Origin of the sequence: Actimicrobium sp. GrIS 1.19 (assembly GCF_035984655.1) — a bacterium.
GTDB lineage: Bacteria > Pseudomonadota > Gammaproteobacteria > Burkholderiales > Burkholderiaceae_D > Actimicrobium.
The window spans coordinates 115,344-227,597 of sequence record NZ_JAXCHT010000003.1; the positions used below are offsets into that span (position 1 = coordinate 115,344).

At 61.2% G+C, this 112,254-nt stretch carries 111 protein-coding genes, 1 tRNA gene, 1 other RNA gene and 1 pseudogene (2 of these 114 running past the window's edge); 55 read left to right on the forward strand and 59 right to left on the reverse strand.

The features are described 5' to 3' along the window. The 5 genes from RCH09_RS03780 to yacG form a co-directional block, all read left to right on the forward strand. Nucleotides 1–798: the 3' portion of a type II secretion system F family protein gene (locus RCH09_RS03780; RefSeq protein WP_326939713.1), read on the forward strand. 435 nt of this gene lie to the left of the window's left edge; the window shows 798 of its 1,233 coding nt (coding positions 436–1,233); the start codon falls outside the window, past its left edge; it ends in the stop codon at nt 796–798. After that, the gene (locus tag RCH09_RS03785) at nt 798–1,664 is read left to right on the forward strand and encodes a prepilin peptidase (RefSeq protein ID WP_326939714.1); all 867 of its coding nucleotides are present in this window, start codon (nt 798–800) and stop codon (nt 1,662–1,664) included. Before RCH09_RS03780 ends, RCH09_RS03785 begins: the two co-directional genes overlap by 1 nt. After that, nucleotides 1,661–2,284, forward strand: coding sequence for a dephospho-CoA kinase (coaE, locus tag RCH09_RS03790; RefSeq protein WP_326939715.1), 624 nt, complete (start codon nt 1,661–1,663; stop codon nt 2,282–2,284). The genes RCH09_RS03785 and coaE overlap by 4 nt, the downstream gene beginning before the upstream one ends. 114 nt (nt 2,285–2,398) lie before the next feature. Further along, nucleotides 2,399–3,154: a cell division protein ZapD gene (gene zapD, locus RCH09_RS03795; RefSeq protein ID WP_326939716.1), complete on the forward strand. Its 756-nt coding sequence runs from the start codon at nt 2,399–2,401 to the stop codon at nt 3,152–3,154. 14 nt (nt 3,155–3,168) lie between these two features. Then, nucleotides 3,169–3,360 carry a DNA gyrase inhibitor YacG gene (gene yacG, locus RCH09_RS03800; RefSeq protein WP_326939717.1) on the forward strand — a complete coding sequence of 64 codons (192 nt, stop codon included), beginning with the start codon at nt 3,169–3,171 and terminating at the stop codon, nt 3,358–3,360. Between the two features lie 12 nt (nt 3,361–3,372). Here the strand turns inward: yacG and RCH09_RS03805 are convergent, their stop codons facing one another. The 6 genes from RCH09_RS03805 to RCH09_RS03830 form a co-directional block, all read right to left on the reverse strand. Next, nucleotides 3,373–3,774, reverse strand: coding sequence for an NUDIX domain-containing protein (locus tag RCH09_RS03805; protein ID WP_326939718.1), 402 nt, complete (start codon nt 3,772–3,774; stop codon nt 3,373–3,375). Then, nucleotides 3,771–4,634 (reverse strand): ATP-binding protein, encoded by an 864-nt coding sequence (locus RCH09_RS03810; protein WP_326939719.1) that lies wholly within the window; start codon nt 4,632–4,634, stop codon nt 3,771–3,773. Before RCH09_RS03810 ends, RCH09_RS03805 begins: the two co-directional genes overlap by 4 nt. A 10-nt stretch (nt 4,635–4,644) precedes the next feature. Continuing rightward, entirely contained in the window at nt 4,645–5,883 is a 1,239-nt protein-coding gene (gene argJ / locus RCH09_RS03815; protein ID WP_326939720.1) for a bifunctional glutamate N-acetyltransferase/amino-acid acetyltransferase ArgJ, read from the reverse strand. A 131-nt stretch (nt 5,884–6,014) separates the two neighbouring features. Beyond that, the gene (gene secA / locus RCH09_RS03820) at nt 6,015–8,771 is read right to left on the reverse strand and encodes a preprotein translocase subunit SecA (RefSeq protein ID WP_326939721.1); all 2,757 of its coding nucleotides are present in this window, start codon (nt 8,769–8,771) and stop codon (nt 6,015–6,017) included. A 156-nt stretch (nt 8,772–8,927) separates the two neighbouring features. Continuing rightward, complete coding sequence (locus RCH09_RS03825; protein ID WP_326939722.1) at nt 8,928–9,890, reverse strand: M23 family metallopeptidase; 963 nt, start codon at nt 9,888–9,890, stop codon at nt 8,928–8,930. A gap of 48 nt (nt 9,891–9,938) precedes the next feature. Beyond that, the gene (locus tag RCH09_RS03830; RefSeq protein WP_326939723.1) at nt 9,939–10,205 is read right to left on the reverse strand and encodes a hypothetical protein; all 267 of its coding nucleotides are present in this window, start codon (nt 10,203–10,205) and stop codon (nt 9,939–9,941) included. A 70-nt stretch (nt 10,206–10,275) separates the two neighbouring features. Here RCH09_RS03830 and RCH09_RS03835 point away from each other — a divergent pair, with 70 nt between their 5' ends. The 3 genes from RCH09_RS03835 to RCH09_RS03845 all read left to right on the forward strand — a co-directional run bounded on the left by RCH09_RS03835 (nt 10,276) and on the right by RCH09_RS03845 (nt 12,667). Next, nucleotides 10,276–10,443 carry a hypothetical protein gene (locus RCH09_RS03835; RefSeq protein WP_326939724.1) on the forward strand — a complete coding sequence of 56 codons (168 nt, stop codon included), beginning with the start codon at nt 10,276–10,278 and terminating at the stop codon, nt 10,441–10,443. Nucleotides 10,444–10,670: 227 nt separating this feature from the next. Then, nucleotides 10,671–11,921 carry an O-antigen ligase family protein gene (locus tag RCH09_RS03840; RefSeq protein WP_326939725.1) on the forward strand — a complete coding sequence of 417 codons (1,251 nt, stop codon included), beginning with the start codon at nt 10,671–10,673 and terminating at the stop codon, nt 11,919–11,921. Continuing rightward, nucleotides 11,918–12,667: a glycosyltransferase family 25 protein gene (locus tag RCH09_RS03845; RefSeq protein ID WP_326939726.1), complete on the forward strand. Its 750-nt coding sequence runs from the start codon at nt 11,918–11,920 to the stop codon at nt 12,665–12,667. The genes RCH09_RS03840 and RCH09_RS03845 overlap by 4 nt, the downstream gene beginning before the upstream one ends. On the opposite strand, the gene lpxC is transcribed toward RCH09_RS03845, so the two are convergent. The 17 genes from lpxC to RCH09_RS03930 form a co-directional block, all read right to left on the reverse strand. After that, nucleotides 12,664–13,599 carry a UDP-3-O-acyl-N-acetylglucosamine deacetylase gene (gene lpxC / locus RCH09_RS03850; RefSeq protein ID WP_326939727.1) on the reverse strand — a complete coding sequence of 312 codons (936 nt, stop codon included), beginning with the start codon at nt 13,597–13,599 and terminating at the stop codon, nt 12,664–12,666. The genes RCH09_RS03845 and lpxC overlap by 4 nt on opposite strands. 115 nt (nt 13,600–13,714) lie before the next feature. Further along, nucleotides 13,715–14,221, reverse strand: a complete 507-nt coding sequence (locus RCH09_RS03855) for a peroxiredoxin (RefSeq protein ID WP_326939728.1) — start codon at nt 14,219–14,221, stop codon at nt 13,715–13,717. 144 nt (nt 14,222–14,365) lie between these two features. Next, complete coding sequence (gene ftsZ, locus RCH09_RS03860) at nt 14,366–15,547, reverse strand: cell division protein FtsZ (protein ID WP_326939729.1); 1,182 nt, start codon at nt 15,545–15,547, stop codon at nt 14,366–14,368. 189 nt (nt 15,548–15,736) lie between these two features. Beyond that, nucleotides 15,737–16,969 (reverse strand): cell division protein FtsA, encoded by a 1,233-nt coding sequence (gene ftsA, locus RCH09_RS03865; protein WP_326939730.1) that lies wholly within the window; start codon nt 16,967–16,969, stop codon nt 15,737–15,739. Then, complete coding sequence (locus RCH09_RS03870; RefSeq protein WP_326939731.1) at nt 16,966–17,799, reverse strand: cell division protein FtsQ/DivIB; 834 nt, start codon at nt 17,797–17,799, stop codon at nt 16,966–16,968. Before RCH09_RS03870 ends, ftsA begins: the two co-directional genes overlap by 4 nt. A 21-nt stretch (nt 17,800–17,820) precedes the next feature. After that, nucleotides 17,821–18,789 carry a D-alanine--D-alanine ligase gene (locus RCH09_RS03875; protein WP_326939732.1) on the reverse strand — a complete coding sequence of 323 codons (969 nt, stop codon included), beginning with the start codon at nt 18,787–18,789 and terminating at the stop codon, nt 17,821–17,823. Beyond that, nucleotides 18,786–20,201, reverse strand: a complete 1,416-nt coding sequence (murC, locus tag RCH09_RS03880; protein WP_326939733.1) for a UDP-N-acetylmuramate--L-alanine ligase — start codon at nt 20,199–20,201, stop codon at nt 18,786–18,788. Before murC ends, RCH09_RS03875 begins: the two co-directional genes overlap by 4 nt. After that, a complete protein-coding gene (gene murG, locus RCH09_RS03885) occupies nt 20,198–21,271 on the reverse strand; it encodes an undecaprenyldiphospho-muramoylpentapeptide beta-N-acetylglucosaminyltransferase (protein WP_326939734.1) in 1,074 nt (357 codons plus the stop codon). Before murG ends, murC begins: the two co-directional genes overlap by 4 nt. Next, a complete protein-coding gene (ftsW, locus tag RCH09_RS03890; RefSeq protein WP_326939735.1) occupies nt 21,268–22,473 on the reverse strand; it encodes a putative lipid II flippase FtsW in 1,206 nt (401 codons plus the stop codon). The genes murG and ftsW overlap by 4 nt, the downstream gene beginning before the upstream one ends. Further along, a complete protein-coding gene (gene murD / locus RCH09_RS03895) occupies nt 22,470–23,957 on the reverse strand; it encodes a UDP-N-acetylmuramoyl-L-alanine--D-glutamate ligase (protein WP_326939736.1) in 1,488 nt (495 codons plus the stop codon). The genes ftsW and murD overlap by 4 nt, the downstream gene beginning before the upstream one ends. Before the next feature lie 8 nt (nt 23,958–23,965). After that, complete coding sequence (mraY, locus tag RCH09_RS03900) at nt 23,966–25,135, reverse strand: phospho-N-acetylmuramoyl-pentapeptide-transferase (RefSeq protein WP_326939737.1); 1,170 nt, start codon at nt 25,133–25,135, stop codon at nt 23,966–23,968. 1 nt (nt 25,136) lies between these two features. Continuing rightward, a complete protein-coding gene (locus RCH09_RS03905; RefSeq protein WP_326939738.1) occupies nt 25,137–26,513 on the reverse strand; it encodes a UDP-N-acetylmuramoyl-tripeptide--D-alanyl-D-alanine ligase in 1,377 nt (458 codons plus the stop codon). After that, the gene (locus RCH09_RS03910) at nt 26,510–28,042 is read right to left on the reverse strand and encodes a UDP-N-acetylmuramoyl-L-alanyl-D-glutamate--2,6-diaminopimelate ligase (protein WP_326939739.1); all 1,533 of its coding nucleotides are present in this window, start codon (nt 28,040–28,042) and stop codon (nt 26,510–26,512) included. The genes RCH09_RS03905 and RCH09_RS03910 overlap by 4 nt, the downstream gene beginning before the upstream one ends. After that, nucleotides 28,039–29,820 carry a peptidoglycan D,D-transpeptidase FtsI family protein gene (locus RCH09_RS03915; RefSeq protein WP_326939740.1) on the reverse strand — a complete coding sequence of 594 codons (1,782 nt, stop codon included), beginning with the start codon at nt 29,818–29,820 and terminating at the stop codon, nt 28,039–28,041. The genes RCH09_RS03910 and RCH09_RS03915 overlap by 4 nt, the downstream gene beginning before the upstream one ends. Further along, on the reverse strand, nt 29,817–30,089 hold the full coding sequence (gene ftsL, locus RCH09_RS03920; protein WP_326939741.1) for a cell division protein FtsL: 273 nt from the start codon (nt 30,087–30,089) through the stop codon (nt 29,817–29,819). Before ftsL ends, RCH09_RS03915 begins: the two co-directional genes overlap by 4 nt. Further along, entirely contained in the window at nt 30,086–31,051 is a 966-nt protein-coding gene (gene rsmH / locus RCH09_RS03925; RefSeq protein WP_326939742.1) for a 16S rRNA (cytosine(1402)-N(4))-methyltransferase RsmH, read from the reverse strand. Before rsmH ends, ftsL begins: the two co-directional genes overlap by 4 nt. 6 nt (nt 31,052–31,057) lie before the next feature. Then, on the reverse strand, nt 31,058–31,486 hold the full coding sequence (locus tag RCH09_RS03930; RefSeq protein WP_326939743.1) for a division/cell wall cluster transcriptional repressor MraZ: 429 nt from the start codon (nt 31,484–31,486) through the stop codon (nt 31,058–31,060). A gap of 637 nt (nt 31,487–32,123) precedes the next feature. Between RCH09_RS03930 and RCH09_RS03935 the strand changes: the two genes are divergently transcribed. Beyond that, nucleotides 32,124–32,426: a DUF4148 domain-containing protein gene (locus RCH09_RS03935; protein WP_326939744.1), complete on the forward strand. Its 303-nt coding sequence runs from the start codon at nt 32,124–32,126 to the stop codon at nt 32,424–32,426. 65 nt (nt 32,427–32,491) lie between these two features. Here the strand turns inward: RCH09_RS03935 and RCH09_RS03940 are convergent, their stop codons facing one another. Together RCH09_RS03940 and rnpB are read right to left on the reverse strand one after the other, a co-directional pair. Beyond that, nucleotides 32,492–32,638, reverse strand: a complete 147-nt coding sequence (locus tag RCH09_RS03940) for a DUF3096 domain-containing protein (RefSeq protein ID WP_326939745.1) — start codon at nt 32,636–32,638, stop codon at nt 32,492–32,494. A gap of 21 nt (nt 32,639–32,659) precedes the next feature. Continuing rightward, an RNA gene (gene rnpB / locus RCH09_RS03945) (RNase P RNA component class A) lies at nt 32,660–32,993 on the reverse strand. 74 nt (nt 32,994–33,067) lie between these two features. On the opposite strand from rnpB, the gene RCH09_RS03950 reads away from it, so the two are divergent. The 3 genes from RCH09_RS03950 to RCH09_RS03960 all read left to right on the forward strand — a co-directional run bounded on the left by RCH09_RS03950 (nt 33,068) and on the right by RCH09_RS03960 (nt 36,358). Next, nucleotides 33,068–34,783 carry a thiamine pyrophosphate-binding protein gene (locus RCH09_RS03950; RefSeq protein WP_326939746.1) on the forward strand — a complete coding sequence of 572 codons (1,716 nt, stop codon included), beginning with the start codon at nt 33,068–33,070 and terminating at the stop codon, nt 34,781–34,783. A 282-nt stretch (nt 34,784–35,065) separates the two neighbouring features. After that, nucleotides 35,066–35,539: a DUF4148 domain-containing protein gene (locus RCH09_RS03955; RefSeq protein ID WP_326939747.1), complete on the forward strand. Its 474-nt coding sequence runs from the start codon at nt 35,066–35,068 to the stop codon at nt 35,537–35,539. A gap of 249 nt (nt 35,540–35,788) precedes the next feature. After that, nucleotides 35,789–36,358, forward strand: a complete 570-nt coding sequence (locus RCH09_RS03960; RefSeq protein WP_326939748.1) for a hypothetical protein — start codon at nt 35,789–35,791, stop codon at nt 36,356–36,358. 48 nt (nt 36,359–36,406) lie between these two features. Here the strand turns inward: RCH09_RS03960 and RCH09_RS03965 are convergent, their stop codons facing one another. Both RCH09_RS03965 and RCH09_RS03970 read right to left on the reverse strand, forming a co-directional pair. Next, nucleotides 36,407–37,162: a pyridoxine 5'-phosphate synthase gene (locus RCH09_RS03965; RefSeq protein WP_326939749.1), complete on the reverse strand. Its 756-nt coding sequence runs from the start codon at nt 37,160–37,162 to the stop codon at nt 36,407–36,409. 58 nt (nt 37,163–37,220) lie between these two features. Next, the gene (locus tag RCH09_RS03970; RefSeq protein WP_326939750.1) at nt 37,221–38,480 is read right to left on the reverse strand and encodes a GGDEF domain-containing protein; all 1,260 of its coding nucleotides are present in this window, start codon (nt 38,478–38,480) and stop codon (nt 37,221–37,223) included. Nucleotides 38,481–38,775: 295 nt separating this feature from the next. Between RCH09_RS03970 and RCH09_RS03975 the strand changes: the two genes are divergently transcribed. The 11 genes from RCH09_RS03975 to RCH09_RS04025 are packed head-to-tail and all read left to right on the forward strand — an operon-like array spanning nt 38,776 to nt 49,574. Next, nucleotides 38,776–39,483 (forward strand): toxin co-regulated pilus biosynthesis Q family protein, encoded by a 708-nt coding sequence (locus RCH09_RS03975; RefSeq protein ID WP_326939751.1) that lies wholly within the window; start codon nt 38,776–38,778, stop codon nt 39,481–39,483. Beyond that, nucleotides 39,483–41,105, forward strand: a complete 1,623-nt coding sequence (gene pilN / locus RCH09_RS03980) for a PilN family type IVB pilus formation outer membrane protein (protein WP_326939752.1) — start codon at nt 39,483–39,485, stop codon at nt 41,103–41,105. The genes RCH09_RS03975 and pilN overlap by 1 nt, the downstream gene beginning before the upstream one ends. 13 nt (nt 41,106–41,118) lie before the next feature. Beyond that, nucleotides 41,119–42,405, forward strand: coding sequence for a type 4b pilus protein PilO2 (gene pilO2 / locus RCH09_RS03985; RefSeq protein ID WP_326939753.1), 1,287 nt, complete (start codon nt 41,119–41,121; stop codon nt 42,403–42,405). After that, entirely contained in the window at nt 42,395–42,928 is a 534-nt protein-coding gene (gene pilP / locus RCH09_RS03990; RefSeq protein ID WP_326939754.1) for a type IV pilus biogenesis protein PilP, read from the forward strand. Before pilO2 ends, pilP begins: the two co-directional genes overlap by 11 nt. Next, complete coding sequence (locus tag RCH09_RS03995; protein ID WP_442784999.1) at nt 42,925–44,511, forward strand: GspE/PulE family protein; 1,587 nt, start codon at nt 42,925–42,927, stop codon at nt 44,509–44,511. Before pilP ends, RCH09_RS03995 begins: the two co-directional genes overlap by 4 nt. Before the next feature lies 1 nt (nt 44,512). Beyond that, nucleotides 44,513–45,589 (forward strand): type II secretion system F family protein, encoded by a 1,077-nt coding sequence (locus RCH09_RS04000; protein WP_326939755.1) that lies wholly within the window; start codon nt 44,513–44,515, stop codon nt 45,587–45,589. A 24-nt stretch (nt 45,590–45,613) separates the two neighbouring features. After that, nucleotides 45,614–46,159: a type 4 pilus major pilin gene (locus tag RCH09_RS04005; protein WP_326939756.1), complete on the forward strand. Its 546-nt coding sequence runs from the start codon at nt 45,614–45,616 to the stop codon at nt 46,157–46,159. Between the two features lie 27 nt (nt 46,160–46,186). Next, entirely contained in the window at nt 46,187–46,609 is a 423-nt protein-coding gene (locus tag RCH09_RS04010) for a hypothetical protein (RefSeq protein ID WP_326939757.1), read from the forward strand. A gap of 4 nt (nt 46,610–46,613) precedes the next feature. Continuing rightward, a complete protein-coding gene (pilV, locus tag RCH09_RS04015) occupies nt 46,614–48,167 on the forward strand; it encodes a shufflon system plasmid conjugative transfer pilus tip adhesin PilV (protein ID WP_326939758.1) in 1,554 nt (517 codons plus the stop codon). Then, nucleotides 48,062–48,457 carry a lytic transglycosylase domain-containing protein gene (locus RCH09_RS04020; protein ID WP_326939844.1) on the forward strand — a complete coding sequence of 132 codons (396 nt, stop codon included), beginning with the start codon at nt 48,062–48,064 and terminating at the stop codon, nt 48,455–48,457. The genes pilV and RCH09_RS04020 overlap by 106 nt, the downstream gene beginning before the upstream one ends. Before the next feature lie 19 nt (nt 48,458–48,476). Further along, the gene (locus tag RCH09_RS04025) at nt 48,477–49,574 is read left to right on the forward strand and encodes a type IV pilus twitching motility protein PilT (protein ID WP_326939759.1); all 1,098 of its coding nucleotides are present in this window, start codon (nt 48,477–48,479) and stop codon (nt 49,572–49,574) included. 33 nt (nt 49,575–49,607) lie between these two features. Here RCH09_RS04025 and RCH09_RS04030 read toward each other — a convergent pair whose 3' ends face one another. Beyond that, entirely contained in the window at nt 49,608–49,940 is a 333-nt protein-coding gene (locus RCH09_RS04030) for a hypothetical protein (protein ID WP_326939760.1), read from the reverse strand. A 40-nt stretch (nt 49,941–49,980) separates the two neighbouring features. Between RCH09_RS04030 and RCH09_RS04035 the strand changes: the two genes are divergently transcribed. From RCH09_RS04035 to RCH09_RS04045, 3 genes are all read left to right on the forward strand, one after another. Further along, a complete protein-coding gene (locus RCH09_RS04035) occupies nt 49,981–50,160 on the forward strand; it encodes a hypothetical protein (RefSeq protein ID WP_326939761.1) in 180 nt (59 codons plus the stop codon). A 110-nt stretch (nt 50,161–50,270) separates the two neighbouring features. Continuing rightward, nucleotides 50,271–52,007, forward strand: coding sequence for a methyl-accepting chemotaxis protein (locus RCH09_RS04040; protein WP_326939762.1), 1,737 nt, complete (start codon nt 50,271–50,273; stop codon nt 52,005–52,007). 54 nt (nt 52,008–52,061) lie between these two features. Continuing rightward, nucleotides 52,062–52,406 carry an energy transducer TonB gene (locus RCH09_RS04045; RefSeq protein WP_326939763.1) on the forward strand — a complete coding sequence of 115 codons (345 nt, stop codon included), beginning with the start codon at nt 52,062–52,064 and terminating at the stop codon, nt 52,404–52,406. A gap of 34 nt (nt 52,407–52,440) precedes the next feature. On the opposite strand, the pseudogene RCH09_RS04050 reads toward RCH09_RS04045, so the two are convergent. After that, nucleotides 52,441–53,250, reverse strand: a pseudogene (locus RCH09_RS04050) (NYN domain-containing protein); the annotation flags it as partial. 150 nt (nt 53,251–53,400) lie between these two features. On the opposite strand from RCH09_RS04050, the gene RCH09_RS04055 reads away from it, so the two are divergent. Further along, a complete protein-coding gene (locus tag RCH09_RS04055; RefSeq protein WP_326939764.1) occupies nt 53,401–53,814 on the forward strand; it encodes a hypothetical protein in 414 nt (137 codons plus the stop codon). 40 nt (nt 53,815–53,854) lie between these two features. Here the strand turns inward: RCH09_RS04055 and RCH09_RS04060 are convergent, their stop codons facing one another. From RCH09_RS04060 to RCH09_RS04085, 6 genes are all read right to left on the reverse strand, one after another. Beyond that, complete coding sequence (locus RCH09_RS04060) at nt 53,855–54,619, reverse strand: enoyl-CoA hydratase (RefSeq protein WP_326939765.1); 765 nt, start codon at nt 54,617–54,619, stop codon at nt 53,855–53,857. A 79-nt stretch (nt 54,620–54,698) separates the two neighbouring features. After that, nucleotides 54,699–55,895, reverse strand: a complete 1,197-nt coding sequence (locus tag RCH09_RS04065) for an acetyl-CoA C-acyltransferase (RefSeq protein ID WP_326939766.1) — start codon at nt 55,893–55,895, stop codon at nt 54,699–54,701. A 67-nt stretch (nt 55,896–55,962) separates the two neighbouring features. Further along, complete coding sequence (locus RCH09_RS04070) at nt 55,963–58,350, reverse strand: 3-hydroxyacyl-CoA dehydrogenase/enoyl-CoA hydratase family protein (protein ID WP_326939767.1); 2,388 nt, start codon at nt 58,348–58,350, stop codon at nt 55,963–55,965. A gap of 59 nt (nt 58,351–58,409) precedes the next feature. Then, a complete protein-coding gene (locus RCH09_RS04075) occupies nt 58,410–60,200 on the reverse strand; it encodes an acyl-CoA dehydrogenase C-terminal domain-containing protein (protein ID WP_326939768.1) in 1,791 nt (596 codons plus the stop codon). A gap of 22 nt (nt 60,201–60,222) precedes the next feature. After that, nucleotides 60,223–60,882, reverse strand: a complete 660-nt coding sequence (locus RCH09_RS04080) for a TetR/AcrR family transcriptional regulator (protein ID WP_326939845.1) — start codon at nt 60,880–60,882, stop codon at nt 60,223–60,225. A gap of 175 nt (nt 60,883–61,057) precedes the next feature. Continuing rightward, entirely contained in the window at nt 61,058–61,438 is a 381-nt protein-coding gene (locus RCH09_RS04085; protein ID WP_326939769.1) for an RNA-binding S4 domain-containing protein, read from the reverse strand. Between the two features lie 188 nt (nt 61,439–61,626). On the opposite strand from RCH09_RS04085, the gene RCH09_RS04090 reads away from it, so the two are divergent. From RCH09_RS04090 to RCH09_RS04125, 8 genes are all read left to right on the forward strand, one after another. Continuing rightward, on the forward strand, nt 61,627–62,205 hold the full coding sequence (locus RCH09_RS04090) for a sigma-70 family RNA polymerase sigma factor (protein ID WP_326939770.1): 579 nt from the start codon (nt 61,627–61,629) through the stop codon (nt 62,203–62,205). After that, a complete protein-coding gene (locus tag RCH09_RS04095) occupies nt 62,202–62,924 on the forward strand; it encodes an anti-sigma factor (protein WP_326939771.1) in 723 nt (240 codons plus the stop codon). The genes RCH09_RS04090 and RCH09_RS04095 overlap by 4 nt, the downstream gene beginning before the upstream one ends. A gap of 98 nt (nt 62,925–63,022) precedes the next feature. Next, on the forward strand, nt 63,023–64,234 hold the full coding sequence (locus RCH09_RS04100) for an extracellular catalytic domain type 2 short-chain-length polyhydroxyalkanoate depolymerase (protein WP_326939772.1): 1,212 nt from the start codon (nt 63,023–63,025) through the stop codon (nt 64,232–64,234). A gap of 249 nt (nt 64,235–64,483) precedes the next feature. Next, on the forward strand, nt 64,484–64,810 hold the full coding sequence (locus RCH09_RS04105) for a hypothetical protein (protein ID WP_326939773.1): 327 nt from the start codon (nt 64,484–64,486) through the stop codon (nt 64,808–64,810). After that, the gene (locus RCH09_RS04110; RefSeq protein ID WP_326939774.1) at nt 64,810–65,517 is read left to right on the forward strand and encodes an energy transducer TonB; all 708 of its coding nucleotides are present in this window, start codon (nt 64,810–64,812) and stop codon (nt 65,515–65,517) included. Before RCH09_RS04105 ends, RCH09_RS04110 begins: the two co-directional genes overlap by 1 nt. 53 nt (nt 65,518–65,570) lie before the next feature. After that, complete coding sequence (locus tag RCH09_RS04115; protein WP_326939775.1) at nt 65,571–67,727, forward strand: TonB-dependent receptor; 2,157 nt, start codon at nt 65,571–65,573, stop codon at nt 67,725–67,727. An 18-nt stretch (nt 67,728–67,745) separates the two neighbouring features. Beyond that, the gene (locus RCH09_RS04120) at nt 67,746–68,432 is read left to right on the forward strand and encodes a Fe2+-dependent dioxygenase (protein WP_326939776.1); all 687 of its coding nucleotides are present in this window, start codon (nt 67,746–67,748) and stop codon (nt 68,430–68,432) included. Beyond that, nucleotides 68,429–69,067, forward strand: a complete 639-nt coding sequence (locus RCH09_RS04125) for a PepSY-associated TM helix domain-containing protein (RefSeq protein ID WP_326939777.1) — start codon at nt 68,429–68,431, stop codon at nt 69,065–69,067. Before RCH09_RS04120 ends, RCH09_RS04125 begins: the two co-directional genes overlap by 4 nt. 1 nt (nt 69,068) lies before the next feature. Here the strand turns inward: RCH09_RS04125 and RCH09_RS04130 are convergent, their stop codons facing one another. From RCH09_RS04130 to RCH09_RS04205, 16 genes are all read right to left on the reverse strand, one after another. Further along, a complete protein-coding gene (locus RCH09_RS04130) occupies nt 69,069–70,232 on the reverse strand; it encodes a phospholipase D-like domain-containing protein (protein ID WP_326939778.1) in 1,164 nt (387 codons plus the stop codon). 10 nt (nt 70,233–70,242) lie between these two features. Continuing rightward, nucleotides 70,243–71,037, reverse strand: coding sequence for an endonuclease/exonuclease/phosphatase family protein (locus RCH09_RS04135; protein ID WP_326939779.1), 795 nt, complete (start codon nt 71,035–71,037; stop codon nt 70,243–70,245). 12 nt (nt 71,038–71,049) lie between these two features. Continuing rightward, the gene (gene nudB, locus RCH09_RS04140; protein ID WP_326939780.1) at nt 71,050–71,517 is read right to left on the reverse strand and encodes a dihydroneopterin triphosphate diphosphatase; all 468 of its coding nucleotides are present in this window, start codon (nt 71,515–71,517) and stop codon (nt 71,050–71,052) included. Between the two features lie 75 nt (nt 71,518–71,592). Then, entirely contained in the window at nt 71,593–73,398 is a 1,806-nt protein-coding gene (gene aspS / locus RCH09_RS04145) for an aspartate--tRNA ligase (protein ID WP_326939781.1), read from the reverse strand. A 51-nt stretch (nt 73,399–73,449) separates the two neighbouring features. Further along, nucleotides 73,450–74,085, reverse strand: a complete 636-nt coding sequence (locus RCH09_RS04150; RefSeq protein ID WP_326939782.1) for a DUF502 domain-containing protein — start codon at nt 74,083–74,085, stop codon at nt 73,450–73,452. A 44-nt stretch (nt 74,086–74,129) separates the two neighbouring features. Then, nucleotides 74,130–74,468: an FmdB family zinc ribbon protein gene (locus RCH09_RS04155; RefSeq protein WP_326939783.1), complete on the reverse strand. Its 339-nt coding sequence runs from the start codon at nt 74,466–74,468 to the stop codon at nt 74,130–74,132. Between the two features lie 105 nt (nt 74,469–74,573). Then, nucleotides 74,574–76,010: a sodium:solute symporter family protein gene (locus tag RCH09_RS04160; protein WP_326939784.1), complete on the reverse strand. Its 1,437-nt coding sequence runs from the start codon at nt 76,008–76,010 to the stop codon at nt 74,574–74,576. A gap of 309 nt (nt 76,011–76,319) precedes the next feature. Then, nucleotides 76,320–76,928: a methyltransferase domain-containing protein gene (locus RCH09_RS04165; protein WP_326939785.1), complete on the reverse strand. Its 609-nt coding sequence runs from the start codon at nt 76,926–76,928 to the stop codon at nt 76,320–76,322. 2 nt (nt 76,929–76,930) lie between these two features. Continuing rightward, nucleotides 76,931–78,502 (reverse strand): ubiquinone biosynthesis regulatory protein kinase UbiB, encoded by a 1,572-nt coding sequence (gene ubiB / locus RCH09_RS04170; RefSeq protein ID WP_326939786.1) that lies wholly within the window; start codon nt 78,500–78,502, stop codon nt 76,931–76,933. Continuing rightward, nucleotides 78,499–79,092 (reverse strand): ubiquinone biosynthesis accessory factor UbiJ, encoded by a 594-nt coding sequence (locus tag RCH09_RS04175; RefSeq protein ID WP_326939787.1) that lies wholly within the window; start codon nt 79,090–79,092, stop codon nt 78,499–78,501. Before RCH09_RS04175 ends, ubiB begins: the two co-directional genes overlap by 4 nt. 90 nt (nt 79,093–79,182) lie before the next feature. Beyond that, nucleotides 79,183–80,088 (reverse strand): Tim44 domain-containing protein, encoded by a 906-nt coding sequence (locus RCH09_RS04180; RefSeq protein WP_326939788.1) that lies wholly within the window; start codon nt 80,086–80,088, stop codon nt 79,183–79,185. Between the two features lie 10 nt (nt 80,089–80,098). Next, the gene (gene ubiE, locus RCH09_RS04185; protein ID WP_326939789.1) at nt 80,099–80,833 is read right to left on the reverse strand and encodes a bifunctional demethylmenaquinone methyltransferase/2-methoxy-6-polyprenyl-1,4-benzoquinol methylase UbiE; all 735 of its coding nucleotides are present in this window, start codon (nt 80,831–80,833) and stop codon (nt 80,099–80,101) included. Nucleotides 80,834–80,852: 19 nt separating this feature from the next. Further along, nucleotides 80,853–81,290, reverse strand: coding sequence for a DUF971 domain-containing protein (locus RCH09_RS04190; RefSeq protein ID WP_326939790.1), 438 nt, complete (start codon nt 81,288–81,290; stop codon nt 80,853–80,855). 19 nt (nt 81,291–81,309) lie between these two features. Next, nucleotides 81,310–81,732 carry an HIT family protein gene (locus RCH09_RS04195; protein ID WP_326939791.1) on the reverse strand — a complete coding sequence of 141 codons (423 nt, stop codon included), beginning with the start codon at nt 81,730–81,732 and terminating at the stop codon, nt 81,310–81,312. 8 nt (nt 81,733–81,740) lie between these two features. Continuing rightward, nucleotides 81,741–85,742, reverse strand: coding sequence for an FAD/FMN-binding oxidoreductase (locus RCH09_RS04200; protein ID WP_326939792.1), 4,002 nt, complete (start codon nt 85,740–85,742; stop codon nt 81,741–81,743). Between the two features lie 88 nt (nt 85,743–85,830). Continuing rightward, nucleotides 85,831–86,319 carry a YqaA family protein gene (locus RCH09_RS04205; RefSeq protein WP_326939793.1) on the reverse strand — a complete coding sequence of 163 codons (489 nt, stop codon included), beginning with the start codon at nt 86,317–86,319 and terminating at the stop codon, nt 85,831–85,833. A gap of 171 nt (nt 86,320–86,490) precedes the next feature. On the opposite strand from RCH09_RS04205, the gene ilvA reads away from it, so the two are divergent. From ilvA to RCH09_RS04235, 6 genes are all read left to right on the forward strand, one after another. Further along, nucleotides 86,491–88,017 (forward strand): threonine ammonia-lyase, biosynthetic, encoded by a 1,527-nt coding sequence (ilvA, locus tag RCH09_RS04210; RefSeq protein WP_326939794.1) that lies wholly within the window; start codon nt 86,491–86,493, stop codon nt 88,015–88,017. A gap of 5 nt (nt 88,018–88,022) precedes the next feature. Beyond that, a complete protein-coding gene (gene queF / locus RCH09_RS04215) occupies nt 88,023–88,862 on the forward strand; it encodes an NADPH-dependent 7-cyano-7-deazaguanine reductase QueF (RefSeq protein WP_326939795.1) in 840 nt (279 codons plus the stop codon). A 216-nt stretch (nt 88,863–89,078) separates the two neighbouring features. Beyond that, nucleotides 89,079–89,552 carry a PTS sugar transporter subunit IIA gene (locus tag RCH09_RS04220; RefSeq protein WP_326939796.1) on the forward strand — a complete coding sequence of 158 codons (474 nt, stop codon included), beginning with the start codon at nt 89,079–89,081 and terminating at the stop codon, nt 89,550–89,552. A gap of 10 nt (nt 89,553–89,562) precedes the next feature. Continuing rightward, complete coding sequence (gene hprK / locus RCH09_RS04225; RefSeq protein WP_326939797.1) at nt 89,563–90,501, forward strand: HPr(Ser) kinase/phosphatase; 939 nt, start codon at nt 89,563–89,565, stop codon at nt 90,499–90,501. A gap of 84 nt (nt 90,502–90,585) precedes the next feature. Then, nucleotides 90,586–91,449, forward strand: a complete 864-nt coding sequence (gene rapZ, locus RCH09_RS04230; RefSeq protein ID WP_326939798.1) for an RNase adapter RapZ — start codon at nt 90,586–90,588, stop codon at nt 91,447–91,449. 1 nt (nt 91,450) lies between these two features. Beyond that, nucleotides 91,451–92,083, forward strand: a complete 633-nt coding sequence (locus RCH09_RS04235; RefSeq protein ID WP_326939799.1) for an LON peptidase substrate-binding domain-containing protein — start codon at nt 91,451–91,453, stop codon at nt 92,081–92,083. Here RCH09_RS04235 and RCH09_RS04240 read toward each other — a convergent pair. Next, nucleotides 92,046–92,417, reverse strand: a complete 372-nt coding sequence (locus RCH09_RS04240) for a hypothetical protein (protein ID WP_326939800.1) — start codon at nt 92,415–92,417, stop codon at nt 92,046–92,048. The genes RCH09_RS04235 and RCH09_RS04240 overlap by 38 nt on opposite strands. Here RCH09_RS04240 and RCH09_RS04245 point away from each other — a divergent pair. Beyond that, the gene (locus RCH09_RS04245) at nt 92,416–93,342 is read left to right on the forward strand and encodes a GGDEF domain-containing protein (protein ID WP_326939801.1); all 927 of its coding nucleotides are present in this window, start codon (nt 92,416–92,418) and stop codon (nt 93,340–93,342) included. The genes RCH09_RS04240 and RCH09_RS04245 overlap by 2 nt on opposite strands. Here RCH09_RS04245 and mutY read toward each other — a convergent pair. The 3 genes from mutY to mutM are packed head-to-tail and all read right to left on the reverse strand — an operon-like array spanning nt 93,339 to nt 97,299. Beyond that, nucleotides 93,339–94,481: an A/G-specific adenine glycosylase gene (mutY, locus tag RCH09_RS04250; RefSeq protein WP_326939802.1), complete on the reverse strand. Its 1,143-nt coding sequence runs from the start codon at nt 94,479–94,481 to the stop codon at nt 93,339–93,341. The genes RCH09_RS04245 and mutY overlap by 4 nt on opposite strands. Beyond that, nucleotides 94,482–96,419 (reverse strand): dynamin family protein, encoded by a 1,938-nt coding sequence (locus RCH09_RS04255; protein WP_326939803.1) that lies wholly within the window; start codon nt 96,417–96,419, stop codon nt 94,482–94,484. Between the two features lie 58 nt (nt 96,420–96,477). After that, nucleotides 96,478–97,299, reverse strand: a complete 822-nt coding sequence (gene mutM / locus RCH09_RS04260) for a bifunctional DNA-formamidopyrimidine glycosylase/DNA-(apurinic or apyrimidinic site) lyase (RefSeq protein WP_326939804.1) — start codon at nt 97,297–97,299, stop codon at nt 96,478–96,480. 125 nt (nt 97,300–97,424) lie between these two features. Between mutM and RCH09_RS04265 the strand changes: the two genes are divergently transcribed. The 9 genes from RCH09_RS04265 to ychF all read left to right on the forward strand — a co-directional run bounded on the left by RCH09_RS04265 (nt 97,425) and on the right by ychF (nt 105,617). After that, nucleotides 97,425–99,209: a tetratricopeptide repeat protein gene (locus RCH09_RS04265; protein WP_326939805.1), complete on the forward strand. Its 1,785-nt coding sequence runs from the start codon at nt 97,425–97,427 to the stop codon at nt 99,207–99,209. Continuing rightward, nucleotides 99,206–99,823: a lipoprotein insertase outer membrane protein LolB gene (lolB, locus tag RCH09_RS04270; RefSeq protein ID WP_326939806.1), complete on the forward strand. Its 618-nt coding sequence runs from the start codon at nt 99,206–99,208 to the stop codon at nt 99,821–99,823. The genes RCH09_RS04265 and lolB overlap by 4 nt, the downstream gene beginning before the upstream one ends. Continuing rightward, nucleotides 99,823–100,668 carry a 4-(cytidine 5'-diphospho)-2-C-methyl-D-erythritol kinase gene (gene ispE, locus RCH09_RS04275; RefSeq protein WP_326939807.1) on the forward strand — a complete coding sequence of 282 codons (846 nt, stop codon included), beginning with the start codon at nt 99,823–99,825 and terminating at the stop codon, nt 100,666–100,668. Before lolB ends, ispE begins: the two co-directional genes overlap by 1 nt. Nucleotides 100,669–100,745: 77 nt before the next feature. Then, nucleotides 100,746–100,822 (forward strand) — tRNA-Gln (locus tag RCH09_RS04280). 135 nt (nt 100,823–100,957) lie between these two features. Continuing rightward, a complete protein-coding gene (locus tag RCH09_RS04285) occupies nt 100,958–101,908 on the forward strand; it encodes a ribose-phosphate pyrophosphokinase (RefSeq protein WP_326939808.1) in 951 nt (316 codons plus the stop codon). Nucleotides 101,909–102,014: 106 nt separating this feature from the next. Next, nucleotides 102,015–102,659, forward strand: a complete 645-nt coding sequence (locus RCH09_RS04290; protein WP_326939809.1) for a 50S ribosomal protein L25/general stress protein Ctc — start codon at nt 102,015–102,017, stop codon at nt 102,657–102,659. A 117-nt stretch (nt 102,660–102,776) separates the two neighbouring features. Continuing rightward, nucleotides 102,777–103,364, forward strand: a complete 588-nt coding sequence (gene pth, locus RCH09_RS04295; protein ID WP_326939810.1) for an aminoacyl-tRNA hydrolase — start codon at nt 102,777–102,779, stop codon at nt 103,362–103,364. Then, on the forward strand, nt 103,361–104,458 hold the full coding sequence (locus tag RCH09_RS04300) for a patatin-like phospholipase family protein (RefSeq protein ID WP_326939811.1): 1,098 nt from the start codon (nt 103,361–103,363) through the stop codon (nt 104,456–104,458). Before pth ends, RCH09_RS04300 begins: the two co-directional genes overlap by 4 nt. A gap of 67 nt (nt 104,459–104,525) precedes the next feature. After that, on the forward strand, nt 104,526–105,617 hold the full coding sequence (ychF, locus tag RCH09_RS04305) for a redox-regulated ATPase YchF (protein WP_326939812.1): 1,092 nt from the start codon (nt 104,526–104,528) through the stop codon (nt 105,615–105,617). Between the two features lie 83 nt (nt 105,618–105,700). Here the strand turns inward: ychF and RCH09_RS04310 are convergent, their stop codons facing one another. After that, entirely contained in the window at nt 105,701–106,726 is a 1,026-nt protein-coding gene (locus RCH09_RS04310; RefSeq protein ID WP_326939813.1) for an HDOD domain-containing protein, read from the reverse strand. A gap of 265 nt (nt 106,727–106,991) precedes the next feature. Between RCH09_RS04310 and RCH09_RS04315 the strand changes: the two genes are divergently transcribed. Then, a complete protein-coding gene (locus RCH09_RS04315; RefSeq protein WP_326939814.1) occupies nt 106,992–108,098 on the forward strand; it encodes a GGDEF domain-containing protein in 1,107 nt (368 codons plus the stop codon). Here RCH09_RS04315 and RCH09_RS04320 read toward each other — a convergent pair. Genes RCH09_RS04320 through rsmD form a run of 3 tightly spaced genes read right to left on the reverse strand, consistent with a single transcriptional unit; the run spans nt 108,095 to nt 109,563 of the window. Further along, nucleotides 108,095–108,355, reverse strand: a complete 261-nt coding sequence (locus RCH09_RS04320; RefSeq protein ID WP_326939815.1) for a YfhL family 4Fe-4S dicluster ferredoxin — start codon at nt 108,353–108,355, stop codon at nt 108,095–108,097. The genes RCH09_RS04315 and RCH09_RS04320 overlap by 4 nt on opposite strands. Before the next feature lie 22 nt (nt 108,356–108,377). Continuing rightward, nucleotides 108,378–108,866: a pantetheine-phosphate adenylyltransferase gene (coaD, locus tag RCH09_RS04325; protein WP_326939816.1), complete on the reverse strand. Its 489-nt coding sequence runs from the start codon at nt 108,864–108,866 to the stop codon at nt 108,378–108,380. Nucleotides 108,867–108,900: 34 nt separating this feature from the next. Continuing rightward, nucleotides 108,901–109,563, reverse strand: coding sequence for a 16S rRNA (guanine(966)-N(2))-methyltransferase RsmD (gene rsmD, locus RCH09_RS04330; RefSeq protein WP_326939817.1), 663 nt, complete (start codon nt 109,561–109,563; stop codon nt 108,901–108,903). Between the two features lie 190 nt (nt 109,564–109,753). Here rsmD and ftsY point away from each other — a divergent pair, with 190 nt between their 5' ends. The 3 genes in view from ftsY to RCH09_RS04345 are tightly spaced (at most 10 nt apart) and all read left to right on the forward strand, a layout consistent with a single transcriptional unit that may run on beyond the window. Further along, entirely contained in the window at nt 109,754–110,755 is a 1,002-nt protein-coding gene (gene ftsY, locus RCH09_RS04335) for a signal recognition particle-docking protein FtsY (protein WP_326939818.1), read from the forward strand. 10 nt (nt 110,756–110,765) lie between these two features. After that, the gene (locus RCH09_RS04340) at nt 110,766–111,440 is read left to right on the forward strand and encodes a cell division ATP-binding protein FtsE (protein WP_326939819.1); all 675 of its coding nucleotides are present in this window, start codon (nt 110,766–110,768) and stop codon (nt 111,438–111,440) included. Beyond that, a protein-coding gene (locus RCH09_RS04345; protein WP_326939820.1) for a cell division protein FtsX crosses the window boundary here: on the forward strand, nt 111,437–112,254 show its 5' portion. Its footprint extends 112 nt past the window's final position; only the first 818 of its 930 coding nucleotides appear in the window; the start codon lies at nt 111,437–111,439; the stop codon falls past the right edge of the window. Before RCH09_RS04340 ends, RCH09_RS04345 begins: the two co-directional genes overlap by 4 nt.

Genomic DNA, 112,254 nt, shown 5'->3' on the forward strand with positions numbered 1-112,254 from the left:
GAACAGGCCGGGATTCTGGAAGACCTGCTGACCCGGCTCGCGATTTACAAGGAAAAGACCATTGCCATCAAGGGCAAGATCAAGTCGGCCCTGTTCTATCCGATTTCGATTCTTGTGGTGGCCTTCGTGGTGACGGCCGTCATCATGATTTTCGTGGTGCCGGCGTTCAAGGATATTTTCAAGAGCTTCGGCGCCGACCTGCCGGCGCCGACCCTGGTCGTGATGGCCATCTCCGATTTCTTCGTCTCCTACTGGTACGCGATCTTCGGCCTGCTGTTCGGCGGGCTGTACACCTTCTTTCAGGCGTGGCGGCGCTCGCTGAAGATCCAGCGCTTCATGGATCAGGCCCTGCTGCGCGCGCCGATCTTTGGCGCGGTGATTCGCAAGGCGACCATCGCACGCTGGACCCGCACGCTGGCAACGATGTTCGCCGCCGGTGTGCCACTGGTCGAGTCGCTCGACTCGGTCGGCGGCGCATCCGGTAATGCGGTCTATCTCGACGCCACCAAAAAGATCCAGAACGAAGTCAGCACCGGCACCAGCCTGACGGTGGCAATGCAAAATGCCGGGGTGTTTCCGAACATGGTCACGCAAATGGTGTCGATCGGCGAGGAGTCCGGCGCGCTCGACCAGATGCTGGGCAAGGTCGCCGACTTTTACGAAGACGAGGTCGATGAAGCCGTCGCCTCGCTGTCGTCGCTGATGGAGCCGTTGATCATGGTGGTGCTGGGCGTGATCATTGGTGGCCTGGTGATCGCCATGTATCTGCCGATCTTCAAGCTGGGCGCGGTCGTTTGATGCAGGACTGGCTGTTCCTGTCACTGCCCGGCAATGCGCTGGGCAGTGCCTTCGCCGGCATCATCGGACTACTGATTGGCAGCTTTTTGAACGTGGTGATTTATCGCGTGCCGAAAATGATGCAGCGTGAATCCGACAACTACGTCGCCGTGGAAAGTGGCAAACCGCTGCCGCATGACGATCGCTTCAACCTGATGGTGCCACGTTCGGCCTGTCCGAAGTGCGGGCATGCGATCAGCGCCATCGAGAACATCCCGGTACTCAGTTACCTTGCGCTGCGCGGCAAGTGCCGTCAATGCAAGACGCCGATTTCGATCCGTTATCCGCTGGTCGAACTGTTCACCGGGCTGCTGTCGGCGGCGCTGGTCTGGCATTTTGGCGCCGGCCTCGCGGGCATGGCGACGCTGGTATTTGCCTGGCTGCTGATCGCGATGAGCTGCATCGACGCCGACACCCAGCTGCTGCCGGACGACCTGACCTATCCCTTGCTGTGGTGCGGCCTGCTGGTCAATCTGAACGCAACCTTCGTACCACTGGATGAGGCCGTGATCGGCGCTGCGCTCGGCTACGTGAGTTTGTGGACGATCTACTGGGCCTTCAAGCTCCTCACCGGCAAGGAAGGCATGGGCTACGGCGATTTCAAACTGCTTGCCGCCCTGGGCGCCTGGATGGGCTGGAAAATGCTGCCGGCAATCGTGCTGATGTCATCGGTCGTCGGCGCCGTGGTCGGCATTGCGCTGATCGTATTCAGCAAACGCGGGCGCGACAATCCCATTCCGTTCGGCCCCTACCTCGCTGCCGCCGGCATGATCAGCCTGCTGTTTGGCGACATGCTCACGCGCGGCTATCAACACCTGCTGTCGTGAGCGCCGGCGCGGCAACGGTGTTTTCGGTCGGATTGACCGGCGGGATCGGTAGCGGCAAGTCGACCGTCGCCAATCTGTTCGCATCCCGCGGCGCCGCGCTGATTGATACCGATGCCATTGCACACAGCCTGACGGCGCCGGGCGGCATTGCCCTGCCGCCCGTCGTGGCGCACTTCGGCAGCGCCTTTCTGAGTGCCGACGGCGCCATGAACCGGGCCATGATGCGCGAACACGTGTTCAACCATCCCGCCGAGAAAAAAATCCTGGAGCAGATCCTGCATCCGCTGATTCGCCAGGAAGTCGAGCGCGCGGCGCAACAGGCAGCCGGCCCCTATCTCCTCATTGCGGTGCCGCTGCTGGTTGAATCGGGACGCTGGCGGGATCGGGTGGGACGCATTCTGGTGGTCGATTGTCCCGAACAACTGCAGATCGGGCGCGTTGTCGCACGCAACGGCATGACCGCTGCGCAGGTTCGCGCCATCATGGCGACGCAGGCGTCACGGGCCGAACGCCTGGCGGTTGCCGACGACGTGATTCGCAACGATGCCGAGCCCGACAGCCTGGTGGCACAAGTCGATCGCTTGCACGGCCTCTACTGCGCCTTGGCTGCAGCCGCCTGATCCGGGCAAAACCGGCGCCAACCTGGATAAATTGATTCGCAGCATTTGTAATTTCGCGCTGCATCGTTCAGAATCATGCCAGTATCGACAGCTCAACCTTTAAGGGACACCATTTTGATTGTCTACGAATACCCTTTCAACGAGCGTATTCGCACGTTGTTGCGGCTGGAAGACCTGTACGAGAAATTTACCTTCTTTTTGCAGCAAGAACACCCGCTGCAGCACCACGTTGCACTATCGACTATCTTTGAAATGCTCGAAGTCGCCGGGCGTGCGGATCTCAAATCGGATCTGCTGCAAGAACTCGAACGTCAGAAACAGACCCTGCTTGGCTTCAAATCCAATCCGAATGTCGAACCCGAACGCCTTGACGCAGTGCTGGCCGAAGTCGATCGCGTCAGTGCGGCGCTGATCGCGGCGCAGGGCAAGACCGGCCAGAACGTGCGTGACAACGAATGGCTGATGAGCATTCGCGGCCGCACCATCATTCCGGGCGGGGCGTGCGAATTCGACCTGCCGTCCTATCATGCGTGGCAGCAGCGTCCGGCGCAAAAGCGCTACGACGATATCGCCAACTGGTTTGCGCCGATGGCGCCGCTGTTCGGCGCGATCAATATCGTGCTGCGGTTGTTGCGCGAATCGGGTCGGGCATCCAACGCCATTGCCCACGCAGGCAGCTACCAGCAGATGTTGCAGGGCAAGGTGTACCAGATGTTGCGACTGACGATCGACAAGTCACTCGGCGCGATTCCCGAAATCTCGGCCAACAAGTACATGCTGTGGATCCGTTTCACGTCCCAGGATGGCGACATGAAACCGAAGCCGAACGAAGCCGATGTACCGTTCGAACTCACTCTTTGTAATTTTTAGGCGACCCTCAACACATGGCAACTATCGTCGATTGCCCGACCTGCGGCGCCAAAGTCGAATGGTCGGAAAAAAACAGATACCGCCCGTTTTGTTCGGAGCGTTGCAAGCAGATTGATCTGGGCGCCTGGGCAGAAGAAAAATACACCATCCCGGTGGTGCCCAAGCTCGACGAACTCGACGAAGACGAGTCCGAACCGCCGCGCTAACCTGGCACGCGGTCAGGCAAACCGGATCCGGTCCAGCCATTCAATCAACGGAATCGTCGCCGGCAGCAGTGGACTGACGTCGACACTGCCCTGCCACGCAAACGCCTGTCCTTCCAGGCTCTGTGGCTCGCCACGCCAATCCCGGCTGATGTAGAAGTGCAGGCGCACATGGGCGTGTTCGTAGACATGCTCGACGCCGCACCACGGCTCGGCCGTGCGCACCTCGATGCCAAGTTCTTCGACGAATTCCCGTTGCAACGCAGCCAGGATGGTTTCGCCAGCTTCGACCTTCCCGCCCGGGAATTCCCAGTATCCCGCATAGGGTTTGCCATCGGGCCGCTGGCCCAGCAGCACATCGCCGTTGGGCCGCATCAGGATGCCCACGGCGACGTCGATCGGGCCGGGCTCGGTCATGCCCTGCCCACGTGGTCACGGGCGAACTGCCACGCCACCCGGCCCGAGCGCGAGCCGCGCTGCAGGGCCCAGCGCAGGGCCTCGGCGCGGGCGGCCTCGATCTGCTGCGGGGTGCAACCGTAGTGCCCCAGCCAGTGCGCTGCAATAGTCAGGTAATCATCCTGATGAAATGGATAAAACGACACCCACAGCCCGAAACGCTCCGACAACGAAATCTTTTCTTCGACTGTCTCGCCCGGATGCAGGTCGCCGTTGTCGTCGTGCGAATAGGTGGCATTGTCAGCCATCCGCTCCGGCATCAAATGACGCCGGTTCGAAGTCGCATAAATCAACACGTTGTCGGATTGTGCGGCGACGCTGCCGTCGAGCGCGACTTTCAGCGCCTTGTAGCCGCGCTCGCCTTCTTCAAACGACAGGTCGTCGCAAAACACGATAAAGCGTTCCGGCCGTCCGGCGACCAGATCGACGATATCGGCCAAATCGACCAGGTCATCCTTGTCGACCTCGATCAGGCGCAAACCCTGCGCCGCGAACAGGTTCAGGCAAGCCTTGATCAGCGATGACTTACCGGTTCCGCGCGCGCCGGTCAGCAAGACGTTATTGGCGGGCAGGCCGCGCACGAACTGCGCCGTGTTCTGCGTGATCTGCTGCTTCTGCGGCGCGATCTGATGCAAGTCCGACAAGCCGATGGCAGCGACCTGGCGCACCGCCTGCAGCGTGCCGACCTCACCGCGCTTGCGCCAGCGGAACGCGATGCCGGCATCCCAGTCGATCGGCGCCGGCGCCGGCGGAAGAATGGCTTCGAGCCGCGTCATCAGCTGCTCGGCGCGGAGCAGGAACTGATCCAGAGGGGTCGTCATCGGAACAAACTCACGAACGGTAGTCGGCGTTGATCGTCACATACTCGTGCGACAGATCGCAGGTCCAGATGGTCGCGCTGGCATCTCCGCGCGCCAGCGTCACGCGCACCGTGATTTCGCTTTGACGCATGACGCGCTGGCCATCGGCCTCCTGATACGCCGGGTTGCGGCCGCCATTGCGGGCGACGTGCACATCGTCAAGGTACAGGTTGAGCTTGCTGACATCCAGATCGTCGACGCCGGCATACCCGATTGCCGCCAGAATCCGGCCCAGATTCGGGTCGGACGCAAAAAATGCCGTTTTCACCAGTGGCGAATGCCCGATCGAATACGCGATCTTGCGACATTCTTCGACGCTGGCACCCTCCTCGACCGTGATGGTGATGAATTTGGTAGCGCCTTCGCCGTCGCGCACAATCATCTGCGCCAGTTCGCGCGCAATATCAGTGACGGCCGCGGCCAGCGCGGTGTATTCGGGCGAGTCGATCTCCAGCACCTGCAGTCGTGCGGCGCCGGTGGCGATGAGCATGAACGAGTCATTGGTGGAGGTATCGCCATCGATGGTGATGCAATTGAACGATTGGTCCGCCGCTTCCTTGACCAGATGTTCGAGCACGGTTTGCGATACGCCCGCATCGGTGGCCAGAAAGCCGAGCATGGTTGCCATGTTCGGCTTGATCATCCCGGCACCCTTGCTGATACCGGTCAGCGTAATGGTTTCACCGTTGATCGACACCGTGCGCGAGGCCGCTTTCGGCTGGGTGTCGGTGGTCATGATGGTCTCCGCCGCGCTGTACCAGTTGTCGGCACGCAGGTTGGCCAGCGCCGGCGCCAGACCGGCCGTGACACGTTCGACCGGCAGCGGCTCCAGAATCACGCCGGTAGAGAATGGCAGCACCTGCGAGACATCGCATTCCAGCAGATCCGCCAGCGCACTGCAGACGGCATTGGCGGCGCTGAGGCCCTGCTCGCCGGTACCCGCGTTGGCATTGCCGGTATTGATGACCAGCGCACGGATCGGCGCATCGGACAGGCGCAACCCTTCCAGATGGGCCTTGCAAACCTGCACGGGTGCGGCGCAAAACCGGTTGGTGGTGAACACGCCGGCGACAGTCGCCGTCGGCGCGAGCTTCATCACGAGCACATCCTTGCGATTGGGTTTGCGCACCCCCGCTTCAGCGTAGCCCAGTTCGATACCGGCGACAGGTTTCAGGTTTGCAGCGACAGGGAGCGGAGAATTGACGGCCATGGAGGGACTCGGTGAGGGGTTGAGCGAAAGGCAGTCGATATTGTAAACGCTGCCCTGCGCGACAGGACCGGATTGACGACGTAAAAAAAGGCGGAAAAAATTCCGCCTTCTTGCTGTGCATTACCGTTGTGTTACGCCAGCTTGCCGTGGCACTGCTTGTACTTCTTGCCGCTACCGCAAGGACAGAGATCGTTACGGCCGATCTTCATCCCGGCAAAGGCAGGCTCGGACTTGTCGGCATCCGGATTGACGGTCGGCGCGAGCAATTCTTCGGGCGCCATCGCGGCGTCGAAATCAGCATGCTGGTAACTGACATTCTCGACATGCGACTGGGCCAGCAATTCCTCGGCCGCATCGATTTCCTCGCGCGACTGGATGCGCACCGTCATGACGGTTTTGACAACGTCGTTCTTGATCATGTCCAGCATCGCACCGAACAATTCGAACGCCTCGCGCTTGTATTCCTGTTTCGGATTCTTTTGCGCATAACCGCGCAGGTGGATACCCTGGCGCAGATGATCCAGCGCGGCCAGGTGTTCGCGCCAATGCGTGTCGACGCTCTGCAGCATCACGCTGCGTTCGAATCCGCCAAACGACTCCTTGCCGACGATCTCGACCTTGGCATTGTAGGACGCATCCGCAGCTGCCAGCACGCGGTCGAGCAATTCCTCGTCCGTGATGTTGGGGCTGGTTTCGAGCGCATTGGCCAGCGAAACATCAAGCTGCCATTCGTTGGCCAGCACGTTGTCCAGCGCCTTGATATCCCACTGCTCTTCCAGCGATTCGGCCGGCACGTATTCGCGCAACAGATCGTTGAACACGCCATGCCGCAGCGACGCGATCAGCTCCGAGACGTCCTGCGATTCGAGCAATTCATTGCGCTGGGTGTAAATGACCTTGCGCTGGTCGTTGGCGACATCATCGTATTCCAGCAATTGTTTGCGGATGTCGAAGTTGCGCGCTTCAACCTTGCGCTGGGCCGACTCGATCGAGCGCGACACGATGCCCGCCTCGATCGGTTCACCTTCAGGCATCTTGAGACGATCCATGATCGCACGCACACGGTCGCCGGCAAAAATGCGCAGCAGTGCATCGTCGAGCGACAGGTAGAAACGCGACGAACCCGGATCGCCCTGACGCGCCGAACGGCCGCGCAACTGGTTGTCGACCCGGCGCGATTCGTGCCGTTCAGTCCCGATGATGTGGAGGCCGCCGGCCTTGACCACGTGGTCATGCAGTGACTGCCATTCATCGTGCAGCTTCTGGATGCGGGCCTGCTTGTCGGCGATGCCGTCGTCGGCTTCGATATGCTGGGCCTGCTTCTCGACATTCCCGCCCAACACGATGTCGGTCCCGCGACCGGCCATGTTGGTGGCGATGGTGATGGCTTTCGGACGGCCCGCCTGCGCAATGATCTCGGCTTCACGCGCATGCTGCTTGGCGTTGAGCACGTTGTGCGGCAGCTTGGCCTTGGTCAGGATGCCCGACAGCAGTTCGGAATTCTCGATCGAGGTGGTGCCGACCAGCACCGGTTGACCGCGTTCGTAGCAATCCTGGATATCGACCAGCATCGCCTTGTATTTTTCTTCGTTGGTCTTGTAGACCTGGTCCTGCCGGTCCTTGCGCTGGTTCGGGCGATTCTGCGGAATGACGACGGTTTCGAGGCCGTAGATTTCCTGGAATTCGTACGCTTCGGTATCGGCCGTGCCGGTCATGCCGGACAGCTTGGCGTACATGCGGAAGAAATTCTGGAACGTGATCGACGCCAGCGTCTGGTTCTCGTTCTGGATCTTGACGTGCTCCTTGGCCTCGACCGCTTGGTGCAGGCCGTCGGACCAGCGCCGGCCGGTCATCAGACGTCCGGTGAATTCGTCGACGATGACGACTTCATCGTCCTGCACCACGTAGTGCTGGTCCTTGAAATACAGCGTGTGCGCGCGCAGCGCGGCATACAGATGATGAATCAGGGTGATGTTGGCGGCGTCGTACAACGAGGCCCCCTCCGCCAGCAGGCCGAAGCGGGTCAGGATCTGTTCGGCTTTCTCGTGACCGGCTTCGGTCAGCAGCACCTGATGGGCTTTTTCGTCGCGGGTGTAGTCGCCAGGGACTTCGACCGCGCCTTTTCCATCCGGCGTTTCTTCACCGATTTGCAGTGTCAGCAATGGCGGCAGTTCATTGATCTTGTGGTACAGCTCGGTGTGGTTTTCGGCTTGTCCGGAGATGATCAGCGGCGTGCGCGCCTCATCGATGAGGATCGAATCGACTTCATCGACGATCGCAAAATTGAGCCCGCGCTGCACCCGATCGGCCATATCGAAGACCATGTTGTCGCGCAGGTAGTCGAAACCGAACTCGTTGTTGGTGCCGTAGGTGATATCGGCGGCGTAGGCGGCCTGCTTGGTATCGTGTTCCATCTGCGACAGGTTCACGCCGGTGGTCATGCCGAGCCAGCCGTACAGGCGTCCCATCCAGTCGGCATCGCGCTGCGCCAGATAATCGTTGACCGTCACGACATGCACGCCCTTGCCGGCCAGCGCATTCAAGTAGGCCGGCAACGTCGCCATCAGGGTTTTTCCCTCGCCGGTGCCCATCTCGGCGATTTTGCCGAAATGAAGCACCATGCCGCCAATCAGCTGTACGTCGAAATGGCGCATCTTCAGCACCCGCCGACTGGCTTCGCGACAGACCGCAAACGCCTCGGGCAACAACGCGTCGAGCGTCTCGCCATTGGCAATGCGCGCCTTGAATGCCGGCGTCTTTGCCTGCAACTCGGCATCGGACAGCTTTTCAATCGACGGTTCCAGCGCGTTGATCTCGCGGACCGTTTTTTGGTATTGCTTGAGCAGGCGCTGGTTGCGGCTACCGAAAATCTGAGTCAGTAATGACATGCTTGGATTCTAAAAAAAGCGCCGTCAAACACGCCAGCGCAGGGCAACACCCGGCGCAAGCGGAACGGACAAGGGCTAAAAGAGACGGAGTTTATCATGCGACCCCTGCCAAGTTGGGGTAACCGCCCGGTAAACAATAGCCATCTGCCAAGTGGACTACTTCTGCGTGACCAAGGGCACGCGTCCCTGGTCGGCGCCGGCAATGAGGAATTTGTGCGGGTCCTGCTGCACGCCTTTGACCAGCACCTCGAAATGCAGGTGCGAACCGGTCGAGCGCCCGGTCGATCCAATGTCGGCAACGTACTGGCCGCGCTGGACGATATCACCGACTTTTGCCAGCAAGCGGGACGCATGCGCATAGCGCGTCACGATCTCGTTGCCGTGGTCAATCTCCAGCATGTTGCCAAACTGATGATGAAATTCCGCCGCAATGACCACGCCGCCAGCGGCAGCGATGATGTGCGTTCCGGTCGGCGCAGGAAAGTCGATCCCCTCATGAAACGCACTGTGGCCGGTGAAGGGGTCAAAACGCCAGCCAAAACCGGAGGCGTTATAACTGACATTGACGGGCTGGATGGTTGGCAGCAGCTTCGAGCGGATCTTGTCGAACATAAGCGTGGTTTCCACCACATTCATGTAGTCGGAACGGTGTTCGACATCGACCGCCAGTGCGTCCAGCGCACTTTGAAATGCACTCAGGGTCAGTTCGGGCGGGCGCGGGCGCAACCGGTTGGCGGGCTCGGAACCACCGCGACCGGGCAATTCCTTGAAATTGAATTCTTCCGGCTTGACCCCGGACAGCCCTTGCACACGCTCGCCCAAGGCATCCAGACGCATCAACTGGGCCTGCATCTCGCCGAGCTTGATGGCCATCGCGGCGAGATTTTCCTTCAGATACTTGTCTTTTTTGCCGGCGTCGTCCGGGCTGGCCGAGGACAACATATTTTGCAGGAAGGGCAACTTCAGTTCGGTGGCGTGGGTGAGCGCAATCCAGGTTAGCAGGCTGGAACACAACACCAGCGCCACCAGCGCCACCACACCACCGACCAGCCAGTGCCGGTACGTCAGCGTGATGGATCGGGCCTTGGTAAAACGGGGGTGCAACAAAATGATTTGCATCTCGACTCCGTTCGCTGGCTTGCGTGAATCTGGTGTGCCAATGCTGTGCTAAGGTTGCGCGATGACGCGCCCTTCCACATTTGTTCCATTCAAAACCGGCTCACGCCAGCCGCCAACGCCCAAGGGTGCCGCGGATTTTTTGCGCGGAAATGACAAAATGGCAGCATTGCTGCCGTCAGTCACGCGAATGATGGCGCTGCAAAACGATTGCGCGGCTTCCCTGCCGTCGATGTTCAGTGCCTGCGGCGTCCTGCAGTTCGAATCGGGGCAGTTGGTGCTGTCCACGCCCAACGCTGCGCTGGCGTCGAAGCTCAAACAGCAACTCCCGAAATTACAGGACGGATTGCAGAAGTGCGGGTGGCAGGTTAATGCAATCCGTCTCAAAGTGCAAGTTGGCCCCCCACTCGAAAAACCGGCGCCTGTCAAGCAGTTGAAGCTGCCTGATCCGGCGATATCTGCCCTGACCGAACTGGAAACGCTGCTGGAGAATTCACCGCGCAATGCGACGCTGCTGGCGGCCATCCATGCACTGGTAAAACGTCCGCGGGCCTGAGGGTCATGTTCCCGGCCAATTGTTGCGGCAGAACAGCCAAAGTTACGTGCCTGCTGGGGTTGCATTAGCGATACGGTTATACTCTCGCTCCAGCAACAGCGTTTGCTGCGTCGGCCCACGAGCGGCCACGCGCAAGGGAAAACGCGATTGATCAATAACGTAGCAGTCAGGTTTGGCCATCGTCGCAGCACCTGCGCCGGCAAACTGTCGTTTGAAAGAGCATTCGAGTGCATCAAATAAAAAAATCAGGCACCCTTTCGCAATCGATCATCGCATGGCTGTTGTTCCTGTACCCGGTTTCACTCGCGGTCAACAAGACGATGAACGATGTTGTCTCGGTGGCGATCTTTCTCTTTGCCTGCCTGTTCCTGTTGTCGCATGGCGCCGCCCTGAAATCCTGCCTTGCGCGCGCGCGCTGGCTGTGGGTTGGTGCGCTGTGTTTGCCGCTGGCGCTGGCGATCGTCCAGCATTTCGTCCTGCAGCCGCCGCTGCAACTGCGCGACATGGATGACCTGTCGCGCTTCTTTGCCTGCATTCCGGTGTACTTTGCGCTGCTGATCCTGCATCCCCGCATTCGGCCCTTCCTGTGGGGCTGCCTGTTCTTTACCGTCTATACGGTGCCATTGATGCTCTGGCATTTGCATGTGATGGGTCTGGAGCGCGGCATTCTTCCCAATGGTTTCGTCGGAATCATTCCGCACACCTCGCTGGCGCTGATTCTGGGAACACTGGCGCTGACCCTGCTGGTCCAGGCCGACGGCACGATACGCAAGCGCGCCCTGGCGCTGCTGCTCATCGGCTGCACGTTTAGCGTGCCGCTGCTGACACAAACCCGCAGCGGTCTGCTGCTGGCACTTTGCCTCGGCGTGATGGTGTGGGCTCTGTTGCCGAACAAACGCCTGAAGGCACTGGTCTGCGGCACCATTGTTGCGCTGGCAATCATTCTGGTAGTGGTCACCAACAACGTGTTGTGGCCGCGCCCGGATCAGACCCTGGCGGAAATCGAGCAGTACGCGACCCAGGATCGCGGGGTGCTAACCTCGACGACAACCCGCATCGAGCTATGGCGCTTTGCCGGCAAAATGTTCGCGGCCCATCCGCTGCTCGGCGTTGGCAATCACCGCTTTCGGTCGGAGCTGTCGGTGTTCCAGGCCACGGGGAAGACCCCGTCCGATCTGGCCGTCTACTCGCATCCCCACAATGAATTCTTGAAGGCGGCGGCCGAGGGCGGTCTGTTCGGCGCGCTCGGATTGGGGCTGCTGTATTTCGTCCCGCTGGCTGCCGCCCGGCGCCAGTATTTCCGCGCGCCGTCGGCGGCCAACCCGGCCTTGCTGGTTATCGTGGTGGCGATGGGATTCCTGATCGCCGGGCTGGTCGATGTCGTGCTGATCTGGCGCCCGACGATCATGTTTTATGGCCTGGTGATCAGCCTGTTGCTGGTAAAGATGGATCGCGCCGCGGAGCAGGTACCGGCATGATTGTGGTGCATTGCATTTCGCTGCCCGAGCAGCATGACCGGCGTGCCTTCATGCAGCGCCAGTTTGAACAGCTCGGGGTGGCGTCCCGGTTTTTCGACGCGATCCGGGTCAACCTGAACGACGGCTGGCCCGACCTCTATGCGCGCCGGCAACGGCTGGCCCAAAGCGGCGTCGATCTGCGCGCCGGCGAGATGGGCTGCTATCTGAGCCATCGCGGCGTGTGGGCGGAGTTTCTGGCTGGCGCGGACGAGATTTGCCTGGTGCTGGAGGATGATGTTGGCCTCAAGCCCGACTTCGTCGCGGTGGTGGAGGCCTTGTGCGCCGCGCCGCAACAGTGGCAGTTCGTGCGGCTGTTCGCGATGTTTCCGAAACCGGCGTTTCCGGTCATGCGCCTCACCGGCGACCATGTTCTGGTTGACTATCTGGCGCAGCCCAACGGCACCCAGGGATACCTGATCAACCGCGCGGCGGCGCAGCGTTTGCTGCACTACACCGAATCCATGTCGGCCGCGATTGACACGACCCTCGACCGCGACTGGGACCATGGCGTCGAAATCCGCGGCATCGAACCGGCCGTGCTGACCCACGATGAAGCCTTCGAGACAACCCTTGGCCCTGCTGGCAAGGCGCGCCTGTCACTGGGTCAGAAACTCCTGCGCGAATGGCATCGCATCGGTCCCAATCTGCGCAAGGAAATCTGGCGCGCCCAAAAGTCCAGGCGGCTGCGCTCCCTGCAGGCCGATTAGTTACGCGCCCACTCCTGCGCCGCTTGACGGACGTAGGTGCTAGGCGCGTTCTCAAGATCGTCGAAGCTGACGATCTCGTAGGCCTCCGGTTGCGCCAGCAGCGCACGCAACAATTGATTGTTCAGGCCATGCCCGGACTTGTGCGCCACATAGCTGGCCAGCAGCGGATGGCCGATCAGATACAGGTCGCCAATCGCATCGAGGATCTTGTGGCGGACGAACTCGTTGTCGTAACGCAGGCCATCCGAATTCAGGATGCGGTACTCATCCATCACGATCGCGTTTTCGAGCGAGCCGCCGCGCGCCAGGCCAATCCCACGCAACATCTCGACATCCTGCATGAAGCCGAAGGTGCGCGCGCGCGAGATTTCCTTGACATAGGAGTCGAGGCCGAAATCGACTTCGGCGGTCTGGCCGGTGCCATCCACGGCAGGATGGTTGAATTCGATGAAAAACTTCAGCTTGAAGCCGTTCAGCGGTTCCAGCCGCGCCCACTTGCGCTGGGCGCCCTCGCCCTCGGAGACTTCGACGACCTGTTTGATGCGGATGAATTTCTTGGCGACGTTCTGTTCCTGCAGGCCGGCCTGCTGCAGCAGGAATACGAACGATGACGCCGAACCGTCCATGATCGGAATTTCTTCGGCCGTCACGTCGACATACAGATTGTCGATGCCCAGGCCGGCGCAGGCTGACATCAGGTGTTCGACCGTCGAGACCTTGACACCATTGTTGTTCAGCGTCGAGGCCATGCGCGTATCGCCCACGCCCACTGCGCTGGCCGGCAGATCGACGGCCGGATCGAGGTCGACGCGCCGGAAGATGATGCCGGTGTCGGGTGCAGCAGGGCGCAAGGTGAGCGCGACCTTGGTGCCGGAGTGCAGGCCGACGCCGACGGTATGGACCAGCTGCTTGACGGTGCGTTGTTTTAACATGGCGCAATTATAGGGAAAAGACGAAACGAGTAGGTGGCCGGGTAGCCTGGATCTGCGTCATGGCGCACACAAAAAAAATGGCGCATCGCTGCGCCATCGGTTGCGCAGTCCTGAATCAGCCCAGTTGCGCCAGCAGGGTTTCGGCATTCGATACTTCGAACTTGCCGCCTTGCTCCACATTCAGTTGCTTGATAACACCATCGACCACCAGCATCGAATAGCGCTGCGAGCGTGTGCCCATGCCATGTTTGCTGAAATCGGCATCCAGGCCAAGCGCCTTGGTATAGGTTGCGCTGCCATCGCCCATCATGCGAACGATGCCGGTGGCTTTCTGTTCGCGGCCCCAGGCGCCCATGACGAACGCATCATTGACCGAGATGCACCAGATTTCATCGACGCCCTTGGCCTTGAACTCGGCCGCGTGCTGGATATAGCCCGGAACATGCTTGGCCGAACAGGTCGGCGTGTACGCGCCCGGCAAGCCGAAGATCGCAATGGTTTTGCCTTTGGTCAATTCAGCGACGTTGAATACGTTCGGGCCGAGTGAACAACCAGCCGATTCGACTTCGATGAATTCAGCCAGGGAGCCTTCCGGCAGGTGATCGCCAATCTTGATTGTCATGATGGTTTCCTTCGGTGGAGATGAATGGATGGCGGTGATGCTGCGCGCCGTGCCACGTCGACATGCCGCCGACGTGGTGTGCGCAGTATGCCTCGTTCCCCGATTGCGTGCAGCCAGCGGGGCCAGAGGCAGAGTCGACCCCGGTCAGTCCGCCTGCTTGCGCAGGAACGCCGGAATGTCGTAGGTTTCCATGCCATTCTTTTCCAGCGCCCGCACCGTTTCCGAGGCGGATTCGCGACGCCATACTGCCGGCGCCTTCAGACCATCGAACGAACCGGTCGATTTTCCGCTTTGAACCATGCCTGCGTGGGCAGTAATCGGCTCGTTGTGGGTGCCGGTGCGCAGCATCGGCGTTTGCACCAGCTGGACATTCTTGCGGCTGCGGCCCAGGCCGGTGGCAACCACCGTCACGCGGATATCGTCGCCCATCGTGTCGTCATACGCGATCCCTTGCGCGATCGATGCATCCGGCGCGGCGAAGGCACGCACGGTGGCCATGACTTCCTTGATTTCCTTGCCCTTGAGATTGCGGCTGGCGGTGACGTTGACCAGCACGCCACGCGCACCCGACAGGTCGATGCCGTCCAGCAGCGGCGAAGCGACCGCCTGTTCGGCAGCGATCCGCGCACGATCCACGCCAGACGCCGTCGCCGTACCCATCATGGCCTTGCCCTGCTCGCCCATGATGGTCTTGACGTCGTTGAAGTCGACGTTGATATGACCCGGGACATTGATGATCTCGGCAATCCCGGCGACGGCATTGTTGAGCACGTCATCGGCATGCTGCAGCCACTCGATCATGCTGTCGTCTTCGTAGATCTCTTCCAGTTTTTCATTGAGGATGATGATCAGCGAGTCAACGTGCTGGGCCAGCGCTTCCAGACCTTCGTCGGCGATGTCCATGCACTTCTGGCCTTCGTACGAAAACGGCTTCGAGACCACCGCCACCGTCAGCGCGCCTTGTTCCTTGGCGATCTGCGCGATGATCGGCGCCGCACCGGTGCCGGTGCCGCCACCCATGCCGGCGGCGATGAAGACCATGTGCGCGCCGCGCAATGCGTCTTCGATACGGCCGCGCGATTCTTCCGCCAGTTGCCGGCCGACCGCCGGCTTCATGCCTGCGCCCAGACCGGTTTCGCCGATCTGGATGATGTTGTGCGCTTTCGAGTTCTTCAGCGCCTGGGCGTCGGTATTGGCGGCGATGAATTCGACCCCCGAGACGCCCTTGTTGATCATGTGCTGCACGGCGTTGCCACCAGCGCCGCCGATACCGACGACCTTGATCACCGTGCCCAGTGATGCGTTTTCAAGCAATTCGATTTCCATGGCGATTCCTTAAAGTAGGCAGTTTTCAGTCGCCAGGCATCACGTCTTGTGTGAAGCCTGGCAACTGCCAACTGCGGGTGATTCAAATAAAAAAGTTAATAACGTTTTGCGTGAAACGACCTCGTGCTGCGCTGACAATTTGACGCCGGCCGCTCCGGTCGCACTGACCGGATTGACCGACCCACGCGGTCAGAAATTCCCCAAAAACCACTCCTTCATGCGCTGCCAGACGGCCTTCACCGAGCCATCCTGGCGGGTCACGACATGACCGCGCAAATACTGTTTCTTCGCTTCCAGCAGCAGGCCCAGCACGGTCGCGTAACGCGGACTGCGCACGACGTCGGCGAGCTGGCCGCTGTACTCAGGCGTGCCCAGCCGGGCCGGCTTGAGGAAAATATCTTCGGCCAGTTCGACCATGCCCGGCATCATCGCCGAGCCACCGGTGAGCACGATGCCCGATGACAGCACCTCTTCGTAGCCGGATTCGCGCACTACCTGGTGCACCAGGGCGAACAGCTCTTCGATGCGCGGCTCGATCACGGCGGCCAGCGCCTGGCGCGACAGGGTGCGCGGTCCGCGATCACCGAGGCCCGGGACTTCGAGGGTTTCGCCGGGATCGGCCAGCACCTGCTTGGCGACGCCATAGCGCAGTTTGATTTCTTCGGCTTCGGAAGTCGGTGTGCGCAACGCCATCGCGATGTCGTTGGTGATCTGGTCGCCGGCGATCGGGATCACTGCGGTATGGCGGATCGCGCCTTCGGTGAAGATGGCCACGTCGGTGGTGCCGCCGCCGATGTCGATGAGCACCACGCCGAGTTCCTTTTCGTCCGGTGTCAGCACCGCATCGGCCGAGGCCATCGGTTGCAGGATCAGGTCCGATACTTCGAGACCGCAGCGACGCACGCACTTGACGATGTTCTGCACCGCTGACACGGCGCCGGTGACGATGTGCACTTTGACTTCGAGTCGGATGCCGCTCATGCCGATTGGTTCACGCACGTCTTCCTGGTTGTCGACGATGAATTCCTGCGGCACCGTATGCAGCAATTGCTGGTCGGTCGGGATGTTGACGGCCTTCGCGGTTTCGATCACGCGCGCGACATCGGCCGCCGTCACTTCCTTGTCCTTGATGGCGACCATGCCACTGGAATTGAAGCTGCGGATATGACTGCCGGCGATGCCGGCGTAGACGTTGCGGATTTTGCAGTCGGCCATCAGCTCGGCTTCTTCCAGCGCGCGCTGAATCGATTCGACGGTCGCTTCGATATTGACGACCACGCCTTTCTTCAAACCTTTCGATTCGTGCTGGCCCAGTCCGATGACTTCGTGGCGTCCACTGGGCATCACCTCGGCAACGACGGCCACCACTTTGGAGGTGCCGATATCGAGTCCGACGATCAGGTTTTTTGCGTCTTTTGTCATGTTGTTCCGCTTGCTGTTTTGGTACTGCCAGGTCGTTTCGGGTGGTTGGTTGGTGCCGGTTTTTTCGGTGTATTGGCGTCCGGTGCGAACACCATGCCGCTGGCCTTGAGCGCCATGCCGTTCGGATAGCGCATGTCGATGCGCTCGATGCGGTCCTGCAGGCGCGCCACCAGCTGTGGATAAATGCCGGTCAGTCGGGCGACGCGTTCTTTCAATGTGGTGGCGGTCTGTTCGCGGCCCAGTTCCACCACCATGCCGTTGTTGAGCGTGACCGCCCACGCATAGCGACTCGACAGCGTCAATGCCTCGGGCGCCAGATTGGCAGCGGCAAACCAGGTGCGCAGATCGAAGAAGCGTGCCACGACTTCCTTTTCGCTGCCTTCCGGTCCGCTGAAAGCAGGCAGTTCGCCGGCTTCTTCCGCTTCGGCCAGGTTGGCGGTAAACACATCGCCCTGCACCGAGATCAGGCGACCTTCATCACCCCAGGTACCCAGCGTCTGATGTTCTTCCAGCGTCACCACAAGGCGGTTCGGCCATTCACGCCGGACGGTCGCCTTGTGCACCCACGGCACCGCCTCGAAGGCCTGCCGCACCACATCCAGATTGGCCGTAAAGAAGTTGCCGCGAATGCGCGGCAGGGCCGAGCTCTTGATGGTCAATGGATTGACATGCAGCAGTGCGGCATCGGCCACACCTTCGACGCGAATCACCTTCAGCGTGAACATCGGCCGCTGCGCAATCCACCAGACCCCGGCTGAAAGCAGGACGAGCATCAGCGCACCGAGCAACAGGTTGGCGCTTGCGTTGAGCATTTTGATGTCGTGCCACATGATCGGGGTCGGCGCTCCGGGTTAAGGGGTGATGACGGCGTGCAGCCGCGCTGTGTTGAGAATGGCGATGCACAGGTCTTCATACGCCATGCCCTCGGCCTTGCCCGCCATCGGCACCAGCGAATGACCGGTCATGCCGGGCGAGGTGTTGATCTCCAGTAGAAACGGCGCGTCATCGTCGGCGCGCAACATGATGTCGACGCGGGCCCAGCCGGAGCAGCCGATGGCGTTGAAGGCACGCACGGCGATGTCCTGCAGATGCAATGTCAGCGCGGCATCGAGCGGCGCCGGGCACAGGTATTGGGTGTCGTCGCTGAAGTACTTGTGCTGGTAATCGTAGTTGCCGTCCGGGGCGCGGATCTCGACAATCGGCAAGGCCCGTGCGTGATGGCCTGAACCCAGCACCGGCACCGTGACTTCACGGCCGGTGATGAATTCCTCGGCCAGCACGACGCGGTCATAGGTGGCGCACAGGGCGAATCCGGCATGCATGTCGGCAGCGTCATTGACCTTGCTGATGCCCAGCGTCGAGCCTTCATGCGGCGCCTTCAGCATCAGCGGCAAACCGAGTTCGTCCGGCACGTCCTGCAACACGTCGTCCGGCGTATCCACATCCAGCACCAGGAAACGCGGCGTTGGCAGATCGTGGCTGAGCCAGATGCGCTTGGTCATGACCTTGTCCATCGCAATCGCCGACGCCATCACGCCGGAGCCGGTGTAAGGCACGCCAAGCTGTTCCAGCGCGCCCTGCATGGTGCCGTCTTCACCGAAGCGGCCATGCAATGCGATGAAGACCCGGTCGAATTTTTCGGCGGCCAGTTCGGCCAGCGACCGTTCGGCCGGATCGAAGGCGTGCGCATCAATGCCTCTGCTTTTCAGCGCGGCCAGTACGCCGTTGCCGGACATGAGCGAGACCTCACGTTCGGCCGAACGGCCTCCCATCAAGACGCCGACCTTGCCGAATTGCTGCGGATTGTTCGCTGTGTTCATGGTGTTTCCTGTTTGCTGCGCTGGACCAGTTTTGCCGGCACGCCATTAATCGACCCGGCGCCCATGGTGATGACCACGTCGCCGTCCCTGATGATGTTCAAAATCGTGTCCGGCATGTCGGCGATCTGCTCGACAAATACCGGCTCCACCTTGCCGGCCACGCGCAAGGCATGTGCCAGCGCGCGCCCGTCAGCGGCAATGATCGGCTGCTCGCCGGCCGCATACACCTCGGCCAGCACCAGCGCGTCGGTACTCGAGAGCACCCGCACGAAGTCCTCGAACAGATCGCGGGTGCGGGTGAAGCGGTGCGGCTGGAACGCCAACACCAGCCGGCGCCCCGGGTAGGCGCCGCGCGCGGCCGACAGCGTCGCCGCAGTTTCGACCGGATGATGGCCGTAGTCGTCGACCAGCGCGTACGTGCCGCCCGGCTTGCCATCGACGCCAGCAATGGCAAGTTCGCCATAGCGCGTGAAACGCCGTCCGACCCCGTTGAATTCGGCCAGCGCCTTCTGGGTCGCCGTATCGGCCACGCTCAACTCGCGCGCGATCGCAATTGCCGCGCAGGCATTCTGGATGTTGTGCATGCCGGGCTGGTTCAGGCGCACCGGCATGTCAGGATAGCCGCGCTGCACCACGGTGAAATGCATGTGCGTGTCGACCGCCATGGCATCGATGGCGCGCACGTCGGCATCGGCATGAAAGCCATAGGTGACGATCGGCTTGGACACCTGCGGCATGATTTCGCGCACGTTGGCGTCGTCGATGCACAGCACCGCCACGCCATAAAACGGCAGGCGCTGGGTGAACTCGACGAAGGCCTGCTTGAGCTTGCCGAAATCATGCCCGTAGGTTTCCATGTGGTCGGCGTCGATGTTGGTGATGACTTCGATCACCGGCGACAGATTCAGGAACGAGGCGTCGGATTCGTCGGCCTCGGCCACGATGAAATCGCCGGCGCCGAGCTTGGCATTCGCACCGGCGCTGGTGAGACGCCCGCCGATGACGAAGGTGGGATCGAGTCCGCCCTCGGCCAGCACGCTCGCCACCAGACTGGTGGTGGTGGTCTTGCCGTGCGTGCCGGCGATCGCAATGCCACGCTTCAGGCGCATCAGTTCGGCCAGCATGACTGCGCGCGGCACCACCGGAAGGTGCCGCTCGCGCGCGGCGACGACCTCCGGATTGTCTTCCTTGACAGCGGTCGACGTGACGATGGCATCGGCTCCGCCGAGGTTGCCGGCGGCGTGACCGAGCATGACGGTGGCACCGAGGTCGACCAGCCGCCGCGTCGCGGTATTGCTGCCGAGGTCGGAGCCGGAAATCGTGTAGCCGAGGTTGAGCAACACTTCGGCAATGCCGCTCATGCCGCTGCCGCCGATGCCGACGAAATGAATGTGTTTGACTTTATGTTTCATGCGGTTGCCACTTGTTCAAGGATGCGTGCGATGGCCTCGTTGGCCTCGCGCCGTCCGTTGTCATACGCTGCCTGGGCCATCGTGGCGCAGCGCGCACGGGTGATGGTCAGGAATAATTGGGCCAGCTTGTCGGCGCTCAACTCGCTTTGCGGCAAATGGATCGCTGCCTGCTGGTTGGCCATCCAGCGCGCGTTGTCACGCTGATGCGTGGTGGTCGAGGCCAGCAGCGGCACCAGTATGCTGGCGACACCGGCGGCGGTCAGCTCCGACAGCGTGATCGCACCGGCGCGGCAGATCACCAGATCGGCCGCGGCGTAGCGGCGCGGCATGTCGTCGATGAAGGCGAGCACTTCTGCTACGACGCCAAGCCGGGCATACGCCGCCTGCAGTGCTGCAATGTGCTGCTTGCCGGATTGATGCGTCACCTGCGGACGCTGCTCCAGCGGGATCAACGCCAGCGCCGCGGGCAGCGCTTCGTTCAAGACTTTTGCGCCGAGACTGCCGCCCACGACCAGCAGTTGCAGGACGCCGCTGCGCCCGGCATAGCGCACGGCGGGCAGCGGCAGCTGCAGGATTTCGGCGCGCACCGGATTGCCGGTGACGACCGCCTTGCCGGCGGCTCGCCCGAAGTCGGCCGGAAAGCCGAACAGGACGCGTTGCGCGAACGGCGCCAGCGTCTTGTTCGACAGCAGGAGCGCTGCGTCGGCATTCTGCAAAACCAGCGGCACGCCGCGCAGGCGCGCCATCAAACCGCCCGGCACCGTCACGTAGCCGCCCATGCCGAGCACCACGTCGGGCTTGCGGCGCGCCAGAATGCGCAGGCAGGTGGCAAAACTCGCCACCAGTTGCCAAGCGCCGCGTACGGTGTGTTGCCAGCCCTTGCCGCGCAAGCCGCCGAAGGCAATCTTGTCCATCTCGATGCCGTGTTGCGGCACCAGCTCGCGCTCCATGCCGTGCTCGGTGCCGAGCCAGCTGACCTGCCAGCCGCGCGCGCGCATCGTAGCCGCGATCGCCAGTCCGGGGAAGATGTGCCCGCCAGTGCCGGCGGCCATGATCATCAGCTTCTTCATACCCGGCCTCCGCGCATGCGCAGGCGGTTTTCGTAATCGATGCGCAGCAGGATGGCCAGGCCGACGCAGTTGATCAGCACGCCGGAGCCGCCATAACTCATCAGCGGCAGCGTCAGGCCCTTGGTTGGCAGCAGACCGAGATTGACACCCATGTTGATGAAGGCCTGGACCCCGATCCAGATGCCGATGCCCTTGGCGGTCAATCCCGCGAAGGTCAGGTCGATGGCAATCGCCTGGCGGCCGATGTCGAACGACCGCTTGACGAGCCAGTAGAACATCACCACCACCACCAGCACGCCGACAAAACCGAGTTCCTCGCCAATCACCGCCAGCAGGAAGTCGGTATGCGCTTCCGGCAGATAGTGCAGCTTTTCGACACTGCCGCCGAGGCCGACACCGAACAGTTCGCCGCGCCCGAAGGCGATCAGCGAATGCGACAGCTGATACGCCTTGCCGAGGGAGTTTTCTTCGGTCCACGGATTCAGATAGGCAAAGATCCGTTCCCGTCGCCATGGCGACAGCATGATCACCAGACTGAAGGTTGCCACCAGCGTGGCGCCGATACCGCCGAACCAGATCCCGTTGATACCGCCCAAGAACAGGATGCCCATCGCGATGCAGACGATCACGCCGAAGGCGCCCAGATCGGGCTCGAGCAGCAGCAGCAGGCCGACACAGCCGACTGCTGCGGCCATCGGCAGGAAACCCTTGGTCAGCTTGTGCATGAACTGCTGCTTGCGCACGGTGTAGTCGGCTGCATACAGCACCACGAACAGTTTCATCAATTCGGACGGTTGCAGGTTGAAGACCTTGAACGACAACCAGCGCTTGGCGCCGTTGACGCCTTTGCCGATACCCGGGATCAGCACCAGCAGCAACAGGATCAGCGTACCGACGAACAGATACGGTGCCCAGCGCTGCCACGTCTCGATGCGCACGCGGAAGGCCAGCAAGCCGGCAAACAACGAGATCGCGATGAAGCTGGCCTGGCGGATCAGGAAATGGGCGTTTTTATAGTGCGCGTATTTGGGCGAGTCCGGCAGCGAGATCGACGCCGAATACACCATCACCATGCCAAACAGCATCAGCAACAGCACCACCCAGACCAGTGGCTGGTCGTATTCCATCATGGTCGAGCGCTGCGTCTGCGCACGCGCTGGCGGGGTACTGTCAGCACCGAACAATGGCAGGGCGAATTTCATGCGACCACCTCGCCGCGCGCCAGGGCAAGCTCACGCACCGCGTCGCCGAACACAGCGGCGCGGTGCACGTAGCTGGTGAACATGTCAAAACTGGCGCAGGCGGGCGACAGCAGCACCGCATCGCCCGGTTGTGCAATGGCTGCCGCGCGCTCGACCGCCTGTTCGAGCGAGTCGCAATCGATCAGCGCGACATCGCCGTCGAGCGCCGCGCGCAGCACTGCGGCATCCTTGCCGATCAACAGGACCGTACGGACATGACGCGCCACCGGCGCGGCCAGCGGACTGAAATCCTGTCCCTTGCCTTCGCCACCGGCGATCAGCACCAGCTTGCCATGCAGTTCCTGACCAAGTCCCTTCAAGGCGGCCACGGTGGCGCCGACATTGGTGCCCTTGCTGTCGTCGTACCACGCCACCTCACCGATGGTCGCGATTAACTCGACCCGATGCGGCTCACCGTGGTAATCACGCAAACCGTGCAGCAACGGCGCCAGCGGCAGACCGATGGCGCGGCACAGTGCCAGCGCGGCCAGGGTATTGACGGCATTATGCTGGCCACGGATTTTCAGTGCGTCGGATGGCATCAGACGGTTGGTGCTGACTGCGACTGCTTCGCCGGGATGTTTTTTGCTGCGCTTTTTCTCGGGCTCATCCGCCGCGACAGCCTGCGCCAGCCACTGCATGCCATTGTCATTGATCAGGCCGAACGAATCCGGCGTGGCCGCCTCATCACTGCCGAAGGTGACCAGCGGCGCCAGCGGCGAGGCCATCGCCATCACCAGGGCATCGTCGCGGTTCAGTACGCGGATCGTGTTCGGCCCGAAGATGCGCGCCTTGTCGGCGGCATAGGCGGCGAAATCGCCGTGCCAGTCGAGATGGTCTTGCGTGACATTGAGCACGGTCGCGGCATCGGCCTGCAGGCTGTGCGTGGTGTGCAACTGAAAGCTCGATAACTCCAGCACCCAGACTTGCGGCAGCGCGGCGGCTGCCAGCGCATTGCGCAGAACATCCAGCGCGGCCGGGCTGATGTTGCCGGCGACCTGCACCGTCATGCCGGCGCGTTCGCACAGCAGGCCGACCAGGCTGGTGACGGTGGTCTTGCCATTGGTGCCAGTAATGGCGAGCACGTTCGGCGCGTAGCCGGTCTGCGTGCGCAATGCCGCCAGCGCTTGCGCGAACAGTTCAATTTCGCCCCACACCGGAATGGCCCGTTCGGCCGCTGCCGGCAGGATCGCGGCCAGCTCGCGCTGCGGCGCCAGACCGGGACTCACCGCCACGACATCGATCTGGTCCAGCAGCTCGGCGGAAAAGGCTCCGGCATGGAACGTGACATCAGGCAGCGCGGCGCGCAAGACGGTCAGGCGCTCTGGCGCGGCGCGTGTGTCGGCCACGCGCACGGTCGCGCCGCACTGTGCCAGCCACAACGCCATTGCCAGTCCGGACTCGCCGAGTCCAAGCACCAGTACCTGTTTGCCTGTGTAATCCATCGCCTCGCTTACCGTAACTTCAATGTCGACAAACCGAACAGCACCAGAATCATCGTGATGATCCAGAAACGCACGACGACCTGGGTTTCTTTCCAGCCCTTTTGCTCGAAATGGTGATGCAGCGGGGCCATCAGCAAGACCCGCCGGCCCACCCCGAAACGCTTTTTGGTGTACTTGAAGTACAGCACCTGCACCATCACTGACAGCGTTTCGACCACGAAGATGCCACCCATGATGAACAACACGATCTCCTGGCGCACGATCACGGCAACGGTGCCCAGCGCACCCCCCAGTGCCAGTGCGCCGACGTCGCCCATGAAAACCTGCGCGGGGTGGGCGTTGTACCAAAGGAAGGCCAGTCCCGCGCCAGCCATCGCGCCACAAAAAATCAACAGCTCGCCGGCACCCGGAATGTGCGGGATGAACAGATAGCGGGAATAGGCGGCATTGCCGGTCAGATAGGCAAAGATACCCAGCGCGGTGCCCACCATTACCGTCGGCATGATCGCCAGGCCGTCGAGGCCATCAGTCAGATTCACCGCGTTGCTGGTGCCGACGATCACGAAATAGGTCAGCGCGATGAAGCCCCAGACGCCGAGCGGATACGTGACGGTCTTGAAAAACGGCACGATCAGATCGGCCTTCGGCGGCAGGTCGAGCGCGAATCCGGACTGGATCCAGGCGACGAACAGCTCCAGAAATTTCGACGTGCTGGGCGCTGACACCGAAAAGGCCAGGTACAGCGCCGCGGAGATGCCAATCACCGATTGCCAGAAATATTTTTCGCGCGACGACATGCCGTTCGGGTCCTTGTAGACCACCTTGCGGTAATCATCGACCCAGCCGATCGCTCCGAAACCCAGCGTCACCACCAGCACTGGCCAGATAAAGCGGTTGCTCAGATCAGCCCAGAGCAGCGTCGAGACGCCGATTGAAATCAGGATCAGCAATCCACCCATGGTGGGCGTGCCGCTCTTGATCAGGTGTGACTGCGGGCCATCCTGGCGCACCGACTGGCCGACCTTCAGATGCGCCAGCATGCGGATCACGGCGGGCCCGCAAATCAGGCCGATCGCCAGCGCCGTCAAGGTCGCGAACGTGGCACGGAACGTGATGAAGTTGAAGACACGCAATGGGCCGACGTCTTGTTGAAAATATTGGGCGAGCCAGAGCAGCATGTCAGTGCGATTCCTGTACAGGTTGACCGATCAGGTGATGCACCAGACGTTCCATTTTCATGGAACGCGAGCCTTTCACCAGCACGGTTGAAGCGGGGGTTGCGGCAGTCGTGACGGCCTGCGTGAGCGCGTCGAAATCGTTGAAATGGTGGGCCTGGGCGCCAAATGCGTTGCCGCTGTGCTGGGCCAGGTCGCCCAGCGTGAAGAGTTGCTCGATGCCGCGGCCGCGCGCATAGGCGCCGACTTCTTCGTGGTATTTGCGGCCATCGTTGCCGACTTCGCCCATGTCGCCCAGCACCAGCAGGCGCGGCGCCGGCGTGGCGGCCAGCACATCGATGGCGGCACGCACCGAGTCGGGGTTGGCGTTGTAGGTGTCGTCGATCAGCTGCGCGCCATTGGCGGCGCGCTTGCGCTGCAGGCGTCCACCCACCGGTGCGAATGCGGCCAGGCCGCGCACGATGGCATCCGGGCTGATGCCGATGGCGACGGCGCAGGCAATCGCAGCCAGGGCATTGCGGACATTGTGCTGGCCGGCGGCGGAAATCTGTACATCGAATTCGTGGCTGCCGGCGCGCACCTGCAGATCGCTGCCAAAGCCATTGTTCTGATGGGTACAGGTGACGTCGGCGCCGTGCGTCAAACCGAAGGTCATGATCTTGCGCTGCCCGACCGCACTGGCGAACTCGCGCCACAGCGGCGTGAACGGATCGTCGGACGGGAACACCGCGATGCCGTTGGCCGGCAGACTGCTGATGACCGCGCCATTTTCGCGCGCGACGGCTTCGACGCTGACCATGAATTCCTGATGCTCGCGCTGGGCATTGTTGACCAGCCCCAGCGTCGGTTGCGCGATTGCTGCCAGTTGCGCAATCTCGCCCGGATGATTCATGCCCAGTTCGATGACCGCCGCCCGCGTCTCAGCAGTCAGGCGCAACACGGTCAGCGGCACCCCAATGTCGTTGTTCAGATTGCCGCGCGTGGCCAGGCAATGCTCGGGGCCGACTGCGGCGTTCAGGATCGCCGCCAGCATTTCCTTGACGGTGGTCTTGCCATTGCTGCCGGTGACGCCGATCACCGGCAGCGAAAACTGCCGGCGCCAGTGGCGTGCAATCGCGCCCAGTGCAATGCGTGTATCCGGCACCAGCAAGGCGGGCAAGGTCAGGTCGGCCGGCAGATGATCGACCACCACCGCAGCGACGCCACGCGCGGCCAGGCCGCCGAGGAAATCATGGGCGTCGTAGCGTTCGCCGCGCAGTGCCACGAACAGGCTGCCGGCCGGGGCGCTGCGGGTGTCGGTGGAGACGCCCTCGAATTCGGCATCGCCGGTAGCGCTGGCGCCGCCGATCCATGGCTGCAAATCGAACAGGGAAGACTTCATGAATTGGCGCCTTTGGTGGTGGCTCGCGTGGCCAGTGCAATGGCTGCGTGGTCGGCGTCAAGGAAGGGCAATTTCTTGCCACGAATCTCCTGATAACTCTCGTGTCCCTTGCCGGCCAGCAGGATCACATCGGCCTTGCCGGCATGACGCACGGCCCACAGGATCGCCGCCGCGCGGTCCTCGATGACCAGCGGCACGGTGTGGCTGGCCTCCACACCAGCCAGGATCTGCGCAATGATGTCGGCCGGCAGTTCGCTGCGCGGATTGTCGCTGGTGACGATGACGTCGTCGGCACCCATGGCGACGGCACCCATCTGGGGTCGCTTGCCGGGATCGCGATCGCCGCCGCAACCGAATACGCACCAGAGCTTGCCGCCGCGCTGCGACGCCACTGCACGCAGCGCCGCCAGGGTTTTTTCGAGTGCATCTGGGGTGTGGGCGTAGTCGATGACGACCAGCGGTGCATCCTGGCCGCCGAATTGTTGCATCCGGCCGGGCACCGCCGTCAACGCTTCGACCGCATCAATGATGGCGCGCAACGCCAGGCCCTTGGCCAGCAGCGCACCGATGATTGCCAGCACATTGCTGACATTGAAATTTCCGACCAGGCGGGTTTTGACCAGCATGCTGCCCGCCTCGGTCGCCAGCTGGAAGCTGGTACCGATGTGGCTGGTGCGGATGTCGCTGGCGCGCAGCACGCTGGTCGCCGGCAGTGCAACATCGGTGAGCGCATCGTTGAGCGTATACCCGGTCACGGCGACGGTCGGCCTGGCCTGTTGCAAGCGCGCCAGCAACCGCAGCCCCATCGGATCGTCCAGGTTGATGATGGCGGCCTGCAGTCCCGGCCAGTCGAACAACGCGATCTTGGTGGCTTCATAGGTCGCCATGTCACCGTGATAGTCAAGGTGGTCGCGGGTCAGGTTGGTGAAGACGGCGACCTGCACCGGCAGTCCGTTGAGGCGACCCTGGTCGAGCCCGATCGACGAAGCCTCGATCGCCAGCGCGGTCGCCCCTTCGGTGCGCAGATCGCGCAGGCGGCGCTGCAACAGCACTGCGTCAGGGGTGGTGTAGCCGGTTTCGGCCAATGCATCCGCAACGCCGCGGCGGTACAGGCCCGTGCCGAGCGTGCCGATCACCGCGGCCGGGTCGCCCAGGCGCGACAGCGCCGCTGCCAGCCATTGGGTGCATGAGGTCTTGCCATTGGTGCCGGTCACGGCGATGGTAAACAGATCCGCCGCCGGCATGCCATACCACTGCGCAGCGACCAGCCCGGCTTGCTGCTTCAGATTGGGCACCGCCAGATTCGGTACCGCCGGTGTGCCCGGCCTCTGGAAATCAACACTCTCGACCACCACCGCTGCCGCGCCGCGCGCGACGGCGTCGTCAATGAACCGGCGGCCGTCGGCAAAGTCGCCCGGATAGGCGAGGAATGCATCACCTGCATTCACTGCGCGCGAATCCGATGTCAGCTCGGCCCCCGGCGCGCATTGGCGCAGCCAGTCAACGATGTCGGCGGGCGAGATCTTCACAGGCTCTCCTGCAGCGGATTGTCAGGAATCACGATATTGGTCACAGTCGAATCCGGCGCCACATTCATCGCCCGCAACACATTGGCAGTGACCGATGCAAACACCGGCGCGGCGACATCGCCGCCAAAATGGCCGTACGCGGTCGGTTCGTCCACCATGACTGCGATGATGATGCGCGGATTCGAGGCCGGCGCGAAGCCGACGAACGACGCCACGTACTTGTTGACATAGCGTCCGGCCACCACCTTCAGTGCAGTACCAGTCTTCCCGCCGACCCGATAACCAGGCACCTGGGCTTTTGGCGCGGTGCCCTCCGGACTGACCACGGTTTCAAGCATGGCGCGCATTTCCAGCGCTGTTTTCTCGCTGATGACGCGCTGCCCGACGGGTGGCTGGCTCACCTTGGAAAACGAGAGTGGAATCAAGTCGCCGTTGCGCGCAAAGATCGTGTACGCCCGCGCCAGCTGAATCAGCGAAACAGAGATGCCGTGCCCGTAACTCATCGTGGCCTGCTCGATCGGACGCCAGGTCTTGAACGAGCGCACCCGCCCGGCCACCGCGCCGGGAAAACCAATCTTTGGTTGCTGGCCGAAACCGACCGTCGTGAACATTTCCCACATTTCCTGTGCCGGCATTTGCAGCGCGATCTTTGCGGTGCCGATATTCGATGACTTCTGGATGATCTGCTCGACGGTCAGCAAGCCGTGCGCATGCGAATCGCCAATGGTGGCCGTACCGATCGTCATTTTTCCGGGCGAAGTCTGGAAGGTGGAAGTCGGTTTGACGCGATTCGTATCCAGCGCCAGCGCGACCGTGAATGGCTTGAGCGTCGAGCCCGGCTCGAAGGTGTCAGTCAGGACGCGATTGCGCAACTGCGCGCCGGTCAGAATCTGCCGGTTGTTTGGATTGTAGGTCGGCAGATTGACCAGCGCCAGCACCTCGCCGGTTTGCACATCGAGCACCACGATCCCGCCGGCCTTGGCTTTCGATTTCTCGACCGCTTCCTTCAACTGGGTGTAGGCGATGTACTGGATCTTGCTGTCGATCGACAGGGTCAGATCGTGGCCGTCATGCGGCTCGCGGATCGCGCCAATATCCTCGACAATGCGCCCCAACCGGTCCTTGATCACGCGCCGGCTGCCGACGGTGCCGGCGAGATTCTTTTGCGACGACAGTTCCATGCCATCCTGGCCAGCGTCCTCGACATTGGTAAAACCGACCACGTGCGCCATCACGTCGCCTTCGGGATAGAAACGCTTGTATTCCTTGCGCGTTTCGATGCCGGCAATATTCAGCGCGGCAATCCGGTCCGACGTCTCTTTTTCGACCTGGCGTTTCAAATAGACAAAATTGCGGTCGGAATCCAGCTTGTGATGCAGGTCGGCGTCGCTCATGTCGAGCAGTTGGGCCAACTCATGCAACTTGGCCTTGGGCGCTTCCTGCACATCATCCGGAATCGCCCAGATTGCCTTGACCGGCATCGATGACGCCAGCACCTGACCGTTACGGTCGGTGATCTTGCCGCGGGTCGCAGGCAGTTCGAGGGTGCGCGCATAGCGCGATTCGCCCTGCTTCTGCAGGAATTCGGTCGAGATTCCCTGCAGCCACAGCGCGCGGCCCGCCAGGGCGACGAACGCGGCGAAGAGCACGAACAACACAATCCGCGAACGCCATACCGACAGCTTCAGCGCCAGTACCGGACTGGTCGAGAACGGCACGCCTTTCGAGGCGGCAATGCGCGCCCCGGCGGCGGAGTTGCGAGGTTGGCGCCGCATCATTTGGCGTCCACAGTCAGGTATTGAATCCGTGCGGGCGTCAGTGGGACCATGTTGAGGTCGCGCTTGGCGCTGGTTTCGATGCGGGCATGCTTGCCCAGCGTGGATTGGTCGAGCTGCAGCTGGGCCCAGTCGATATCGAGCTGCCGGGCCAGCGATTGCGAACGCTCCAGCTCGATGAACAATTGGCGCGCCTGATATTGCGCATTGACGAGCGACAGTGCGCACAGCACCAGCAACGTGGTGAAGAACAGGTTCAACCGGCCGCTCATCGCGCCCCCGCATCGGGCAGGCGCTGCGCCACGCGCATGACCGCGGAACGGGCGCGCGGGTTGGCGGCAATTTCTTCGGCGGAGGGCTTGGCTTTGGAGATCAGGATCATTTCAGGTTGCGGCAAATCAATCGCGCGAATCGGCAGGCGACGGTCTGGCTGCGCCACCTTTGCCTTGGACGCCATGAAGCGCTTGACGATGCGGTCTTCCAGCGAATGAAAACTGATCACTGCCAATCTCCCCTGCGGCGCCAGCCGGGCATACGCCTGCTGCAAGCCTATTTCGAGTTCTTCAAGCTCCTGATTGATGAAAATCCGGACAGCCTGAAAGGTACGAGTTGCCGGGTCCTTGCCTTTTTCGCGGGTTTTGACTGCATGTGCCACGATCGCGGCAAGCTGTCGTGTGCTTGAAATTGGCTCGACTGCCCGGCCAGCAACAATCGCCTTTGCAATCTGAAAAGCAAACCGTTCTTCCCCATAATTGCGTATCACTTTCTCGATGTTTTCTTCGGTTTCGGAAGCCAGCCACTGTGCTGCGGAAATACCCCTGGTCGTATCCATGCGCATGTCGAGCGGCCCATCGGCACGGAAACTGAAACCGCGCGCCGCGTCGTCCACTTGTGGCGACGAAATCCCAAGATCAAGCAAAACACCATCAACTAGACCGACTCCCTGCGCTGCCAGCGCCGACTCCATGGTTGCAAAACTGTCGTGCACAATCAGAAAACGCGGATCAACGATCTGCTGCGCGGCAGCGATTGCCTGCGGGTCCTTGTCGAATGCGATGAGTCGCCCTTTGGCGCCAAGCTTTTCCAGGATCAGCCGGCTGTGCCCGCCGCGGCCAAAGGTGCCGTCGACATACACGCCATCCGCACGCGCGCCGTCAAGCAACAATCCTGCGACTGCTTCCTCCAGCATGACGGTGCGGTGCTGGAACTCTGGCACCACTTGCGAGGTACTCACGGCGCGTCAGAAAGAAAGATCGCGCAGGACATCCGGAATGCCGGCCGCCAACGCCTGGGCTTCGTGCTCTTGCAATCGGCCCCCGTCCCAGATGTCGAAATGGCTACCCATGCCGATCAGGCGCACGTCGCGGCCGATCCCGGCGGCGGCGCGCAATTCTGGCGAAATCAGGATGCGGCCGGCCGAATCCATCTCGATATCAGCGGCGCTTCCAAGATAGATGCGTTGCCAGGCGCGCGCCGACATCGGCCAGGCCGCGATTTTTTCACGCAGGGATTCCCACACTGGGCGAGGGAAGAACAGCAGGTTGCCGTCTGGATGCCGGGTCAGCGTGACGCGACCTTCGCACTGCAACGCCAACGCGTCACGGTGCTTGGCCGGAATGGTCATCCGGCCTTTCGCATCGAGATTTAATGCTGACTCCCCTGTAAACACCCTGAATTTCCCCTTGGTTACTGCTTTTTATCTGGCTGTTGTGATTGATGCATTGCGATGAACACACTTTTCGCCCCACAAAAATACACTTTTTCACACTGGCACCCACTTTAGAGGATGCCGAATTTGCGGTCAAGTAATATCAAGGCAACGAAACAGGGATTTTTCCAATAAAGTCAATGACTTAGCGTGTTTCATTAACGCAATCTGTAAACGCATATCCCTGCAAAATTAGGGACTTATGAGAGATAGTGAAAGTAGCGCCTGAGCTATACACATGTGTTTGACGCGGTCTTTGGTGCAAAAACTATTTTTCCCGCCCGTCGCGCCGACGCAAAGCAGGCCCGGCACCCCTCCTGAGCCGCGCCCCGGGGCACGCGAAACTCACATTCCGTCTTCTGCTCAAAGCCAATGCGCGTCGTCATACGGCGGGATGGTCTCGTGGATTATTTCTAATTTCGAAACAGTACCTTGCGATTTTTCGTCTTTTTTGCGCGCAATGCGGGGTATAAACTTCGCTTCATCGATGAGCACACGGCAAAAACAGTGCGACTCACCGAGGCAGGACCCAACGGGCTGCAGCAATGCCCGAACCGACGAGCCCGGAACCATCCCACTAACTTTTTGGAGATTCACAATGAATATCAAACAACTTTTCGCCGCTATCGCCCTGATTTCCGCCACTGGCGCTGTCTTCGCTGCTGACCTGATGCCGTTCACCGAAGCCGACAATTTCAAGTCGTCGAAAACCCGCGCTGAAGTCAAGGCCGAAGTCCTGCGTGCCAATCAGCAATCGATGCTGGCCCATGGTGATCTGAGCGCATCGGACCTCCCGGCCGTCGCTACCAAGAGCACCCGTGACCGCAGTGAAGTTCGCAAGGAAGCAATCGAGTCAGCCAAAAACCAGAAGTCGGATACGAATCGCCCGATCGGCAGCTGATTGTTGTTCGCCCATAAAAAAACGCCACATCATGTGGCGTTTTTTTATGGGCGACTGCGTTTGAATCAGAAGTGACCGACCCCAAACAATCCGATCAAGCCGATGACAATCAGATATAGCGCAACAATCAGATTGAGCAGCTTTGGCATGACCAGAATCAATACGCCTGCTACCAGGGACACGACAGGGGCCAGCGCGAGATGAATATTCATGGTGGTTTCGATCCGAAATTAAAATGAAGCAAGCCGATAGGCCGGATTCTGTTACGACGCCCGGGCGAACCCGTTTGCTATGACAGCCATTCCTCTAGGCCGTGAATTACTCCACGGCTCAAGCTTTCTACCCGCACGCTCCGCGAGCCACATCAACGCGTGCCTATTTGAAATTGCTCCGGGTGGAGGTTACCGCGTTTCACCGTAACTTAATACGCTCGTCTCTGTGGCCCTGTTCCTCGCCTCACGGCGGACGGCCATTAACCGTCACCCTGCTCTATGGAGTCCGGACCTTCCTCCCGCCCGCACCAAGATCGAAATCCTGGGGCAGACCAGCGACTGTCTGGCTTGCTTCAGCGCGCATTGTATCTTGCGCCCAGGTGTTTCTGGTAACTTGATGCTTTTCATGCAAATGCAACGAGGAAGACAATGACACGTTCGGGTGGTCAGATTCTGGTCGATACACTACAAATTCAAGGCGTCGACCTGGTATTCGGGGTCCCCGGCGAAAGTTATCTGGCCGTGCTTGATGCGTTGCATGACGCACCCATCCGCTTTATTACAAACCGGCAGGAAGGCGGCGCCGCTTTCATGGCGGAGGCCTATGGAAAACTGACCGGCAAGCCCGGGATCTGCTTTGTCACCCGCGGCCCGGGCGCGACCAATGCGTCGATCGGGATCCATACCGCGATGCAGGATTCGACCCCGATGATCCTGTTCATTGGCCAGGTGGGCGGCGATTTCGTCGAGCGCGAGGCTTTTCAGGAAATCGACTATCGGCGCATGTTCGGGCCGATGGTCAAATGGGTCGCGCAAATCGACCGCGCCGAACGGATCCCGGAGTACGTCGCCCGTGCTTTTCAGACGGCTACCAGCGGACGTCCCGGTCCGGTCGTCCTCGCCCTGCCCGAAGACATGTTGACCTCACTCGCAACGGTCGGCGACGTGGCGCGCTACCAGCCAGTGCAAGCGGCGCCTTCGCCGGCACAGACGGCGTCATTGCGCGCCCTGTTCGAACAGGCACAGCGACCGTTGATACTGCTCGGTGGCGGTGGCTGGAGCAGTTCTGCCTGCGCCGACCTGCAACGCTTTGCCGAACGCAATCATCTGCCGGTGGCATGCGCATTCCGCTTCCAGGATCTGTTCGATAATTGCCACCCGAATTACGTTGGCGATGTCGGTATTGGCATCAATCCACAACTGGCACAGCGCGTCCGTGACGCCGACCTGATTCTGGCGCTCGGTCCGCGACTGGGTGAAATGACTACCGGCGGGTACGCACTGTTAAGCGCGCCGCGCCCGCATCAGCGCTTGATTCATGTCCACGCTGGCGTCGAGGAACTGGGACGGGTCTACCAGGCCGACTTGTTGATCAATAGCGGCATGGCGGAAATGTGCGCGGCATTGGCCGGGCTGGACCTGCAAGAAAGCATCCGCTGGACCGAACAGACCGCCAGCGGCCATCGCGCCTTTCTCGATTGGCAGACGGAGCCGGCTGTATGCGCCGATCCTGCAGTAAAGCTGAATTTATGGCAGGTCATGCGTAGCTTGCGCACCACACTGCCGCGCGACACGGTCCTGACAAATGGCGCCGGAAACTTTGCCTCATGGGGTCACCGATTCTGGCAATACGGCGAACGCAGCGCCGGCCTGCGCACGCAATTGGCACCCACTTCCGGGGCGATGGGCTACGGCGTTCCCGCCGGCGTGGCCGCGGCGCTGCTGGCAAATCACGAAAACCGGCCGCGCAGCGTACTGACTCTGGCCGGGGATGGCGATTTCATGATGAACGGCCAGGAGCTCGCTACCGCAGTGCAATATGGCGCGCAGGTGCTCTTCATCATCTTCAACAACAGCATGTTCGGGACCATCCGGATGCATCAGGAACGCCACTACCCGGCGCGGATATCCGGCACGGAATTGCACAATCCCGACTTCGCCGCGCTGGCGCGCGCCTATGGGGCGTTCGGCGAAATGGTCGAAGAAACCGGGCAGTTCCCGGGCGCACTGGCGCGCGCCCGGGCCCACATGGCCAGCCACGCAGGGCCGGCACTCATCGAGTTGCGCTATGACGGCGATCTCATCTCCCCATCAACCACTTTGGGAGCAATTCGCCGCATTGCACAAGCCGATGCTGGCGAGTGACGGGTGCGCCGGCGCGGCCGTTGCGCGGCGACCTGCTTCCCAAATCAATTGGGGTGTCAACGGATTATCCCGACGAGGCGTTTGAACAACTCCTGTAAAAACCCTGGCAGCCATTCTGGTTTCAGCATGCCGGTTTTGCCTTGACAGGTTCTTCAAATGCAGCGCAGTCAACTCCTATTTTGACAACACTGTCATTGTGGTTTGTTTGTCAGTTGTGTAGGCTGCGATAGCACTATTTTCTTACCCCTTTGTTTGTTCAATCGCTCTAATCGGAGAATCAAGATGAAAAAAGCCCTGCTGCTGTTAGCCCTCGTTCAAATCGTTACGCTGTCGGCCTTCGCGCAGACCGCTGCTCCTGCTGCCGATGCTCCCAAGTCACGTGCTGACGTGAAAGCTGAAACCAAAGCAGCTGCCAAGGCTGGCGAACTCAAAGGTGGCGATGTTGCTCCTGTAGCCGCTCCTGTTGCACCAGCCGGTAGTGGCAAAGCCCGCGCCGATGTCAAGGCCGACACGAAAGCAGCTGCCAAGGCTGGCGAACTCAAGGGTGGCGACATTGCTCCGGTTCCAGCACCTGCAGCCACGGCTGACGGCAAAACCCGCGCCGAGGTGAAAGCCGAAGCCAAAGCAGCCAACAAGGCTGGTCAATTGGCCAAAGGCGACGAAGTCGATGTGCCAAAACCAGTTGTGACCCGCAAGTCGGCAGCCAAGAAAGCCGCCAAAGCCAAAGCCGCTGAAGAAGCCGCTGCAGCCAAGTAAGCTGCCTGACACGACGGTCGCTGCATAGCGACCTCAGTGCAATACAGCCCGCACCCGCATTTCGATGCCGTGCGGGTTTTTTTCGTCCATGGTGATGGAACGAGGCCACTGCGGAGCGCCACCAAACAGGGTTATCCACCAGCGCGCTATCTCTGTGCCATCGATTGAGACGTTTTATCCATGCGTATTTCCGCCGTCAACAGGAATGGCTTGTCGTTATTGACCGCGTTGCGGTTTTCAGGGACCGGCTTGCGAGTACAACCAGTGCGGCGCCTGCTGCCGTTGTCGCCGACGAACCAGTTCCGCTCCGAGAGCGAGCAACGCGAGCTGCGTCGCGCCATCGACAGGAGTTCGCGCGCTGGCCTGGCGCGCGTGTTGCGCAGTTTGCCGCTCAGTCCTGCGCGCGATGACGTTGATGCTGCGCGATCGCAAGCGGCCAATGAAGCCGCCACAGCCCAAAGCCCGACCGACAGGAGCCGCAGCCGACTGGTTGTTGTGCCGTCCCGATTGCTGCGACAATTTCCGCGCACCAGTGCGGCCGCAAGGCGCAGCAAAACCGTCACGCTGAGCACCGAGCAGGATCATGTCGTGCATGTGCGCACGCCCGACCATATCGCGTCGGCATTGCGTCAATCCTACTCAACGAAACCCAACGCCCCGATCGATCAGGTGGAAGAATCCCGCCAGCCGGATGCCGACCACCTCGGCACACGCGCGAACCGGGACCTTGCGCGGGCGCTGCCATACCTCATGCACCGCGCCAATGGCCGACGCATCCACGCCCGGCTTCTGATCCTGCTGCAGGCGATGCAGCGCTGACTTTTCCGCGTCGGCATCCGCCCTGCGGCGCACCCTGGTTGCGAAGCGCTATCGACCGGACGCCGGTGCCGCAGCGCGCGCCGCGGCAATGATGGCGGCATAGCCCGCCAGCACTGCGGGCAAACCCATATCGATGCTTTCGACGATCAAGGCGTGCCCGATCGAGACTTCCAGAATGTCCGGCAGCGTCAGGAAATCCGCCAGGTTGTCCAGATTCAGGTCATGGCCGGCGTTCACGCCCAGGCCTGCGTCCGTCGCCCTGCCGACGGCGCGACGAAATGCGGCGAGTACCGCCGGCGAGCGTTCGCTGCCGAAGGTTTCGGCAAAGGGCTCGGTGTACAGCTCGACGCGATCGGCGCCAAGCTCCCTGGCCTGTGCCAGGTGCGGGTTCTCGACATCGATGAACAGACTGCTCCGGATGCCGGCGTCGCGCAGCCGCGCAAGAACCGGCCGCAGCGCTGCCGCATCCCGCACCAGATCCCAGCCGTGATCGGAGGTCAACTGGTCCGGGCTGTCAGGCACCAGCGTGCATTGGGCCGGTCGCGCGCGCAGCACGACGTCCAGAAACTCCGCCGTCGGATTGCCCTCGACGTTGAGTTCACGTCCGTGCGCGGCGGTCACCGCGAGCAATTCGGTGACATCCGAATAGCGCGCATGCCGTTGGTCAGGACGCGGGTGCAGCGTGATGCCGTCGGCGCCCAACTGCAGGCAGCGCTCGGCGAACGCGCACACGTCCGGATAATTGCGCCCGCGCGAATTACGCAGCAAGGCAATCTTGTTGATGTTGACGGACAGCTTGGTCATGGTGTGATACTCCCCTCAGCGAAAAAACGACGGCATGTCGACAGGGTAACAGTGTGTCTCACACTGGCGCTGCGGCGATGACGCAATTGCGACCGGCGTGCTTGGCGAGATACAGTGCCGCATCGGCGCTGCGCAACATGGCGTCGCCATCCGGATGTCCGTGCGCTTCCGCCACGCCTGCGGAAAAAGTGGCCACAAACTCGCCGGCGTCGCTTTGATGGTGCAGTTGTGCGAACGCCTTGCCGATATCGGCCAACACCTCCGTGGCGTGCTTTTGCGTCGTGGCCGGCAGCAGCACCACGAACTCCTCGCCGCCATAGCGTCCGATGATATCGCCGCGCCGCAAGCGTTGTTGCAGCAGGCGGGCCAGCGCGCGGATGACCTGGTCACCGACCGGGTGGCCGTACGTGTCATTGACCTTCTTGAAAAAATCCAGATCGATCATTGCCAGCGACAACGGCGCGGCATGGCGCTCGATGAGCGACACCTCGCGCGCCAGATGTTCCTTGATCGCAGCGTGGTTGTACAACCCGGTCAGGCTGTCGCGCGAAATCAGTCCGCGCAAGGCGCGCGAACGCTCGGCCCGGCTATCGATCGCTGCGATCAGATCCGCCGTGCCGGTTGTGTCCTGCAGCACATCGTCCGCACCGGCGGCCAACCCCTCGCGGCGGCGGTCGGCGGCGCCCTCGCGCGCCAGCAGCAGGATCGGAATTTCCATCAGCCCCGGCTCCTGGCGGATCAGTCGAATCAGGTCGAGATCACTGCACTCGGGAAGCGATAAATCGATCAGGATCAAATCCGTACTCTGCTGATCGAGCAGATTGAACAATTCCGCCGGTCGCTGCAGGAACGTCAGCTCGATGCCGCCCGCCCGCAATGCGTCGGCGCGGTCGGCGCTGGCGCTCACGTACAACACGCGCCACGGTGGACGGGCTTCGCGCCGCAACAGCTCGTCGATTTTTTCGGTCAGCATGACCGGATCAAATGGCCGGACAAGATAAGCATCGGCGCCGGCCCGAACCGCGGCCAGGCGGGATTCGAAATTGCCACGCGATGACAGGACGATCAGTCCAAAGGTACCTGCGGCGCGCAACTGCTGCAGTTGCGCCGCCGTTTGTGCGCCGGCAATGTCTTTGCCGAGATCGAGTAGCACGACGGCCGGGTTTTGCGGTCGCTCCTGCAGCGCCAGTTCGGACAGGCTGGCCAGCGTGGTCACCGGGTAGCCGAGCAGCCGCAACTGCAATGCCGTGTCGCGCAGCAGCAGTGCATTGCCGTGAATCAGGTACATGGTCGACATGCCAACAATCGATCCCGCCATTGCCTGCTCCTTTGCCTTGATAACGGCCTGATGGCCCCCTGTTTTTGGAACCATTGCCTACCCCTGCGACCACCTACTGCAAGGCTGCTGGCATGTCGTCACGCGCTGGCGCCGGCATGGGCGGGTCGGGGTTTCGGTACAACGGCATCACAACGATATACAGCGTGAAGGAAACGTTTGTAATTTACATGGAGCAAGAATAAACTAAAAGTAGCGACAGGCAGCGACTATCAGTAAGAATCCCTGTCATCAGATGCGCGCACGGCGGCGCAAAACTGTGTTCGAAGGAATCCTCATGTCTTTCCGGTCACCGCAGCGCTGCACGAACATGTTGTTCCTCATCGCGCTTGGGGCAATTCTGTCCCTGCTGCCGCGCCCGGCTGCGGCAGGCGCCGAAATCAACTGGCTGCAGCCGCGCTTTACCTATCATGCAAAAAACTATCGGTTGCAAACCGTGTTCAAGCATCTCGCACAGGACGAGCATTTGCAACTGCACGTTGCGCCCGGGATCGAGGCCCGCGTCACCGCCCGGTTCGACATGCACCCCCAACAATTGCTCGATCAGCTGGCCGCGCAGTTTCACCTTTCCTGGCGCGTCGAGGGCAAGCATCTGTTCATTGCCCCGCTGGCGCCACTTGCAGATGGTGGATTGGCATTGCGGGTCAGCCCTGCGCAATCGTTCGCCAGCCTCGCCGAGCCTGCTGCGCAGCAAGCCAGCGTGCCGGTCACGCCGCCCGCCAATCCGTTCAGGACGTGGGCCACCGCGGCCACTGACAGGACCGTCCAGAACACATTGGCGCGCTGGGCCATGGCCGCCGGCTGGCAGATGGTGTGGGAATTGCCGCAGGATTTTTCGGTGGAAGCGGCCGCCAGCGTCGACGGCTCATTCGAGGATGCGGTGACGGCCGTCATGCAGAGTCTGCAGTCGGGCGAGACGCCGGTGACAGCCATTTTTTACGATGGCAACCGGGTATTGCGCATCGTCGCCAAGGGAGCCCCATGATGCAGGCTTCACGTGTGCGCCGCGCCGCCGGCAGCGCCCTGATCGCAGTTACGCTGGCACTGCTGGGGGCATGCAGCAGCATGCAAAGTGGCATGATCGAGCGCACCAGCGCCGCCGAAACCCGCGCCTCGCAACTTGCGCGCGACACCGGCAAGCGCGATCGAACGGCGCCCGCCACGACATTGGTGCAGCACGATCCCGGCATCTGGCTGGGCCGTGGCCAACCACGTCCGAGCCAGGCGCCACTGCCGGCGATTTTCAGCCAGCCGGCCACCTTTGAGCGGTCGGTCAATTCGTTGGCAGAATTTGCCGAGCGCATCACCCTGCGTTCCGGCTTGCCCACCAAGGTGGCGCGCGACGCGACCTCGTCGGGACAAAAAACGGCCATCAGCGCCGGCGCATCGACCGTGCCGATGCTGCCGCTGCCGGGGTCGACATCGGGCAACACGAGCCAGACTACGGCCTCGCCGGTGCGAATCGACTTTTCCGGCGGCACCCTGAAAGGTTTGCTCGACACCGCCGCCGCACGCTTCGGCGTCTCGTGGAAATATGCCAACGGCGTGATCCAGTTTTTCCACACCGAGTCGCGCACCTTTCAAATTGCCGCCGTGCCCGGCGATTCAGCGCTCAGCGCGACGGTTGCCAGCGGCGCGAGTTCCGGCAGCAGCCAGGGCGACAGCACCGGCACCACCTTGAATGCCAACAACAGCCAGAACATCGCCGTCAAATCACAACTGTCGGTGTACTCCAGCATGGAAAAGGCCATCGGCATCATGCTGTCGTCAGACGGCAAGGTGGTCGCCTCGCCTGCCACCGGCTCGATCACGGTAACGGAAACGCCGGACAATCTGGAACGCATTGCGCAGTTCATCGAGCGCGAAAACCAGGCTCTGGCGCGCCAGGTCATGGTCAACGTGACGGTGCTGGCCGTGACCCTGACGCGCGGCGATAACTACGGCATCCAGTGGGACCTGGTGTACCAGTCGCTGTCGCGCAAATACGGTGTCGCCAACAGGCTCACTCCGGTTGCCGGTGCGGCCGCGCTGTCGGCGGCGATTCTCGACACCGCCAGCAGCAAGCTGGCCGGCACCTCGCTGCTGATCGAGGCGCTCGCCGAGCAGGGCCGGGTGCGGCGCGACACCTCGGCCTCGGTGGTCACCCTCAACAATCAGCCCGTGCCGGTCCAGGTGGCCAAGCAGACCAGCTACCTGAAATCGTCGCAGACCACCCAGACCGCCAATGTCGGCAGCACCACCACCCTGACGCCGGGGGTCATCACGTCCGGCTTCAACATGACGATCCTGCCCAATGTGCTGGCCAACGGGACGGTGCTGCTGCAATTCTCAACCGATATTTCATCGCTGCGCGCGTTGCGCACTGTCACCAGCAGTTCGTCATCGATTGAGTCGCCCGAGCTCGACACCCGCAATTTCCTGCAACGCGTCGCCATGAAATCCAACGAGACGCTGATCATCAGCGGCTTCGAACAGACCGAGGACAACCTGACCCAGCAAGGCACCGGCACGCCCTCGAACATGCTGCTCGGTGGCAGGCTCGGCGCCTCCAGCAGCAAGGAGGTGATCGTGATTCTGATCACCCCGGTCGCACTGCGGGCTTCCTGAACGCACCGCCGCCATGTCCATCCATACCGTTCAGATCGGCAAGACACGCTTCGTTTGCGGGCTGTTCTGGCAATCGCTGTCGCGCCCGCGCGACCTGTGGAAGGAAGCCGTGCAACTGGCGCTGAAAATCGATGCCGATCTGATGGTGCTGCGCAAGGATCATGCAATGGCGCAAGCCGGCTATGTGCATTCCAGGGATGGCGCGCGACGTGGTCAGCAGTCGCTGGCGGCGGTGATTTCGAAAACGGTCGCGCTTGAGGGCGCCCATTACGACGGGCATCAACAACCGGCCCACAATTGGCTCTGCGCGGTGCGCCTGCCGGATGGCATGTGGGCGTATTGCGCGGTGCGTGATGCCAACTTCCTGCCCAACGGCGACTTCGCCGGCAGCCGCGATGCCGTACTCGACCGACTGCAGGGCGACTATGCGCTGGGCGGCTGGAATGTGGTTATCGGCGACCCCGAACTGGAACAATATGGCTTCCACAATTTCAGTGCCAAGGCGCTCGACGATCTGCTGCCAAAACGCAAGAACGGACAACTTTTTGTGCGGCGCTGGTCGACGCTGCACCCGGTACAGCGGCGCCTGCCGCCGCTCTGGTGGTCGGGGATCGGCGCAGCGGCGCTGCTCCTGCTGGCCGGCGCGGGCTGGCTCTGGCAGCATCAGCAACGCCAGCAGGAGCAGGAACGCGCGCGTGCGCTGGAGGCGACGCGCGCCCGCCTGGCGGCCACCAATGCCAACGCACCGGCACAGAAACCCTGGCTGGCAAAACCACTGCCGCTGGAATTTGCGCGAGCCTGCCAGGCCCGCCAGCAACCTATGACCCCGGGCGGCTGGCAACTCGAGTTGTTTCAGTGCGAGCCCGACACGGTCAGTTTCAGCTGGCTGCGCAACGACGCCAACATCGCCTGGCTGCACGAACAAGTGCCCGCGGCAAAGATTGCCCCGGACGGCAACCATGCAACCGATCTCGTCGCGCTCAAGGTGAGTGCCCGCGGCGCCGACGTGCTGCTCCCGGCGGACGACATGCTGCGCCGGTTACACGCACTCAGCCAGCCGCTCGGCGTGGCCTTGAAGCTCATACCGGTGCAGCCCACGCGCCCGCCGGCCCCCAATCCCGCCGGCGCCGCAGCCGTCCCGGCGCCGCCCGCATGGAAGAGCTACATGCTGCACGCCGATCTGGCGACCCTCACGCCGCTGGCGGCGGCCGATCTGATCGACCAACCCGGCCTGCGCCTCGAACGGATTCGCTGGCGCTCGGGCGCGTGGTCCATTGAAGGAGTGGTGTATGTCAAATAGATCAATCCTGTTGCTGCTGCCAGCGCTGCTGGTGTGCCTTGGCGCGCGCGCCGAATCGACTGCCGAAGCCCTGACCAGGATCGAGGCCGAGACCCTGGTGCTGAAGGCGCAGGAACGGCAACTCGCCACCCGGGTCAAGATCCTGCAGCTGCAAACCGAGCTCAGCACACGCCAGACCAGCGCGGATCAGAATGCCCGGCCCGGCGCACCGGGCGACCCGACCACCGTGTCGATCGAGGGCATCGGCGCCGGACTGTATGCCACCCTGCAGTTCGAAAATGGCAGCCGCATCGACGTCAAGACCGGCGACCTGCTGCCCAATGGCATGCGGGTCCTGTCGATCGGCGCCAACGAAGTGATTGTCTCGGCCGACAAGCGCCAGCGGGTCAGACTGTCGCCCGGTACTGCCGCGCTGGTGTCGGCGGCCTCCGGCGGCGTGCAAACCAGCCTGAGCCTGCCGGCGCTGCCGCCGAGCGGCTACCCGGCCGTGCCGAAGCTGCCCGGCAAAGGGGGCGCGCAATGAACATGCGTGCCCGGCAAGCCGGCGAGGACCTGCTCGCGCCGATGGCCGAACCGGCGCTGACTGCGCTCGACATGCTGTCGCTGACCGTGCTCAGCGCCGACGGCGTGTTCGAAGCCAGTGCCGAGGAACGCAAGCTGCTGTGCCTGCTGTCGGACGGTCGCCTGCTGATCGCCAGCGGGCAGGAACTCAATCCGCATGTGCAGTCGTACCGGGCCCGGCTCGACCGCATGAAACGGTCGTTCACACCGGTGCACTGTTCGATCGAGCTGATCGGTCGCGCCTACCAGGGCGGCGGCAACGAGGCCGGCGCGCGCCACCAAACCCACACCATGATGCAGGTCACCGCCAAGGACCTGATGGCCAAGGGCTGCCGCGACCGCGCCTCGGACATCCACATCCGTGTCAACCGCCTGAGCACCGAGTTCTACTTTCGCATCCACAACGATCTGGTCAAGGTCGGCGGCCAGACGCGCGAGTATGGCGAACGCCTGCTGGCGACAATCTATGGCGCCATGACCACCGTCTCCGATAACTCATACAAGCCGACCGAGCGGCAGGATGCCAGCATCGGCGACCGCGACAAATTGCCCGACATGTTGTACGGCGTGCGCATCGCCACCGCACCCACCAGCGAGGGTAGCCTGATGGTGCTGCGCCTGTTGTACAACGACGCCGGCGACCACATCGATCTGCGTCCGCTCGGATTCGCCGACGCCCACGCCGACTGCATCCAGCGCTTGAAGGACCAGCCGATCGGCATGAACATCATCAGCGGCCCGACCGGCTCCGGCAAGTCGACCACGCTGCAGCGGGTGCTGGCCGGCGAGCTGCTGGAGTCGCATGGCAGGCTGCATGTGCTGACAGTGGAAGACCCGGTGGAGTATCCGATCCCCGGTGCGGTGCAAACCGCCGTCACCAACGCCAACACCGAAGCGGAACGTTCACGCCTGTTTTCGGCCGCCATTTCGAACGCCATGCGGCTCGATCCGGACACCATCATGATCGGCGAGATTCGCGATGGTGCGTCAGCCCAGAGCGCACTGCGCGCGGCCATGACCGGACACCAGATCTGGTCCACCGTCCATGCCAACAGCGCCATCGCGATCATCGACCGGCTGGTGGATCTGGGGCTGCCGCTGGCGATGGTGGCCGATCACACCGTGCTGACCGGACTGATCAGCCAGCGCCTCGCCAAACTGCTCTGCGCCGGTTGCAAGCAGCCGCTGCGCGAACATCCGGCCGACCTGTCCGCCGCGCTGATGCAACGCTTGCAGACGGCACTCGGTGCGCGCATCAAGCAGGTGTGCCTCACCGGCAGCGGCTGCAAGGCCTGCGGCGGTCACGGCACCATCGGCCGCACCGTGCTGGCCGAAGTCATTGTGCCCGACGCGCGTTTCTGCGCCTTGATGCGGGCCGGCGACAAGATTGGCGCGCTGGCCTGGTGGCACACCGAGCTGGGCGGGCGCAGCATCGTCGAGCACGCGATTGCCAAGGTCGGTGCCGGCCTGATCGATCCGCGCGTGGCGGAGAAGACCGTCGGTCATCTGGTGAGCGTGCCGCCCACCGCGCGGCCGGAGAGCTGACATGCAAATCGACCTGAACCGCTGGTGGGCCAAGGCGCAGTTTTCCGAAACTGCGCGCCTGCGGCTGTATCGCAAGATGTCGAAAATGCTGGCCAATGGTTTGCCGCTGCTGAAGATTCTGGAAGAGTTGCGCGACCGTGCTGCGCAACATGGCGAGCGGCCCAATGATCCGCTGGCGATCGTGCTGGATGATTGCCGGCGCCTGGTGCAAAACGGTCGCATGTTCGGCGAAGCGCTGGCGCCGTGGGTGCCGCCCACAGAGCACATGATCATCAGCGCCGGCGAGCAGGCCGGACAGCTCGAATCGACCTTGCTGGCAGTGGTTGACGTGGTTCAGGCCAGCAAGAAAATCAAGGGCGTGATCGTCGGCGGACTGACCTACCCGGTGGCCGTGCTGGTGCTGATCCTGTGCTACCTCTATGTGTTCGGCACGCGCGTCATTCCGGAATTCGCCAAGGTGGTCGATCCGGCCGGCTGGCATGGCGCGGCGCGCTCGTTGCATGTGATGTCACAACTGGTGCAGCAATGGATGGTGCTGCTGGTGGCGGCGATGATCGTGCTGGCGGTGCTGGTGGTGACGTCGCTGCCACGCTGGTGCGGCAACCTGCGCATGCTGTTCGATCATGTCGCACCCTGGTCGATCTACCGGCTGGTGGCAGGCAGCGGTTTCCTGACCGCGTTCGCTACGCTCCAGCATGCCGGCATCACGGTCGAACGTTCCCTGATGCGGCTGTCCGACATGGCGCAGCCATGGCTGCGCGAACGGCTCGACGGCGCGCTGCTGGGCGTCAAGTCCGGCATGAATTGCGGCGAGGCGCTGCGCAATGCCGGCTATGGCTTTCCCTCGCGCGAAGTGATCGATGACCTGTGCGTGTATGCCGAATACAAAGGCTTTTCGGCGGCGCTGAAAACCCTCGCCGACGAATGGATGGAAGAAGGCGTCGAAACCGTCTCGGCCCAGATGAAGATCCTGAATGGCCTGGCCATCGTGCTGCTGGCGATCGTGATCAGCTGGCTGGTCACCGGCTTCTTCGGCATTCAGCAGGAAATCGCAACCATGACCCGCGCAGTGCATTGATTGATCCTTTTACTGGAGATGACCATGACTGATTTTTCCCCGCAGCCTGCCGCAATCCTGTCGCGTCAACGGGGCGCATCGCTGCTCGAAGGCATCGCCTACCTGGGCATTGCCGCCATCGTGATTCTGGGTGCAGTGTCGCTGCTGACCGGCGCGTTCAGCAGTGCGCAGTCGAATCGCGTGTCGGAAGAAATCGTCTCGATCCGCACCGGCGTGAAGAAACTGTACAGCAGCCAGTCATCCGGCTACGGCACCGCGGATCTGAATGCCACGCTGGTTTCGGCCAAGGTGTTTCCCAGCACCCTGACCGCCACTGCGGCGGGTGCGGCAACCAACTCGTGGGGCGGGTCGGTCACGGTAACCGGCGCCACCTCGACCTTCAACATTGTCTACACCGGCGTGCCGCAGGATGTCTGCATCAATGCGCTCAGCGGCGCCACCGGCTGGGCCAGCATCACCGGCAATGCCAATGCTGCCATCACCACCTTTCCGGTGACGCCTGCCGACGCCGCGGCGGCCTGTTCAGTGTCGACCTCGGCAGGCAACACCATCACCTGGGCCTCGAACTGACGGCCAGCCGGCACAAGGAAACCGACCATGTGGATCGCCATCGTCTTTGTCATGTTCGCCTCGGTGATCGGTGCGCTCTCGACTGCGCCGCAGGCGACGCTCGACAGTCGTCTCGGCGAGGCACGCGCGACCAGTCTGGCGGCCAATCTGGTGGCCTATCGCAGCGGCGTGATTGCCTATGCCAATGCCCATCCCGAGCATGTCGGCATGGTGACGCAGCCGCTGTATCCCACCGGTTATGTGCCGCTCGATCCACCGCTGTGGACCAATGAGGTGCTGGCCGACGGCACCATTCTGGTGGGTGCGAGCAGCGCGCCGCCGGTCGACATCGACGACAAGATCGGCAAGCTGTCGCACCATTCCGCGCTGGCTGGCCGCGGGCGCGCCGACCCCTCCAGCGAACCGCCCGCCGGCATCCGCGGCCCGTACTGGCAAGCCCACCGGGAGTAAAACCATGCTGCCGATTCAACGCCATCGTGGCTTCACCCTGCTTGAACTGCTGGCGGCATTGGCGGTCGGGACGCTGATGCTGGTCGGTCTGACGTCGGTGCTGGATATCTCGTTGCAGGACGCGCGGGGACAACAGACTGCGCTGCATCAGGCGCAGTTCACGGCGGCCGCAACGCGCTACCTGACCGACAACTACGCCACCTTGCTCACCCGCACCGCCGGCGGCGCCACGGTCGGCATTGCGCTGGCGGATCTGAACGCGACTGGCGCGGGTTATCTGCCGGCCAGCTTTGCGGCGCAGAACGCCTACCGGCAAACGCCATGCATGCTGGTGCGCAGCCCGGCCGCCAACCAGCTCGACGCCCTGGTCGTCACCGAGGGCGGCGATGCCATTGCCGTCGGCGAGCTCGGCTACATCAGTGCCAACGCAGGAACCGGCGGCGGCGCCATCGGCCCGGCCACCCCCAATGACGGCTTGCCGCCAGTCGCGCGCGGCGCATTTGGCAGCTGGATGCTCGACAATGCCGGCCTGACCAACTTCACGAAGACAAGTTGCAGTGGCGCCGCAGCCGGCGCCGGCCATCTTGCGTCGGCAGTATTTTATGGCGGCGCCAGCCAGCTCGATGCCGACTTCCTGTATCGCAGCGCGGTCAGCGGCAAACCGGAATTGACGCAAATGAATGCGCCCCTCGGGATGGGCGCCGGCGCCATGGCGGTGGCGGGCACGGCTTGCGGCACGCGCGCAGCCATTGCAATCGATGCCAGCCGCCAGCTCCTGAGCTGCGATGCGACCGGCATCTGGATCGACAGCACCGACACCTCGCTGTGGAAAGCACCGGTTGCCACCTTCTCCGAACTGGCCCTGCTGCATGCTTCCGACCCGGCTGGCACGGTGCGCGTGGCGGCGGACACTGCCCGCGCCTACATCCATGACGGCGCCAGCACCTGGACCGCGCTGGCGGTGGACGAACTTGGCAATCTGCACATGGAAGGCCATCTGCGCGCGGACGGCAATATCACTGCTGGCGTGGATGTCACTGCCGGGCGCGACGTCAGCGCCCTGCGCGACAGCATTGCCACCAACGACATGCGCGCCTCCGGCGTGTTCGCACAGGATGCGGCCGGCTCGCGATCCTTTTCGATTTACGGCCGCTTTACGGTCGGCGACCGCTGCAATTATGTCGCACCGGACCGGCGTGGAAACATGGTGCTCAATCTCGACATTGGCACGCTGGCCGCCGACGCCTCCGGCATCACCCTGATGTGCCAGCCCGACAGCACCGGCAGCGAGGGCCATTTTGTCTATATGGACAATACCTTTGCGCCCCCCCGCCCGGCGCGCCGCTGCCGCCACCAACGCCACCGTAACCGCGACGCGCCGCCATGCACGCATTGCCATCCCTCCGCCGCGCTCGCACTGCCGCCATCCTGCTTGGCGTGTTTGCCGCGACCGTGCTGTGTGCCTCGCCGGCGCGCGCGTGCTGGGAGGAGGCCGGGCTGCGCTACGGCGTCAATCCGACCCTGCTGTACGCGATTGCCCGCACCGAATCGGGCCTGAATCCGAACGCGATCAACCGCAACCGCAACGGCAGCTATGACCTCGGCCTGATGCAGATCAACAGCCGCTGGTTTCCAACCTTGCGCCGCTACGGCATCGACGAACAGCAACTGCGCCAGCCGTGCGTAAGCATTCATGTCGGCGCCTGGATCCTGGCGCAGAACATGCAACGGCTGGGCAATTCCTGGGAAGCAGTCGGCGCTTACAACGCCACCCAGCCGACGCAGCGCCTCGCCTATGCGCGACGGGTGCTGCAAAACCTTCCTCGCATCCCGGGCGAGCCGCAGTGATTGATACAGGAGAGTCAAGATGATTGCGCCGACAGTTGTGTTTCGCGACCTGCTCGAAGAAATCCTCGAACTGGTGAGCATCGGCAAGGTGTTCACCGATATCCACATCGAAGAAAACGCCCCGATGATGGTCAAGACGCCGCGCAAGTGGCAAGCCATCGGCAGCGAACCAGTGCAGCGCGAAGAGATGATTCCGCTGCTGTCGGCCATTGATCTGGAATGGGAAGAGCGCATCGCCGAGGGGGCGATCGACCGCTCGTTCCTGCTCACGCAATGCCGGCTGCGCTGCAATGTGTACCACTGCGGCTCGCGCGAAAAAATCACGATCTCGCTACGGCGCCTGCCGCTGCATCCGATCTCGATCGAAAAAACCGGGCTGCCGCTGTATGTGCGCAGCATGCTCGAAGCCACGCGCGGCATCATTCTCGTCACCGGCTCGACCGGCTCGGGCAAGACCACCACGATTGCCGCGATGCTGGATTATTTCAACAGCTCGCGCAGCAGTCACATCATCACCATCGAGGAGCCGATCGAATACCAACTGCAACGCAAGCAGTCGATCATTTCGCACAAGGAGGTTCCCACGGACACGGCCAGTTTTTCGTCCGGCCTGCGCGAGGCGATGCGGCAGAATCCGGACATCATCATGGTCGGCGAAATTCGCGATTTCGAGACCGCCGATACCCTGCTGCATGCCGGCGAATCGGGTCATCTGGTGCTGGCCACCATGCATACCAACAGTGCGCTGACGGCGATTTCCAAACTGCTATCGTTCTTCCGCCCGGATCAGCGCGACCAGCTTGCGGCAACCCTGGCCAGCGCACTGGTCGGGGTAATCTGCCAAAGCCTGGTGCCGACCGAAAACGGTGAAGCGCTGGCGCTGGCCAGCGAAATGATCTTCAACAACAACCAGCAGGTGGCCGGCCTGATTGCCGACGCGACCAAATTCCACATGCTGGCCGACTTCATGAAGCGCAAGGAAGACAACATGTCGCGCAGTCTCAATGATGCACTGGCCCAGCTGGTAATCAAGAAGACGGTCAGTCCGAAAGACGCCATGCGCGCCGCCTACAACCGCGCCGAACTGCATGACATGATCAGCGGGGTGCGCAACTGACGATCTCACCCCACCGTCCTGCAGGCCTGCGACTCAGCGAATCTTGCCCATCAGTTCTTCGGCGTCGGCGATGAACGGCGTGCGGGTGAGTCGATTGAACAGGCACAGGACCTGACCGCGCTGGGAGCGCGGATGGGTTTGCGGATACAGCCCGGTAATGACGACGGCGCTGACGCCGGCACGTTCGTCAAACTCGATGACCTTGCCGACCGGCTTGGGATTGCGCAGCTGGCTGATCTCGCTGCAGCTTTCGATGACTTCGGTCTCATGCTCGGTCCATTGCGGCGCCGACGCACCCATTGCTGAGCCCGCCAGCAGCAGCATGCCGATCAGACTGATCCGTGTTGCCGTAACTTTGCTGTTCAATTGCCACTCCCTTGGTTGCAAACTGCCCTGATTCTACGCATTGCAGGACGAATGTGCCGATGCATTTGCGGCAACTGCCGCCTGCGCCGCAAAACGAATCGAGCTGGAAATGGCATGGTTGGCCCGCGCGGCGCTGACAATGTTACATGGACAGAATTTTCTGCGTTTCTTTTTATGCGGCAAAGCATTACTTGCACAGAAGAAAAACAGGCACTTATAATCCCACGCTGGTCTTAGTGCTTTTCGTTAACCAACGAATAACGCAAAGTCATCCAGCCTGCTACCAAAAGGCGAATTTGCCCTGTACTACCTTACCTGGGAATATCGCGCATGAATTTGCTCAAAATGAAAGTCGGCACGAGACTGGCGCTCGGATTTGCATTGGTCCTGGCGCTGCTTACCGTCGTGACCGTCCTTGGCATCAGCCGCATGTCGCAAATCCAGGATCGGCTCGAAAACGTCGTCAAGCAAAAAAACGTCGAGACCCGCATGGTCATCGACATGCGCACGATGCTCAATGACCGCACGGTCTCGTTGCGCGGCCTGACGTTGCTGACCGATCCGGCCGACATGCAGCCGGAATTTGAGCGGATCAAGGAGCAAACGCGCAAGTACAGCGAAGCCGAGGCACGCCTGGCCGCCATGTTCAAGAGCGACGCCGGCACCGCCCCCGAGGAAATCGCCCTGCTGGCAGCCATCAAGGACAGCGAGAACACCGGCGTTCCACTGATCGCCAAGACGATCGAACTGTTCGTCGCCAACAAGCCCGAAGACGCGACCAAAGTGCTGATCAAGGAACTGCGCCCGTTGCAGAAAAAATGGAGCCAGTCGCTGGATGACCTGTCGACCCTGGAAGACAAGCGCAATGCCGATTCCGCGACTGATGCGCGCGCCTCGTTCGACAATGCCCGCACCCTGATGCTCGGCCTGGGTGTGTTTGCCCTGATCATCGGCGTGCTGGCCGCCTGGGTAATCACGCGCGGACTGCTGCGCCAGCTCGGTGGCGAGCCCGACTATGCCGCCACCATTGCTGGCCGGATTGCCAGCGGTGATCTGGCCTCGAGCATCGACACTGCGGCGGCCGATCAATCGAGCCTGCTGATGGAAATGAAAGCCATGCGCGACAGCCTGGTCAATATCGTCGGCCAGGTGCGTATCGGCACCGACACCATTGCCACCGCGTCCAGCGAAATCGCAGCCGGCAATCTTGACCTGTCGTCGCGTACCGAGCAACAAGCCAGCTCGCTGGAAAAGACCGCCTCCTCGATGGAAGAGCTGACCGCGACCGTCAAGCAGAACGCCGACAACGCGCATGAAGCCAACGATCTGGCCGCGTCGGCCTCCGAGGTCGCCCGCAAGGGTGGCCTGGTGGTGTCGCAAGTGGTCGCCACCATGGGCTCGATCAATGACTCGTCGCGCAAGATCGTCGACATCATCAGCGTCATCGACGGCATCGCCTTTCAAACCAATATTCTTGCGCTCAATGCCGCAGTCGAAGCGGCCCGGGCCGGCGAGCAGGGCCGCGGTTTTGCCGTGGTGGCCGCCGAGGTGCGCAATCTAGCCCAGCGCAGCGCCGCTGCCGCCAAGGAAATCAAGACCCTGATCGGCGACTCGGTCGACAAGGTCGACGCCGGTACCCGACTGGTCGACCAGGCCGGCGCCACCATGGGCGAAGTCGTCGACAGCATCAAGCGCGTCACCGACATCATGAGCGAAATCACCCACGCCAGCGCCGAGCAAAGCGCCGGCATCGAGCAGGTCAACCAGGCCATCATCGAAATGGATAGCGTGACCCAGCAAAACGCCGCGCTGGTCGAGCAGGCCGCTGCAGCCGCACAAAGCCTGCAAAACCAGGCCGCCGAACTGGCCCAGGTGGTTGGCGTATTCAAGCTCGACGGCAGCCAGATCAAGGCAGTCGCCGCGCCGCGTCCGTCGGCCGCCGTTGCCAAACTGGCGCGCCCCAAGACCACCGCGATCAGCACTGCACCGACGGCCACGCCCCCTGCCCGAGCACAAAAGAAACTGGCCGCGACGGGCAGCAATGGCGATGACTGGGAAGAATTCTAAGCTCTCGCCACACCATTGATATTTCTTGACCCCTTACCCAACACGAGCCCCTTGATGACAACGCAACGCATGATTTTCTCCCTGATCGCCCTGGCGGTCAGCTTCGGCGCCCATGCCGCCGACACCCTCGCGGTGATCGACCCCAAAGTCCCATGCGAACCGCCGGCCTATCCGCGCGCATCGCTGGTCAATGAAGAAAAAGGTGTCGTCACGCTGGCCATGCAGGTCGGCCCCGACGGCGTGGTGGCCGAGTCGAAAGTTGAAAAAAGCAGCGGCTTCAAGAATCTTGACAAGGCGGCGCTGAAGGCGCTCAGCGCCTGCAAGTTCAAACCCGGCACCAAGGATGGCAAGGCCGAGTTATCGTGGACCAAGGTCGAGTACAACTGGAAACTGGACTAACCGACAGCCCTCCTCAATCGTCCGTTGCCGCCAGCCGGATGGTGTATTGCGTGCCCTTTTCGTCGCGCACGATCGTCAACATTTTTTGCCGCTGTGCGTCCTGCACCAGTTCCTTGAACGACTTGTAGCCATACGCCGACTCATTGAATCCGGGACGGCGGCGCTGCATCGTCGACTTGACCATCGAGGCCCAGATCTTTTCGTCGGAACCGCGCTCGGCGATCAGTGCCTCGACCGTTTCGACCAGAAAATCGAATAGCTCCATACGCCGCTCGTCGCTGGACGATGGCACCTCCGCAGGCTTGTTTTCCTTCGAAGCCGTCCTGGCGGCGACCTTCCTGGCGGCCGGTTTCCGGCGCGCTTCCTGGGCCTGCACCAGATCATCGTAAAAAATGAACTCGTCGCAATTCGCACTCAGCAGATCCGAGGTCGAATCCTTGACCCCGACACCGATGACGCGCTTGTTGTTTTCGCGCAGTTTCGACACCAGCGGTGAAAAATCCGAATCGCCGCTGATGATCACGAAGGTGTCGACATGGGCCTTGGTATAACAAAGGTCCAGCGCATCGACCACCATGCGGATATCGGCGGAGTTCTTGCCCGACTGACGCACGTGCGGGATCTCGATCAATTCGAACGCCGCTTCATGCATTGGCGCCTTGAAATCCTTGTAACGATCCCAGTCGCAGTAGGCCTTCTTGACCACGATGCTGCCCTTGAGCAGCAGGCGCTCCAGCACCTTGCGAATGTCAAAGGCGGCGAACTTGGCGTCGCGCACGCCAAGCGCGACGTTTTCAAAATCGCAAAACAGCGCCATGTTGGTGATTTCCGGTTGCCCCGCCATACAGTTGCTCCTTATCCGTTGAATTAAACCGGCTGGCCGCGCCGTCCGTGGAACTCGTCAATTCGGCTTGCCACTTATCGAAGACACGCTCTCCGGCGCAATGTAGCGCACCGGGCCTTTTTAACATGCTGGACACTTTCTGGGGGCCTCATGGACGATCTGGATCCGCTGATCAGGGAAGTCATCGCCGATTCACGCGAGCAAATTGGCCGCGATATCGTTCCGCTGCGCGAATGGATAAAACTCCAGTCTGCCGCCGATCTCAGGGACGACCGCCTTGACGAAGCCCATCACACACTTGCGCAGCGCGTCTACAACCGCGCGATGCATACCGGCGACGTTGAACACCAGGCCGACAATGAGGAACTGCACGCTTACATGATCGAGGCGCATCACGTGCGCGGTGTTGTACCGCCCGGTATTCTTGAGGTGTACGACGGTATCCAGCGCATGGCCAGCGCGATTGTCGACGTCGACATGTTCCGCGAGCTGTGGAACGAAAAACGCCGCGAACTGTACTACCAGAATCTGGCCGACAGCTGCGACGCGTCCGAACTGTATTGATTGACCGGCAGGCGTGGCGCCGTGCCGAACCGGGCGTATCTTAGTCGAACTGGCTGAAGTCCGGCTTGCGCTTCTGGAAAAAGGCTGCGAAGGCTTCCTTGGCTTCCGGCGCCGACAGCATTGCGCCGAAGTACTTCGACTCTTCCGTCATCTGCGCCTCGATGGCCGTGATGTGCTCGGCTTTCATGAGCCGCTTGGTGGCGCGAATCGATGAGGCCGGCAGGGCCGCCAGTTTCATGGCCTGGTCGCGCGCAAAATCATTGACCTTGTCGTCAGCCACGACCTTGTTGACCAACCCCATCTGGTGCGCCTCATCAGCCAGAAACGGCTCGCCCAGCATCAGCTTTTCGGCCGCACGCTGGTAACCGACAATTTGCGGGAACAGCAGGCTGGAAGCCGCCTCCGGGCACAAACCCAGCTGCGAGAACGGCATCGAGAATTTCGCCGACTCGGCCGCATACACCAGATCGCAATGCATCAGCAGCGTGGTGCCGATCCCGACCGCCGCGCCCGACACCGCCGCCACGATCGGCTTGCCGGCATGGCTGATATTCCACAGGAACCGATACACCGGCGCATCGACGCCCTGCGGCGGATTTTTCATGAAATCTTCCAGATCATTGCCGGCCGTGAAAATCTGCGGCAGGCCGATGATCAGGATGGCGCGCACTTCGGCGTCACTCTCGGCGTCTTTTAGCGCGTCGGCCATGGTCTGATACATCGCGCCGGTGATGGCGTTTTTCTTTTCCGGCCGGTTGAATTGCATCGTCAGGATGCGGTGTTCTTTGCTGATCAGGATATCCATGTGTGCTCCGCGTAAGGGGGATGCTGCGTAAAAAAGCCGCACAGCATTGCTGCGTGCGGCTTCTGTGTGGATGATGCGATTACATCCGCTCGAAAATTCCTGCCGCACCCATGCCGGTGCCGACGCACATGGTGACCATGCCGTATTTCAGGTTGTTGCGACGCATCGCATGAATCACCGTGGCGGACCGGATCGCGCCGGTTGCGCCGAGCGGATGGCCGAGTGCAATCGCACCGCCCATCGGATTGACCTTGGCCGGATCGAGGCCAAGATCACCCATCACCGCCAGCGCCTGGGCGGCGAAGGCCTCGTTGAGTTCGAACCAGTCGATCTGGTCCTGCGTCAGGCCACCGGCACGCAATGCGGCCGGGATGGCTTCCTTCGGACCGATGCCCATGATCTCCGGCGGCACGCCACGCACCGCGAACGAGACGAAACGCGCCAGTGGCGTCAGGTTGAATTCCTTCAGGATTTTTTCGCTGACCAGGATCAAGGCGCCGGCGCCGTCCGAGGTCTGCGAGCTGTTGCCAGCCGTGACCGATCCCTTGGCGGCAAACACCGGCTTGAGTTTGGCCAGCGACGCCAAGCTGGAATCGGCGCGCGCACCTTCGTCGCGGTTGACGGTGCGGTGGCTGATGTCGATCTGGCCGGTGGACAGATTCGGCGTGCGTTCAATGATGTCGAAGGCGGTGGTCTCGGCATCGAAGTAACCGGCCTGCTGCGCCGCGATGGCCTTGAGGTGCGATTGCAACGCGAATTCATCCTGCGCTTCGCGCGAGACTTTCCACTGCTGCGCCACCTTCTCTGCGGTCAGGCCCATGCCGTACGCCATGCCGACATTTTCATCCTTGAAGATGTCCATGTTCATCGACGGATGGAAACCCATCATCGGCACCATCGACATCGATTCGACGCCGGCAGCGATCATCACATCGGCCTGGCCGACGCGAATGCGGTCCGCCGCCATCGCCACGGCCGTGATGCCGGAGGCGCAGTAGCGGTTGACGGTGACGCCGCCCACGGTTTTCGGCAGGCCCGCCAGCAGCACCGCCATGCGGCCGATGTTCAGGCCTTGTGCGCCTTCGGGAAACGAGCAGCCGACAATGGCGTCCTCGATGGTTTTCGGGTCCAGCGTCGGCACTTGCGACAGCGCCGACTGGATGACGCGTGCCAGCAGGTCGTCCGGACGGGTATTCTTGAACATGCCGCGCGGCGCCTTGCCGATCGGCGTGCGGGTGGCCGCAACGATGTAGGCGTCTTGAAGTTGTTTGGTCATTGGATTCTCCAGGTGTTTCCTGTTTTGGTGTCTGAATCGGGGCCGCGCCGTGCGGCCCCGTAGCGCATTAGTTACGAACCGGCTTACCGGTCTGCATCATCCCCATGATCCGTTCCTGGGTCTTTGGATGATTCAGCAGTTCCATGAAGGCCTTGCGTTCGAGGTCAAGCAACCACTGTTCGTTGACCAGGCTGCCTTCTTCGATTTCGCCGCCACTGACAATTTCAGCGATCATCGCGCCAAGCTTGTAGTCATGCGCCGAGATGAAGCCGCCATCGCGCATGTTGACCAGTTGCGCCGTGACGGTGGCCATGCCATAGCGGCCAGCCACCGGCACCAATGCTTTCATCGGTGCGCGATAGCCGGCGTCGAACATCGCCCGTGCCTCGACCTTGGCCACATGCAGCAATTCGTAGGCGTTGAAGACGATCACGTCGTTGGCCGACAGGTAACCCATCTTCTGCGCTTCGATGGCCGACTTCGAGACCGCCGCTGTCGCTGCGTGGGTGAATGAGTTCTTCAGGAATTGCAGCAGGTCGTTGCCCTTGGCGTCTGCCGCTGCCCGCACGGCCGCTTCCTTCAGTCCGCCGCCGGCCGGGATCAGGCCAACGCCGACTTCGACCAGACCGATATACGACTCGATCGAGGCAACCCGTTTGGCAGCGTGCATCATCAACTCGCAACCGCCGCCCAGCGCCAGCCCGGCAACGGCTGCCACGACCGGCACGTTGGCGTATTTAAGCGCCTGATGTGCTTGCTGCAACTTGGCGATTTCCGGTTCGATCGCCTTGATGCCGCCGGACATGAACAACGGCAGCATCGATTGCAGATCGGCGCCGGCCGAGAACGCGCCGCCTTCGGCTGCATCGGCACTCCAGATCACCAGGCCCTTGAAATTGGCTTCGGCTTCGGCAATCGCCTTCGACAGCCCGGCGATGACGCCCTGGCCGATCACGTGCATCTTGGTCTTCAGCGACAGGATCAAAATCTCGTCGCCCTGATGCCAGATGCGCACGGACTCATCTTCGAACACGGTGGTGCCGGCGGTCTTGCCGTCCACGGCATCGGCGCCCAGCACGGCGGCACGGAATGCCTGGCGCTGGTACACCGGCAGGGTCGAGCGACCGATGTTGGCCTTGCTGGCAGGCGAGAACGAACCGTCGGCGCCATGCACGCCGGTACGGCCATCAAACACCCAGTCCGGCAACGGTGCGGTCGACAAGGCCTTGCCGGCATCGATGTCTTCCTTGACCCAGGTGGCGACCTGCTGCCAGCCGGCTGCTTGCCATGTCTCGAAGGGTCCGAGGTTCCAGCCGAAACCCCAACGCAGCGCGAAGTCGACATCGCGCGCATTGTCGGCGATCGATTCCAGGTGGACCGCGATGTAATGAAACGCGTCACGGAAAATCGCCCACAGGAACTGCGCCTGCGGATTGGTCGAATCGTGCAGCGCCTTCATGCGCTTGGCCGGGTCCTTGTCCTTCAGGATGCGCGCCACCAGATCGTCGGCCTTGCCGCCGCCGGTGACATACTCGCCCTTGGCGGCGTCGATGCGCTGGATGTCCTTGCCGACCTTTTTGTAAAATCCGGCGCCGGCCTTCTGGCCCAGCGCGCCCTGCTCGATCAGCTTGGCCAGCAGCGGCGGCGTGGCGTAGCTGCTGTAGAACGGATCGTCTTTCAGGTTGTCCTGCATGGTCTTGATCACATGTCCCATCGTGTCCAGCCCGACCACATCGGCGGTACGGAACGTGCCCGACTTGGCGCGACCGAGCTTGGCGCCGGTCAGGTCATCGACGACATCGACCGACAGACCGAATTTCTCGGCTTCGTGGATGGTGGCCAGCATGCCGAAGATACCGACGCGATTGGCGATGAAGTTCGGTGTATCGATGGCGCGCACGACGCCCTTGCCGAGGGTCGAGGCCAGGAAGCTTTCCAGCTGATCGAGGATTTCCGGCCGGGTCGACACGGTCGGAATCAGCTCGACCAGATGCATGTAGCGCGGCGGGTTGAAGAAATGCACGCCGCAAAAGCGCGCCTTCAGTTCGGCGTCAAAACCTTCCGACAATGCGGTGATCGACAGGCCCGAGGTGTTCGACGCAAAGATCGCGTTCGGCGCAATGTGCGGGGCGACTTTCTTGTACAGGTCGTGCTTCCAGTCCATCCGTTCGGCGATGGCTTCGATGATCAGGTCGCAACCTGCGAGCAGCGCCAGATCGTCTTCATAGTTGGCGACTTCGATCAGGGCGGCGTCATCCTTGTTGCCCAGCGGGGCCGGGCTGAGCTTTTTCAGATTCTCGATGGCGCGCAGCACGATGCCGTTCTTGGCGCCTTCCTTGGCCGGCAGATCAAACAACACAACCGGGACCCGGGCGTTGATGCAATGCGCAGCAATCTGCGCACCCATCACGCCGGCGCCGAGTACGGCGACTTTTTTGACGATGAAATTGGACATGTGTGGATTCCTTGAAAACGGGTAGGCGGGCATGCTGCTGGCATGCCCGCGCGGCGGCATTAGAACAGGTCGGCGTCGAGTGCCATCAGGCTGGCGCTACCGGAACGGGCCTGGCGAATCAGCATCGCGGTCTCAGGCAGCAGACGCGCGAAATAGAAGCGCGCGGTGCCGAGTTTCGATTGATAGAAACGGTCGCCGGAGTCCTGCTTTTCCAGCGCGATCTTGGCCATGCGTGCAAAGAAGTAGGCGTACACCATGTGACCGACCACGCGCAGGTATGGCACGGCGGCGGCGCCGACTTCGTCCGGATTCTGGAACGCCTTCATGCCGATTTCCATCGTCAGCTTGGTGACCTTGTCACCCAGGTCCGCCAGCGGCGTGATGAATTCCGACATCGCTTCATCGCTGCCGTTTTCTTCGACGAAGGCTTGCACTTTCGCGCCGAATTTCTTCAGCTTGGCGCCGTTATCCATCAGCACCTTGCGGCCCAGCAGATCGAGCGACTGGATCGTGTTGGTGCCTTCGTAGATCATGTTGATGCGCGAATCGCGCACGTACTGCTCCATGCCCCATTCGGCGATGAAGCCGTGGCCGCCATACACCTGCATCGCTTCGGAGGTGGCGATCCAGCCGTTGTCGGTCAGGAACGACTTGATGATTGGTGTCAGCAACGCGACTTCGTCAGCCGCATCCTTGCGCACTTCTTCGTCGGGGTGATTGAGTTCCTTGTCGATCTGCAGCGCGACATACGAGCTGAATGCGCGACCGCCTTCGGCAAAGGCCTTGGCGGTGAGCAGCATGCGACGCACGTCCGGGTGGACGATGATCGGGTCGGCCGGCTTGTCCGGTGCCTTGACGCCGGTCAGGCTGCGCATCTGCAGACGGTCCTTGGCGTACACCAGTGCATTCTGATACGCGACTTCGGTCAGCCCCAGCGATTGCATGCCGACGCCCAGGCGGGCGGCGTTCATCATCACGAACATGGCGTTCAAGCCCTTGTTCGGCTGGCCGATGATCCAGCCAGTAGCGCCATCGAGATTCAACTGGCAGGTCGAATTGCCGTGGATGCCCATCTTTTCTTCGATCGCGCCGCAGAAAATCGGATTGCGTGCGCCCACCGAGCCATCTGCATTCGGCAGGAATTTCGGCACGATGAACAGCGAGATACCCTTGGTGCCGGCCGGTGCGTCCGGCAGGCGCGCCAGCACCAGATGAATGATGTTGTCCGACATGTCATGCTCGCCGGCCGAGATGAAGATCTTGCCGCCGGTGATCTTGTATGAACCATCGGCCTGTGGCTCGGCCTTCGAGCGCAGCATGCCCAGATCGGTGCCGCAATGCGATTCGGTCAGGCACATGGTGCCGGTCCATTCGCCTGCCACCAGCTTCGGCAAATACAGAGCCTTCTGTTCCGGCGTGCCGTGTTCGTGGATGCATTCATAGGCGCCGTGCGACAGGCCCGGGTACATGGTCCAGGCCTGGTTGGCCGAATTCATCATTTCGTAGAACGAGTTGTTGACCACCAGCGGCAAGCCCTGGCCGCCGTATTCCGGATCGCAGGATACCGACGGCCAGCCGGCCTCGACGTATTGCTTGTAGGCGGCCTTGAAGCCTTTTGGCGGCGTGACTTCGTGCGTCGTGGTGTCGAGATGACAGCCTTCGCGATCGCCGGAATGATTCAGGGGAAACAGCACATTCGCGGTAAATTTGCCGCCTTCTTCCAGCACCTGGTCAATCAGTTCACGATTGGTCTCGGCATGCTTTGGCATGGCGGCGAGTTCCTGCTCGACCTGCAACAGTTCGTGCAACACGAACTGCATGTCTCGTAACGGCGCGATGTACTGACCCATATTTTTCTCCAGACGGGATGGTTTAAGCTGTCTTTTTGACAGCGGATTTTGAATTGGATACGGCATTGCCTGCCGCCAGCGATGGCGGCGACTCGACAACCTGATAGCTTTGCAGCAAGCGCTCGAAGCCGCGTTGCGCACGATCGACACTGCCAGGTCGTTTGATGAAGCGGGCGTCGTGATGCAGGGCCAGAATCAGGCCGTACATTTCAAACACCATTTGTTGCGGATCGGTGTCGGCGCGCAGATGGCCGAGCTCGATCGCTTGCTGCGTACTGCGGTACAGCGCTCCCTGCCAGGCCCGCACCATGCCCTCGAGCTCTTCGCGGATGGGACCGGGGCGATCATCGTATTCCACGGCGCCGCTGATGTAGATGCAACCCGAGGCAATCTCCACCGTCACACGCTTGACCCAGCGCACGAACATGCTCCGCAGGCGCGGCAGACCGCGCGGTTCCTTGACGCTGGGGTAGAACACTTCCTGTTCGAAATGCTGGTGGTACAGCTTGAGTACTTCAATCTGCAAATCCTCGCGCGAACCGAAGTGCGCAAAGACGCCGGATTTGCTCATGTTCATCCGGTCCGCGAGCAGACCAATGGTCAAACCTTCGAGTCCATCGCGACTGGATAAGTCGAGCGCCACGTCAAGAATTGCAGCCCGGGTCAGTTCGCCCTTGCGCATAAACTTCGTGGTCATTTCTGGGGGGAGGGAGGTCACAAAAAAGCCTTGTTTTGAATTCGCACCGGCAACAGCCCGGCGCCACAGAATCGTACGTTCGTACTATTATGCACGCCCATTGAAAAGTAAAGCGCGAACTTAGAGCGGCTCTTCTATAACCACCGTGGCCGCCATAGGCTCAGGAACTGCTGCGCTCAAGCGCGCGCCGGTCGCGTTTGGTCGGCCGACCCTTGATGGTGGTGCCGGGTTCGCGGTAAAGCTTGTGCTGCTCGGCCTCATTGGCGCGGCGTTGCAGGCTGGCGTCAGTTTCCGCATACAGGGTGCGCGCGATATCGGCCGAGCCGCGCACCTCGGCCAACGCCTGCACCGTGACTTCCCATTCGGTCGTGCCATTGTGAATCCGCAGCAAGTCGCCCGGCTTGACGGCATGGGCCGGCTTGGTGCGCTCGCCATTGAGACGAACCTTGCCATTGTCGACCGCATCCGTGGCCAGCGACCGGGTCTTGAAGAAGCGGGCGGCCCACAGCCATTTGTCGATGCGGACGGTTGCGCTGTGCATGAAAAGTATCCTGGTAACGATGACGGTTAATTGTAGTCCCGCTCGGGTTGATCGTTTCTTGTTGTTTGCTCAAGACTTTCTGCATGACTTCGGTTCATGCTGTAACCTCCTAAAAAAAATTGCCGGGGAAGTGCAACCAGTGTTGGTCTGACATTGGCAACCCAATCCACTTTTTTACGGACCAAAAATTGTCTACTCCCGATCCGCAACAGCTCAAAGTCTGGCTTGCCGCCGTCGCACGCAAGGACGCCGTGGCATTTCGTGCGCTCTACGACGCAACATCATCGAAACTGTTTGGATTTGCTCTGCGTATATTAATCAAACGCGAGTCGGCGGAAGAGGTGCTGCAGGAAAGCTTTGTCAGCATCTGGAATAACGCCGGCAGCTATCAGGCTTCTCTGGCCGCGCCCATGACATGGATGACGACAATCGTCCGCAACAAGGCGTTTGACTTGCTGCGCCGGGTCGATCATACGGTGGAGATCGACGCAGACACATTTGACAGGGACGTCATGGACGCACTCGAAAGCACGGACCCGACTCCGCTCCAGTCATTGCAACTGAGCGCCGATGCGCGCGCGCTGGCGGTCTGCTTTGCCCGGCTGGAGGGATTGCACCGGCAAGCCATTGCGATGGCGTTTTACCACGACATGTCGCACAGCGAAGTGGCGCAACACATGACGCTGCCGATCGGCACCGTCAAGACGTGGATTCGGCGCGGCCTTGAGCGCCTGCGCTTATGCCTGTCGAAAGCGGAGAGCGCATGAACATTCTCGATAACGAAAAGCTGCTGTACCGCCTGAGCGGGGAATATGTGCTTGGCACGCTGCGCGGTGGCGCAAGGCGGCGCTTTGAAGGCTTGCTGTCGGGCAGCCCGCTGGCGCGACGCGCGGTTGCAGAATGGCAGGATCGGCTCCATCCGATGGCGGAGTTTGCACCGGCGGCGCAACCGTCGCCGAAGGTGTGGACCAATCTGAGCAAGCAGCTCGGGCTCAACGTGTCGCTGGCGCGCGACGACAAACTGGCGTTCTGGCGCGGTCTGCACAATGACCTGGCGTTCTGGCGTGGTCTCGGGATGGTCTCGACGCTGCTGGCAACCATCCTCATCAGCGTGCTGGTCGGAAAACAGCTGGCGCCGTCGCTGCCGGCCAATACCTATGTGGCGATGCTGGCCGATGACCAGTCCAGGCCGGTGGCGCTCGCCACCGGCGATCCGCTGCGGCATCAGGTAACGATCCGGCTGGTGACCGCACAGGCGGTCGCCGCCGACAAGAGTCTTGAGTTGTGGGCGGTGCCCAAGGACGGCGCGCCGCGTTCGCTCGGCTTGCTCGCGGCCGACGGCAGCATCACGCTGGCGTTGCCGGACAATGCGTCACCAGCGACCATTCCGCTGCTGGCTGTCACACTCGAACCCAAGGGTGGCTCGCCCAATCCAAACGGGCCGACCGGGCCAATCGTGTTCAAGGGCGCATGGGTCAAGGTGTAAGGCAAGGTTAGTCTTGACATTGCTGCGTCTCCAATTAGGATCGTTGTTGCTGCCGTGAGTAGCAAACACAATCGAAGTTAAAAATAATTGGAGACAAGATGTCATTCACAACCCGCCGTTTGGGCTGCGCTGTTGGCGCAGCCATTGGTTTCACGTTCTCTCTGGCGGCTTCGGCCGCAGTCGTCCTGCCAAAATACAATGTTGGTTTCGCCGATGTCTCGGTGTCGGGCATTTCATCCGGCGGCTACATGGCGGCGCAGCTGCATGTGGCGTATTCGAAAACCATCAGGAAGGGCGCGGGCATCATTGCCGGCGGTCCGGTCTACTGTTCGCAAGGCAATGCACTCATTGCCACCGGTCCCTGCACCGCGGACACGGCGTCGCGCAACCTGCCCTACCTGATGTCAGTCGTGAACACCTGGTCCGGGAACGGTTATATCGATCCGATCGCCAACCTGGCCGGGTCGAAGGTGTACCTGTTTTCCGGCACGCTCGATTCGGTAGTCAGGCAGCCGGTGATGAACGACCTCAATACGATGTATGCCAGTTATGTCGGCGCTGCGAACATCACCTACAAGAACAATATCGCAGCCGAACATGCCGTGCCGACCGATTCCAGCGGCAACGCCTGCAACGTCAAGGGCAGCCCCTACATCAACAACTGCAATCTCGATACGGCCGGCGACATGCTCAAGTGGATGTATGGACCGCTGAATGCCAAAAATGCCGCAGCACTGACCGGCAGCTTCATCAACTTCGATCAACGCGCATTCTGGGGCAATGCCGATCCGACCAATCACGGCATGGCCAACGACGGCTGGGCCTACGTGCCTGCCAGCTGCGCGGCCGGCCAATCCTGCAAACTGCATGTGGCACTGCATGGCTGCCTGCAAAACGTCGCCACGGTCGGGTCGCAGTTCTACAAGAACGCGGGCTACAACAAATGGGCCGATACCAACAACATGATCGTGCTGTACCCGCAGGCCAATTCCACCGCGGCCAATCCGAACGGCTGCTGGGACTGGTACGGCTATGACGATGTGAATTTCCCGGGCAAGAGCGGTGGCCAGATGGTCGCGCTCAAGACCATGGTCGACCGGATCGTCAGCGGTAACGTTGCAACGCCTTATACCTGCGCGCACTGGTACGACAGCAACTACGCACACGTCTACTACGGCCGGGCCTATACATCGGGCGGCAATGTCTACGCAGTCAATTCCAATCAGTATCTCGGGTATTACTCGGTAGCTGCTTATACCGATGTGCGGCGTACCTCGGCCGGTTACTACGCTTACGGCAGCTGCTCCTGACCCTGGCCGCGCGCAACCGCAGGCAGGTTGATGCGGTTGCAGGCGGCCCCCTCCACAACGGCCCACCGGCAGCATCCGGGCGGGCCGCCCGATGCTTCTTCGCGTCGTTCGACAACTTGCAAACTTCCAGTACCTTTTTCCAAAGTTTTGCCATACAATGCAAATGCGACTCGTTCTCATTTGTGTTTATCTAAAAAACACACGCACCATTCCCGCTAACAGGGTCGCAATTCGACTCTGGAGAAGATGATGCCCGCTCAAAAAATTTCTGCGAATGATCTCGATCCTGCTGCGCCGCCAGTCTCGGCGCGCCCCGAAATACTGGTGTCCGCCGCACTGCACCTGATGTCGCATTACGCAGCTGAAAGCCAGGAAGAGGGCCGCTGCCTGAAACTGGCATCGGTAATCGAGCGCCATCTGCGCGCACTGGCGACCATACCGGATCTCGCACCGGTCCTGCGTGCAACCTGCCAGCAGCTCTCGCAACAGTGGGCCACGGTGATTGATCGTGCCATGCCGCGCCCCTCCCCCAGTCGCTGGATCGCAGTGCGCGTGAACGGGTCAAGGACGCGCTGATGATGACCATGCCAATGCCCGCCATCACCATGCGCACGATGCATCAGCAGCACGCGCTCCCGCACAAGTCGGGGCTGCGCCGCGCCGCCCCGATGCTGCTGATCGTCGCGCTGCACCTGCTGTTTTTTTACGCATTGCGTAGCGGCCTGGTGAAACAGGCCATCCCCGCCGGGCCGCAGGAAATCTTCGTCTCGTTGATCGCTGCCGCAACGCCAACGCCAGCACCGCCGGCGCCGCGTGTGGAACCGCCTACCGTTGCCGTGCGCAGGATTGCGACACCGACACCTCCGGTGACACCCGCCGTGGCGCCGCAAGCGCTTGCCGCGCTGTCGACGCCGGCGGCGCCGATCAACGTTGCGCCGGCCATCGACACGGCCGAGGCGACAGCGACCACGCCGCCGGTGCCCACGTCGCCGGCGCTGCCGAAGACGATTTCGTCCAGTCTCGAATACATCCAGCCGCCCCGCCCCGAGTATCCGGCCGCCGCCCGGCGCTTGCGCGAAGAAGGCAAGACCACCCTGCGCGTGCTGGTCGATGAAAAAGGCCATCCGGAACGTGCCGAGATCGTCAAGTCATCCGGTTCGACGCGACTCGACGATGCTGCGCGCTATGCCGTGCTGGCCGCGCTGTTCAAGCCGCATATCGAAGCTGGCCGCGCCATCGCGGTCTATGCACTGGTCCCGATTTCGTTTTCGCTTGATACCTGAGGCATCTGCTGCACGCCTTCCAATTTTTCCAACCTTTCCCGACGACTGATCCAATGACACTCAAGAAGACCAAACTCGCGTTGCTGGTAACACTGGCCCTGCAACAACTCACCGCACAGGCCCAGGTCAACGACCAGCAACTGCCCGTGATTAAGGTGCAGGCAGCGCCGCCATCGAACGACTACGCGCCCGGCGTTTCCAGCGTCGGCGCCAAAACAGTGACGCCGTTGCGCGACATTCCGCAATCGGTCACGGTGGTCAACCGCAGCGTGCTGGAAGCCCAGGGCGCAGCGTCGCTGCAGGAAGCCTTGCGCAATGTGCCGGGCATCACCATCGGCGGCGCGGAGGGCGGACAGATTGGCAACAACATTAACCTGCGTGGTTTCTCGGCACGTACCGACATCTTCATCGACGGCGTGCGCGACCGCGGCCAGTATTACCGCGACACCTATTATCTGGAGTCGGTCGAAGTGCTCAAGGGACCGTCGTCGATGCTGTTCGGACGCGGCTCAACCGGTGGCGTGATCAATCAGGCCCGCAAGCAGGCCACGCTGAAGGACAGCAACGAAGTCAGCGCCACCGTCGGCACCAACTCATACTTGCGCACCACTGGCGACTTCAACCGCCGTCTGTCGGACACCTCGGCAGCACGGGTGTCGGTGATGGCGCAGGATACCCAGACCACGCGCGATGTCATGAACAACCGCGACTTCGGCATTGCCCCAACGCTGCGACTGGGCATCGGCACGCCGACCGAAATCACCCTGTCGGCGCTGCTGGCGCACAACCGCGACATGGCCGACTACGGGGTTCCGGCCGTCAATGGCAAACCAGCCGATGTGCCACGCAATACGTATTACGGCCTGACCGATGACCGCACCATCCAGGATGTCGCCAGCCTGTCGGCGCGCGTCGAGCACAAGATCAGTCCGAACCTGACGCTGCGCAACCAGACCACGGTCAGCCAATACCGCACCGATGCGCGCGAGACCTCGGCCAACAATGTCGGCACGCTCGCCGGCACCGTCTTCACGGCCCTGCCCACGGCCGCGGCCGGCAATACCACCGCGTTGGGACTGGACCGGTTGTCGGTGAAACTGGCGTCGCACGACCGCGTCATCACCGACAAGTCGATCGACAACCAGACCGACCTGATCGCCAGATTCGACACCGGTGCGATCAAGCACACGCTGATTGCCGGCGCGGAAATCAGCCGCGACACCTATGACAACCAGACCACCAGCCGCGGCAATCTGCCGGTGGTTTCGCTGACCAACCCGGCGTATGGCAGCAACCCGCCGGGCGTGACGACCACGGTCGGCAACCATGCCCAGTCCGACGCCACCTCGCTGGCCGCGTACGTCAACGACACGCTGGAACTGAACAAGCAATGGAAGCTGGTCGGCGGCCTGCGCTGGGACCGTTTCAAGGCCAATTTGAGCAACTCGATCAGTACCGCGACGCCGCCGCTGTACAACGCCGGCCAGACCGTCAACTTCACCAGCGTGCGCAGTGGCGTGATCTGGCAACCGACCGAGGCACAGTCGTATTACGTCTCGTATGGCACCTCGTTCAATCCGTCGCTGGAACAATTGACGGTGACGGCGGGCCAGCAAAATGTCGCGCCGGAAAAGAACCGCTCCTACGAAATCGGTGGCAAATGGGATGTGCTGCAGGGGGATTTGTCGCTCACCGCGGCGCTGTTCCAGATCGACAAAACCAACTCGCGTTCACTGGTATCGACCGGTGTGTATCAACTTGATGGCGATGTCACGGTGCGTGGCGGCGAAGTTGGCATCGCCGGCCGCATTACGCCGAAATGGCAAATCGTCGGCGGCTACACCCATCTCAATCCGGTCATCACCAAGGCCTCCGCGCTCGACGGCACCCAGGGCAAGACGCTGGCCAACACGCCGCGCGACAGCGCCACGCTGTGGAGCACCTACAACCTGACGCGCGAATGGGAATTCGGCGGCGGGTTGACCCACATGTCGCAGCGCTTCGCCAGCAACACCAATGTGGTGGCGGCCGACGCCTACACGCGCTGGGATGCGACGCTGGCCTGGCATCAGCCCAGGTACGATGTGCGCCTGAATGTACTGAACCTGACCAACACTCGGTACATTGACGCCCTGATTCCTTCCGACGGCGGTCGCAGCGTGCCCGGCGTCGGCCGCAGCGCGCTGGTGACGCTGGCTTACCGTTTCTGATTTTTTGCGAGAACCCTCATGCTGCTGCACATCCCGCAAGTCCTCGACCCCGAACAGGTGCGCCATGTCCGCGCCAAACTGGCTGCTGCCGGCGATGCGTGGGTCGACGGTCGCGTCACCGCCGGCCATCAGGGCGCGCCGGTCAAGCGCAACCTGCAACTGGCCGAAAACTCGCCCATCGCCCATGAACTCGGCGATCTGCTGCTGGGCGCGCTGGAGCGCAATGCCCTGTTCATCAGCGCGGCGCTGCCGAGCCAGGTGTATCCGCCGATGTTCAACCGGTATGCCGACGGCATGCACTTCGGCAGCCATGTCGATGGGGCGATCCGCCTGATTCCGGGCAGCGGTGCAAAGATGCGCACCGACGTCTCGGCCACGCTGTTCCTGTCGGCGCCGGAAGACTATGACGGCGGCGAACTGCTGATCGAAGATACCTATGGCGTGCACAGCGCCAAGCTCGCCGCCGGCGATATGCTGATCTATCCGTCGACCAGCCTGCATCAGGTCACACCTGTCACGCGTGGCGAGCGCATCGCCAGCTTTTTCTGGATCCAGAGCCTGATCCGCGATGACGGCCAGCGCAGCCTGCTGTTCGACATGGACACCGCAATCCAGCGACTCAATGCCTCGGCCGCCGACGACAGCGCTCGCACCAGCCTGACCGGCTGCTATCACAACCTGCTGCGCATGTGGAGCGCGGCATGAGCCATCGCGAAGGCCCGAACCGGCGCACGATCTTCATCAAATGGCTGCGCAAGACGCATGGCTGGATCGGCTTGTGGGGAGCAACGCTGGGCCTGCTGTTTGGCGGCACGGGCATTTTGCTCAATCACCGCAGCGTGCTGAAGATTCCTGCTGCGCAAGCGCAGGAAAGCACCGTGCAGTTGCCCTTGCCAACGCCCGCGCCGGTCGACGCCGACGCGATGGCGCAGTGGCTGCAGCGGGAATTGGCGGTGGAGCGTCCGGCCAGCAGGGTGCGCAGCGAATCCGGCAAGCCGGTGGCCTGGGGCGACAAAAGCATGCGCCAACCGGCGCGCTGGTCGGTCGCGTTTACGTCCGCACGCGCCAATCTGCAGGCCGAATACTGGCTCGGCAACAGCTTTGTCAGCGTCAAGCGCAGCGACAGCAATCTGTTTGCGACACTGAACAATTTACACAAGGGTACCGGCGCCGGGATCGGTTGGGTGCTGCTGGTCGACACGCTGGCCGGCAGCATCATCTTTTTGTCGATCACCGGCGTGCTGTTGTGGGCGATGATGCATCGGCGCAGGATGGTCGGCGCGGCAATCGGGCTGGTGTCGGTGGGTGCTGCGGTGGCGTTGGTGCTGCCAATGTTCTAAGTCAGGAATAGCGCCCGAAGGTCGCGATGCGCAGCAGCCCGCGGTACATGAAATACGCCGCACCGTGCCAGATCCGTTCAAGCCGACCGATGTTGGCAAAGTCCTCTGGTGCGATCACCACACTCTCGGCCACGGCGCGCTCGATATGGCCGCGCAGGGTGGTGGTGAAGTCGGCGTCCTTGATCACCACGTTGGCTTCCTGATTGACGAACAGGCTCAGGCCGTCGTAGTTGCTGGAGCCGATCGTGCTCCAGTCGTTGTCGACCACCGCGACCTTGGCGTGCAATTGCGTACGGCGATATTCGATCACCTTGACACCGCTTTTGAGCAGGCGCGGGTAGAACGAATGGGCCACCGCATCCTGCATGCGAAACTGGCCAACCCCGAGTAGCAGTGTCACCTCCACGCCGCGCTCAGCCGCCAGCACCAGCGCGTCGCGCATTCTGCGCCCCGGCGCAAAATACGGCGTCGCCAGCATCGCGCTGTGGCGTGCGCTGCCGAGTGCCTGCATGGTGGCGCGCTGAATGGTGCGTCGGTTGCGCAGGTTATCGCGCATGACCAGTCCGGCCAGCGCACGGGTGCCGCCGTCGGAATGCCGTTTGCTGCGCGATTCGCGGAACAGTTCCCAGCGCGTTTTCAGTTTCAGACTGCCCAGCCGCAACCATTGCGCCTCGGCCTCCTGATGAATCGTGGTCACCAGCGCGCCGTGGATCTCCACGGCGAAATCCCAGCGCGGCGCCGGCAAGGGCTGGTGCCCGTCGTCGTCGGAAATCATGTCGTCATTGATGTTCAGGCCGCCGACGAAGGCGACATGTCCATCCACCACGCAAATCTTGCGATGGGTACGTGCCAGTCCGCGCCGGAACCACGGATTGAAACTGCGGTGATGCACACCGAGCGACATCAGCGCCATGTGCAGCCGGGCCGACTGCGCGCGGCCGGTGCCGATCCAGTCGGTGATCACGTAGACGATCACACCGCGACTGGCGGCACGCATCAGCGCCGCCTTGACCAGTTCGCCGGTGGCGTCGTCGGAAAAAATATAGGTTTCGAGATGAATCTCGACGGTGGCGGCATCGAACGCGGCGATCAGCGCAGGGAAAAAATCCGCGCCGCCACGCAGCAGGCGCAACTGGGTGTCGGCGACGAAGCTTACTGCGCGCATTGGCGAGCGCTCAAAGCAGTTCCAGCGTCGCAATCAATGGCGCATGGTCGGACAGCTTTGCCCACAGCGCGCCGTGCAGGACCGCGGCCGAGTCGACCCGAAAACCGCGCACGTAGATCCGGTCCAGCCGCAGAAATGGCATCGCCGCCGGGAAGGTCTTGGCCGGCTGGATCTTGACCGGAGCGCCACGCAAACGTCGCAGCAGACTGCTCATGGTGAGCTTTGGGGTCTGCGCATCGAATACTTCGGTCACGCCCAGGCGGGAGCGCAGGACTTCGCTGAGTCGGTTGCCCCAGTCATTGAAATCGCCGGCGATGATGACAGGCGCACCCGGCGGTGCGGAATGCGTGACGGCCTCGATCAAGGCATCGGTCTGACGGCGCCGGCCGCCGGCGAACAGGCCGAGGTGAACCACGTAGCAATGCACCTCGACACCCTCGTTTTCAATCACGCAATGCAGGATGCCACGCGCCTCGTACGCATGGTCGGACACATCCTGATTGCGGGATGACAGGATCGGGTAGCAACTGAGCAAGGCGTTGCCGTGATGACCGTGGTCATACACCGCATTCATGCCGTAGGCGGCCTGATGCGAATCGCCGGCCAGGAATTCGTGTTGCGCGCCGCCCGGCCAATGCGTCGCATGGCGCGTGGCGAGACGGTCATGCTGTCCCTGCACTTCCTGCAAGAAAATGACTTCCGCCTCCATCGCGGCCAGTGCCTGCTTCAGCGCGACAATGCGCGAGCGGCTGCCGAACGACGAGACGCCCTTGTGAATATTGTAGGTGGCAATACGGATTTTCATGGTGGCTATGAATTAGGCAAGGCGCATCGGCAACTGCAGGATTGCCTCGGCATTCGATGGGGAAAAACATTGGTCTGCGGCCCGATGATACGGCAGCCAGACATGCGCTGTATGTTCGCGAGGCGACAGAGTGATGGCGATATCGCGCGGTACCAGCAGGCCAAACACGTGCTCGGTGTTGCGCGTCACGCCGGGCGCATAACGATGACGCCAGACCGGATAGATCTCGTAGTCATTCGCCAACTGCCAGTCGTGCAGGTCGCGCGGCGTCGGGCGCGTCACGTCATCGATCCGGATGCCGGTCTCCTCGAAAACTTCGCGCGCGGCGGTGGTGCTCAGCGCCTCCTCCGCAGTGTCCTTGGAGCCGGTCACGGATTGCCAGAAACCGGGCTGGTCGGCGCGCTCGATGAGCAGTACTTCAAGGGCTTCGGTGTAAATGACGACCAGGACGGACTCGGGAATCTTGAAGGTAGGGGTCATGGAAGCTGTGCGCAATAAAAAAGGCGCGAAAATTCGCGCCTCCGGATTATGCCCTGAAAGCTGGCAGGCTCCGGATCAACCCTTGATCGACGGCTCGGCAGCGCGCAAGCGGATATGCAGTTCACGCAACTGCTTTTCATCGACGGCTGATGGCGCCTGCGTCAGCAGACACTGGGCACGCTGGGTTTTCGGAAAGGCGATCACGTCGCGAATCGAATCGGCGCCCGTCATCATGGTGACGATACGATCCAGACCGAACGCCAGCCCGCCATGCGGTGGCGCGCCGTACTGCAAGGCGTCGAGCAGGAAACCGAACTTCAGCTGGGCTTCTTCGGCATCGATCTTCATGGCACGGAACACCTTGCTCTGGACGTCTGCGCGGTGAATACGGATTGATCCGCCACCCAGTTCCCAGCCATTCAAGACCATGTCGTAGGCCTTGGCGATGCACTTGCCCGGATCGGTTTCGAGGAAGTCTTCATGGCCGTCTTTCGGCGCCGTGAACGGATGATGCGCGGCATGCCAGCGGTCGCCTTCTTCGTCGTATTCGAACATCGGGAAATCGACCACCCACAGCGGCTTCCAGACATCGTCGAACAGGCCGGCCTTCTTGCCGAATTCCGAATGACCGATCTTCACGCGCAGGGCGCCGATGGCATCGTTGACGACCTTGGCCTTGTCGGCGCCGAAGAAAATCAGATCACCGTCCTGCGCACCGGTCAGTTGCAGAATCTGCGTCAATGCCGTGTCGTGCAGGTTCTTGACGATCGGCGATTGCAGGCCCTCGCGGCCCTTGGCGATTTCATTGACCTTGATATAGGCCAGGCCTCTGGCGCCGTAGATAGCGACGAACTGGGTGTACGCATCGATTTCCGAGCGCGGCATGGCGCCGCCGCCCGGCACGCGCAAGCCGACCACGCGGCCGCCGACCATGTTGGCGGCACCCGAGAACACCTTGAAATCGACGTCCTTCATGACTTCGGTCAGGTCGGTGAAGGCCAGCTTGACGCGCATGTCCGGCTTGTCGGAACCGTACAGGCCCATCGCCTCGGCGTACTCCATGACCGGGAACGGGTTCGGCAGTGAAATATCCAGCGCATTCTTGAACACCAGCCGCAGCATTTCCTCGAACAGGTCGCGGATTTCCTGCTCATTCATGAACGAGGTTTCGCAATCGATCTGGGTGAATTCCGGCTGGCGGTCGGCGCGCAGGTCTTCGTCGCGGAAGCATTTGACGATCTGGTAGTAGCGGTCGAAGTTGGCCACCATCAGCAGTTGCTTGAACAATTGCGGCGATTGCGGCAGCGCAAAGAACTGGCCGGCATTGACGCGCGACGGCACCAGGTAGTCACGCGCACCTTCCGGCGTCGATTTGGTCAGCATCGGGGTTTCGATGTCGATGAAACCATGCTGGTCGAGGAACTTGCGCACTTCCATCGTCACCTTGTAACGCAGGCGCAGGTTGCTTTGCATTTGCGGACGACGCAGATCCAGCACGCGATGGGTCAGGCGGGTTGTCTCGGACAGGTTGTCGTCATCCAGTTGAAATGGCGGCGTGACCGACGGGTTGAGGACCTCCAGCTTTTCGCACAGGACTTCGATCTTGCCGGATGGCAGATTGCTGTTGACGGTACCGTCCGGGCGCGGACGGACGACGCCGGTCACGCGCATGCAGAATTCGTTGCGCACGACTTCCGCCGTGGCGAACACCTCGGCCTGTTCCGGATTGCAGACTACCTGCACCAGACCTTCGCGATCGCGCAAATCAATGAAAATCACGCCACCGTGATCGCGCCGGCGGTGCACCCAGCCGCACAGGCTGACGGTTTGGCCGAGCAGGGCTTCGGTAGTGAGGCCGCAATAATGGGTTCGCATGGACATGTTCAGTTTCCGTAATCAGTAATCAGTAAATGGCTATTCGGTGCCGCAAAATCAAAGACCGTTCCTGCTCGGATCAATGATCATTTTCTTGGGGAAGTGTTCGGGCGCGACCACACCCATCGAGACAATATATTTCAGGGCCGCGTCCACCGTCATGTCGAGTTCAATCGTCTCGGCGCGCGGCACCATCAGAAAGAATCCGGAGGTCGGGTTGGGCGTGGTCGGAACGTAGATGCTGATGAAGTCGCCCACCAGATGGTTCTTGACGTCGCCGCCGGGCGTGCCGGTCAGGAACGCAATGGTCCAGCAATCGCGCCGCGGGTACTCGACCAGCACCGCCTTGCGAAACGCATTGCCCGACGACGACAGCAGCGTATCCGACACCTGTTTTACGCTCGAGTAGATCGAGTTCACGACCGGAATGCGCTTGAGGATCAGCTCCCACCACTGCACCACCCGATTGCCGACAAAATTGCGCGTTGCAATGCCGGTGACCAGAATGATCAACAAGGTCAGAATAGACCCCAGCCCTGGAATATCAAAGCCGAACAGGGCTTTCGGCCGCCAGTTTCCAGGCAACAGCAGCAGCGACTGATCCATGGTGCCAACGATCAGGTTGACCACCCACAGGGTGATCGCCAACGGCACCAGAATCAATAGTCCGGTTACAAAATATTTGCGAAGCATGTTGTTCAATCCTTGCTGCTGCGTGCGCGGCGCGGCGGGAGAAATCAGGTTGCCGATGACGTGCCGCCATCAGATTTTGCTGGCGCTGACGGCGTTGATGGCGCGGATGACGTTGTCGCAGCCGGCGCGGGCGTGGCTGCGGACTCGCCGCTTTTGGCGGCAGACTCGACCGGCGTCACCGGCGGCGCACTGGCACCGGCGCCACCGCGAAAGTCGGTCGCGTACCAGCCGGTGCCCTTGAGCTGGAACCCGGCCGCGGTCAATTGTTTCTTGAATGTGGACTTGCCACAACTTGGGCACTCCGTGAGTTGTGGATCCGATATCTTCTGGAGAGCATCTTTGGCAAAACCACACGCTTCGCAGCGGTACGCGTAAATCGGCATGAAAAAATTCCCCGCAATTGCGTTCAAAGCCTTGGATTATAAAGCTTTTCGTGGGGAATTTAGACCCGCGTGGCCGCTGCCCCGGTGCCTTTGCGGATATTTTTGTCAGGCGTTCTCAACCTGCTGCAGTGGAGCGCGCACCAGCTGCGGCATCAGCGAACCGGCCAGCATGCCGGCCAGACTCACGAGCAGGCCCACCAGCTGCGGCGGCCAGAAGCCCTCCGGAGCGAACACCTCCAGCAACACCCATGACCCCAGCCCCAGCAAAATCGCTGCCAGCGCACCCTGGCGCGTCGCCGGCTTCCAGTACAGGCCAAATGCCAGCGGCACAAAAGCGGCCACCAGCGTGATCTTGTAGGCGTTCTCAACCATCTTGTAGATGCTCGACTCGGTGTGCAACGCAAACCCCGTGACAATCACGGTGAACACCAGCACCACGCAGCGCATGCCGAACAGGAATTGCTTGTCGGTCTGGACCGGCAGCAGCCCCTTCAGAATATTTTCTGTGAAGGAAATCGATGGCGCCAGCAAGGTCGCGCTGGCGCAACTCTTGATCGCCGACAGCAGCGCTCCGAAGAACATGATCTGGGCGAACAGCGGCACTTTGGTCATGATCAGGGTGGGCAGGATCAGTTGCGGGTCCTTGTCGATCAGGCCAGCCACCATGTTCGGGTCGATCAGGGTGGCGGAATAGGCAAGGAACATCGGGATGAAGGCAAAGCAGAAGTACAGCGTGCCGCCCAGTATCGAGGCCCGTCCGGCGATTTTTTCGGAACTGGCCGAGGCCACGCGCTGGAACACATCCTGTTGCGGAATCGAGCCCAGCATCATGGTCAGCCAGGCCGCGCCGAACCACAACATGTCGCGATTGGTCGCAGCCGGCCAGAAATCGAGTTTTCCGGCAGTGGCGGCATGCGCCACCACCACCTGCGCGCCGCCAACCATGCCCGAGACTTCCCAGCCGATGTACAACATGCCAATGACGATGATGATCATCTGCAGAAAATCGGTGATCGCGACCGACCACATGCCACCCATGAGCGTGTAGATCAGCACGCTGGCCGCGCCGACGATCATGCCCACATCCATCGGAATATAACCGCCGGACACCACGTTGAAGACCAGTCCGAGCGCCTTGATCTGCGCCGCCACCCAGCCCAGATACGACACCACGATGCACAGCGTCACCATCACTTCAACGGCGCGACCGAACTTGTTGCGATAGAAGTCGCCGATGGTCAGCAGATTCATGCGGTACAACGGCCGCGCAAAGAACAGCCCGACCAGAATCAGGCACAGCGACGAACCAAACGGATCGGCGACGACGCCGCGCAGGCCGTCCTTGACGAAGGTAGAGGAAATGCCGAGCACGGTTTCGGAGCCAAACCAGGTGGCAAACACGGTGGCGGTGACCACGTACATCGGCAGCGACCGGCCGGCCACGGCGTAGTCTTTCGAGCCTTTGACGAATCGCGCGGCATACAACCCAATGCCCACCGAAATTACCCAGTAAAGAATGACGAACCAGATCAGGGCATTCATGGCAGCTCCTTCGGCGGCAATAGTTGCAAAAAGACACGCATAAAAATCGATCGCGCGATTATAACGGCATCGATTATGTTTTTAGAAAAATGGTCGTCAGGTGTCGGGTACCGGCCTGGCCGCACTACTGATTTTGACAAAGGACACGCCCGGACGGTCCAGAAATCGTCGACCGGGCTGGTGTTGTCTTATTTCAGTCACGCGTTTCCGCGCAAAGGGGTGCTTCACGATGCCTGCCACAGGTGTCTTTTAAAAATAGCGTTCGATTGGCGAATCTTCCAGAACCGCGGATTTCTCGCGAAAACCGGGTCAGTCGTTGCGCCGACGCCAGAGCTGCCAGCGCTCCTTGCCGGCGAACACGGCAATCGACTGTTCGACCGCGACGTCTTCCTCCAGCACAAAGGCCGTCCGCAGCAGCGCGGCGATATCGTCCGGCCCGGCCCCGAATGGCGGGCCTTTCGGGGCATCGTCAAAGAAGAAAAAGCCACCCAGCAGGGCGCCGGCCGGCAGCAGTTCGGCCCAGCGCGCTGCGACCGCTGGCCAGCGTTCACGCGGCAGCGCGCACAAAAATGCACGCTCGTAAATGAACCCGAGCGGCCGTTCGGGCTGGAATGTGAAGAAGTCCGCCTGCTGTACATGGCCGGCGAACTCATGCAGCGCGAGGTGCGCTGACGCCACGGCAGCGGGTGAGAAATCGATGGCGGTGACATCCCACTGCGCCAGCGCCAGATGCCGCACCTCGTGCCCAAGACCGCAGCCCGGAATCAAGGTCACCAGCGGCGTCGGCGCGTCCGCCACAAAACGCGCCAGCATGGGTGGCACGCCCCCTTGGTCCCACGGCATGAAACGCTGTGTGAAGCGCTCGTCCCAGAAAGCCGGATCATTCGGATCGCGCCGCGCGAAATGTGGGCCGGGCATATTCAGAAAGACCAGGGTAACCAGCGTCCGACGAAGCGCATGAGCAGCAAACCCGCCAGCAATCCGATGCCAAAATACGCGACGGTGCCGAGCAGCATGTTGGTGCGCCGCTGCTCCGCCAGTAACGCGACCAGCAGTTCCTTGTTGTCGTTGCGCGGCTGGCCGGCCTGCAGCAGGGCCTGATGTGCGAGGCGCGGCAATTGCGGCAGCAGCTTGTTGAAATGCGGCGCTTCCGATTTGAGCCGGTCGATCAGGCCGTGCCAGCCGATCTGCTCCTGCATCCAGTTTTCGAGGTAGGGCTTGGCGGTTTTCCAGAGATCGAGATCGGGGTCGAGCTGACGTCCGAGACCTTCGATGTTGAGCAGGGTCTTTTGCAGCAGCACCAGTTGCGGTTGCACTTCGACATTGAAGCGACGCGAGGTCTGAAACAGCCGCAGCAAAATCTGGCCGAACGAAATGTCCTTCAACGGACGATCGAAGATCGGCTCGCAGCATGCCCGTACCGCCGATTCCAGTTCATCCACCCGGGTTTCCTTGGGGGCCCAGCCGGATTCGATATGGGCTTCGGCGACGCGCTTGTAGTCGCGCCGGAAAAACGCCAGAAAGTTCTGCGACAGATAGTCCTTGTCGAAATCGGTCAGGGTGCCGACGATGCCGAAATCCAGGGCAATGTAGCGCCCGAACGTGGCGGGCTCGATCGACACCAGGATATTCCCGGGATGCATGTCGGCGTGAAAAAATCCGTCCCGGAATACCTGGGTGAAGAAAATCTCCACGCCGTCGCTGGAGAGTTTCTTCATGTCGACGCCGGCGGCCACCAGCCGGTCGATCTGCGAGATCGGAATGCCCTTCATGCGCTCCATCACGATCACCGACGAGGAGCAGTAGTCCCACATCATCTCCGGCACCATCAGCAATGTCGAGTCGGCAAAATTGCGCCGCAGCTGGCTGCCGTTGGCGGCCTCGCGCATCAGGTCCAGCTCATCATGCAGGTACTTGTCGAACTCGCCGACCACTTCGCGCGGCTTGAGCCGCTTGCCATCGGCCCACAGGCGCTCAACCCACTCCGCAGCCAGATGCATCAGCGCGACATCTTCATCAATCGATTTCTTCATGCCCGGCCGCAGTACCTTCACGGCGACTTCGCGACCATCCTTGAGCACGGCAAAGTGCACCTGGGCGATCGAGGCCGATGCGATCGGCACATCCTCGAAACTGGCAAACAGTTGCGACGGATGCGCTCCCAGCGATTTGGTGATCTGGGCAATTGCCAGCGCCGAATCGAACGGCGGCACGCGGTCCTGCAGGCGCGCCAGTTCGTCGGCAATATCGGCCGGCATCAAATCGCGCCGGGTCGACAGCACCTGGCCGAATTTGACAAAGATCGGTCCCAGCTCTTCGAGTGCGCGACGCAACCGTTCGCCACGCGGCGCCGAAATATCGCGCCAGAAAATCAGGGTATCGATCAGCTTGGCAACGCGCGGGATCGCCAGGCCCGACATCGCAATGTCATCGAGACCGTACTTGATGGCGACCCGGGCGATCTTTAATAAACGCAGGAATTTGAAGATCATTGCAATTTGCCCTTCAGGCGCTCTACCCGCTTTGCCATGCGCTCGACATCGTCACGCAGGCGCGCCACATCGGTGGCGAAATCGCGCACCGACTGGGGACGTTTCAACATGGGATTCTCTTCCAGAAAATATTCGGCGGCAGTTTCGGCCAGCTTCTGGCCGGTGGAGGTGATGGTCTCCTTCACCGCTTTTGCGCCAGCCACCAGCCGCACCGCAGCGATGGCGCCGACGATCCGGGCCAGATCCGCCTCGGCATCCCAGCGCAGCGATTGGCTCAGTTGTGAAATCGTATTGGCAAAATCGGCGTCGCCTTCGATCGTCACATACGAAAATGCGCGTTCGCGGTTTTGCAGGATCAACGGCAACTGGGCCGGATTGATCCGGATCGTCACCTGCGGCGGGGTCTCGGCATCAGCGTTGCGTACCAGGCCATCGGGCTCGACCTGCACCGCAAACGCGACCACACCAAGATCGAAGCGCGCAATCTTGCCGCTGTGGCCGATCAGCCTGGCGCGCGCCCACGCCTCCGGCGCGAGGAGATGATTGATTGCAGCAGGTAGAACAGGGGGGAGTGGGGAGAATGTCATCATCATAAAAAAACCGCCCGTGACAATACACAGGCGGTTTTCAGTTTATCAGTTTGCTGGAAGTAATTTCAATCAACCTCCAGCATCAGGCAATCAAGGCAGCTGCTGAATGCCGGCGAGGATCCAGCCGCCCGAGCCGCTGATCGGTTTCGACAGATTCCAGACTTCCTTGAATGGCGCGGCCGGCTCTGCATCGGACTCCTTGATCATGCCGGAGAACTTGACGCTGGCCAGATAGTCGTTGCCGACGCTTTCGACACCAACCAGCTCCGCGTCCAGCGTAACCACATCGGTATTGTTGGCCGAGGCGCCACGTTCCTGAATTTGCAGGCGCAATTCGCCAAACATCTCGGACGAGGTAAATTCACGGATATCGTTGATATCAGCCTTGTCCCACGCCGCTTGCAGACGGATGAAGTAAGTCTTGGCGTTGCGCAGGAAACCCGGCACGTCGAAATCAGCCGGCACGCCCCATGGCAGTGCCTGGGCGCCACCGACCGGCGCGGCGGACTGCAGCGCTGCCGGCTCGATGCGTGAACCGATTTCCGGGGTGTAGCTGGCGTTGTTCGATTCGTAGGCGCCGGCAAAGCTCGGCTTGTTGCCGTTGTCCGGGCTCTTGCGACGGAACATGCGAACGATGAAGAACACCGCAGCGGCGAGCAGGCCGAACATCAGCAGCGAGCCGAACATGCCGCCCATTGCGCCACCCATGCCGAAGTGCGACAGCAAGGCGCCTGCGCCCAGCCCCAGCAACGCGCCGCCCAGCATGCCGCGCCAAGGACTGGCCGGCTTCGGTGGCACGCCTTGCGGCGCTGCAGCCGGAGCGGCCGGACGCGCCTGGCTGCCCGATTGCGCAGGCTGGCTTGGCGCCGGCCGGCTCAGGTTCTGCGATTGCTTGCCAAACGAACCACCGCCGCCGAGACGACGGGCGTCAGCATCGGTTGCCACCAGCGCCATCGCGCTGATCGCCATCATCAGTACAAACAAATACTTTTTCATGCGGGCACTCCTAAAATTTGACACCGGTGTGGAGAGCGGCCACACCTGCCGTGAGATTGAAATAGTCGACGCGACCAAAACCGGCGTCTTGCATCATGGTCTTGAGCGTTTCCTGGTCGGGATGCATGCGGATCGATTCGGCCAGATAACGATAGCTGTCGGCGTCACCGGCAATGCGCTGGCCCAGCCAGGGCAGTACCGAAAACGAATACACGTCATATGGCTTCTTCAGCACCGCCGCCACCTTGGAAAATTCGAGCACCAGCACTTTACCACCGGGCTTGAGCACACGATGCATTTCCGCCAACGCGGCGTCCTTGTGCGTCATGTTGCGCAACCCGAACGCCACGCTGACCCGATCAAAGTAATTATCGGGAAACGGCAGACGCTCGGCGTCACAGAGCAAGGTTGGGGTGATCAGGCCATTGTTCAAGAGGCGGTCACGTCCGACCCGCAACATCGACTCATTGATGTCGGTCAACCAGACTTCACCGCCGGGGCCGGCCTTGGCCGCGAAGGCCTTGGCCAGGTCACCGGTGCCGCCCGCGATGTCGAGCACCTTGAAGCCGGGCCGGATCGCCGCCTGCGCGATCGTGAAGGCCTTCCAGATCCGGTGCAGGCCGGCCGACATCACATCGTTCATCACATCGTATTTGGCGGCGACCGAGTGAAACACCTCGGCCACCTTGTGCACCTTGTCCTGCTCGTCGACGGTCTGGTAGCCGAAATGGGTGGTATTGGTCATGGATTGCTCGTCTGATCGTTCAATGGTTGTGGCCGCAGCTCTTGCCTGTTGCTGCCATGGGCGCCACTGCATCGCGCCCCGTGTCGCCCTGGTAGCCGGCCGCCTGCAGCCGCGCAAGATAATCCGACCAGAGCGTGGCTTCGCTTTCGCCCAGCCAGTGCAGGTAATCCCAGGAAAAGATGCCGGTATCGTGCGCGTCCGAAAAGTGCGGCTGCACGGCATAGTTGCCGACCGGCTCGAGCGCGGTCATGTCGACATCCCGCTTGCCGGTTTGCAGGGTCTCCTGCCCAGGGCCATGACCGCGTACTTCGGCCGATGGCGAATACACCCGCAGCAGCTCGAACGGCAGCGAAAATGTCTTGCCATCGTCGAAGGTAATTTCGAGTGTGCGCGATTTGCGATGCACCGTCAGTGCGGTCGGACTGACCTTGGGAGCGGATTGTTTGGAGCCTGTCATGATAAGTGTTCCGGAAAATTCATACGTTGAAGTTGCGCAGCAACGCAGTGCGCAGTGCCGGCAACAGCGCCAGCCGCTCGGCCAATGCCTGCGCTGGCGTCACCCGGACCACCGCTGCCCAGATCGGCGCCGGGAAATGTGCATCGTCGGTAAAGCGCGGGATGACATGCCAATGCAGATGCGGCACCATGTTGCCGAGGCTGGCCAGATTCACCTTGTGTGGCGCCATCACCTCGCGCAACGTTGCTTCGACCTTGCACACGGCGGCCATCAAGGTGCTGCGTTCGGCCGGAACCAGATCGGTCATCTCGGCCAGATGCGTGTTCCAGATCACCCGGCAAAAGCCCGGATACTGCGCATCGTCAACCAGCACGATCCGCAACTGCGCGGTGCGCACGACGACCTCACCGCCATCGAGCCGGCACAATTCGCAGGCGTCCATGGTCGTCGTCACACCAGCACGCGTTCGATGCCGCCGTTGTTGGCGCGGGCAACGAACTCCGGCAGCCAGTTTTCGCCCAGCAGATGCCGGGCAATCTCGACGACGATGTAATCAGCCGATGTATCGGCGTCGGCATCGAAGCGCGTCAAGCCCTGCAGGCAGGCCGGGCAGGATGTCAGGATCTTGACATCGCCCGCAAACCCATCGGCGCGCAACTTGTCGGCGCCCTTGGTCATCTCTTCTTCCTTGCGGAAGCGGATCTGGGTCGAGATGTCCGGGCGCGCCACCGCCAGCGTGCCGGCCTCGCCGCAGCAGCGGTCGTTCTTCTCGATCGCGACACTGTCGGCCGTGGTGATGAGGGCGTTGACGGTTTTCAGCGGGTCCTGCAATTTCATCGGGCTGTGACATGGGTCGTGATACATGTAGCGCGTACCCGTCACGCCTTCGAGCCGCACTCCTTTTTCGAGCAGGAATTCGTGGATGTCGATGATCCGGCAGCCCGGGAAAATCTTGTCGAACTGGTAGCCCTGCAGCTGGTCGTAGCAGGTGCCGCACGACACCACCACGGTCTTGATGTCGAGGTAGTTCAGCGTATTGGCCATCCGGTGAAACAGCACCCGGTTGTCGGTGATGATCTTCTCGGCCTTGTCGAACTCACCCGAGCCACGCTGCGGATAGCCGCAACACAGATACCCCGGCGGCATCACGGTCTGCACCCCGACCTGCCACAACATCGCCTGCGTGGCCAGTCCGACCTGCGAAAACAGACGCTCCGAACCGCAGCCGGGGAAGTAGAACACGGCCTCGGTGTCGGCGGTGGTCTTGAGCGGATCGCGGATGATCGGCACGATCTTGTCGTCTTCGATATCGAGCAGTGCGCGCGCGGTCTTCTTCGGCAGATTGCCCGGCATCTTCTTGTTGATGAAGTGAATCACCTGTTCCTTGATCGGCGCTTTGCCGAGCGTCGATGGCGGCGCCTTGGTCTGCTTTTTCGCCAGCGCACCGAGCACCGTATTGCCCAGGCGCTGGGCCGTCACGCCCCAGCCGAAGATCACCTTGCGCGCCACCTTGATGGTGGCCGGGTCCTTGGCATTGAGGAACAGCATCGACGCCGCGGTGCCCGGATTGAACGATTTCTTGTCCATCTTGCGCAGCAAATTGCGCATGTTCATCGAGACATCGCCGAAGTCGATATCGACCGGGCACGGCGTCAGGCATTTATGGCAGACCGTGCAGTGATCGGCAACGTCTTCGAACTCTTCCCAATGCTTGATCGAGATGCCGCGCCGGGTTTGCTCTTCGTAGAGAAAGGCTTCGACCAGCAGCGATGTCGCGAGGATCTTGTTGCGCGGCGAGTACAGCAGATTGGCGCGCGGCACGTGCGTCGCGCACACCGGCTTGCACTTGCCGCAGCGCAGACAATCCTTGATGCTGTTGGCAATCGCGCCAATGTCACTTTGCTGCATGATCAACGATTCGTGGCCCATCAATCCGAACGACGGCGTGTAGGCATTGCGCAGGTCGGCCTCCAGACCCGGCATGGCCATCATCTTGCCCTTGTTGAAGCGGCCTTCAGGATCGACGCGCATTTTGTACGAGCGGAAATCCTTGATTTCATCCTCGGTCAGGAATGCCAGCTTGGTGATGCCGATACCGTGTTCGCCGGAGATCACGCCGTCGAGCGAGCGCGCCAGCAGCATGATGCGGGCGACCGCGGCGTGGGCATCCTGCAGCATGTCGTAATGATCGGAATTGACCGGAATGTTGGTGTGCACGTTGCCGTCGCCGGCATGCATGTGCAAGGCAACGAACACCCGTCCGCGCAAGACGCGCTTGTGGATGGCGCCGCATTCCTCGAGGATCAGCCGGAACGCCGCGCCGCTGAAGATCAGACGCAGCTCGGCCCGTACTTCGGTCTTCCACGACACCCGCACGGTGCGATCCTGCGCCACATCGAACAGGGTCGCGTCCGGTTGTTGTGCCAGGCGCTGGTCGAAGGCAGATGCCAGCCGTTCCAGGCCAAGCGCCACCAGTTCGCCCCTGACCTCGGCCAGCGGCCGATCCAGATTCGCCAGCAGATACGTCCAGCGCGCATGCGTTGCGTCCAGCAGCAACTGGGCCTGATGCACGCGGTCCTCCAGCATTTCGGCGGCAGGAATGATTTCGCCTTCGGCATCGTCATTCTTGCCCAGCGGCAGATTGCCTTGGGCGAAAAAATCACTTAATGCCTCGACCAGCTGCAGTTTGTTCTTGATCGACAGCTCGATATTGATGCGCTCGATGCCGTCGGTGTATTCGCCCATCCGGTTCAGCGGGATGACGACGTCTTCATTGATCTTGAACGCGTTGGTGTGCTTGGCGATGGCAGCGGTGCGGGTACGATCGAGCCAGAATTTCTTGCGCGCTTCCGGACTGATGGCGACGAAGCCCTCGCCGACATGCTTGTTCGCCATGCGCACGACTTCCGAGGCGGCGCGTGCCACGGCACTATCGTCGTCGCCGACGATGTCACCGAACAGGACCATCTTCGGCAGCACGCCGCGGCGGGATTTGGTGGCGTAACCGACGGCGCGCAGATAGCGTTCGTCGAGATGCTCCAGGCCGGCCAGGATCGCGCCGCCTTTTCTCGTTTCGCTGTCGAGGTAATCCTTGATTTCGACAATCGAGGGAATCGCGTCGCGCGCCTGGCCGAAAAATTCGAGGCAGATGGTACGGGTGTGCTTCGGCATCTTGTGCAGGATCCAGCGCGCCGACGTGATCAGACCGTCGCAGCCTTCTTTCTGCACGCCCGGCAAGCCGGACAGGAATTTGTCAGTGACATCCTTGCCCAAGCCTTCCTTGCGGAAGGTCTTGCCGGCGATTTCGAGCAGCTCGGTCTTGAACGGCTGATTGCGCACACCATGCTCGGCCGGATGCGTCCATTCGAGCTTGAATTTGGCGACCTCGGCGTCGTGGATCTTTCCGAGATTGTGTTCCAGCCGCGTGACTTCGAGCCAGTCGCCGTTGGGATCGACCATTCTCCAGCTGGCCAGGTTGTCGATCGCGGTGCCCCACAACACGGCTTTCTTGCCGCCGGCATTCATCGCGACGTTGCCGCCGATGCACGAGGCTTCCGCCGAGGTCGGATCAACGGCGAACACGAAGCCGGCCTTTTCGGCCGCGTCCGAGACACGCTTGGTCACGACGCCCGCACCGGAGTAGATCGTCGCGTATTCACGCGCGACGCCGGGCAGCATGGTCATTTCAACCGGGCCCAACTGTTCGAGTTTTTCGGTATTGATGACGGCCGACAGCGGTGTCAGCGGAATGGCGCCGCCCGTATACCCGGTGCCGCCGCCGCGCGGAATGATGGTCAGACCGAGTTCGATGCAGCCTTTGACCAGCCCCGCCATCTCGTCCTCGGTATCGGGCGTGAGCACCACGAACGGATACTCGACACGCCAGTCGGTCGCATCGGTGACGTGCGACACACGCGACAGGCCGTCGAACTTGATGTTGTCCTTGCGGGTGTAGCGCGCCAGGATCTTGTTGGTGCGCTTGCGCAGGTCGTAGGTCTTGCGGAACTCCTCGCCAAATTCGGCGACCGCCCGGCGTGCCGCGTGCAGCAAGGCCGCCACGCTGTCACTGCGGTGCAGTGCGATGGCGTCGCCGGCATCGAGTTGATCGGTGATCACGCGGCGTTTATCGACCTCCGCCAGCCGGTGATTCAATGCATCGACCAGCGCCGCGCGGCGTTTCGGATTGTCGAGCATGTCGTCCTTCAGGTACGGATTGCGCCGCACTACCCAGATATCGCCCAGCACCTCGTACAACATGCGCGCCGAGCGCCCGGTCTGGCGCGCCGCACGCAGCTCATCGAGCAACTGCCAGGCATCCTCGCCCAGCAGGCGGATCACGATCTCACGGTCGGAAAACGAGGTGTAGTTATACGGAATTTCACGCAATCGTGATGGCGTGGCGGCATGGCCGCCTTCGGCGAGCAGAGCTTGGATTTGTGCGGGGGCGTTCATTGGTCCGTGTTTTGCGTGAAACTAAAAAATCATTCTAGCGTATTGCGACGCACCAGACCTGAACAGCCCCACAGCGTGCGGGGCGAAGTCAAAGCCAGCTGCCGATCTGCTGCCACCAGCCGTCGGGCACGAACAACAACAGGGTGGTGGCAGTGATGTAACGGGCGAATTTGCCGATGGCCATGTACATCAGGCACGGCCAGAACGGCAACCTGACCCAACCGGCCAGCGTACACAACGGATCGCCGACGCCGGGCAACCAGCTCAGCAACATGGTTTTGGCGCCGTAACGCTCGACCCGACGGAACCAGCGGCCGGGCAACGCGGGTTTCAAGGCCTTGTTGGCGCCGAAGCCCAGCCAGTAGTCCACGGCGCCACCGAGCGTATTGCCGCCCGTCGCCGTCAGGATCACCGACCAGTACAGACTCTGGTTGGCCTTGATCACGGCAAATACGGCCGGCTCGGACCCGAGCGGCAGCAGCGTCGCCGAGATAAAGCTGATCAGGAATACGGAAGTCAGCCCGACCGTGGGCACGGCCAGCACGCCCAAAAGCCAGAGGACGGCGCCTTCGATCATGTTACGACAGTCGTAGCGGTGGGCAAGTGTGGCTTTCCTTGACTTGGTGGCAGTGGCTTCGCCGCGCTATTTGCGGTCAACTATAATACCCGACTGGTTTTGATTTTCCGCTGCGCTGCCAACCCCGTTTGCGCGCGCCCCCTCGCTGAACGCTTTCCCGATACCGATTCCATGACCATCGATTACCTGCAAAAAATCCTGACAGCGCGCGTGTATGACGTCGCAGTGGAAACCCCGCTTGAATTTGCACCAACGCTGTCGCAGCGAATCGATAACCGGATTTATTTCAAGCGCGAAGACATGCAGAGCGTGTTCAGCTTCAAACTGCGCGGCGCCTATAACAAGATGGCCCATCTGCCGCCGGCGCAAATGAAGCGTGGCGTGATCTGCGCCTCGGCCGGCAATCATGCGCAAGGGGTGGCGTTGAGTGCGGCCCGCCTTGGCTGCCGGGCCGTCATCGTGATGCCGACCACCACGCCTCCCGTCAAGATCGATGCCGTCAAGGCGCGCGGCGGCGAAGTCGTCCTGTTTGGCGACTCCTACACCGATGCCTACAACCATGCCCTGACGCTCGAGAAGAAGCTCAAGCTGACGTTCGTGCATCCGTTTGACGACCCGGACGTGATCGCCGGGCAAGGCACCATCGGCATGGAGATCCTGCGCCAGCATGCCGGCCCGATCCACGCGATCTTTGTCGCCATCGGCGGCGGCGGACTGATTTCCGGCATCGCCTCGTATGTCAAGGCTGTCCGTCCGGACATCAAGATCATTGGCGTTCAAACCACCGACTCGGACGCGATGGCGCGCAGCATCAAGGCCGGCAAACGCGTGACCTTGCCGGATGTGGGCCTGTTCTCCGACGGCACCGCGGTGAAACTGGTCGGCGAGGAGACATTTCGACTGACGCGCCTGCTGGTCGACGAAATCATCCTGGTCGACACCGATGCGGTTTGCGCCGCCATCAAGGATGTGTTCCAGGACACCCGCAGCATTCTTGAACCGGCCGGGGCGCTGGCCGTGGCGGGCGCCAAGGCGTATGTGGAACGCTCCAACGCAACGCGCAAGCCGATCAAGGGCGCCACCCTGATTACGATCGCCTGCGGCGCCAACATGAACTTCGACCGCCTGCGCTTCGTCGCCGAGCGCGCCGAGGTGGGCGAAGCCCGTGAAGCCGTCTTCGCCGTGACGATGCCGGAGGAGCGCGGCAGCTTCCGGCGTTTCTGCGAACTGATCGGGCCGCGCAATGTCACCGAGTTCAATTACCGCATCAGCGACCAAAGCCAGGCGCACGTCTTCGTCGGCCTGCAAATCGCCAGCCGGGACGACTCGAGCAAGATCGCCACCCAATTCGGCAAGCACGGCTTTGCGACACTCGACCTGACGCATGACGAACTTGCCAAGCTGCATATTCGTCATCTGGTCGGTGGCAAGAGCGCACAGGCGCAGGATGAATTGCTGTATCGCTTCGAATTTCCGGAGCGCCCTGGCGCGTTGATGCGTTTTCTCGACAGCATGGCGCCGAACTGGAATATCAGCCTGTTTCATTACCGCAACCAGGGCGGCGATGTCGGGCGCATCCTGGTCGGCTTGCAGGTGCCGCGCAAGGAGATGAAGGCCTTCCGCGCATTCCTCGCGACGCTTGGGTATCGGCACTGGGACGAAAGCGCCAACCCTGCCTACAAACTTTTCCTGGGATGAGCGCCATGACACCGCCGCGTACACCGGATCAATCGCCGCTGGGCAAGCCGGCCCATTATCAGTCGCACTACGATGCCAGCCTGCTGTTCCCGATCGCCCGGCAGGAAAAGCGCCTGGAGCTGGGGTTGACCGGCACCTTGCCGTTTTTTGGCATCGACATCTGGAATGCGTATGAAGTGTCATGGCTCAATCTGCGCGGCAAACCCCAGATTGCGATTGCCACCCTGACGGTGCCGGCGGACTCGCCCAATATCATTGAGTCGAAATCGTTCAAGCTGTATTTGAACAGCTTCAATCAGACCCGACTGGCCGGCAGCGAGGCGCTGCTGGCGCTGCTGCGCTCCGACCTGTCGGACGGGTTCGGCGCGCCGGTGCAGATCAGCCTGATTCTGCCCGAGCAGTTTGGCGCGATGCGGTTCGTCGAGCTGGACGGCATGCTGCTCGATCGCCTCGATATCGAGGTCGACAGCTACGCGCCGGAACCGTCGCTGCTGCGCGCGGCGCACGACCAGCCGCCGGTCGAACAGACCCTGGTGTCACATTTGCTCAAATCGAATTGCCTTGTCACGGGTCAGCCGGACTGGGGCAGCGTGCAGATCCAGTACGTCGGCGCCGAGATCGAACAGGAAGGGCTGTTGCGCTACCTGATTGGATTTCGGGAGCACAACGAGTTTCATGAGCAATGCGTCGAACGCATTTTCATGGATATTCTGCGCCAGTGCCGACCACAGAAACTTGCCGTTTATGCACGCTATACTCGGCGTGGCGGACTTGATATCAACCCTTGGCGCAGCAACTTCAGTAGCGGGCAGCAGCCATCGCTGGCCCGTAACGCACGTCAATAGAAACACAGGATTTTGGCCAATGTTGGTTAGCCCAACATCTCTACTTGATGGTATGTTCGATTTCACCGATTCGTGATGGCGCAATGGCATTTCTCTTCAAAGCATCAGGATCGCGATTGCAATTCGACTTAACATCAGGCAATCATCGGGAGCGAAACGGGCATATAATTCGCTCGAATTCTCCGATTGTGCACTGCAACATATTTTTTTTTTGATATGACGAACCTGGCTAAAATCCTGTCGCTCGACAACGTTGTACTCGGACTCGAAGTCTCCAGCAAAAAGCGGGCATTCGAGCAGGCCGGTCTCATTTTCGAAAACAACTGTGGCATTGCGCGCTCGACGGTGTCGGAAAATCTGTTCGCGCGCGAGCGGCTCGGCTCGACCGGCCTCGGGCACGGCGTAGCGGTACCACACGGACGCATCAAAGGCCTGAAGGCGCCACTGGCCGCCTTTGTGCGACTGGCAGAGCCAATCCCGTTCGAGTCGCCGGACGCGCTGCCAGTGAACCTGCTGGTGTTCCTGCTGATTCCCGATCATGTCACCCAGCAGCACCTTGAGACGCTGTCGGAAATTGCCGAGATGTTTTCAGACGACGCGTTTCGCACGATCCTGACCAACGATCCGGACGCGCGCTCGGTGCATGCGCGCCTGGTCGCATGGCAGAGCAGCATGCACGACCTCGGCTGAGGCCCTCACCATGCCCACCTCGACACCACTGACGATTCAGCAAATCTACGATGAAAATCGAGAGACGCTGGAACTTGGCTGGTTCGCCGGCTTTTCCGGCGGCGAACGCCTGATTTCCGGGGACGCCGCGTCCGCTGCCGATCAGGTGGGCCATTTGAATCTGATCCACCCGGGACGCATTCAAGTCTTTGGTCATCAGGAAACCAATTATTACCAGCGGCTGTCGCAAGACTCGCGCCGCTATCAGACCGCCGAACTGGTTGCCGGCGAGCCCCCGGCGTTCATCATTGCGCAAGGTTTGACGACCCCGCCAGAAATTCTTGCGGTGTGCGACGAACGCCACATCCCGCTGTTTTCGACGCCATTGCCGGCCGCACAGGTGATCGATTATTTGCGGGTGTACCTGTCCAAGAAATTGGCTCAGCGCATTACCATGCATGGCGTGTTCATGGATGTGCTGGGCGTTGGCGTGCTCATTACCGGCGAATCCGGTCTGGGCAAAAGCGAACTTGGCCTTGAATTGATCTCCCGCAGTCACGGCCTGGTTGCCGACGACGCGGTGGAGTTTGCCCGCATTGCGCCGAACATGATCGAAGGTCGCTGCCCGACCCTGTTGCAGAATTTGCTGGAAGTCCGCGGCCTGGGTCTGCTCGATATCAAGACCATTTTTGGCGAGACCGCCGTACGCCGCAAAATGCGATTGAAGCTGATTGTTCATCTGGTTCGCCGCAGTACACTGGAAGAGAACTACGAGCGACTGCCGCTGAATGCCCAAAGTGAGGAAGTACTTGGCTTGCCAATCCGCAAAGTGGTCATTCCGGTGGAGGCGGGACGCAATCTTGCGGTGTTGCTGGAAGCGGCGGTACGCAACACCATCTTGCAGCTGCGCGGTATCGATACGCTCAAGGAGTTCATGGAGCGCCAGCAGAAAGCCATGAACAGCGACTGAAATTCGTGTCACCTGCCGTGCACAAGTTCGGAACTGCGATCCAAGTGACGGCAACCAATTCTGATTGGGGTGGTATTATTTCTTATGCGCATTATCCTCATTACAGGCATTTCCGGTTCCGGCAAGTCGGTCGGCCTTAACGCCCTCGAAGACGCTGGCTATTTCTGCGTCGACAATCTCCCGCCGACCCTGCTGCGCGCCCTGGTGGCGACACGCATGCAGGACAATGGCGAAAATCTGGCGGTCGCGGTCGACGCGCGCAGTGCCGATTCGCTCAGTGGCTTGCCGGAAGACATCGCAAGGCTCAAGGATGAGGGACACGACGTCAAGGTTCTGTTTTTGAGCGCAAAGACTGAATCGCTGATCGCCCGTTTTTCCGAAACGCGTCGCGCGCATCCCCTATCCCATCGCTTGCGCCCTGGTCAGACAGCCGATGACAGGCTGACACTGACCGAGTGCATCCTCAAGGAACGCGAAATGCTCGTGACCATTGAAGGCCTCGGTCACGTCATCGATACGTCGGGGCTGTCGGCCAATAAACTTCGGGCCTGGATCAAGGAACTGGTTGAATCCGAACGCACGCCGTTGACGCTACTGTTCGAGTCATTTGCCTACAAATTTGGCGTGCCGCTGGATGCCGACCTGGTGTTTGATGTCCGCGTCCTGCCCAACCCGCACTATGACATCGCCTTGCGCGCGCTGACCGGGCGCGATCAGCCGGTGATCGACTTTCTCGATGCGTTGCCCGAAGTTGCATCCTTGCAAAACGACATTCGCGACTTTGTCGAAAAATGGCTGCCCGCCTTCAAGAACGACAACCGCAGCTACCTGACAATTGCCATTGGCTGCACCGGCGGCCAGCATCGTTCGGTGTACATGGTCGAGCATCTTGCCCGCTATTTCCAGGACAAGGAACGCGTCGTCCTGCGCCATCGCGAATTGGCCTGACGTGACGACGCCCCCTGCCCAGATGGATCAGTGGCTGCCGCTGTTTCCGTTGCAAACAGTGCTGTTTCCCAACGGCGTGCTGCCGTTGCGCATCTTCGAAACCCGTTACATCGACATGGTGCGCGAATGCATGCGTAACGACCGGCCGTTCGGCGTCGTGGCGATTCGCACTGGTGCGGAAACCGGTCCGCCGGCCGAACCGGAGACCATCGGCTGCATGGCCCATATCATGCACTGGGACATGCAGGTCGGCGGCCTGCTTCAGATACGCACGGTCGGCGGAATGAAGTTCAGGATCCTGCAAACACGGACCCTGAAGGATGGACGGCTGGAAGCACAGATCATCCCTGTTGCCGACGATGTCGCCGCCGCCACGAGCAGCGCGCACGTCGCCTGCGCGACAGCGCTGCGACGCATTACCAATGACTTCGACGAACGGATTGGCGATGACGATGCGCTGGCTTATCCATTTGCCAAGCCGTTGCGCTTTGACGAGGTCGGTTGGGTGGCCAACCGCTGGAGCGAAATTTTGCCAATCCCACTGAAGGCGCGGCAGAAATTGCTGGAGCTGGTCGACCCGGGAAGCCGTTTGTCCATTATTTATACCTATTTGCAACAGCATCAGATATTGTAAGCAAACGTTTCATGTTGCACCAGGCTAACAAATCACCCTTACTGTTCAGATAGCTTGCTGCAACACAAGAACCTTTCACAGAATCTCCGCCACATTCGGGAAAATCAGTCTGCGCACGCCATGTGATTCGGCAGCGAGCTGCAACCTGTTCAATTTCGTCATTGCGATCCATGCAAGCCCAAACCATCCAGCGCCGCAAGAACTTGAGATCGGCACGCCGCATTCCAAAGATCTCCCCGATCAGCATCGCTTCGCTGCTGTTTCTTGCCACAATCTTTGCGTTTTTCGAGCAAGGTTTTGTCACAGCAATGGCCTTCCTGGTGGGCGCCAGCATGTTGACAATCTCGCTGCTGATTTTTTACATCATCTTTGCGTTACGCCTGAACACCCGATTCTTCGAACCGAGTCTGACCCTGGCGCAGATTACTGTCTCGGTGACCATCATGCTGACCGTGTTTTTTCTGGACCGTGCCGTCCAGTTGGCGCTCGGTCCGTTCTTGCTGGTTGCCTTTTCCTATGGCGTCTTTCGCTTGACGAAGACGGCGCAGAACGCGCTCGCGGCGGGCACCATGTTGACCTATCTGGCCATCGTGCTGGGACGTGGCTATCAGGACGATTTCAATGGAACCTTCCGACTCGACTTGCTGCTATGGGTCGTGATCGCGCTAACGCTGCCAATGACGATGACCGTCAGCGCGCAGATCCGGCAGCTTCGCAGCGCCTTGAAGAATACGCGCCAACAGTTGCTGCAGTTCGAAGAAAAAGCCATTCGGGATGAACTGACCGGTCTGTACAACCGACGCCAGTTGCAAACCGAACTCGATCTGGCGATTGCGCAAAGCAACGAGCACGACACGCCGTTCTGTCTTTGTCTCATTGACGTGGATCACTTCAAGGATATCAACGACAAGCATGGCCATCTGGCTGGTGACATGATCTTGCGCGAATTTTCCCGTGTCGCCCGCGAGAGCATCCGCGACAGCGATATCATCGGCCGCTACGGCGGCGATGAGTTCATGCAGATCCTGCCGGACACCGAACTCAAAGGCGCCGTCATGCATGCAGAGCGCCTGCGCGTGCATGCGCACTTCCTGGATCTGAAAAGCGTGCTGCCGCAAAAATCCATTTCCCTGTCGATTGGCGTGGCGCAGTATCGCCCTGGTGAAGAAGTCGCGGAGTTAATCGAACGTGCCGATGCGGCCCTGTATCGTGCCAAGGAACGCGGACGCAACCGGGTCGAATGGATCGATGGCGACTAACGCTGCGCGTCAAACAGCCCGTCAGTTTGAAACAGCGCCATCAGCAATTTCTTGACTGGCGCGGGCAGCGGCGCGTCACCCAGGCGATCGGTCGGATACCAGACGTAGGCGTTCTGTCCGACACTGTGCACTCGCGCAGACAAGTGCACGGCATAGGGCGAAATCTGCAACTTGAAATGGGTAAACGCGTGCGAAATCGTCAGCAGGCGCTCCCACGATCCCGCCGTGCCGAATGGCGCCACTGCATTGACGATGTCTTGCTCGAAGCGGCTGGCTTCGTCGGGGAGGTCATGGTCGATTGGCAGCAGCGACGCGCTTTCCGGCAGTGACAGCAAGCCGCCCCATATCCCCGAATCTGGCCGCTGCTCAAGTAACACTTGTCCCTTGTCGATGATCACCAACATTGCCGTTTGCCGCTGCGGCACGGCCTTCTTTGGCTTGCGCACCGGCAGCAGGTGCACGCGGTCGGTTGCCAAGGCAACGCAGCTCGATGCCAACGGGCAGCGCGCGCATGCTGGCTTGCTGCGCGTGCACAATGTCGCACCGAGATCCATCAATCCCTGCGTGTAGGCCTCAACGTCAGCGCCTGGCAACAATGCTTCGGCCAGTTGCCAAAGTCGGTCTTCCACCGGTTTGCTTCCTGCAAATTCGTCCACACCAAACACCCGGCTGAACACGCGCTTGACGTTGCCGTCCAGGATGGCTGCCCGAGTCCCGTAGGCAAATGCACTAATTGCCGCAGCGGTCGATCGCCCGATTCCGGGCAAGTCGGCCAGCAGTCGCGGGTCAGCCGGAAAGACGCCACCATATTCGTTCACGACCCGCTTCGCGCATTGGTGCAGATTGCGCGCGCGGGTGTAATAGCCGAGCCCGCTCCAGTGCGCCATGACGTCTTCCGATGGCGCTTCGGCGAGCGCGCCAACGGTTGGGAAGCGCGTCAGAAACCGCTGGTAGTAGCCAATCACCGCGGCGACCTGGGTCTGCTGGAGCATGACTTCCGAGAGCCAGATGCGGTAGGCGTCACGCGTGTTTTGCCACGGCAAGGTGTGCCGTCCGTGCGCCTTTTGCCAGCCGATGACGCTGACGGAGAATTCCGGATCCGGGTCAAGCACCTTCGCGGCACTGATGACACGCTTCATTCAGGCCGCAAACGCATACTCGGCAAGATCAGCCCGTACCGCGTCCTTCAACGATTGTTCGAGCGCCTGCAGTTGCGCAAACTGGCTCGACAATTCGGCTTCCATGACCTCAAAGGACGCGACTTTTTCTTCCAGGCTGTCGGTCGCCAAATGAATGCGCTCAACCGATTGCCGGCGTCGTTTCAGCTGCGACTTGTGTTCGCGAATCTGTCCTTCAAGCGGCACCATGACCACTTTCAGCCAAGCCTCGACGTCGCGATTTGCCTGCAAAAAGCTTTGCTTGACGCGCGAGGCAATGGAGTCGAAAAACTTCTGCATCAACACCGCAGTGTGCGTCGTCATGATCGCCGTGGTGCCGAACTGCCGCTGGTAGATGCCCTCGATCATGGCAATTTCCTTGACATACTTGTCGAGCGAGAATGGCATCGGCGTCGACAACGCAAGGCCATGCTCAGTAGAGAATTTGCGGTACATGACCGTCATCATGGCGGTGATTTCTTCGGTCTTGCGCGACGACAGTTGCAGGTTATTCTGGATCTGGGCAAAGAATCGCTTGGCGGCGTCGCGAAAGCCGGTCGAAAAGATACTGCTCTCCATGGCCAGTCGCGTCAGCCGGATATCTTCTTTCAGAATTCCCATGCCAAGGCTGGTAAATACATCCGTCGAAAGGCGTGCGAACACCGCTCGCGTGCCCTGCAGCTTGATCAGGCTGCTGTCGAATTCGCGTTTCTCCATGTCGATGCGCTTCATCATGTGGTCGATGATGGACTGGTTCTTTCCGCGCAGGCTTTTGAGTTCAAGCAACTGCTCAATGACGTTGCGTGTGCGTGATGACAATAGCGTTTTTTTCGATGCCGTCAGCTCCTGGATCTCCACATCGAGCTGCTCCCGGATGATGGTTTGCTTGGACGGAATAAGCTGGTTGGACAAGGCATTTTCAAGTTGCGGCAAACGGCTGCGGGCCAACAGGGCAGGATTCTGGTTGATCTTGCCGATCAGACCTTTCTGGGCCGACACCGGGAATACCTGATGTTCCTGCAAGCCAAGCGTTATCGCTGCACTGGTGACCTGCTGGCGAATTTGCTGTTCGATTTCATCGGGAGTGCGCAATTCGTCCCACATGCTGTCGATTTTGTTGAGCACCACCATGCGTCCGGTGCCTGTGCCAATGTGATCGCGCCAGATCTCGATATCGCTCTTCGTCACACCGGTATCGGCGGCCAGAATGAACAGCACCGCGTGGGCGTTCGGGATCAGGTTCAGCGTTAGTTCCGGCTCGGTACCGATGGCGTTGAGGCCTGGTGTGTCGATGATGATCAAGCCCTGCTTGAGCAATGGGTGCGGGAAATTGACAATGGCATGGCGCCATCTGGAAATTTCGACCATGCCGTCCTGATCAACAGCCAACGCGATATCGGGATCCATTTCGTCGTACAGGCCATAACGCTGGGCCTGCGCAATCGTGACGCGTTTGGTCAGGCTGACTTGCTTGAACGCCTCCAGCATGCCCTCGCCTGAAGCAATATTCAGTGGCAGCACGGTCCACACATGGCCTTGGTTTTTCAAGTCACTGGTCGATGGCGATTCGCCACGGGTTTCGATCGGCAGCAACCGGATCGACGGCGGAAAGGTTTCGTCGTACAACAGTTCGGTCGGGCACATCGTGGTGCGACCTGCTGATGAAGGCAGGATGCGCTGTCCGTATTCTGCAAAGAAAATCGCGTTGATCAGTTCCGATTTGCCGCGCGAAAATTCAGCGACGAAGGCGATTGTCAGTTTATCGCTGGTGAGACGGCCCATCATCTGCTCAATACGCTGTTCAGTGGCGGCATCCATCAACTCGGCGCGCTCGACATGCCGACGATAGCTCGCCAGCGCAGTCATTACGCCATTGCGCCAACTGCTGTATTCCTGAAATTTCTGGACCAGATTGCTCACGTGTTTCCCCTGAATGCCCGATATTGACTCGCTGTTTGCAAGTTGATCCTGAGACTGCTCAATGCTGGCACTGGACACAATAAAACGTCGAGCGTTGCCCCTGCTTGATCTGCCGAATCGTCTGCCCACACACACGACATGCTTCCCCCGCACGATCATAGACGAAGTAACTCTGCTGGAAATAGCCAGATTGTCCATTTGCGCCAACAAAATCCCGCAAAGTGCTGCCGCCCTGCTCAATTGCCGACAAAAGTGTCGCCTGAATCTCTGCGGCCAGGCGGACATAACGCGCCAGGCCGATGCGCCCGCCCGGTGTTTTCGGGTTAATGCGTGCACGAAACAGGCTTTCGGACGCATAAATATTGCCAACACCGACGACAACGTCGCCCGCCAGCAGGATTTGCTTGATTGCGGCGCTGCGTCCACGCGTTTGCGTGAAGAGGATGGAACCCAGCAAGGTGGCGTCAAGCGGCTCGACGCCTAAACCCCGCAGCAGCAGATGCTGCTCGACCGGTCCATCGTCAGCGGAATGCCACAGCACAGCGCCAAAACGGCGCGGATCAGTCATGCGCACCAGGTGCTCGCCAAGGACCAGATCGAAGTGATCATGCGTTTGTGGTGGCGTTGCCGTTGGCAACACGCGAAGGTGCCCGGACATGCCGAGATGCACAATCAAGGTGCCGTGATCGAATGCAATCAGCAGGTACTTCCCGCGCCGCCCGGTCGTGCGCACCGTGCGGCCGGTCAGCAGGCTGGCCAGTCCGGATGGAAATGGCCAGCGCAGACCGCTGCGCCGCAGCGTCACATCGGTAACCATCTTGCGTTCCAGATGCGGGGCGATACCCATGCGGGTAACTTCAACTTCAGGCAACTCGGGCATGTGTTACGCATCCTGATGAATAGGCGACTTCGGACCGGAAACCGGCATACTGTCCCGGCAGTTACGCGCAAACCGGACGGGTTCGGCGTAGAATGAAATTTCGTTTGAACCGCCAGGATCCACTCTTGAAAACCGTCATTCTCATTGTAACTCTCTCGGCACTGTTGTCGGCATGCACTGCCATGTCGCCAGTTGTCACCGCTGCCTATGCGGCGCCGAGCGACATCTCGCAAATCGCCCTGGCCAGCGATGACGACGACGAAACTGCAGCGGCAAAACAGGCGAATGCTGGTTTGCCATCGGTCGAGTTGAGCGAAGAATTGTTGTTCAAATTGCTGGCGGCCGAGATCGCATTCCAGCGCGGCGGCTGGCAGGCTGGCTACGTCAACATGCTGGCCGCCGCGCAGGAAACCCGTGACCCGCGCCTGGCACGACGCGCAGTTGAAATGGCAATCGCCGCCAAGCAAACGGATGAGGCCCTCGCTGCCACTCGTCTGTGGCGCGCACTCGCGCCGAAATCGGATGAAGCGACCCAGTATTACCTTGGCTTGATCCTGCTCGGCGATGACCTGTCCGAGGTGCAGGAGGTATTCGAGCAGCGCCTTCGCGATGTTCGACCACCGAGCCGCGGGATATTGCTGCTGCAAATTCAACGGCTGCTGTTGCGTGCGAAAGACAAGACTGCCGCATTCAAGGTGATGGAAGCCCTGGTGGAACCGTATTCCAGCCTGTCTGAAGCCCACATCGCGCTGGCACAGGCCGCCTTTGCAAACAACGACCTTGCACGCGCCCGCAGCGAAGCGGGTATTGCGATCCGGGCCAAACCGGATTCCGAGATCGCCGAACTGACATTGGCGCAGGTCATGTCCGACAAGAAGGAAGTGGCCCAGTCCCTGCAGGCATTTCTGGCCAGTTATCCGAAAAGCCGTGAGGTGCGCATCGCCTATGCGCGCCTGCTGATTGAAGAAAATCAATATGCCAAGGCCCGTGCCGAATTTGAAATTCTGCTCAAATCGCAACCCAAGGATCTGACCACGCTGTTCGCACTTGGCGTGCTCAGCACCCAGACCAATGACATGAAAGGCGCCGAGCAGTATTTGGGGACCTACCTGAAAGTGCTTGCCGCGCATCCCGAGGAAACCCGCGATCCGGCCCAGGCCTTGCTGCTGCTTGCGCAGATCGCCGAGGAACGCAAGGACACCGGCGCCGCACTGGACTACCTGAGCAGGATCGTCCCGGGCGAATCCTGGCTGGGAGCCCAGATCAAACGCGCCCAGCTGATTGCACGTAACGGCAATGTGCCGGCAGCGCAAAAAATTCTTGCCGGCCTGAGCGTCGACAGCGAGCCTGAAAAAATCCTGCTGATCCAGGCAGAAGCCCAGATCCTGCGCGACGCCAACATGCAGCAGCAAGCCGATCAGACGATTGAGGCAGGGTTGAAGCATTTCCCGGACAATACCGATCTGCTGTATGACTTTGCAATGGCTGCCGAAAAGGCAGACCGGCTCGATACCATGGAAACCGCACTGCGCAAGGTCATCAAATTGGCGCCGTCCAATCAGCACGCCTACAACGCGCTGGGCTACTCATTGGCGGAGCGCAATATCCGGCTGCCGGAAGCCGTCAAGCTGATCGAGCAGGCGCTGTCGCTGGCGCCGGAGGATCCGTTCATCATGGACAGCATGGGATGGGTGCAGTATCGCCTTGGCAAATTAAGCGAAGCCGAGGATCTGCTGCGCCGCGCCTATCAATTGCGTCCCGATGCTGAAATCGCCGTACATCTCGGAGAAGTACTGTGGGTACGCGGGCAGAAGGAAGACGCCCGGAAATTCTGGCGCGATGCGCGCACCAAGGACCCCAAGAACGACACGCTGAAAAATACCTTGACGCGACTTCAGGTGCCGCAGTGATCGCACGGCTGGCGCAAGCTGGCTTGTTGCTGTCGTGTCTGCTGACGGGATGTGCGAACCTGGCGCCGCTGTCGTCCGAGCGCCTGGCAAATCAGGCCGGCCAGACCGCGTTGTCCTCGATTGATCTTGGTGGCCGCCTGTCGGCGCGCTTTCAGGTCGACGGGAAGGACCAGGCCATTCATGGCAGCTTTACGTGGTCGCAACGCGGTGACCACACGTTTGTCACGTTACTGTCGCCGCTTGGCCAGACCCTGGCAACGATTGATATCGCGCCGGATCAGACTACCTTGATGCAGAGCGGGAAGGCGCCGCGCAGCGCGGTCAATCCGGATACCCTGGCAATGGATGCGCTCGGCTGGCCGTTACCACTGTCAGGCCTGCGCAACTGGCTGCAGGGACAGGTTGTCGACGCGGCCGGGCAGCGCACGAATGCCGACCCCAACAATCCGGCGCCGATACGTACCGGTGACGGCTGGCAGCTGCTGTATGCAAATTGGGATGCGACCGATCCGGCACTCCCGGTGCATCCCAAGCGCATCGACCTGACACGCACCACGCCACAGGCAGGCGAAGTCGCCATCAGAATCGTCATCGATAGCTGGCAGCCCGCCTGATGCGCCGGCTGCACGACTGCCCGGCCCCGGCCAAGCTGAATCTTTTCTTGCACGTCACCGGTCGTCGCGCCGATGGCTATCATCTGTTACAAACCGTCTTCCAGCTGATCGATCGCCAGGATGTGCTGCACTTCGATGTGCGCGACGACGGCATGATCCGGCGCACCTCCGAACTCGCCGGCGTGGCCCATGACAGCGATCTGGTGGTGCGCGCGGCGCACCTGCTGCAACAGGCAACCGGCAGCGCCCTGGGCGCCGACATCGCGCTCGAGAAGATACTGCCAATGGGCGGCGGACTGGGTGGTGGATCATCCGACGCCGCAACCACCCTGATGGCCCTGAACCATCTGTGGCAAACCGGCCTGAGCCGAACGCAGTTGATGGCGCTGGGCCTGCAACTGGGTGCGGATATCCCGTTCTTCCTGTTCGGCGCCAATGCCTTTGCCGAAGGGGTGGGCGAGCGTTTGATCGAAGTTCAGACGACCGATCAATGGTTCGTCATCATCGAACCCGGCGTGTCGATTCCCACGGCAGCAATATTCACATCTTCTGAATTGACAAGGGATACGAAACCCGTCAAACTGCTGGACTTTTCCGGGGCTCAGAAAAATTTCGGGAAAAATGATTTGCAAGCAGTGGCTGAACGCGCTTTTCCAGTCGTCGCCGAGGCCGTCAAATGGCTGGCGCAATATGGTGCGGCGAAAATGACAGGATCAGGCGCATGTGTATTTTGTTCTTTCGAATCGAAGGAACAGGCTGATGCGGTACTTGAAAAAGTGCCGCCACGCTGGAAAGCATGGACAGCCCGAACCTTGCATCGACATCCGATGGCCCGGTTGCAATAATCAACATCAAAAGTTTTTTTGGCGTTGCATGGAACGCGAAGCAGAGCGAAAATGCGGCGGCAAAACCAAAGTTGCGTAGGGGAATCGCCAAGCCGGTTAAGGCACTGGATTTTGATTCCAGCATTCGAAGGTTCGAATCCTTCTTCCCCTGCCATTAAATCTGTCATGTCCTACAACTACCAATGAGAAGGCCGCCAGCGCAAGACTGAAATGTCTGGCTCTGGCGGTTTTCACATTTGCCTCAAGACTTGCTTTTTTATTCACTAACGATTGCTTCCAGGGACCCCCAATGGCGCTCGATAACCTGATGGTTTTTACCGGTAATGCCAATCCGGATCTGGCGGCAGGCGTCGCGAAGCAACTCGGCATTGCGCTCGGCAAGGCGGTTGTTTCAAAATTCTCGGACGGCGAAATCGTCGTTGAAATCAACGAGAACGTGCGCGGCAAGGACGTCTTCGTGTTGCAGTCGACCTGTGCACCGACCAATGACAACCTGATGGAATTGATATTGATGGTCGATGCGCTCAAGCGTGCTTCGGCCGGTCGCATCACCGCTGCCATCCCGTATTTCGGTTATGCCCGCCAGGATCGTCGGCCGCGCTCGGCACGGGTGGCGATTTCGGCCAAGGTCGTGGCCAACATGCTGCAGGAAGTCGGCGTCGAACGGGTCCTGATCATGGATTTGCATGCCGACCAGATTCAGGGTTTCTTTGATATCCCGGTCGACAATATCTACGCGTCGCCGATCTTGCTGTCGGATCTGGTCGCCAAGAATTACGATGACCTGCTGGTCGTGTCGCCCGATGTGGGTGGCGTTGTGCGCGCTCGGGCGCTGGCCAAACGCCTCGACTGCGACCTGGCGATCATCGACAAGCGCCGCCCGAAGGCCAATGTTTCCGAAGTGATGAACATCATCGGGGAAGTCGAAGGCCGCAATTGCGTGATCATGGATGACATGGTCGACACTGCCGGCACCCTCGTCAAGGCGGCCGAAGTTCTGAAGGACCGTGGCGCCAAGAAAGTCATTGCCTACTGTACGCATCCTGTTCTGTCGGGTCCGGCCATTGAGCGCATCGCCAACTCGACCCTCGATGAACTGGTTGTCATCGACACCATCCCGTTGTCTGCTGCGGCCATGGCCTGCAGCAAAATTCGTCAACTGAGCTGCGCGGAATTGCTGGCCGAGACATTCAAGCGCATCAGTACCGGCGACTCGGTGATGTCACTGTTCGCCGACTGATCGGAACAAGATTTTCGGGACACGCATTGTGTCCACATTTTGAATCCCCTGGTCGCGGGGGATTTTCACCGCAGGGCAATACGCCCTGCAATATTTGGAGTTCTAAATGAAAGTTATCGCATTTGCACGCACAGCACTGGGGACCGGAGCGAGCCGCCGCCAGCGCATTGCAGGCCAAACCCCGGGTATCGTCTACGGTGGTACGACTGCTCCACTGAACATCAGCCTCGATCACAACGCGCTGTATCACGCGCTGAAGAAAGAGACATTCCACTCATCGATTCTTGATCTTGAAATCGACGGCAAAGCAGAAAAAGTCCTGCTGCGCGACTTCCAGGTCCACGCATTCAAACAGCTGGTCTTGCATGTCGACTTCCAGCGCGTCGATGCGACCCACAAGATCCACGTCAAGGTGCCGCTGCACTTCATCAACGCCGATGTGTCGCCTGCGGTCAAGCTGTCGGCCGGCATCATCAGCCACGTGCTGAGCGAATTGGACATCACCTGCCTGCCAGCAGACCTGCCTGAATTCCTGACCGTTGATCTGGCGGCTCTCGAAATCGGCGGCTCGATCCATCTGGCCGACATCGCGTTGCCAAAAGGCGTGACCGCCGTGATCCACGGTGGCGAAGACAACCCGACCATCGCAGCAGCATCGATCCCGGCTGGCAAAGTTGAAGAAGCTGCCGATGCAGCAGCTGCCGCCGCTCAGGCAGCAGCAAATGCGCCAGCGCCTGTCGAGAAGAAGTAATTCTGAACCGGACCGCAAGCCGGTCTGGCCAGTAAAAAGCCCGTCCTTTGCGACGGGCTTTTTTGTGGCCCAGGCTGAAGCCGGTCATACTCTTGCTTTTCCAATGCCCGCACAACTATGGCCATTCGCCTGATCGTCGGTCTCGGCAATCCCGGACCGGAATACGAACAAACCCGTCACAATGCCGGCTTCTGGCTGGTGGACAATCTGGCCAACGGCATCGCCCGCTGCCAGCTCGCGCGCGAAACGCGCTTCAATGCCCTCGCCGCCAGGGCGGCGATTGGCGGGCATGAAATCTGGCTGCTCGAACCACAAACGTTCATGAATCGCTCCGGCGGATCAGTCGGTGCGCTGGTGCGTTTTTACAAGATTGCCGCAGATGAGGTCCTGGTAGTGCATGACGAACTCGATCTGGCGCCGGGCATCGCGCGCCTCAAGAAAGGCGGCTCTTCGGGCGGACACAACGGGCTGAAAGACATCACTGCCGCACTCGGCACGCAGGATTACTGGCGGCTGCGGCTGGGTATCGGTCATCCGCGCACGCAAGCGTCCCAGCAGAATGTCGCCGACTATGTGCTGCACCGCCCGCGCAAGGAAGAACAGCCGCTGCTGGACGAGGCGATTTCCAGCAGCATCGAGATCATTCCCATGCTGTGCGACGGCAAATTTGAAGCGGCAACGATGAAACTGCACACGGCCAAATGACGATTTCCACGGATGCTGCACTAACCATACACGCCGGACCAAAAGCGCTGGCACACCTGCGGCGGCAGGGACTGCAACCGCACGACATCGCCGTCATCGCCGGCGCCGCAGGCGGGCCAAAAGGACTCATCCTGCAGGCCCTCGACCAATGGTTGTTTGGCGACTGGCTGCCGCAGGCGCCGCGCCAGCGCACCCTGATTGGCGCCTCAATTGGCGCATGGCGCATGGCGGCGGCATGCCACGACGACCCGGTGGCGGCGTTCCAGCGTCTGGGTGACCTGTACTGCGAACAGCGCTATGGCAAAAAACCGACCCCGCAGCAGGTGGCGGTGGTGTGCAAGAAAATCCTGCAGGATTTTGTCGGCGGACATGAGCACGAGATCGTCAACCATGCGCATCATCACCTGCAGATTCTCGTCTCGCGCGGGCGCGGCCTGCTGGCGAATCCGGCGCACCGCGCCGGCACCCTGGCCGGCTTTGCGGCCGCTACCTTTGCCAACCTGGTCTCGCGCGACCGACTGGCGCGACATCTTGAGCGCCTCGTGATTGGCGATCCGCGCGGCGTCGCACCATGGCTCACCACCCGCTTCGATCGGTTCCAGACGGATTTCGCGCCCTTAATGACAGACAATCTGGCGACGGCACTGCTGGCGTCCGGCACGCTGCCATTCATCATGCCGCCGGTCACCGCGATTGCGCATGCCCCACCGGGAACCTACTGGGACGGCGGCCTGATCGACTACCATCTGGCGCTGCCCTATGCCCGCCTGCCAGAGGGGCTGGTGCTGTATCCGCATTTCACCGACCACATCGTGCCGGGCTGGCTCGACAAACCATTGCGCTGGCGGCGTGCCGCCAACGGCAAGCAGCGCGACTGGCTGGATAACGTCATTCTCATCACGCCGTCCCGCAGTTTTTTGCAGCCGCTGCCACGCGGCAAACTACCGGACCGCAGTGACTTCATGCATTACGGACTGGATCACGATCGCCGCATCCGCAACTGGCGCGAGGCAATCGGGCAAGGGCAGCGATTGCGCGATGCGTTCGCGGCATTCGTCCGGCAACCGGATATCAACCTCGTGCAACCGTTCTAATTCGGGCGGCGCCGCCACGCTACGGTAAAATAGCGACCACCATTTCATCCCCAGCAAAGTTCCTATCATGAGTCTCAAATGCGGCATCGTCGGCTTGCCCAACGTCGGCAAATCCACCCTCTTCAACGCGCTGACCAAGGCCGGCATCCCGGCTGAAAATTATCCGTTCTGCACCATCGAGCCCAACGTCGGCATGGTCGAGGTGCCGGACCCGCGCCTGACTGCGTTGTCCGAGGTCGTCAAGCCGCAGCGCATCGTGCCGACCACGGTCGAGTTTGTCGACATCGCCGGGCTGGTGGCCGGCGCCTCCAAGGGCGAAGGCCTGGGCAACCAGTTCCTCGCACATATTCGCGAAACCGATGCGATCGTCAACGTGGTGCGCTGTTTTGAAGACGACAATGTCATTCACGTCGCGGGACGCATCAACCCGCTGGATGACATCGAAGTGATCCAGACCGAATTGGCGCTGGCCGACATGAGCGCGGTCGAAAAGGCCATCCATCGCGAGAGCAAGAAAGCCCGCTCCGGCGACAAGGACGCAGCCAAGCTGGTCACCATCCTGGAGCGCATCATGCCGCAACTGGATCAGGCCCAGCCGGTGCGCGCGATGGGACTCGATGCCGAGGAAATGGAACTGATCAAGCCGCTGTGCCTGATCACCGCCAAGCCGGCCATGTATGTGGGTAACGTCTCCGACACCGGATTCACCAACAACCCGCTGCTCGACCAGCTCAATGCCTATGCCAAGAAACAGAACGCTCCGGTGGTGGCCATTTGCGCCGCGATCGAATCCGAGATTTCGGATCTCGACGATGCCGACAAGGCCGAATTCCTGGCCGACATGGGCATGGCCGAGCCCGGCCTGGACCGGTTGATCCGTGCCGCGTATTCGCTGCTGGGCCTGCAGACGTACTTCACCGCCGGCGTCAAGGAAGTGCGCGCCTGGACCATTCATGTTGGCGACACGGCGCCGCAGGCTGCCGGTGTCATTCACACGGATTTCGAACGCGGCTTCATCCGCGCCCAGACCATCGCTTACGATGACTTCATTGGATTCAAGGGTGAAGCCGGCGCCAAGGATGCCGGCAAGATGCGCGCCGAGGGCAAGGAATACGTGGTCAAGGATGGCGACGTATTGAACTTCCTGTTCAACGTCTGACTTTTCGGTTCAACGCTGACATCCCGCCCGATCGGCGGGATTTTTTTCGCCCAAGCGCGTGGCCGGCGCAGCCGCCCGGCGGATCACTGGTCGACTACCGCTGGCACCGGGGTGCGCAGCATGTCGAGCGTCACCAGTGCCTGGCGCGACAAGCCTTTGGTGCCGCCGGGCGACAGGTGGCCGGCTTCCAGCAGCAACACCACCTTGCTCAGATAATCGCCACTCGACAGGACGCGACCCATCGGCGACATCCCGGCAAGGTTGTATTTGCTGCCCTGCTCTTCGATCGCCGCCACGATGGCGGCGGGAAACTGCCATTCGCGCGCCACGCTGCAGGACAGTGCCCGCGACTGCTCCAGCAGCAAATTGCAAAAGCTGGCCGAACCCAGCGTGGTGTCGCTGCCGGCGATTTGCTCCATCACGCGCAATGACACGATGAGCCCGACCTGCTGGATCAACCCGGCCAGAAACGCCTCAAAGGGATTGACCCGCTCGTCCGCTGCCAGCAGGCGGTTGGCCATTGCGCAGCGTTCCGACTGGAGCCATAACCTCGGCGCGATCAGACGCGTGAAATACCCGGTCTTCAGATCGATGATTGGCCTGAACGCAACGCTGCTGATCAACTGCCGCAGATTATCCTGCCCCAGCACCAGCACGGCATGTTCGACACTTGTAATCGATTGCCCCGGAATGCTCATGCCGCAATTGGCGAGGCGGACCACCTCGGCCACCAGCACAACGTCATTGGATAATTTGCGCGCCAGTTCGGCGCCGGAAAAGTTCTCGGAGCGCAGGCTTTGCAGCAGTTCAGGAATCACGCCCGGCATGCGCCGCACCAGGTTGGCGCCGGCCTTTGGCGCCTTGACGATTTTTTCAAGCGCTGCCAACACCTGCCGTTCCAGCGGTGTGACAAAAATATCGGCATCGTCGCGCGCATCGAACAGCCAATGGGTGAAATCCGCGCTGACGTCGTTGCGGGCAACCCAGAAAACCCCCAGCGCATCGGCCGCAGGAGCGTCGTCACGGGCAGCGACGCCCGCGTTTGGCGCAGCGGGTTGCAAGCGTCGCGCGGAAGAAGAAGAAAACAGACGGCGCAGCCAATCGACCATGAAGGGAACCTGTGTTTGAATTATTATGGACGCGATTTCCCTGCCAACGCCCGATCATACCTTTTCAACTTGCCGCAGCACATCGAATTCGCTGGTGAATCCATCCGCCAGGGCGCAGCTGGGTCCGAATGATAATTCCATTCTCAAAGGAATGTTGCCGCAGGGGATAGCACAAGGTAGACTTCTCGTCTATTGATCTTGCCTGAATGACCACGCGGCCGCGCGTTCGCAACCCCTTTTTGCTGCCTGAACGGAGTTTCCCCGGATGTCGAATAAGCTGGTCGCCGAAAATGTGCAGTTGCGTGACAGACTGGTTGGCTTGCTGGCAGAAGCGCAGCGCAACCAGCAGATCATGCGCCGACACCAGGCGTTCGACTTGAAATTCATTGGCGCAAGCGGTCTGCGCGATTTGATCGAGAGTATTTTCGACACCCTCTCCGAATCCTCCCAACTTGATGTTGTGACGCTATGCCTGATCGATGGCGAATACGATATCCGCCGCATCATGGCCGACCTTGCACTGGATCCGGCCGAGTTTCAGAATCTGCTGTTCATTGACCGCGAGGGCGAGCTGGGCGCGCTGTTGCCACGCCTGAAGAGTCCGGTGCTCGGACGTTTTAACGCCACCCTGCATGCGGCCATCTTTCCAGCGCAGGTTCTGACGCCATCCAGCGTCGCGGTGGTGCCGTTGATGCGCCATGGCGCGCTGATTGGCTGCCTCAGCCTCGGCAGCCTGCATGACAGCCGCTTCGCCGGCGGCATGGCGACCGACTTCATCGAACACCTCGGCTCGATCATTGCCATCTGCCTCGAAAATGTCATCAACAACGAGCGCCTCAAGCGCATCGGCCTGACCGATTCGCTGACCGGCGTGAATAACCGCCGCTATCTGGAACGCCGCCTGCTGGAAGAGATCGGCCGCACCCGTCGCCACGAATGTTCGTTGTCGTGCATGTATATCGATATCGATTATTTCAAGAAGATCAATGACAGCGTGGGCCATCAGGGTGGTGATGAGGTGCTGCAGGAAGTGGCGAAACGGATCAAGACGGAACTGCGCCTGAGCGATGCGCTGGGACGCTTTGGCGGCGAAGAATTTGTCGTCCTGCTCATCGATGCCCAGTTGCCGCATGCACTGGTGGTGGCAGAACGCATTCGCAACGGCATTGCGCAACTGCCGGTAGTGTTGACCTGCGCTGAACCGGTGACGGTCACGGTGTCGATCGGGGTGACCGAGCTCGGCCCGGGAGATCGCATGCAATCGATCGAGAAGATTGCCCAGCAGCTGATCGCCCGGGCGGATGCTGCACTGTATGAAGCCAAGGAAAACGGCCGGAACCAGGTGGTCGCGGCCCGGATTGCAAAAAACTAGGCGGTCGCCTTGACGCGCTGCAGGCGATCGAACTTCAGCAGTAGCTCGTCCTTGCTTTCGCGCCAGGCCGGATCAAACGGAATGCAGCTGACGGGGCAGACTTGCTGGCACTGCGGCTCGTTGTAATGCCCGACGCACTCGGTGCATTTGTTCGGATCGATCTGATAAATTTCCGGCCCCATCGAAATGGCGTCGTTCGGGCACTCGGGCTCGCACACGTCGCAATTGATGCAGTCGTCGGTAATCAGCAATGCCATGACAGATTCGCTTTATGTGTGCTTATTCAATGCCCGCGGCGATCTTTTCCTTCAGCCATTTTTCAACGGACGGGAAAACGAATTTGGACACATCACCGCCCAGAATCGCAATCTCGCGCACGATGGTGCCGGAGATGAACTGGTATTGATCGGAGGGGGTCAGAAACAGGGTTTCGACTTCCGGCAGCAGATACCGGTTCATGCCGGCCATCTGGAATTCGTACTCGAAATCCGATACGGCGCGCAAACCACGCACAATCACGCGGGCATCGTGGCGACGCACAAAATCCTTGAGCAGGCCGGAGAAACTCTCGACCACAACATTGGGGTAATGGCCCAACACTTCGTTGGCGATCGTGAGCCGTTCGTCGAGGCTGAAAAAAGGCCGTTTGTTCTTGCTGTCAGCCACGCCGACAATGAGCTTGCCGAACAAACCCGACGCGCGTCGCACCAGATCTTCATGGCCACGCGTGAGTGGATCGAAAGTACCTGGATATATCGCTGTGACCATCGTCGCTCCCTGGAGTGTCACTGAAGAATGCGCATTATGCCTGAATTTGTGCTGGCTTCTGGCGCTGCAGCAAATGGAAGAACACCATTCCGGCGTGGTCGGCCCGCACCACTTCCCAACCACTCAGCCATTCGGGAAGATTGGCGTTGTCGAATTCCTGTTCGGATTCAAGATACACAATCCCGCGCTCGGCCAGCAAGTCGGCGCACAAGGGCAGCATGGTGGGCAACAAATTGGCCTGGTACGGCGGGTCAAGAAAAATCAGCTGGAAGCGATCGGCCGGACCTGCCAGGCGGCGCTGCAAGCCCTGCGCCATGGTGCGCGCGTCGCCGCGCAAGATGCTGACGCCGTCGGCCTTGAGCTTGTCCTTGATCGCCGTCAATTGCGCCACGACACCCTGGTTTTCTTCGACCAGCACCACCCGCGCGGCGCCGCGACTGGCGGCCTCGAAGCCAAGTGCACCGGTCCCGGCAAACAGGTCGAGGCAGGCCACGCCAGCCCAGTGCCCGTCGATCAGATGCGTGAGCCAGTTAAACACCGTCTCGCGTACGCGGTCCGGGGTCGGCCGCAAACCGGTGACATCCAGCACCGGCAGCGGTGTGCGTTTCCAGTCGCCGCCGATGATGCGCACCTGATGCGTCAACGCCGGCCGGGGGCGCGGCTTTGGTGCGGGCTTGGAAGTCTGTTGTTTGGCCATTGAGGATTCCCGATTTTAATGAAGGCAAGGTAGCGCGCCAGCCGCGCTGGCTGCGGACCCGGAGTATAGCGAGTTTACTGCCGCGATCTTGTACCCGGCGTCGCTTTCCGGTTGGCGCGACCTGATAGAATGCAGTCTGATTTTCCCCTGCATTCGCAGCCTTCTCGAAGCGCCTTTTACCCCATTGCCGATGTTCAGCTTCTTCAAGAAAAAACTGCAACCCGATTCCGTTCCCGCGCCACAGCCGGTCGCAGAGGTCGCCATTGAGGCGGCGGCGACGGAAAAACGCTCCTGGATTACGCGCCTGAAGGTAGGTCTGTCAAAGACCTCCTCGAATCTGACGACCTTGTTCATCGGCGCGCGCATCGATGACAATCTGTACGAGGAACTCGAAGCCGCCCTGCTGATGTCCGATGCCGGTGTTGAAGCAACCCAGTTCCTGCTCGACGCACTCAAGCGCCGCGTCAAGGACCACAAGCTCACCGAGGCCGCGCAGGTCAAGTCGGCGTTGCGCACCCTGCTGATCGATCTGCTCAAGCCCTTGCAAAAGCCGCTCGAACTGGGTCGACATCAGCCGCTGGTGATGATGATTACCGGCGTCAACGGCGCCGGCAAGACCACCACCATCGGCAAGCTTGCCAAGCACCTGCAATCGCACCACCAATCGGTATTGCTGGCGGCCGGCGACACGTTCCGCGCTGCAGCGCGCGAGCAACTGACCATCTGGGGCGAGCGCAACAACGTGTCGGTCATCGCGCAGGAATCCGGCGACCCGGCAGCGGTGGCCTTCGACGCGGTCCATTCCGCCACCGCCAGGCAGATCAATGTCGTGATGGTCGATACGGCCGGCCGCTTGCCCACCCAATTGCATCTGATGGAAGAGCTCAAGAAGATCAAGCGCGTGGTGGCCAAGGCGATGGACAGCGCGCCGCATGAAATCCTGCTGGTTATTGATGGCAACACCGGGCAAAACGCATTGACCCAGGTGAAGGCCTTTGACGATGCGCTCGGCTTGACCGGGCTGGTGGTGACAAAGCTGGACGGCACCGCCAAGGGTGGCGTGCTGGCGGCGATTGCACGCAACCGGCCGATTCCGGTGTATTTCATTGGTGTGGGCGAGCAGATCGAAGATTTGCAGCCGTTCGATGCCGACGAATTCGTCACTGCCCTGCTGGGCGAGGCCACCGAATGAGCACCTGCGGATGATCGAATTTGCACAGGTCTCGAAACGCTATTCGCGCGAGGCGCTGGCGTTGTCAGGCGTTTCGCTGGACATTGCGCGCGGCGAAATGGTCTTCTTGGCCGGCCCCTCGGGTGCCGGCAAATCAACGTTGCTGAAACTGATTGCCGCCATCGAGCGCCCGACCCGCGGCACCGTGCGCGTCAACGGCCAGGATGTCGGCAGCCTGAACCGCAGCGGCTTGCCCTACCTGCGGCGCAATCTCGGCCTGATCCTGCAGCAACAGCGTTTGCTGGCCGACCGGCCGGTGCTGGCCAACGTCATGTTGCCAATGTTGGTCTGCGGCGAATCGAAAGCGGATGCCGAACGGCGCGCGCGCGCCGCCCTTGATCGGGTGGGACTGCTCGACAAGGCCGGCCATGCGCCGCTGTCGCTGTCAGGCGGTGAGCAACAGCGCGTTGCGATTGCCCGTGCGATCGTCAATCGGCCGCAAATCATCCTTGCCGACGAGCCCAGCGCCAACCTGGATCGCGACAGTGCCCTGCTGGTGCTGGAAGCCTTGCAATCATTCCACGCATCCGGCGTGACCTGCGTCATCTCGACGCATGACGAAAACCTGCTGGGCGGCGCCGGACGCGTCATTTATCTGGAGCATGGACAAGTGGTCGACCATTGGCCGGCACGGAGCGTCGCATGAAGGTCTGGCTGCGGCATCACCGCTTCGCCCTGCGCCAGGCACTGCGCAACGTTGCCAATGCGCGCGGCAGCTTCCTGCTCAACGCGGTCGTCATCGCGATCGCGTTCGCACTGCCCCTGACCGGGCTGACGATTCTCGAAAACCTGCGACCGCTGTCCGGACAGCTCGACGTCGAACCGGAGATCAGTCTCTTTCTGGAAATGGGGACGCCGCGCGAACAGGCGCTGGCACTCAGGTCGGAGATCAAGGGAGTTTTGCAGGACGGCAAGCGGCCTGCAAAAATCGAATTCCTGCCGCGTGAAAAAGCGCTGGAGCTGCTCAAGCAGAAGTCCGGGCTGTCGGAAGCGCTGGCGATCCTGGAGACCAACCCGTTGCCGGATGGTTATCTGATCAAGTTGCCGCCGTTTGAAGATGCCGCGTCGGCAGCCGGCGTTGACGCGCTTGCGCTGCGCTTGCGTGATCTTGGCGGCGTCGATCACGTCGAAATCGACTCGATCTGGATCAAGCGCCTGGCAGCGCTGGTGCATTTGCTGGATGTGGCATTGCTGATCCTGGCGGTCACGCTGGGAGTCGTGGTGGTAACCGTCGTGTTCAACACCGTCCGATTGCAAGTGCTCACGCAACGCGAAGAAATCGCCGTGTCGCGCCTGGTAGGTGCGACCGATCTGTTCATTTATCGTCCGTTTTATTATTCGGGCGCGTTGCTCGGGCTGTGTGCGGCTGCGCTGGCCGCAGGCATGGTGGCATTGATGCTGCATCCGCTCAATACGGCACTGGCCGCCTTCGCGCATTTGTATGCGTCCGAATTCGCGCT

What these genes read in the sequence shown, in the direction of transcription:
- RCH09_RS03785 (WP_326939714.1), top strand. Translation starts at nt 798, where the DNA reads ATGCAGGACTGGCTGTTCCTGTCACTGCCCGGCAATGCGCTGGGCAGT.
- yacG (WP_326939717.1), top strand. Translation starts at nt 3,169, where the DNA reads ATGGCAACTATCGTCGATTGCCCGACCTGCGGCGCCAAAGTCGAATGG.
- RCH09_RS03805 (WP_326939718.1), bottom strand. Translation starts at nt 3,774, where the DNA reads ATGACCGAGCCCGGCCCGATCGACGTCGCCGTGGGCATCCTGATGCGG.
- RCH09_RS03810 (WP_326939719.1), bottom strand. Translation starts at nt 4,634, where the DNA reads ATGACGACCCCTCTGGATCAGTTCCTGCTCCGCGCCGAGCAGCTGATG.
- argJ (WP_326939720.1), bottom strand. Translation starts at nt 5,883, where the DNA reads ATGGCCGTCAATTCTCCGCTCCCTGTCGCTGCAAACCTGAAACCTGTC.
- secA (WP_326939721.1), bottom strand. Translation starts at nt 8,771, where the DNA reads ATGTCATTACTGACTCAGATTTTCGGTAGCCGCAACCAGCGCCTGCTC.
- RCH09_RS03825 (WP_326939722.1), bottom strand. Translation starts at nt 9,890, where the DNA reads ATGCAAATCATTTTGTTGCACCCCCGTTTTACCAAGGCCCGATCCATC.
- RCH09_RS03845 (WP_326939726.1), top strand. Translation starts at nt 11,918, where the DNA reads ATGATTGTGGTGCATTGCATTTCGCTGCCCGAGCAGCATGACCGGCGT.
- lpxC (WP_326939727.1), bottom strand. Translation starts at nt 13,599, where the DNA reads ATGTTAAAACAACGCACCGTCAAGCAGCTGGTCCATACCGTCGGCGTC.
- RCH09_RS03855 (WP_326939728.1), bottom strand. Translation starts at nt 14,221, where the DNA reads ATGACAATCAAGATTGGCGATCACCTGCCGGAAGGCTCCCTGGCTGAA.
- ftsZ (WP_326939729.1), bottom strand. Translation starts at nt 15,547, where the DNA reads ATGGAAATCGAATTGCTTGAAAACGCATCACTGGGCACGGTGATCAAG.
- ftsA (WP_326939730.1), bottom strand. Translation starts at nt 16,969, where the DNA reads ATGACAAAAGACGCAAAAAACCTGATCGTCGGACTCGATATCGGCACC.
- RCH09_RS03870 (WP_326939731.1), bottom strand. Translation starts at nt 17,799, where the DNA reads ATGTGGCACGACATCAAAATGCTCAACGCAAGCGCCAACCTGTTGCTC.
- RCH09_RS03875 (WP_326939732.1), bottom strand. Translation starts at nt 18,789, where the DNA reads ATGAACACAGCGAACAATCCGCAGCAATTCGGCAAGGTCGGCGTCTTG.
- murC (WP_326939733.1), bottom strand. Translation starts at nt 20,201, where the DNA reads ATGAAACATAAAGTCAAACACATTCATTTCGTCGGCATCGGCGGCAGC.
- murG (WP_326939734.1), bottom strand. Translation starts at nt 21,271, where the DNA reads ATGAAGAAGCTGATGATCATGGCCGCCGGCACTGGCGGGCACATCTTC.
- ftsW (WP_326939735.1), bottom strand. Translation starts at nt 22,473, where the DNA reads ATGAAATTCGCCCTGCCATTGTTCGGTGCTGACAGTACCCCGCCAGCG.
- murD (WP_326939736.1), bottom strand. Translation starts at nt 23,957, where the DNA reads ATGGATTACACAGGCAAACAGGTACTGGTGCTTGGACTCGGCGAGTCC.
- mraY (WP_326939737.1), bottom strand. Translation starts at nt 25,135, where the DNA reads ATGCTGCTCTGGCTCGCCCAATATTTTCAACAAGACGTCGGCCCATTG.
- RCH09_RS03905 (WP_326939738.1), bottom strand. Translation starts at nt 26,513, where the DNA reads ATGAAGTCTTCCCTGTTCGATTTGCAGCCATGGATCGGCGGCGCCAGC.
- RCH09_RS03915 (WP_326939740.1), bottom strand. Translation starts at nt 29,820, where the DNA reads ATGATGCGGCGCCAACCTCGCAACTCCGCCGCCGGGGCGCGCATTGCC.
- ftsL (WP_326939741.1), bottom strand. Translation starts at nt 30,089, where the DNA reads ATGAGCGGCCGGTTGAACCTGTTCTTCACCACGTTGCTGGTGCTGTGC.
- RCH09_RS03935 (WP_326939744.1), top strand. Translation starts at nt 32,124, where the DNA reads ATGAATATCAAACAACTTTTCGCCGCTATCGCCCTGATTTCCGCCACT.
- RCH09_RS03940 (WP_326939745.1), bottom strand. Translation starts at nt 32,638, where the DNA reads ATGAATATTCATCTCGCGCTGGCCCCTGTCGTGTCCCTGGTAGCAGGC.
- RCH09_RS03950 (WP_326939746.1), top strand. Translation starts at nt 33,068, where the DNA reads ATGACACGTTCGGGTGGTCAGATTCTGGTCGATACACTACAAATTCAA.
- RCH09_RS03955 (WP_326939747.1), top strand. Translation starts at nt 35,066, where the DNA reads ATGAAAAAAGCCCTGCTGCTGTTAGCCCTCGTTCAAATCGTTACGCTG.
- RCH09_RS03965 (WP_326939749.1), bottom strand. Translation starts at nt 37,162, where the DNA reads ATGACCAAGCTGTCCGTCAACATCAACAAGATTGCCTTGCTGCGTAAT.
- RCH09_RS03970 (WP_326939750.1), bottom strand. Translation starts at nt 38,480, where the DNA reads ATGGCGGGATCGATTGTTGGCATGTCGACCATGTACCTGATTCACGGC.
- RCH09_RS03975 (WP_326939751.1), top strand. Translation starts at nt 38,776, where the DNA reads ATGTCTTTCCGGTCACCGCAGCGCTGCACGAACATGTTGTTCCTCATC.
- pilN (WP_326939752.1), top strand. Translation starts at nt 39,483, where the DNA reads ATGCAGGCTTCACGTGTGCGCCGCGCCGCCGGCAGCGCCCTGATCGCA.
- pilO2 (WP_326939753.1), top strand. Translation starts at nt 41,119, where the DNA reads ATGTCCATCCATACCGTTCAGATCGGCAAGACACGCTTCGTTTGCGGG.
- pilP (WP_326939754.1), top strand. Translation starts at nt 42,395, where the DNA reads ATGTCAAATAGATCAATCCTGTTGCTGCTGCCAGCGCTGCTGGTGTGC.
- RCH09_RS03995 (WP_442784999.1), top strand. Translation starts at nt 42,925, where the DNA reads ATGAACATGCGTGCCCGGCAAGCCGGCGAGGACCTGCTCGCGCCGATG.
- RCH09_RS04000 (WP_326939755.1), top strand. Translation starts at nt 44,513, where the DNA reads ATGCAAATCGACCTGAACCGCTGGTGGGCCAAGGCGCAGTTTTCCGAA.
- RCH09_RS04005 (WP_326939756.1), top strand. Translation starts at nt 45,614, where the DNA reads ATGACTGATTTTTCCCCGCAGCCTGCCGCAATCCTGTCGCGTCAACGG.
- RCH09_RS04010 (WP_326939757.1), top strand. Translation starts at nt 46,187, where the DNA reads ATGTGGATCGCCATCGTCTTTGTCATGTTCGCCTCGGTGATCGGTGCG.
- pilV (WP_326939758.1), top strand. Translation starts at nt 46,614, where the DNA reads ATGCTGCCGATTCAACGCCATCGTGGCTTCACCCTGCTTGAACTGCTG.
- RCH09_RS04025 (WP_326939759.1), top strand. Translation starts at nt 48,477, where the DNA reads ATGATTGCGCCGACAGTTGTGTTTCGCGACCTGCTCGAAGAAATCCTC.
- RCH09_RS04040 (WP_326939762.1), top strand. Translation starts at nt 50,271, where the DNA reads ATGAATTTGCTCAAAATGAAAGTCGGCACGAGACTGGCGCTCGGATTT.
- RCH09_RS04045 (WP_326939763.1), top strand. Translation starts at nt 52,062, where the DNA reads ATGACAACGCAACGCATGATTTTCTCCCTGATCGCCCTGGCGGTCAGC.
- RCH09_RS04055 (WP_326939764.1), top strand. Translation starts at nt 53,401, where the DNA reads ATGGACGATCTGGATCCGCTGATCAGGGAAGTCATCGCCGATTCACGC.
- RCH09_RS04060 (WP_326939765.1), bottom strand. Translation starts at nt 54,619, where the DNA reads ATGGATATCCTGATCAGCAAAGAACACCGCATCCTGACGATGCAATTC.
- RCH09_RS04065 (WP_326939766.1), bottom strand. Translation starts at nt 55,895, where the DNA reads ATGACCAAACAACTTCAAGACGCCTACATCGTTGCGGCCACCCGCACG.
- RCH09_RS04070 (WP_326939767.1), bottom strand. Translation starts at nt 58,350, where the DNA reads ATGTCCAATTTCATCGTCAAAAAAGTCGCCGTACTCGGCGCCGGCGTG.
- RCH09_RS04075 (WP_326939768.1), bottom strand. Translation starts at nt 60,200, where the DNA reads ATGGGTCAGTACATCGCGCCGTTACGAGACATGCAGTTCGTGTTGCAC.
- RCH09_RS04080 (WP_326939845.1), bottom strand. Translation starts at nt 60,882, where the DNA reads ATGCGCAAGGGCGAACTGACCCGGGCTGCAATTCTTGACGTGGCGCTC.
- RCH09_RS04085 (WP_326939769.1), bottom strand. Translation starts at nt 61,438, where the DNA reads ATGCACAGCGCAACCGTCCGCATCGACAAATGGCTGTGGGCCGCCCGC.
- RCH09_RS04095 (WP_326939771.1), top strand. Translation starts at nt 62,202, where the DNA reads ATGAACATTCTCGATAACGAAAAGCTGCTGTACCGCCTGAGCGGGGAA.
- RCH09_RS04100 (WP_326939772.1), top strand. Translation starts at nt 63,023, where the DNA reads ATGTCATTCACAACCCGCCGTTTGGGCTGCGCTGTTGGCGCAGCCATT.
- RCH09_RS04105 (WP_326939773.1), top strand. Translation starts at nt 64,484, where the DNA reads ATGCCCGCTCAAAAAATTTCTGCGAATGATCTCGATCCTGCTGCGCCG.
- RCH09_RS04110 (WP_326939774.1), top strand. Translation starts at nt 64,810, where the DNA reads ATGATGACCATGCCAATGCCCGCCATCACCATGCGCACGATGCATCAG.
- RCH09_RS04115 (WP_326939775.1), top strand. Translation starts at nt 65,571, where the DNA reads ATGACACTCAAGAAGACCAAACTCGCGTTGCTGGTAACACTGGCCCTG.
- RCH09_RS04120 (WP_326939776.1), top strand. Translation starts at nt 67,746, where the DNA reads ATGCTGCTGCACATCCCGCAAGTCCTCGACCCCGAACAGGTGCGCCAT.
- RCH09_RS04125 (WP_326939777.1), top strand. Translation starts at nt 68,429, where the DNA reads ATGAGCCATCGCGAAGGCCCGAACCGGCGCACGATCTTCATCAAATGG.
- RCH09_RS04130 (WP_326939778.1), bottom strand. Translation starts at nt 70,232, where the DNA reads ATGCGCGCAGTAAGCTTCGTCGCCGACACCCAGTTGCGCCTGCTGCGT.
- RCH09_RS04135 (WP_326939779.1), bottom strand. Translation starts at nt 71,037, where the DNA reads ATGAAAATCCGTATTGCCACCTACAATATTCACAAGGGCGTCTCGTCG.
- nudB (WP_326939780.1), bottom strand. Translation starts at nt 71,517, where the DNA reads ATGACCCCTACCTTCAAGATTCCCGAGTCCGTCCTGGTCGTCATTTAC.
- aspS (WP_326939781.1), bottom strand. Translation starts at nt 73,398, where the DNA reads ATGTCCATGCGAACCCATTATTGCGGCCTCACTACCGAAGCCCTGCTC.
- RCH09_RS04150 (WP_326939782.1), bottom strand. Translation starts at nt 74,085, where the DNA reads ATGCTTCGCAAATATTTTGTAACCGGACTATTGATTCTGGTGCCGTTG.
- RCH09_RS04155 (WP_326939783.1), bottom strand. Translation starts at nt 74,468, where the DNA reads ATGCCGATTTACGCGTACCGCTGCGAAGCGTGTGGTTTTGCCAAAGAT.
- RCH09_RS04160 (WP_326939784.1), bottom strand. Translation starts at nt 76,010, where the DNA reads ATGAATGCCCTGATCTGGTTCGTCATTCTTTACTGGGTAATTTCGGTG.
- RCH09_RS04165 (WP_326939785.1), bottom strand. Translation starts at nt 76,928, where the DNA reads ATGCCCGGCCCACATTTCGCGCGGCGCGATCCGAATGATCCGGCTTTC.
- ubiB (WP_326939786.1), bottom strand. Translation starts at nt 78,502, where the DNA reads ATGATCTTCAAATTCCTGCGTTTATTAAAGATCGCCCGGGTCGCCATC.
- RCH09_RS04175 (WP_326939787.1), bottom strand. Translation starts at nt 79,092, where the DNA reads ATGATGACATTCTCCCCACTCCCCCCTGTTCTACCTGCTGCAATCAAT.
- RCH09_RS04180 (WP_326939788.1), bottom strand. Translation starts at nt 80,088, where the DNA reads ATGAAAAAGTATTTGTTTGTACTGATGATGGCGATCAGCGCGATGGCG.
- ubiE (WP_326939789.1), bottom strand. Translation starts at nt 80,833, where the DNA reads ATGACCAATACCACCCATTTCGGCTACCAGACCGTCGACGAGCAGGAC.
- RCH09_RS04190 (WP_326939790.1), bottom strand. Translation starts at nt 81,290, where the DNA reads ATGACAGGCTCCAAACAATCCGCTCCCAAGGTCAGTCCGACCGCACTG.
- RCH09_RS04195 (WP_326939791.1), bottom strand. Translation starts at nt 81,732, where the DNA reads ATGGACGCCTGCGAATTGTGCCGGCTCGATGGCGGTGAGGTCGTCGTG.
- RCH09_RS04200 (WP_326939792.1), bottom strand. Translation starts at nt 85,742, where the DNA reads ATGAACGCCCCCGCACAAATCCAAGCTCTGCTCGCCGAAGGCGGCCAT.
- RCH09_RS04205 (WP_326939793.1), bottom strand. Translation starts at nt 86,319, where the DNA reads ATGATCGAAGGCGCCGTCCTCTGGCTTTTGGGCGTGCTGGCCGTGCCC.
- ilvA (WP_326939794.1), top strand. Translation starts at nt 86,491, where the DNA reads ATGACCATCGATTACCTGCAAAAAATCCTGACAGCGCGCGTGTATGAC.
- queF (WP_326939795.1), top strand. Translation starts at nt 88,023, where the DNA reads ATGACACCGCCGCGTACACCGGATCAATCGCCGCTGGGCAAGCCGGCC.
- RCH09_RS04220 (WP_326939796.1), top strand. Translation starts at nt 89,079, where the DNA reads ATGACGAACCTGGCTAAAATCCTGTCGCTCGACAACGTTGTACTCGGA.
- hprK (WP_326939797.1), top strand. Translation starts at nt 89,563, where the DNA reads ATGCCCACCTCGACACCACTGACGATTCAGCAAATCTACGATGAAAAT.
- rapZ (WP_326939798.1), top strand. Translation starts at nt 90,586, where the DNA reads ATGCGCATTATCCTCATTACAGGCATTTCCGGTTCCGGCAAGTCGGTC.
- RCH09_RS04245 (WP_326939801.1), top strand. Translation starts at nt 92,416, where the DNA reads ATGTTGACAATCTCGCTGCTGATTTTTTACATCATCTTTGCGTTACGC.
- RCH09_RS04240 (WP_326939800.1), bottom strand. Translation starts at nt 92,417, where the DNA reads ATGCTGGCGCCCACCAGGAAGGCCATTGCTGTGACAAAACCTTGCTCG.
- mutY (WP_326939802.1), bottom strand. Translation starts at nt 94,481, where the DNA reads ATGAAGCGTGTCATCAGTGCCGCGAAGGTGCTTGACCCGGATCCGGAA.
- mutM (WP_326939804.1), bottom strand. Translation starts at nt 97,299, where the DNA reads ATGCCCGAGTTGCCTGAAGTTGAAGTTACCCGCATGGGTATCGCCCCG.
- ispE (WP_326939807.1), top strand. Translation starts at nt 99,823, where the DNA reads ATGCGCCGGCTGCACGACTGCCCGGCCCCGGCCAAGCTGAATCTTTTC.
- RCH09_RS04285 (WP_326939808.1), top strand. Translation starts at nt 100,958, where the DNA reads ATGGCGCTCGATAACCTGATGGTTTTTACCGGTAATGCCAATCCGGAT.
- RCH09_RS04290 (WP_326939809.1), top strand. Translation starts at nt 102,015, where the DNA reads ATGAAAGTTATCGCATTTGCACGCACAGCACTGGGGACCGGAGCGAGC.
- pth (WP_326939810.1), top strand. Translation starts at nt 102,777, where the DNA reads ATGGCCATTCGCCTGATCGTCGGTCTCGGCAATCCCGGACCGGAATAC.
- RCH09_RS04300 (WP_326939811.1), top strand. Translation starts at nt 103,361, where the DNA reads ATGACGATTTCCACGGATGCTGCACTAACCATACACGCCGGACCAAAA.
- ychF (WP_326939812.1), top strand. Translation starts at nt 104,526, where the DNA reads ATGAGTCTCAAATGCGGCATCGTCGGCTTGCCCAACGTCGGCAAATCC.
- RCH09_RS04310 (WP_326939813.1), bottom strand. Translation starts at nt 106,726, where the DNA reads ATGGTCGATTGGCTGCGCCGTCTGTTTTCTTCTTCTTCCGCGCGACGC.
- RCH09_RS04315 (WP_326939814.1), top strand. Translation starts at nt 106,992, where the DNA reads ATGTCGAATAAGCTGGTCGCCGAAAATGTGCAGTTGCGTGACAGACTG.
- RCH09_RS04320 (WP_326939815.1), bottom strand. Translation starts at nt 108,355, where the DNA reads ATGGCATTGCTGATTACCGACGACTGCATCAATTGCGACGTGTGCGAG.
- coaD (WP_326939816.1), bottom strand. Translation starts at nt 108,866, where the DNA reads ATGGTCACAGCGATATATCCAGGTACTTTCGATCCACTCACGCGTGGC.
- rsmD (WP_326939817.1), bottom strand. Translation starts at nt 109,563, where the DNA reads ATGGCCAAACAACAGACTTCCAAGCCCGCACCAAAGCCGCGCCCCCGG.
- ftsY (WP_326939818.1), top strand. Translation starts at nt 109,754, where the DNA reads ATGTTCAGCTTCTTCAAGAAAAAACTGCAACCCGATTCCGTTCCCGCG.
- RCH09_RS04340 (WP_326939819.1), top strand. Translation starts at nt 110,766, where the DNA reads ATGATCGAATTTGCACAGGTCTCGAAACGCTATTCGCGCGAGGCGCTG.